We start from the raw sequence: 110,681 nt of genomic DNA, 5'->3' as shown, positions 1-110,681 counted from the left end.
GACAAGCTCCTGAAATCGGTCGCCGAGCGGCTCCGGAGCTTCGAGGCCTCCGATGTCCAGCTCGCCCGCCTCGCCGGCGACGAGTTCGCGGTCCTCGCGACCGGGCGGAGCGCCCGGGACCTGCGCGCCATCGAGGCGCTCGCGAACGGGATCGTCGAGGCGCTCGCGTCGCCGTTCACCATCGACGGCATCCGGCTGACCGTCAGCGTCAGCATCGGGATCGCGATCGCCCCGCAGGACGGCTGCCAGGAGATCCTGCGCCGCGCCGATCTCGCCCTCTACCGCATGAAGAGCGAGGGCCGGAACGGCTACCGCTTCTACGAGGCCGAGATGGACGAGCGGATCGAGGCGCGGAGGGCGCTGACGGCCGACCTGCGGGGTGCGCTCGATCGGGACGAGTTCGTCCTCTACTTCCAGCCGATCGTGGCGGCCAAGGAATGCCGCGTCCGCGGCTTCGAGGCGCTCATCCGGTGGAAGCACCCGGCGCGCGGCTTCGTCTCACCCGGCGAGTTCATCCCCCTCGCGGAGGAGACCGGGGTGATCATCCCGCTGGGCGAGTGGATCCTGCGGGAGGCTTGCCAGATCGCGGCCGGCTGGCCGGGGGATGTCCGCATCGCCGTCAACCTGTCCCCGCGCCAGTTCCGGCACTCGGACCTGACCCAGCTCGTCCGGTCCGCCCTGCGCGCGAGCGGGCTGGCCGCCGTGCGCCTGGAGCTCGAGGTGACCGAGTCGGTGTTCCTGGAGGCCACGCCGGCGATCAACGCCACGCTCTCGAAGCTGCGCGAGATGGGCGTGCGGCTGTCGCTCGACGATTTCGGAACCGGCTATTCGAGCTTGAGCTACCTGCGCCGCATCGCCTTCGACAAGATCAAGATCGACCAGAGCTTCGTCCGGGACCTGCCGCAGGAGCGCGGCGCGGCGGCGATCGTGAACGCCATCATCGACATGGCGACGAGCCTCGACATGACGATCACCGCGGAGGGCGTCGAGACGGACGCGCAGCGCGCCTGCCTGCTCGAGCAGGGCTGCCACGAGTTCCAGGGCTACCTGTTCAGCAAGCCGCTGCCGGCCGAGCAGGCCGCGGCGCTGGCGCGGAGCCGTCAGCTCCTCCCCACGGCTGTCCGGGCGGCGTGAGACGCCGTCAGACGCCGAGGGGCGCGACCCCGCTCGGGCTGTCCCCACCCGCGACGGCGTGCGGGGACGTCTTCGGCCAATAGGGCAGGAAGCCCTCGATGATGGTCCGCGGAATATCGAGAGGCCGATAGTGGACGGTGTCCACGAACATCAGCGACTGTTCGCCCCGACCGAGCAGCCCGTTGACCTCGCTGTGGATCTCGTGTGCCAGGGTCACGAATTTCCGGTTGTGGCTCGCGATCGAGATGCGGACCGTGACCGGCTCGAACTCCATCGCCTCCCGGCGGAAGTCGTGATGGAAGGACTTCGTCAGGATGTAGAAGTCCGTCGATTTCAGGTCGAAATTCGGCATGCAGATGTTGAAGAACAGCTCGCGCGCCTTGCCGACCCAGCGCACGTAGTTGGCGAAGTAGACGTTCCCGACCGAGTTGGTGTCGTCGTAGGTCGGGATCAGGCGCAGGACGAACCAGTGCCCGTCGAACCCGTGTGACGCCACGGCATCCGTCTGGTCCACCGCGACCGGCACCGGCGCAGCCCGCGGCGCCCGCTCCGCCGCCGGGATGAGCTCTCCCACCGGCGGCGGCGCGCGGAAGCCCAGCACCTCCGCGATCATCGGAAGGGCGCCGATCAGGCCGATGAGCGGCGCGATGGCCAGCAGCGCCCAGCTCGGTGCGAGGTAGCCCGTGACGAAGATCAGGCACGCCGTCGCGCCGATCATGGACGCGAGGACCGAGTCGTACCGGCGCGTCGCACCGAGCGTCTCGCACACGAGACACGCTGCCGCCCCTACGAGGAGCGTGGCGAAGGGCATCATCAGGTAGAGCAGCGAGAGGTTCGCCCAGATCGCCGCCGCCGCGGTGGCGAGCGCGGCACCGAGGATCCAGACCGGCGACGCGACGAGTCCCGCCGGCACGAAGGCGAGGAGCGGCGAGTTGCTGCGCGCCGTGATCGAGGTCCCGAGCCAGCGCGTGGCGCTGTAGAAGCTGTCGATCGTGGTCGCCGCAGCGATTGCCGTCCAGATGACGAAGGCCGCCGTGACGGTGGTCGCGGGATCGCGACCGATCGTCTGCGCCACGGCCGCGTAGGCTCCCGGCAGACCGTCCGATGAGACGACCAGCGTGCCGAGTCCCGCCCGCGCGGCGAGCAGCGCGTTGATCGTCAGGAGCCCGAGGAACAGGAGCGCGCCGGTGACGTAGGCCGCGCGCACCGATCCGCCCGAGCGCCGGATCTCCACGGCACGCTGCCAATGCTGGATGTCCATCCAGGGACCGAGCAGGAAGCCGACGAGCGACGGGATGACGAGCCCGTAGAAGCGCTCGTCGAAGGCCTGGAGCGGCACCTCCCAGCCGTCCCGGTGCGTGGGCAGCCCGCCCAGCAGGATCGCGCCCGCCGCGAGTCCCAACACCAGCGCCCCGCCGTGGATGATCCGGATCCCGCGCAGCGCCACCGCGTGGCCGATCGAGCAGGCGACCAGGACCAGGGCGACCACGCCGACGGCGGCCTCGTGGCCGAACAGCGGGAGCCACGCGTAGGCCGCGAATCCGAAGATCGTGATCGCGACGGCGAAGAACTGTGCCCCCATGAACAGAAGGGCGTACGGGCCCTGCACGGCTGCCACGACCGAGTCGAGGTTCCGGCGGGGCGCGCCGAGCACCCAGCCGAACAGGCCGAGACCCGTCGCGTTCGGCAACGCGAAGGCAAGAAACCCGAGCCAGCCGTAGGTGAGCGTCACATGGATCGCGTAGAAGAACCCGAGCCCCCAGAACCACGACAAAGCAATCGTAGGCGCCCAGGCCGCGGAGCGGATGAACTGGGAAGGCATTGTGGCTGCAAGCGCTCCGGACCGAGAGCAGCAATAGCGTATCAGATTCGTTTCGGGAATATGGCGGCTTAAAAAGAAGGCGGATATAAGATATCCATAAGCGGAAAAACCCTGGGCTGCTGGCCCGCGGCAGGCGCTCAGAGGCGCCCGTGTCCCCTCACGGCCCTCGACACGTGTCGGAGGTTCGGGCGATCCGCCTAGTCGGCGGTCTTCTGACTGTCGCGGACAAGCTCGACGAAGTTGCCGACCAGAGCCGCTTTCGCAGGGCTCCACAGCGCGAAGACGTCGGCACGGATGCGGGGCCCTTCGAGCGGCCTGTAGACCACGTCGGCGTGCGCCAGCCGGGCGACATATTCCGGGATGATGGCGATGCCCAGGCCGGACGCGACGAGGCTCGTCAGCGAGGCCGCCTCGACGGCCTGATGGGTGATGGTGGGGACAAAACCGGCATGGACGCAGCAATCCCAGAGGTATTTCGCGAACAGAGAGTCGGACATCCGCAGGAACACGAAGCGCTCGTCGCGCAGGTCGGCGAGGCGGAGCCTCCGCCGCGCGAGGCGGTGCCCCCGCGGCAGGACAACCTGCACGGTCTCGCTCCACGCGCGGACCCGGACCAGATCGGCATCCTGCGGCGGCGCGCGCAGGAAGCTCACGTCGGTCTGACCGGCCTTCAGCATCGCGATCTGGCGGTCCGGCGACATCTCGTGGATCCGCAGATCCACCGCCGGGTAGACCTGCGCGAAATGGCGGATCGCGTGACCGAGCGGCCCGGCGAGCATCGAGCCCGTCAGGCCGACATTGATGATGCCGGCGGTGCCCGCGCCGATGGCCCGGGCCCGCTCGACAGCCTCGGCGGCCCGCTCCAGGAGGTTGATGGCCTGAATCTGGAAGTCGTGACCGGCCCGCGTCAGCGCCACGCGCCGGGTCGTCCGCTCGAAGAGCGCCGTCCCGATCTCCTCCTCCAGGTCGCGGATCTGCTGGCTGAGCGGCGGCTGCGCGACGCCGAGGCTCTCGGCGGCGGCGGTGAAGCTCAGGTGCTTCGCGACGGCGACGAAGTAGCGGAGGTGGCGCAGTTCCATCGCGTCATTCGGACTTCGAAAGTTTCAATCTAAATGAAATAGATATTTGACGTCTAGATCGTTCGGCACGATTTTGCCGTCCGGAAGGCCGATCAGGCATCGCGCTGCACAATGCCGCCGCGCGCCGCGAGCGTGTCCGATCGAACCCGCCCGCGAGAGGCGGGGCGTTCGCGGCCGGGTCTGGGCAAGCCGTTCCAGGGAGGTTGCGATGAAGCGCTTGTTCGGGTCGCTCTTCGGGCAGGTTGTCGCCGCCCTGATGATCGGCGTCCTCTTCGGCCGGCTCTGGCCCGATTTTGCCGTCACCCTGAAGCCGTTGGGCGACGTCTTCATCAAGCTCATCAAGATGGTGGTCGCGCCGCTGGTCTTCGGCGTCGTCGTGCACGGCATCGTCGGCGCGGGCGACCTCCGGAAGGTCGGACGCGTCGGCCTCAAATCCCTGATCTACTTCGAGGTGGTGACGACCATCGCGCTCGCGCTGGGACTCGTACTCGCTTACGTCTTCGCGCCCGGTCACGGCATGAACGTCGATCTGGCGACACTGGATGCCAAGTCGCTCTCCAGCTACACCGACCGGGTCGGGCAGGTGACGGGCACCGTCGACTTCCTGATGAAGCTGGTGCCGACGACCTTCGTCGACGCTTTCGCCAAGGGCGACATCCTCCAGGTCCTCCTCCTCGCACTCCTGTTCGGGTCCGGGCTGTCGCTCCTCGGCGAGCGCGGCAAGCCCCTGGCCGACAGCCTGGAGCGCATCACCGAGGTCCTGTTCCGGATCATCGGCTTCATCGTGCGCCTGGCGCCGATCGGCGTGCTCGGCGCGGTCGCCTTCACGGTGGGCAAGTACGGCGTCGGCTCCCTGAAGCAGCTCAGCATGCTGGTGGTGCTGTTCTACGCGGGTGTCGCGCTCTTCGTGGTCGTGGTGCTCGGCGGCATCATGCGGCTCGCCGGCTTCAGCATCTTCAAGCTGCTCGCCTACCTGCGCGAGGAACTGACCGTCGTGGCCGGCACCGCCTCCTCGGACTGCGTCCTGCCGCAGGTCATGCGCAAGATGGAGCGGCTCGGCATCAAGGAATCGACCGTCGGCCTCGTGATCCCGACCGGCTACTCCTTCAACCTCGACGCCTTCTCGCTCTACCTGACCCTCGCCACAGTCTTTATCGCCCAGGCGACCAACACCGACTTGTCCTTCGGCCACCTGATGCTGATCCTCGGCATCGCGCTCCTGACCTCCAAGGGCGCCCACGGCGTGCCCGGCTCGGCGATCGTCGTCCTCGCCGCGACGCTCTCGGCGGTCCCCGAGATCCCGGTGATCGGGCTGGTCCTCGTCCTGTCGGTCGACTGGTTCGTCGGCATCGCCCGCGCGCTCGGCAACCTGATCGGCAATTGCGTGGCGACCGTCGTCATCGCCGCCTGGGAGGGCGACATCGACCGGGCGCAGGCCAACCGCGTCCTGAACGGCGAGGACACCACCGACACGGCAGAGATCCTCGAGGCGCCGGTCGCGGAGCCGCACACCGCGTGACGGATTCCCTGCCCGACGTTTACAGCTTGAAGTCGAATCTCGGAGACCGACCATGAGCGCTGGAGCCTACAACCCCCCGTGCGGCGGCCTACCCGGCCAGACGCGGCTGATGACCGGCCGCGCGGTGTTCACCGAGGCCTACGCGGTGATCCCCCACGGCGTGATGAGCGACATCGTCACCAGCCTCCTGCCGGGCTGGGACAGGACCCAGGCCTGGATCCTGGCCCGGCCGCTCTCGGGCTTCGCCGAGACCTTCGCCCAGTACCTCATGGAGGTCGCCCCCGGCGGCGGCAGCCAGGCCCCCGAGCCGGAGCCGCGGGCGCAGGGCGTCCTGTTCGTGGTCGCCGGCACGGCCAGCCTCACGCTCGACGGCGCGCGCCACCCCCTGCGGCCGGGCAGCTACGCCTACCTCGCCCCCGGCGCGGCCTGGGCCCTGCGCAACGACGGCGACGCGCCCGTGCGCTTCCACTGGATCCGCAAGGTCTACCAGCCCGCCGCCGGCCTCGACGCGCCGACCTCTTTCGTCACCCACGAGTCGGCGGTCGAGCCGGCCGGCATGGTCGGCACCGACGGCGCCTGGGCGACCACCCGCTTCGTCGACTCCGACGACCTGCGCCACGACATGCACGTCAACATCGTCCGCCTGCGCCCGGGCGCCTCGATCCCGTTCGAGGAGACCCACGTCATGGAGCACGGGCTGTTCGTGCTAGAGGGCAAGGCGGTCTACCGACTTAACCGCGACTGGGTCGAGGTCGAAGCGGGCGACTTCATGTGGCTGCGCGCCTTCTGCCCGCAGGCCTGCTACGCGGGCGGGCCGGGCCCGTTCCGGTACCTGCTGTACAAGGACGTCAACCGCCACCCGGCGCTGGCGCCGCGCGGGCTCGGCCGGTGAGCTCGGGCGCCCGCACGATCGTCGCCCGGCCGCTGACGGCCGAGGCTTTCGCGCCGTTCGGCACGGTGATCGACGCGGCCGCGGTGGCGCCGCGACCGATGAACGGCGGGATGGCGCGGCGCTTCCACGATCTGGCGGCGGTCGAGGTCGTGGGCGAGGGGTCGCGGGTGGTGATCGGGCTGGTCGAGGCGCAGCCCTACCCGGTGCCGCTGCGGCTCGGCCTGGTCGAGCGGCACCCACTGGGCGCGCAGGCGTTCCTGCCGCTGAGCGCGGCACCGTTTCTGGTGGTGGTCTGCCCGGACGCGCAGGGGCGTCCCGGGCCGCCGCAGGCGTTCGTGACGGCGCCGGGGCAGGGGATCTGCTACGCGCGCAACACGTGGCACGGGGTGCTGACGCCGTACGGCCAGCCGCAGGACTTCGTCGTGGTCGACCGCGGCGGCCCGGGCGTGAACCTCGAGGAACACACCTTCGAAGAGCCCTGGACGGTGCATCTGCCCGGCCGGGACTGACGCGGACCGCGCCATCCGCGCCGTCGCCGCGTCGCCACGGTCTCGCGCGACCGGGGCCCCTCCGGTCGCCCCGTATCAGCGGCGGCCGGATGCAATCATTCCCGGGGACGCGGCCGCGAAAGTGCGTTGACTGGCACCGGTCAGCGGCTATCGAGGCCGCAATCAGGAGTCCGCACCAACGCGGACCCGAGGAAACGCCGGGCCCCGCGCCCGCACCGGAAAGGCCGCCATGTCCCCGTACCGCACGCCCCTGTCCCGCCGCCGATTCCTGGCGACCGGCTCGACGGCCCTCATCGCCGGTACCGTGGCGGCACCGCACGTGGCGCGGGCGCAGAAGGCGGACTTCACGTACAAGTACGCCAACAACCTGCCCGACACGCACCCGATGAACATCCGCGCCCGCGAGATGGCGGAGGCGCTGCGCACGGAGACCGGCGGCCGGTTCGACCTCAAGATCTTCCCGACGAGCCAGCTCGGCTCCGACACCGACACGTTGAGCCAGCTGCGCTCGGGCAGCGTCGAGTTCTTCACGATGTCGCCGCTGATCCTCTCGACCCTGGTCCCGAACGCGTCGATCAACGGCATCGGCTACGCCTTCCCGAGCTACGACGCCGTCTGGCCGGCCATGGACGGCGAGCTCGGCGCCTGGGTCCGCCAGCAGATCGCCAAGGCCGGTCTCGTCGCCATGGAGAAGATCTGGGACAACGGCTACCGCCAGACCACCTCGTCGACCCGGCCGATCGCCACCCCCGACGACTTCAAGGGTTTCCGGATCCGCGTCCCGGTCTCGCCGCTCTGGACCTCGATGTTCAAGGCCTTCGACGCGGCTCCGGCCTCGATCAACCTCAACGAGACCTACTCGGCCCTGCAGACCAAGATCGTCGAGGGCCAGGAGAACCCGCTCGCGGTCATCTCCACCACGAAGTTCTACGAGGTGCAGAAGTACTGCTCGCTCACCAACCACATGTGGGACGGGTACTGGTTCCTGGCGAACCGCCGCGCCTGGGAGCGCCTGCCCGCGGATCTGCGCGAGACGGTGGCCCGCCACATCAACGCTGCCGGCATGAAGGAGCGGGCCGACGTCGCGCAGCTCAACGCCAACCTGCAGGCGGAGCTCTCGAAGAACGGCATGGTCTTCAACAAGCCCGACCCCGAGCCCTTCCGCGAGAAGCTGCGCAAGGCCGGCTTCTACGCCGAGTGGAAGGGCCGGTACGGCGACGAGGGCTGGTCCCTGCTCGAGAAGGCCTGCGGGAAGCTCACCTGATGGGCGCCGCGGGGGCGCCGCTCGGCGGGGTCGCGCCGTGCTCCCGGCGGGTGATGAATCTCGCGCACTTCCTGCGCCGGACCGCGCGCCGGTTTCCGGACGCGGTGGGGCTCGCCTGGGGCGAGCGGCGCTGGAGCTGGGCCGAGATCGACGCCCGGGTCGACGCCATGGCGGCGGCGCTCGCCGCCCGCGGCGTGACCAAGGGTGACCGCGTGCTGGTCCAGGCGCGCAACAGCAACCAGCTGTTCGAGTCGATGTTCGTCTGCTTCCGGCTCGGGGCCGTCTGGGTGCCGGCCAATTTCCGGCAGACGCCCGCGGAGATCGCCTACCTCGCGCGCGCCAGCGGCGCCTCCACGCTGATCTGCGGCGCGGGGTTTCCGGACCACGCCGCCGCCGTGCGCGAGGCCTGCCCAGACCTGGACCGCGTCGTCGAGATCGGCGGCGCGGATTTCGGTGCCGACTACGACGCGCTCGTCGCCGACCATCGGGGCGCGGCCGTCCCTGTCGCCGATGTCGAGCACGACGATCCGTGCTGGTTCTTCTTCACCTCCGGAACGACGGGTCGCCCGAAGGCGGCGGTCCTGACCCACGGTCAGATGGCTTTCGTCGTCACCAACCACCTCTGCGACCTGATGCCGGGCACGACGGAGGCCGACGCGTCCCTGGTCGTGGCGCCGCTGTCCCACGGGGCCGGCATCCACCAGCTCGCGCAGGTCGCGGCCGGCACCAAGACGGTGCTCCTTGCCGGCGAGCGGCTCGATCCCGAGGAGGTCTGGGCCCTCGTCGCGGCGTGGCGCGTCACGAACCTCTTCACCGTGCCGACCATCGTGAAGCTGCTGACCGAGCATCCGGCCGTCTCGGCGCACGACCACTCCAGCCTGCGCCACGTCATCTACGCGGGCGCGCCGATGTACCGGGCGGACCAGCAGCACGCGCTGCGGGTGCTCGGCCCGGTGCTGGTGCAGTATTTCGGGCTCGGCGAGGTGACCGGCAACATCACGGTGCTGCCGCCCCGCCTGCACGCGGCCGAGGACGGGCCGGACGTGAAGGTCGGCACCTGCGGGATCGAGCGCACCGGCATGCAGGTCCAGATTCAGGACACGGAGGGCCGCGCGTGCCCGTCGGGCGTGACCGGCGAGATCTGCGTCTGCGGCCCGGCCGTCTTCGCGGGCTACTACGACAACCCGGAGGCCAACGCGGCGGCGTTCCGCGACGGCTGGTTCCGGACCGGCGATCTCGGCCACCTCGACGCAGAGGGCTTCCTGTTCATCACCGGCCGCGCCTCGGACATGTACATTTACGGCGGCTCGAACGTGTATCCGCGCGAGATCGAGGAGAAGCTCCTGACCCATCCGGCGATCACCGAGGCCGCGATCCTCGGCGTACCGGACCCCGCCTGGGGCGAGGTCGGTGTCGCGGTCTGCGTCGCACGTCCCGGGATCGCGGTGGAGGAGGGGGCGCTGATCGCGTGGCTGTCGACCGCCGTCGCCCGCTACAAGCTGCCCCGGCGCGTGTTCTTCTGGGAGGCCCTGCCGAAATCCGGCTACGGCAAGGTGACGAAGCGCGCGATCCGCGACGAACTCGAAGCGCGCGGCGACTTGCCGCTCGACGCCCCGGGGCCGTCGAAGGTCCCGTAAGCCCTCGCCAGCCTCGCGCGCAGGGTCGTCGGCGCCGACGCGGGACCCGCACGCGCGTCATGCGATCCGCGACGACCGCACTGCACCCGCCGCCGGGCGCGCGACGCGGTCCTGTCCGCCACGCCGTCAACGTTCGCTCCCGGCAGCATGTTTTCGGCGCATGACAGCCCGCGCGCGGAGCCCCTCACGCCCGCTCGCAGACCGGCTCATATTGCAGCGCAACACGCCGGGCGTCCTGCCCGGGATGGACCGGGATCGGGCACGATGACCACCCTCGCGAACCTCGTCGGCATCCGCACCGAGAACGGTGCGCCGCTCCTCGCGCAGATCGCCGGGCGCTTCGGCGTCGCGATGCGCCGCGCCGCGGCCGGTCGCTACGCCGAGCAGCGCGACCGGATCGTGCGCACCGGCGCCGCCGGCATGATCTGAGTCGTCCGGCGCGCCTCAGCTCAGGCGCGTCCGCGCGGCCTCCGCCACCGCCTCGGCGGTGATGCCGAAGTGGCGGAACAGGTCTTCCGGCGCGCCCGACGCGCCGAAGCCGGTCATCCCGACGAAGCCGCCATCCTCGCCGATCCAGCGATCCCAGCCGAAGCGCAGAGCCGCCTCGACCGCGACCCGCACCGCGTCCCGCGGGATGACGCTCTCACGATACGCGCGCTCCTGCGCGGCGAAGGCCTCCCAGGAGGGCATGGAAACGACCGCGGTCGGCACGCCCTCCGCCTGCAGCCTCTCTCGGGCCTCGAGCGCCAGCGCGACCTCCGACCCGGTCGCGATCAGCGTCACCCGCCGCGGACCCGAGGCGTCCGCCAGGACGTAGGCGCCCCGCGCGCTGCGATTCTCCCCGCCGCTCGGCCGCTGCAGGGCCGGCAGCGCCTGGCGCGAGCAGATGAGCGATGTCGGGCCGGTCCGGTTGGCCAGGGCCATCTCCCAGCACTCCGCGGTCTCCACCGCGTCGGCCGGCCGCAGCACCAGCATGTTGGGGATGGCGCGCAATGACGCGAGGTACTCGACCGGCTGATGGGTCGGGCCGTTGCGGCCGATCGCGATCGAATCGTGGCTGTAGACCGTGATGACCGGCAGGTTCATCAGCGCCGCCATGCGCAGGGACGGGCGCATGTAGTCGGAGAAGACCAGGTAGGTCGCGCCCACCGGCACCAGGCCGCGATGGGCCGCGATGCCGTTCATCATCGAGCCCATGGCGTGCTCGCGGATGCCGTAATGCAGGTAGCGGCCGGACCGGTCCCGAGCCGTGAAGGCGCGGAAGTCGCCCTTGTGCTTCGTCGGCCCCTCGAGATCCGGCGCGCCCGAGAACAGCTCGGGGATGGAATCGGACAGGGCGGCGACGATATCCGCGGAGACCTCGATGCTCGGGCGGGCCGCCCCCGCCTCGGCGAAGCCGTCGCGCAGCGCGCGGAGCTGCCCGTGCCAGCCCTCCGGGAGACGCGCCTCGCTCACTCGGTCGAACGCGGCCCGCACCTGATCCGGGAGCGCCGCCCGGCGCGCCATCCAGGTCGCGTAGCCGTCGCGATTGCGCCCGGAGACGCCTGCCCGCCACGCCGCGGTGACGTCGTCGGGCACGGTGAAGGGTGGGTGATCCCAGTCCCGGGCGGCCCGCGCCTCGGCGCAGTCGCCGGCGAAGACGCGCCCGCCATGGGCCCCGCGCTGGCCCTCGAGGCGCGGCAGGCCGCGGCCGATCACGGTCCGGCAGGCGATCAGGCTCGGGCGCGGGTCGCCCTGGGCGAGCCCGATCGCCGCCGAGACCGCCTCGACGTCGTGCCCGTCCGCGTCGATCACCTGCCAGTCGGCGGCGCGGAAGCGCGCGCGGACGTCCTCCGAGATCGACAGGTCGGTGGCGCCGTCGTCGGTGATGCGATTGTCGTCCCACAGGAAGGTCAGCTTGCCCAGGCGCAGATGACCCGCGAGGGAGATCACCTCGTGGGCGATGCCCTCCTGCAGGCAGCCGTCGCCGACGAGGGCGTAGGTGCGGTGATCGACCAGGTCGGGACCGAAGGTCGCCGCGAGCTTGGCCTCGGCCACCGCCATGCCGACGGCGTTGGCGATGCCCTGGCCGAGGGGGCCGGTGGTCGCCTCGATGCCGAGTTCGGGCGCGATCTCCGGATGGCCGTGGGTGTGTGAGCCGAGTTCGCGGAACCGCCGGATCTGCTCCATCGGCAAGCCGGCATAGCCGGCGAGGTGGAGGGCCGCGTAGAGCAGCATGGAACCGTGGCCGTTCGACAGCACGAAGCGGTCGCGGTCGGGCCAGACCGGGTCGTCCGGTTTGCAGCGCAGATGGCGCGTGAACAGCGCCACGGCGATCTCGGCGCAGCCCAGCGGGGCACCGGGATGGCCGTCTCCCGCCCGCTCGATCGCGTCGAGGGCGAGGAAGCGGATCGCGTCGGCCATCCGGGCCGTGAGCGTGGCATCGGGCGTGTCGGGCATGGATCTGGCTCGGGCGGTGCGAATGTCCGGCGCGCGAAGGCCGCCCGGGCGGCACCGCGGCTGCCCGGGATGGATCTCAGTCGAAGGTCTGACCCTGTCCCGCGCCGGTCCGGCATCCGCCGTGGCGCAGAGCGTTCAGCTCCGGGCGGGTGCGCTCAGAGGAAGCCGATCGAGAACCAGGGGACGAGGATGATGACGAGGAGGCCGATCAGCAGGGCCACGATGTAGCCGACGATCGGGCGCATCCCGGCGTCGGGATGGATCCGGCTGATCGCGCAGGCCGCGTAGTAGCCGACGCCGAAGGGTGGGGCGAACAGGCCGATGCCCATCGCGAGGATCACCACCATGGCGTAGTGGACCTCGTGGACGCCCACGGCCCGGGCGATCGGGAACAGGAGCGGCCCGAACAGCACGATCGCCGGGATGCCCTCCAGCACCGAGCCCAGGATGATGAAGGCGACGGCCGAGACGAACAGGAAGCCGAGCGCGCCCCCCGGGAGACTCTTCATCACCTCGGCGAGCGTCTGCGAGAAGCCCGACTGCGTCAGCGCCCAGGCCATCCCGGTCGCCGCGCCGATGATCAGCAGGATCGCGCCGGACAGTGTCGCGGTGGTCACCAGCATCGGGTAGAGCCGCCGCCAGTCGAATTGGCGGTAGATGAGCAGGCCCGCCAGAGCCGCGTAGACGATGCCGATGGTCGAGACCTCGGTCGCGGTGGCGATGCCCTCCACCACCGCGAAGCGGATCACGAAGGGCAGGGCGAGCGCCGGGATCGCCACCAGGAAGGCGCGGCCGATGACGCTGCCGGACGGGCGGGCGACGTGGCTCAGGTCCTCGCGGCGGTAGCGCCACCAGACCAGCGCGCACAGCGTCGCGGCGAGGACGAGGCCCGGCAGCAGGCCGCCGGTGAACAGGGCGGTGATCGACACGCCGGTGACCGAGCCGATGGTGATCAGCACGATCGAGGGCGGGATCGTCTCGGTCTGGGCGCCGGTGGTGGCGAGCAGGGCCACGAGATCGCCCTCCTTGGCGCCCCGGGCCTTCATCTCGGGGAACAGCACGGGCGCCACGGCCGCCATGTCGGCGGCTTTCGAGCCGGAGATGCCGGAGACGAGGTACATCGCCCCGACCAGCACGTAGTGCAGGCCGCCGCGCACGTGGCCCAGCAGCGAGGCCAGGAAGCCCACCATGGCGCGGGCCATGCCGGTCATCTCGATCAGCAGACCGAGGAACACGAAGAGCGGCACGGCGAGCAGGATGAGGTGGCTCATGCCCTCGTCCATGCGGCCGACCACCACCATGGAGGGCGCGTCGGTGGTCAGCGTGATGTAGGCGAAGGTCGACAGGCCGAACGCGAAGGCGATCGGCACCCCGGAGAAGACCAGCGCGCCGACGCCGACGACGAAGAACAGCAGCAGGTTGAGATTGCCGAGGTTGGCGAGCCACGGCTGGAGCGCCAGGAGTGCGGCGGCAACGCCGCCGCCCAGGATCAGCGCGCCCGCGGTGAGCTTCCAGTCGGCGGTCTCCAGGAGGCGGATCACGGCCACGATCAGCATGAGGCCGAGGCCGATCGGCAGGGCCGCGGCGCGCCACGCGTTGTTCAGCTCCAGCGCCGGCGTCTGGACGAAGGTCTCCTCGCTGGCGAACTCGAAGGCCGGCTCCAGCAGCAGGGCGACGAAGATCAGGCCGGCCACCAGCGCGACCGTCTCCAGGAAGGCGCGCAGCCGCGGGCCGCTCATGGCCACGAAGGCGGTCATGCGCATGTGCTCGGCGCGCCGGAAGGCGACCACGGCGCCCAGCATGGCGAGCCACAGGAACAGGATGGAGGCGAGCTCGTCCGACCAGACGAGCGGTTCGCGGAACACGTAGCGGCTGACGACGCCGCCGAGCAGCACGGCGATCTCGGCCAGGACGAGCAGTGCCGCGGGGATCTCCACGAGGTAGCCGAGCCCGGCATCCAGCCGGCGCAGCCAGCCCCGGGCGCGCAGCGGCGGTCCCGACAACTCAATCCCCGCCGTCGTCTCGACGGCCGCTATATCAACCTGCATGGCGCCCTCCCGACGGGGCCGGTCCCGATGCCGCTGGCGGCGGGACTGGCCCCACGTGCGTCTTCGCGTGTTTCTTGTGGTGCGTCTCGGCGCGCCTTCGTTCTCCGATACCGTTACCCGATCCGGCGGAAAGCGCTTCAGGTCAGTTTGCCCGACACGTCCTCAAGATGCGACCACGCCACGTCGCCGTACTTGGTTTTCCAGTCCCTGTAGAAGCTCGTCCGCGCCAGCGCCGCGCGGAACTGCGCGCGGTCGACGTCGATGAAGGTGATGCCCTTGGCGGTGAGGCTCTCCCGGAGCGACAAGCTGAGCTTGGCGACGTCGGCCCGCTGGGCGTCCGCCGACCGGTCGAGTTCCCGCGCGACGACGGCGCGCAGATCCTCGGGCAGCCGCTGCCAGGCCCGCTTGTTGCCGAGGATCCAGTAGCCGTCCCAGACATGCCCGGTCATGCTGCAGGATTTCTGCACCTCGTAGAGACGCGTCGTGGCGGTGATCGCCAGCGGGTTCTCCTGGCCCTCGACCACTTTGGTCTGGAGCGAGGAGTAGAGCTCGTTGAAGTTGATCGGCGCCGCGCCGGCATCGAACGCCTTGAACAGGGAGGTGAGCATCGGCGCGGGCGGGACCCGGATCTTGAAGCCCTTCAGGTCCTCCGGCGTCCGGATCTCGCGGGTCGAGGAGGTTATCTGCCGGAAGCCGTTGTCCCAAACCTTCGAGACCGTCAGGATCGGCGTTCTGGCGATCTCCGACCGGACGTAGCTCCCCAGGCCGCCGTCCATCGCCGACCAGACGGCGTCGTAATCCTTGAAGGCGAACCCGGTGTTCGGCAGGCTCGCGGCCGGCACGAAGGTGGCGAGGATCGACGTCGCGAGGTTGAAGAACTCGACGCTGCCGTTGCGGACCTGGGCCAGCAGGTCGGTGTCGGAGCCGAGCTGGTTGGCGGGAAACAGCTTGATCTCGAGGCGGCCGCCGGTGGCCTCGCGGATCCGGTCGAGCGCCTCCTGCGCCCGGATGTTGACCGGATGGGTCGGGTCCTGGCCGGTGGCGAGCTTGTAGGTGAACTCGGCGGCCTGCCCGCGCCGGGTCAGAATCCCGAAAGCCGGCAGGGCGGCCGCGCCCGCGAGCAGGCTGCGGCGGCTGAGACGCGTGTCGCGCATGGTTTCACTCCCTGGGTGGTCCGGGCCGTGCGACCCCCGCCGTTGACCGGCGGTGGATCCGCGACCCGCGTTGCTGTCCGGGGCGGCGGGTGCGGACCCGGCGCCGTCGTCGCGCGCGCTGCGCGCCGCGTCAGGCGCCGTCGCCGTTGAGCAGGCGGTAGGCGCGGATCACCTGGCTGTCGTCGGCGGCGCCGTCGCCGCGACCGGAGGTCGAGACGAAGAGCTGGTGGGCGAGCGCGGCGAGCGGCAGCGCCGTCCCGGCGCCGCGGCCGGCCTCCAGCACGATGCCGAGGTCCTTCACGAAGATGTCGACGGCGCTCGTGACCCGCGGCTCGTCCTCCAGCATCCGCGGGCCGCGGTCGCGCAGCATCCAGCTGGCGGCCGAGGAACCCGAGAGGATCTCCAGCACCACGTCGAGGTCGACGCCGACCCGCCCGGCGAGCGCCAGCGCCTCGGCGGCGGCAGCGATGTGCACGCCGCACAGGAGCTGGTTGACGGCCTTCACGGTAGCGCCCTGTCCGGGCCGCTCGCCGACGTGGAAGATCCGGTCGCCCAAGGCGTCCAAGACTGGCCGCAGCGCGGCGAGCGTCTCCGCGGGCGCCGCCGCCATGATCGTGAGTGAGCCGGCCTGCGCGCCGACGACGCCGCCCGACACCGGCGCGTCGACGAAGCGCCGGCCGGCGGCCGCGACGCGCTCGGCCAGCTGCTCCACGGCCTGCGGCGGGCAGGTCGCCATCAGGACCACGACGCCGTCCGGCGCGAGGGCGTCGAGGGCGCCCTGGGCGAACAGCACGTCCTCGGCCTGCGCGGCGTTCACCACCATCAGGAGGAGCGCGTCGGCGCCCGCGGCGGCGTCGGCCGACGTGTCGGCCGGGGCCCCGCCGGCCGCCGCGAAGGCGGCCCGGCTCTCGGGCCGCAGGTCGTAGCCGCGGACCGCCAAGCTCGCCGCGACCAGGTTGTTCGCCATCGGCAGGCCCATGGCGCCGAGGCCGATGAGGGCGATGCGGCTCAGAGCCATGCCCGGATGCTCCGCGCCATCGCGGCGGTCGAGATGCCGTAGCGGTCGTGGAGCGTCGGCAGGGCGCCGGCGTCGAGGAACTCGTCCGGCAGGCCGATCTGGCGGAAGCCGCGCCCGGGCATCACCCCGTTGCGCATCAGCAGCCCGGCCACCGCCTCGCCGAGTCCGCCGATCACGCTGTGGTTCTCGGCCACCACCACGAGCCGGCCGCCGCGGCCGGCCTCGCGCAGGATCGTCGCCGTGTCGAGGGGCTTGATCGTCGGCACGTGCAGCACCGCGACGTCGACCCGATCGTCGCGCAGGGCCTCGGCGACCTCGAGGGCGCGCATCGTCATCAGGCCCGAGGAGATCACCAGGACGTCGCGGCCGTCGCGGATCGTCTTGGCCTTGCCGAGCTCGAACGTGTAGCCGTACTCGTCGAGCACCAGCGGCACGTTCCCGCGCAGGAGCCGCAGGTAGACGGGACCCTTGTGGGCCGCCATCGCGGGGACGACCTGCTCGGTCTCGTGCGCGTCGCAGGGGTCGATGATCGTGAGGTTCGGCATCCCGCGGAAGATCGCGAGATCCTCCGTCGCCTGGTGGCTCGGGCCGTAGCCTGTGGTCAGGCCCGGCAGGGCGCAGGCGATCTTGACGTCGAGATTCTCCTCCGCGATCGCGAGGCAGATGAAGTCGTAGGCGCGCCGCGCCGCGAACACCGCGTAGGTGGTGGCGAAGGGCGTGAACCCCTCGCGGGCGAGGCCCGCGGCGGCGCTCATCAGCAGCTGCTCGGCCATCCCCATCTGGTAGAAGCGCTCGGGATGGGCCTGCGCGAAGATGTGCAGGTCCGTGTATTTCGACAGGTCCGCAGAGAGGCCGACGATGTCGGGCCGGGTCTCGGCGAGCTCGACCAGGGCGTGGCCGAAAGGCGCGGCCTTCGTGCGCTGCCCCGGGGCGGCGAGCGAGGCGATCATCGCCGAAGTCTTGGCGCCGCCGTCGGTGCGGGGGGCGGGCTTCTCGTACTTGGAGCGTCTCACCGCACTCTCCCCTCGTCCAGGATCGCCAGGGCCCGCTGCCACTCGTCCGGCTCGACCCGCAGGAAGTGGTTGCGCTCGCGCTCCTCCAGGAACGGCACGCCCTTCGCCATGCGGGTGTCGCAGATGATGATGCGGGGCTGCGGGCCGGGGTGGTCGCGCGCGGCGTCGAAGGCCCGGACCAGCGCATCGATGTCGTTGCCGTCGACCCGCTGGACGAACCAGTTGAAGGCCTCGAATTTCGGCGTCAGCGGCTCGAAGTTGAGCACCCCGCGCGAGGCGCCGTCCGCCTGCATGCCGTTCACGTCGACGAGGCCGATCAGGTTGTCGAGCTTGAACGAGCCGGCCGACATGGCGGCCTCCCAGGTCGAGCCCTCGTCCAGCTCGCCGTCGGAGAACAGGTTGTAGACATAGCTCCGGGAGCCCTTCCGCTTCAGCCCCAGCGCCATGCCGACCGCGATCCCGAGCCCGTGGCCCAGCGACCCGCCGGTGATCTCCATGCCGGGCGTGTAGGCGGCCATGCCGGACATCGGTAGGCGGCTGTCGTCGCCGCCGTAGCTCGTCAGCTCGTCCTCGGGGAGGATCTCCGCCTCGATCAGGGCGGCGTAGAGGGCGATGGCGTAGTGGCCGATCGAGAGGAGGAAGCGGTCGCGCCCCTCCCATTCCGGGTCCTCGGGCCGGTAGGTGAGCGCGTGGAAGTAGCTCACCGCCAGCACGTCGGCGATGCCGAGCGCCTGGGCGATGTAGCCCTGGCCCTGGACCTCGCCCATCCGCAGGGCGTGGCGGCGGATACGGTAGGCGCGCTCGCCGAGCGGCACGTTGGAGCCGGCGCGCGGCCGCTCGGTCGGGACGTCGATCGCCATGGCGACCTCCTCAGTGGATCAGCATGCCGCCGTTCACGTCGATCACCGCGCCGGTGATGTACGTGGACAGGTCGGAGGCGAGGAACAGGCAGGCATTGGCGACGTCGTCCGCGACGCCGAGGCGACCGAGCGGGATGCCCTTGGCGATCTCGACCTTCAGCTCGGGCGTGAGCTTGCCGCCGGTGATGTCGGTCTGGATCAGGCCGGGGGTCACGGAGTTCACCCGCACGCCGTCCGGACCCAGCTCCCGGGCCATGGCCTTGGCGAGGCCGAGCACGCCGCCCTTGGCGGCGCTGTAATGGGGGCCGCCGAAGATGCCGCCGCCCCGCTGGGCCGAGACCGACGACATGCACACGATCGCGCCGGAGCCCTGGCCGCGCATCGCCGGGATCACCGCCTGGCTCATGTAGAGCGTGCCGCGCAGGTTCACGTCGGTGACCGCGTCGTAGTTCTCCGGTCCGATCTCCATGATCTTGAGGGGCTGGGTGATGCCGGCATTGTTGACCAGCACGTCGACGCGCCCCAGTCGAGCGACGATCTCCTCCGCCGCCGCCGAGCAGGCCGCCCGGTCGGTGACGTCGCAGGCGAGGCCGAGATGGCCCGGCCCGATGTCGCGGGCGGCGGCCTCGGCCTGGCCGGCGTCGAGGTCGAGGACGGCGACGCGGGCGCCGTGCTGCGCGAAGAGCCGCGCGGTGGCCTTGCCGATGCCGCGGGCGGAGGCCGCCCCGGTGATCACGCACACCCGGTCATTCAACAGCATCGAAGAATCCTCCCGGCGATCCGCGACTGCGCGGGATCGAACCTATCGTCGCCAGGGAGGGGCGCCTTGCCGTCGGCCGCGCGTCCGGGGACCGAGCCCACGGATCGAGCGGTCTGCGGCGTCGTCTCCTCCCGCCTGTCTTGTTGCGAGGAGAGTGACGGCGCGGCGCGCCGGCGACAAACGCGGAATTTGCACCCGCAGGTGAATCCCGGTCACCTTTTGCCGGATTCAGGCGAGGTCGGCGCTCAACGGTACGCCGAGCTCATCGGCCAGCCACCGCGCGAAGACCCGCAGCGGCGCCCGACGGCGCGCGTCGGCCGGGCAGACGAAGTGGTGGCCGACGTAGCTGATGTCGTGCGAGCGCCCGGCCAGCGGCGCGACGAGGCGGCCGGCCGCCACTTCCCGCTCGGCGAGGCGGGTGGATTCCAGGGCGACGCCGAGGCCGTCCGCGGCGGCCGCGAGGGCCAGGAAGCTCCGGTCGAAGCGGATGCCCGCGCTCGGCTGGGTGGCGAGCTGGTTCCGCTCGAACCAGTGGGTCCAGCGCACCTGCTTGTTGTCGCTCTGGATGAGGGTCTGGACCAGCAGGTCGGACGGCTCGCGGATCCGGGCCGCCCGGGCGGGGTCGCAGAGCGGCGTGACGATCTCCGGACCCAGCGGCATCCGCACCAGACCTTCGCCGCGGGGCGGCCCGTACACGATGTCGGCGTCGAACTCGTCGGTGATGAACCGGGCGTAGTCCATGCCGGCGGCGAGGCGCACCTCGAAGCCCGGGTGGGCGCTCAGGAACCGGGCCAGCCGCGGCGCCAGCCACTGCGCGGCGAAGCTCGGCGCGCAGTGCAGCCTGAGCAGCTGCGGGCCGCGATTCGCCACGAGGTCGAAGCCGCGGTTCAGCTCCGCGAAGGCGCGCCCGACATGGTCGCACAGCGCCTCTCCGGCCGGAGTCGGCGCGATGCCCTGGCCAACCCGCTCGAACAGCACGACGCCCAGCGTCTCTTCCATCTTGCGCAGGGCGTGGCTGACCGCGCTCGGGGAGAGGTTGAGTTCACCGGCCGCGGCCTTGAACGAGCGCCGCCGCGCGGCAGCCTCGAAGATCCGGACGGCGGAGAGGGGAACGGGCGGCCTCATCGCGGGCAGAATGGTCCGCGACAGGCGCTGATGGCAACGGGGCCGGACCGGCGATACCGGTGTCGCGGCCGGTGCGCGGCGGTCTCAGGCCGACCGGTGGCCGCGGACCCGGACCGGCGCGGCGACCGGGACCATCTTACCTTGCTGGGCCACTTCGCACAGGACGGCCACCATGGCGTCGGCCTGCGCCTCGAGGTCGGGCGGCCCGACGTCATCGCGGGTGTTGCGCCACGCGATGAAGATGCAGGCGAGGATGGCCGACGCGCTGGCCGCGAGGGGAGCGATGATCAGGGCCGCGAGGGCGCTCACTGGCGCAAGGATCGCGGCTGTCGCGAGGCCGCTGACGATGGCTGCGGCAATCAAGACGATCATCGGAACCTCGCCCGATCCGTGTGCCGGGTCCTGTGCCCGCTCATCGTCCTAGGATCACGTCACAAAGGTTTACGCTTCGTTAACGGGAAGCTTCCATTCGATAATTCTGTGCCGGCCACCCCGTCGATTGCTTCACGATCGGCGATTCCGAGGCCGCGTGAACAGCTCGGGGCCCGGGTTTGTCCCGCCTCCGCGGGTCTATCGGGACGCGCGGCACGATCAGTCGCGCGGCACCGGCATCCCGATCGACGCCGCGGGCCGCATCCGCATCGACAGGCAGATGATGATCCAGAAGCCCCGGTGGATCACGGTGAAACGCGGTCACGCATGTCGTCGCAAAGATCGCGTCGTCCGATCACGCCTTCGTGAGCTTCGGCGCTGCGCACGCCAACCGTGACCTTGTCGACCATATACCTAAAAATGATAGAGCTGATACGTTCAGATCAGGTCTGGTACAGGACGATCCCTTGCTGCTCCGGGTTGGGCGATGATAGCCCTAGCGCCCGTGGCGTGTGGGAATTCTGTCTCCGATGGCCATCGATGTTCGAGCTACCGCGCGTCTGCGCGAGATCGCAGCGGTCGTTGGCTGTCCGGTCGACGCCTTCTACGCACCGGACGGGGACGCCTCCGATGCGAGCATGACCTCCGAGCTGTTCCGCCTCTGGCACGCGATCCAAGAGCCGCAAGCCCGCCAGCGCGTCCTGAACAGCGCGCGGCGCGAGGCTCTCAGCGAGGCGATCCCCGCCAAGGCCGCCGAGTAGCGGTCGCGCCGTCGCCGCTCGCTCGGCCTCGCCGAGGGGCGGAGAAAGGCTGCCGGCGCCGTCAGCGCCCCTGCGCGATCCAGCCCAGAACCGTCGCGCAGCGCTCGGCCTGCTCGCGGGTCAATCCCGACGCGACGGCCGCGCCGTTGCGGTAGACCACGAAGGTCCCGTCGTCGGTCGCGCGGATCTTCACGGACGCCATCATTCGGCTCCCAACGTCAGAGTCTGAAGCTGGGAAAGGCCGGCCGCGGTGATCTGCCAGACCGCCACGGATCCCTCCGGACCATCGTCCAGATCGATCCGCTGGAGATGACCGGTGCTCTCGAGCGCCGTCAGTCGGCTGTGATCGCTGGGCCAGGAGGCGTCGGCTTTCTGGCGGATCGAGATCTGGTAATCCCCTGCCTCTGCAGCCTTGTTGAGAAGGCGGCGCTCGTGATTCACTCGCATCGGCACTCCGGCTCAGCTCGGATCGGTACGCAGTAACTACGGACAGGCTGGCCGATACGGTCAAGCTTGGCAACCCCGCGGCCGGAACGGCCTTTGGATCGTTCCGGCCACGCACCGCGCGACCGGACAACCGAACCGCGCGCGCGAACCCGCTCTGCCGGGTCGATCCTGCGCCGCGCGCCACCGCGTTCGTGCGGGCGAGGGACCAAAGAAAAGGGCCGGCCGGGGAGACCCGGCCGGCCCGTCTCTTCGACGCGCGGGACGCTTACCGCAGGAGCTGGAGGACGCCCTGCTGGGCTGAGTTGGCCAGCGACAGGGCCGAGATGCCCATCGACTGGCGGGTCGACAGCGCCTGCGAGTTCGCCGCTTCCTGGTTCAGGTCGGCGTTGGTCAGGTTGGCCGAGCCCGTCTGCAGCACGTTGATCAGCTGCTTGGAGAAGTCCTGGCGGTTCTGAACCACCGACAGGTTCGAGCCCAGCGTGCTCGCCGCGGAGTTCAGGTTCGCGCCCGCCGTGGTGAGGGTCGCCAGGGTCTTGTTGACGTCCGCGTTCAGCAGGAAGTTGCCGAGGCCGTTCTGGCTCGACGAGTTGTTCGAGCTGGTGATCGACGACAGACCGAGGCCGCTGGCGGTCGCGTCGACCGAGGCGACGTTGAGGTTGGAGCTGCCGGTGTCGTTGAACTTGATGTTCATGTCATTGCCCTTGCCGGCAATGAGGTTGACGCCGTTGTAGCTGGCATCGCCGGCGAGCTGCGTGATCTGGTTGAGCAGGTTGTTGTACTGGTTCGCCAGCGAGGCGCGCTGCGTCACGCCCGAGATCGACAGGTCGCTGGAGACGACGGTGCTGGCGGCGGTGCCGTAGGTCGAGGCGGTGGTGCCCGACGCGGTGAAGCCGAGCGCCGTCTGGCTGCCGGAGTTCTGGAATTCGACGTCGGCCTGGGCGTTCAGGACGATCTTGGTGCCGGTGCTGTCGACCGAGAAGATCGCGCCTGCGCCGAACGAGCCGCTCGACGAGGTCGAGGCCGAGCTGACCGCCGAGTTCAGGGCCGCGACGGTGGCGCTGATGCTCGAGGAGGCGGCGACCGTGGCGGAGACCGAGGTGCCGTTGATGGTCAGGAGGACCGTCTGGGAGGCGGTGCTGGCGCTGTAGGCGTTGGCGGCGGTGCCGGTGGTGGAGAGCTGGGTCGAGAGCGCTTGGCTGGCGATCGACTTCGCCTGATCCACGAGCTTCTGGATCGAGGTGATGCCCTGGTTGGCGGCCTGGATCGACTGGACGCCGTTGGAGATGCCGTCGAGGAGGGTGTTCAGGCTCGAGGAGCGGCCGTCGAGGGCCTGGGAGGTGAAGAAGTTGGTCGGGTTGTCGAGAGCGGAGTTGACCGTCTTGCCGGTGGCGAGGCGGTTCTGCGTGGTCGCCATCAGCTGGGCGGTGTCCTGCAGCGAGAGCAGGTTCTGACGCGTGGCGGCCGACAGGGTGATGGAGGACATGGACCGTATCTTTCTGATTTGATGCACCCGTTTCTCGGGTACGCCAGTAATCGGCCTCCAAACGTTTCGTAGCGGTTAAATCAATTGCCGACTCCGGACGCGTCCGAAGTGATCGTTAATGAACTTTCTCCCGGATCCATCAAGTATTTATGGATCCAATGTCGCGTTCAAGATCTATTAACCATCCGCAGCCATAAGCTGTGGCGCAAACCAATTCTGTCGCGCCTGTCCGGGCGGAGCCGATCCGGTGCGACCGGCGCGCGGAGGACGGGGCGCACCTTGCAGGGAGCTCAGCTGTGATCGCTCAGGCGTCTGGTGATGTTGGCGACGCGCCCCCCTCCGCGGCGACGAAGTTTCCCCACGTGGCGATCGCGATCCCCTGCGGGACCATGGTCCACGCGGACTTCGCCGTCAGCCTCGGATCGATGATGCACTCGCTCGGCGAGATGCCGATGTCGATCGTCGTCGGGAAGTCGTCGATCGTCGCCGACGCCCGCAACCTCGGCCTCGAGTTCGCGCAGAAATACGGGGCGGAGTACGTCCTGTTCATCGACAGCGACATGACCTTCCCGAAGGAGGCCCTCCTCAAGCTCCTCGTGCGGCAGGTCGACATCATCGGCGCGACCTATTCCCGGCGCACCGCCCCGTTCCACTTCCTCGGCGACATCCTGCCGGAGCAGCCCGCCGACGCGCCGCGGGGCCTGCTGGAGATGTCGCGCATCCCGACCGGCTTCCTGCTGATCAAGTCCACGGTCTTCGACAAGCTGAAGAAGCCCTATTTCCGCTTCCGCGTCGACGAGGAGGCCGGCGTGAACATCGGCGAAGACTTCGATTTCAGCGATCGGGTCCGCGCCGCCGGCTTCCGCATCTGGTGCGACCCGTATCTCAGCAAGGAGCTCGGCCATATCGGCGAGCAGTCCTTCAAGCTCTGACTGCGTCCCGCGCCTCGGCGCGCGACGCCCGACACGGTGAGGCGTGGGAATGAGGATCGCGATCATCACGCCGTCGAGGCTCAAGCCCTCGACCCTGGTCGGGAAGACCGGCCAGTACTTCCTGGAGCACGCGGTCGAGAGCGCCAACGCCCAGGAGCTCGACCGGCCGGCGACGATCCACTTCTTCGTCGGGATCGACCCCGGGATCGAGATCCCGGCGCGGCTCGCCGCGCACCCGCAGATCACCTTCGCACGCGGCGAGCACAGGGGCCAGATCCCCGCGCTGAACGCCGCGATCCGCGCCGTCGACGACACCTGGGACCTCGTCGGCTTCCTCGAGGACGACGATCACTGGCTGCCGCCCTACCTGGGCTTCGCGCTCCGGGCTCTCGAGAGCTTCGATTTCGTCTCCTCCACCCAGCTCGAGACCGACGAGGCCGGCGAGGTGGCCCGGATCAACGATTTCGCGACCCCGTCGGGCTGGCTGATGCGGCGGACCACCTTCGCGCAGGTCGGCGCGATCAGCCCGGCCTCGAAGTGGCACTACGACAACGAGTGGCTCGGCCGCCTCGCCGAGACCGGCCTGCGCCGCGCCCACCTCGTCGAGGCGACGGCGCCCGTGACCCTGCAGGACGCGATCCAGGTCCGTCCGTGGCTCGCCAACGTCCTGCGCAACGGCGGCCCCAACGTGCAGCTCGTGCGCCACGGCTTCGTCCTGCCGCTGGTGTGCCGCCTCGTGCATCCGGGTTCCGGGACCTCGGATGTCGGCCAGGGCGGCACGTCGAAGGCCGAGAGCAACGCCGAGTACCAGCGCCTGATCGACCGCTTCGGCCGCATCCCGTGGTGAGGGAGCCGGGTTGGACACCCGGCGCCCGCGGCTCGATGTCCCGGGGACGGGCGCCCTAGGCGGGACGCCCGTGAGCCCGCCCGCGCAACGCCTCTTGGAACGCCGCGAAGACCCGGCGCATCTGCGGCGCCTTGTAGGGAAACAGGTCCACCGAATCCATGTCGTGGACGACCATCCCGGTATCCGCCTCGAAGATCAGCAGCCGGCCGTCCGCGCTCTCCGCGCAGTCGATGATCAGGTAATCGAGGCCGATCCTGCGGTGGATCTCGGCGAACGCGGCGCGATGGCGCTCGGCGAAGTCGGTGTCGAACGTGGCCATGGCGGCGGCCTCGACCTGGCGCTTCGCCGGATCCTCCAGCATGCCGGCGTTGAGATAGTGGATCATCCAATGATCGCGGATGGCCATGTGGCACAGGAACGGCACGCCGTCGATCAGGACGACGCGGAGCTTCCGGAAGAGGCCGTCGGGACCGCGATAGTCGCAGAACTGCGTGACATAGAACGCCTCGGCGTCCGTGTGCGCGAGGTAGAGCTGTAGATCCTGCGCCCGATCGACCTTCTGGAGCTCGTTGCCGGCATGCGTGTCGAGGGGGCGCACCAGGAGCGGGTAGGTCGGGCCCTCCGTCTGGCGGGACGCCGCCGCGCTCAGGACGGACCGGCTCACGCGGACGACGTCGGGTGCCAGGATCCCCTCCGCGCCGCGCAGCGCGCCCGCGATCCCGTGCCGGGAGGTCTTGAGGACGTGGCGCGGGTGATTGACGATCGGCCGCGTCCAGTAGTCCGCCACCGCCGCGAGGGCTTCCAGGAGCGGCTCGGCGGTCCGCGCGTAGGCGATGCCCGTGACGATCACGTCGTGCGCGGGCAGGTCGCGCGGCACCGGTTCGCCGGGCCGGAGGTAGAGGTAGGTCAGGCTGAAATCCGCGTCGTTCAGCAGGAAGTCGATCGGCGTGTTGGCCATCAGATCGCCGGCCGTGACCAGGACGAGGACGCGGACCCGCGCCTGATCCGTGTTCGAGCGCAGCGCGAAGAGCCGCTGCCCGTCCAGGACCTCGTTCTGGAGCGCGAGGCCTTTCGCGAAGCGGTGCTTCAGCAGCAGGATCGTCGCCATATCCAGGGCCGTCCCAGCGTCGAGGGCGGAGTCGCCGCCTTCCGCGAGGATCTCGGCGGCCAGGGCGGCCATGTCGGCGCCCTCGAAGGCCGCCCGGATCAGGCGTGCCGGGCCGATCATCGGGTTCGGGTTGTCGATCCCCGCAACGTGCGCTTGCATCAGAGCCTCCGAGCCGCGGGGCCGCCGCAGCGATCCCGGAACCGCGATCAGGTGTTTCGAATCGCGCTCCGCGGCACGACGCCCGCACTCTGACCGCACGGAGGTTTACGAAGCGCTAACCATGTTGGCGGTCGGAACGCGCAGCGTCGATCAGTTGCGCCGCGGCGCCGCGCCCGCGCGCCGGAGCGCCTCGGCCAGCGCCCCGCCCGGCGCGGGATCCGCACTCGGGCCCGGTCGGCTGCGCGGCGCGTCCTGCTTGGGCTCGCCCGTCCGCCGGGCCGGCTGGCCCGGCTCGACGGGATCGTCGAGCCGCATCGACAGCGCGATGCGCTTGCGCGGGGCGTCGACGTTGAGCACCAGCACCCGGACGACCTCGCCGATCCGCACCACCTCGGTGGGCGACGCGATCCGCCGGCGGGCCATCGCCGAGATGTGGACGAGCCCGTCCTGATGGACGCCGATATCCACGAAGGCCCCGAAGGCCGCGACGTTGGTGACGACGCCCTCCAGCTGCATGCCGGGCTTCAGGTCCCCGATCGTCTCGACGCCCTCCTGGAAGCGCGCCGTCTTGAACTCCGGCCGCGGGTCCCGCCCCGGCTTCTCGAGCTCGGCGATGATGTCGCGCACGGTCGGCAGGCCGAAGCGCGCGTCGACGAACGGCTCCGGCGCCAGGCGGCCGAGGAGGGCGCCGTTGCCGAGCAGGACGTGGATGTCGCTCTTGGTCGCCCGGAGGATGCGGCGGACTACCGGGTAGGCTTCCGGGTGGACGCCCGACCCGTCCAGCGGGTCGTCGCCGCCATGGATCCGGAGGAAACCGGCGGCCAGCTCGAAGGTCTTCGGGCCGAGCCCCGGGACCTTCTTGAGCGCCGCGCGCGTCCGGAACGGGCCCTGGGCGTCGCGGTGAGCGACGATCCGCGCCGCCATCGCGCCGCCGAAGCCGGAGACCTGCGCCAGCAGGGCCGGGGAGGCCGTGTTGACGTCCACGCCGACGGCGTTGACCGCGTCCTCCACCACCGCCGAGAGCGACCGCGACAGCTTCGCCTCGCTGACGTCGTGCTGGTACTGCCCGACGCCGATCGACTTGGGATCGATCTTGACCAGTTCCGCCAGGGGATCCTGGAGACGGCGGGCGATCGACGCGGCGCCGCGATGGGACACGTCGAGGTCGGGCAATTCCTTGGCGGCGATCTCGGAGGCCGAGTAGACCGAGGCGCCGGCCTCGGAGACCATGACCTTCGCCAGCGGCAGGTCCGGGTTGGCCGCGATGATCTCTGCGGCGAGGCGCTCGGTCTCGCGGGACGCGGTGCCGTTGCCGACGGCCAGAAGCTCCACGCCGTGCTGCCGGCACAGCCGGCCGAGCGTCGCGACGGTCTCGCGCCAGCGCCGCTGCGGCTCGTGCGGATAGGTGGTCTCCACCGCGACGACCCGCCCGGTTCGATCCGCGACCGCGACCTTCACGCCGTTCCGGTAGCCCGGATCGAGCCCCATCGTCGCCCGCCCGCCCGCCGGGGCGGCCAGGAGCAGGTCCTTCAGGTTCCCGGCGAAGACCGTCACGGCCTCGTCCTCCGCCCGCTCGAACAGGCGGCCGCGCAGGTCCTGCTTGATCCCGGTCCGGATCTTCGTGCGCCACGCCGTGCGGACCGTCTCGAGGAGCCAGGCATCGCCCGCACGGCCGCGCGACGCGATCTCGAAGCGGCGGCAGATCGCCGTCTCGAACGGCCCGGGAAGGCCCGGCGCCGACTCCTCGCCCTCCGCGGCGAAGCCGACGTCGAGCACCTCTTCCCGTTCGCCCCGGAAGATCGCCAGGATCCGGTGCGAGGGCATGCGCTCCAGCCGCTCGCTCCAGTCGAAGTAGTCCGAGAACTTCGCCCCCTCGTTTGCCTTGCCCTTGCGCACCTGCGAGACGAGCTGGCCGGTTCGCCAGTAATCAGCCCGCAGGCGCCCGACGAGGTCGGCATCCTCGGCGAAGCGTTCGATCAGGATGGCACGGGCGCCCTCCAGCGCGGCCTCGATGTCCGGCACGCCGCGCGCGTCCGACACGTAGTCGGTCGCGACCGCCTCGGGCGCGCGGTCGGGCCGGCTCAGCAGGGCCTGGGCCAGCGGTTCGAGGCCGGCTTCGCGGGCGGATTGCGCCTTCGAGCGCCGCTTGGGCCGGAAGGGCAGGTACAGGTCCTCCAGCCGCGCCTTGGTGTCGGCGGCGTCGAGGGCCGCAGCCAGAGGCGGGGACATCCTGCCCTGGGCGGTGATGCTCGCGACGATCGCGGCGCGCCGCTCGTTGAGATCGCGCAGGTAGGACAGCCGCTCCTCGAGCCTGCGCAGATGCGTGTCGTCGAGGCCGCCCGTACTCTCCTTCCGGTAGCGCGCGATGAACGGCACGGTCGAGCCGCCGTCGAGGAGCGCGACGGCGGCGGCAACCTGCGCCTCCCCGACACCGAGTTCTTCGGCGATCAGAGCGTTCACGGCTTTCATGGATTCTCCGGCTGGGGTCGCGGCGACGGACGGGCTGCCTGCGTGGAGCGCCAAGCCGTCGGAAACAAGGCGCCGGTCAGGCGCGCGGCTGCGCCTCCGTCTCCGCCCTCACGGCCCGGGCACAGTCCAGGATGCGGTGCCGGGCAGCTGGATCCTCGATCGAGAACCACAGGTTCAACAGCTCTTCGGTCATCGAGAGGTCGTCGTTCTGGCTCGGATCGAAGAAGACGTCGACCGAACATCCGAGAGTCTCGGCCAGATCGCCGAGGATGCGGCGCGACCGTTCGTTCGGGACTCTGCTGTGATTCGCCATCACGTCGATCCGCCTCGCAGCGCCAACAGGTGCTGCCGCCAGAATGCCCTCGCCCCCGCCCGCAACGGGTCAGAGCATCGAGATCCAGACAATCCAGTCAAGTCCGCGCGTCGCCGTCGCGGTGCGGTGTCAGGCGACGGGATGCCGAACCCGGTCTCGCCTGGACAGCGCAGTTCCTGGGGATAGCTGGCCGGCTGGCGGCCTTCCATGGCACGGGATTCGCAACGGCCTTCAGAGATCAGATCGCGATAGATAGCTGGCACAAGACTGGACCATCACTCGTCAGACGACATGTCCGCGCGGATCACAGTCTTAGCGCGATGGGCCGACCGGGCAGCACGCCTTGACGATCGCAACGCGACGTCATCGGGATGTCACCCGTCGATGCAAATCTTCCGCTTCGCATGTCCCGCAAAGGGAGGCGCCCGTGCAATTCGAGATTCGAGAGCGTAGCCGGTCGCTCTGGTCCTGGGTTCTCGTCAACGAGACTGACGAGCCCGTCCTCGAATCGCGGCGCAGCTTCCCGTCACGCGCCCAGGCGATGGCGGCGGCCCTGGCCTTCTCCCAGCTCGTCGCCCGCGCCGGGCGGAGCCTCGGCGGCGGCCCGCGTCAGGTCGGTTTCCTCTGACGGCGCCGCTCGCCGGTCCGGTGTCAGGTCGTCCGGATACGGTGGCGCACGAGGCTGACCACGCTCGTGCAGGCGATGACGCAGCCCACGCCCATCGCGCCGAGGCAGCTGATGGTGCGGATCGGTTCGCCGCGGGCCAGGACGATGGCCACCGCGAGCGGCAGGAGCAGGAACACGAACAGCAGGGTCATGACCGGATCCGAGTGACGATGGTCGAGTCTAGGATCCGAAAGGTTAATCACTTCTCACGGTTCGGTCCCGCCTGAGGGCTGAGCGGGCGCATCGGTCTGGGCGGTATGACACGTCTCTGCGAGCGGCGCTGAGCGCTCCCGAGGCACGCCGCGCGGACGCGCAGCCGCCTGGAACCGTTGCCGACCCGGTTGTGGCGGGGGCGATCCGCGAGCCCGTGCCGGACGCGGCGCGGATCCCCTCTCCACCCGAGCCGGACTTCCCAGGGACGATCTCGGGCAGGACCGGGCTCCCTCGGAAGAGGCGCCTGGCGCGGCCGCCGAGACCGGACGCGCCGTCTCTGCGAACCGTCGCGACACGATCGGGAACGATTTCGGCCGAGTGCCGAACCGCGATCAGCGTCCGCTCTCGTCGAGGCGGACGAGGCGGTCGACGAGCGCGCGATCGTGCAGAAGCGCCATCCGCTCCTTCGGCGAGAGCCAAGCCCGCGCCTCCGCGACGGTCTCGGCCTCGCAAATCTTCGCGGTGGCCAGCGTCCGGTCCGGGTCGATCGCGCCCCGGGGTCGCCGGCGTCCCAGAGGAAGCATCTCGCTGTGCGCGCGCGCGAGGTCGGGGTCGGCGTGGAGGGCCGCGAGAGAATCGGCGTCGTCGAACCCGCGCTCCGCGTTCCGGGCCGCGAGGGAGGCGGCGCGGACGGCGATCTCCGGCGGCGCGGCCTCTTCCGGCGTGGCGAGGAGCAGGCGGCGCTTGAGCGCCAAGCCGAGCCCGAGCTGACCGCTCGCCCAGGAGATCGGGATCGCCAGCACCAGACCCAGGATCGTCGGGCTCATCCAGAGGAACAGCGAGGTGGCGATCGCGAAGGCGGCGACGCCCGCCACCAACCCCAACAGCGTGTGCCAGCGATGGCGGACGACGATGTCGCGCAGCGGGATCGAGCCGTCGTCCCGCCGCTGCGGGTTCCACCCCGTGTCCCGACCGATCAGGATGCCCATCACGGACCCCGACTGGATCACCATCGCCACCGGCGCCACGAGGGCCGACAGCAGGATCTCGACGAGGCTCGACAGGACGAGGCGCCCGGCGCCCCCGCAGGCGCGCCGCACCGGGCCGTCCAGCAGGGCCAGGATCAGGCCGAGGAACTTGGGCGCCAGCAGGACCGCCATGGTGAGGCCGAACAGCTGGAGCGCGCGGACCGGATCGAAGCGCGGGAAGACCGGCGAGAAACCGGCGCCGCCGAAATAGTCGGGCCGCTCCGTGGCCGTCTGGAGCACCAGCAGGATACCGACCACCAGCTGCAGCAGCCACAGCGGCGAGGCGAGGTAGCCGGCGATGCCGGTGGCGAAGTGCTGCCGGGTGGCGGGATGCAGCCCGGCGGCGCCGATGACGCGCGCGTGCTGGAGATTGCCCTGCGCCCAGCGCCGGTCGCGCACCGCCACGTCGATCAGCGACGGCGGGCTCTCCTCGTATGAGCCCGGCAGGCGATGGAGCATGTAGACCGCCCAGCCCGCGCGGCGGATCAGGGCCGCCTCGACGAAGTCGTGGGACAGGATGTGTCCGCCGAAGGGCGGCTTCCCGGGCAGGTCCGGCAGGCCGCAGGAATCCGCGAAGGCGCGGGTCCGGATGATCGCGTTGTGACCCCAGTAATTGCCGTCCCGACCGGACCACGCGGCGAGGCCGGCCGCGATCACCGGGCCGTAGATCCGGGCCGCGAATTGCTGGAGCCGGGCGAACAGGGTGTTGCGGTTGATGATCAGCGGCAGCGTCTGGATGATGCCGGCATCCGGGTCCGCCTCCATGGCGGCGGCGAGCGCCACGACCGCCGATCCGCTCATCAGGCTGTCGGCGTCCAGCACGAGCATGTGGTCGTAGCGGCCGCCCCATCGGGTGACGAAGTCGCCGATGTTGCCGGCCTTGCGGTGATGGTTCTTCGGCCGGTGCCGGTAGTAGAGCCGGGCCGCGGGACCGAGCCGACCGCGCAGGTCGAGATAGGCCCGCTCCTCGGCGATCCAGGCATCGGGCTGGGTGGAGTCCGACAGGACGAACCAGTCGAAATGGTCCCCGAGCCCGGTCGCCTCGACCGCCTCGCGCATGGCCTCGATCCCCGCGAAGGTGCGGGCCGTGGCCTCGTTGTAGACGGGCATCAGGACCGCGGTCCGCGTGCGCAGCGCCTTCGGGTTCGGCGTCGGCCGGGGGCGGCGCAGCAGCGTCCCGAACCCGAGCACCGCGCTGGTGAAGGCGAGCGCGATCCACGAGAAGGTCAGGCAGAACAGGACGACGAGCACGAGCTGGAGCGCGGTCGGGCTGCCGGAGACCGACACGGTCTCGACCATCTGCCAGCCGCCGAAGGCTGTCAGGGCCAGGGCGCCGCCGAACACCAGGATTCGCTCAGGCCACGGCGTCCGGACCCGGCGCGCCGGCCGGTGCCCGAGACCCGGATCCCAGCGCGCCAGATCCTGGACCGGCATGGCGAGGGGCGCTTCGGGCGGCAGGTGGTGGCCGCCGCCGGTCGCGGTCACGCGCCCGGACCCGAAATCCGTCGCTGGCGGCAGGGTCATGGTCTCGTCCAATCGCACGGGGGAGGCCGGTCCTCAGCTGTCGGGATGGGCGTCAGGGTGTCCAGCGAAACAGCCACGTCTCGCTGGCGCGGGCCTGACCGCGCCGGAGCGCGAGGCGCAGCTCGCTCGCGCGCTCGCTCCCCGGATCGAGTTCGAACAGGATGCGCAGGGTCTTACGATCGGGGTACCGAAACCGTTCCTGGCGCGTGATCGTCCCGGCCGAGGCCCCGAGGTCGACGTCGATGTCGCCGGGCTGGAACAGCGCGTCGCCCTCGAAATCGACCGCGAAGAGCCGGCGATTGCCGGTGCTGCCGTGGCCGCAGCGGCTGTCGCGCACCCGGGCGATCTCCGGCGGCAGAGGGTCCGGCCAGCCCTTGGACCAGTGCTGCCGGCACTGGAAGCGCATCTCCGCGCCCTTCGCCAGCTTCGCCTTGGGCCGCCAGTAGGCGAACACGTTCTCGTTCAGCTCGGAATCGCTCGGGATCTCCAGCAGCGTGACCGCGCCCTCGTTCCAGTCGTCGAGCGGCTCGAGCCAGAGGGACGGGCGCTGCTCCCAGTGGCGGCGGTCATCCTCGAAATCGTCGTAGGCGCGGGCGCGCTGCATCAGGCCGAAGCCCTTGGGCCCGCGATCCACGAAGGCCGAGACCTGCAGCGCCTCGGGATTGTGGACGGGGCGCCAGATCGGCTCACCGTAGCCGTTGTGGATCGCCAGCCCCTCCACCGAGAAGGCCGCGGCGCGCAGATCGTCCACGCGGTTCCGGTCGAGGGCGCCGAACAGGTAGCTGCCCTGCATACCGCCGAGCCCGATATGGTCCAGCTCGGTGCGGGCGAAGACCGTTCCGTCGATCTGCGCCGTGGAGACGTCGCGGCCCGGGGTCAGCGTGATCCTGAATGCCGCGGTCGCGGATTCCGACTCCGCGAGGGCGTGGACGACCACCGGCTGACCCGCTTGCGCCGTCTCGATGAACAGGGCCCGGAAGAGCGGGAACTCCTCGCCGCGGGAATCGGCCGGCCGCAGCGCGAGCGCCCGGGCGTTGATGCCGAAATCCTGGCCCTCCGCGACGAGGCGGAAGAACGAGGCGCCCTGGAACAGGGCGAAGTTCGACAGCCCGTCGGCGCCGTCGAACCGGGCGCGCAGGCGGAAGCCCGAGAAGGCGGTGTCGGCGGTCAGGTCGGGCAGGTCGAGACCCAGCGCCGCGATGGCGGACTTGTCGTACCCGACCGGCTGCACGAGGCCGTTCTCCACGACGAACAGCGACACCGGCGTCTCGAAGATCGAGCCGCGCAGCAGCGGCTCCAGGACGTAGCCGGCGTTCCGGTCGGCCCAGACCGCGCGGCCCTCGGCGGGTCGGATGGCCTCGTAGGCCTCGCGGGAGAGGTTCTTGAGAACGGCCGGCACGTCGCCTGTCTTCGGCGCGGCGTAGGGGGCGGCGGCCCGGGCGCGGGCGAGGTCGGTCAGCGTGTTCGCCTCGAACGCCTCGCCGCGGCCGGGCACGGCCGGGGCCTTCTCCGGGTCGGCCGCCCGCGCGGCCACCGGAAGCAGTCCCGCGGCAGCACCGAGCGCGCCGCCCAGGACGGCGCGGCGTGTCGCGGTGGCGGAGAATCCGGGGTCGATCGTCATGCAGGCGGTGGTCTCGCGTCGCGGGTCCCGGTGCGGGAGGCCCCGTGTATACGGACAGGCCGGCTGAACCCAAGGTTAAGCAACTGCTTGAACCGCAAGGGGCTCCGTTGACTTAACCCGAGCCGGCTCTCTAATTCGGCTGACTGCATCAGAACGGGGGAGGCAGCATGGGATCGTTGCGAGTGACTGGCCACGGCGTGGATCTCGGCGAGAGTCTGCGCGGCCGCGTCGAGGAACGGATGTCCGCGATCCAGGCCAAGTATCTCGACTCGCACATGCACGATTCCTGCAACGGCCACGTCACGCTCCGGCGCGACGGCACCGCGTTCCGGACGGATTGCGTGCTGCACCTCGTCTCCGGGCTGACGATCGAGGCGAACGGGTTCGCGCACGACGCGCGGTCGAGCTTCGAGCAGACCGCCGAGCGCCTCGAGACCCGGCTGCGGCGCTACAAGCACAAGCTGAAGCAGCACGCCACCGGCCCAGGCGACGCCGCGGCGGTCGAGGCCGCCTACGCGGTGTTCGCGGCCCCCGAGGTGGAGGAGGACGAGGACGCCGAGGGCGACGCCCACCCGCCGATCGTCGCCGAGAGCACCAAGACCCTCCAGCGCCGCACCATCGGCGAGGCGGTGACGGCCCTCGATATGACGGGATCCCCAGTGGTTGTGTTCGTCCACGCTGGCACCGGCCGCGTCAACGTCGTATATCGGCGGAGCGACGGAGCGATCGGATGGGTGGACCCGCCGAACGCCACCGAGTGACGCTGCGGGTCGGGAGGAACGGAGCCGGAACCGGCCGGTTTCCCCGCCGATTGAATCAAGCGGGGGCGCGGCCGGAACGGTCGTCGATGCCCCTGCGACGAGGCCCGCTTCCTCGCGAGCGGGCGACGGGGCAACGGTCGTTCGATGCCAGTTCTGGAATTCCTCGACCCCGAGTCGGTCGTGCCGGCCCTGCGCGCCCGCGCCAAGAAGCAGGTGCTGCAGGATCTCGCCGCGCAGGCGGCGCGGCGTCTGCCCGCCCTCGGCGAGCGTCCCGTCTTCGGCACCCTTCTCCAGCGCGAGCGGCTCGGATCGACCGGCATCGGCGACGGGGTGGCGATCCCGCACGGTAAGCTGCCCGGCCTGGACCGTCTGTTCGGGCTGTTCGCGCGCTTCGACCGCCCGGTGGATTTCGAGGCCCTGGACGGTCAGCCCGTGGACATCGCCTTCCTGCTGCTCGCGCCCGAGGGCGCCGGCGCCGACCACCTGAAGGCGCTCGCGCAGGTCGCCCGAATCCTCCGTGAGCCGGGCATGCTCGCGCATATCCGCGCCGCCCGGGACGCCGGCGCGCTCTACGCGCTGCTGACCCGCTCGACGGCACCGCAGGCCGCCTGATGATCCCGAGCTTCCGTATCGCCGCCGCGCTGACCCTGGCGGCCGGCGTCTCCGGCGCGGCCCTCGCCCAGGGCGAGACCACCTGCGCCCGCGACGTCCTGGTGGCGCAGTCGATGCAGCGCCAGGCCCTCGAGCAGCTAGAACAGGCCGACGGCGACGACGCCAAGAACTGCCGCGTCTGGCGGCGTCACGTGGAGACGATGCGGCGCGTGGCGAGCGTCTACGGCCGCTGCCTCTCCGGCTCGGAGCGCAGCGAGCGCCTCGCGCAGGTCCAGGGATCGGACCGCGAGTTCTCGGCGGCGATCAAGGCGCGCTGCAAGGGTCAGTAGGGCCCGGGGTGAGGCGCGCGCCGCGCCCTCAATCCACGCCGCGCAGCGTGAGCGGCTCGGCCACCATCTTCACCGGCTTGCCGCGCCCGATCAGGATCGCCGCGCGGGAGCGCTCGGGATCGGCCTCGAAGCGCGTCCGGACCCAGCTGACCAGGAACTTCACGTACTCGGAGGCGAGAAGGCGCGCCGCCGGCGGGTTCTGCCACCAGCGGTCGGCGTCGAACGCCTCGGTCACGACGGGATGCGGCAGGACGCGGTCGCTGTCCTGCAGGGCGTGATCGAGTTCCACCAGCGTCCGCGGCATGTGGTAGTTCGAGGTCACGACCGCGACCGTGCTGAACCGGTGCGCGCGCATCCAGCGGCGCGTCTCGATGGCGTTCCCGATCGTGTTGCGGGCCCGGTAGTCGAGATCCACGCAGCAGGCGATCAGGGCCCGCTGGGTCGGGTTCAGCCGGGCGATCTCGTCGCGGCTGGTCCGCTCGTTGACGCCGGTGATGAGCAGGCGCCGGCCGTAGCCGCCCGCGAGGAGGTCGATCGCGTCGCCGATCCGCTGGGCGCCGCCGGTCAGCGCGACGATCCCGTCGGCCCGGTCGGTCGGCGTCCGCTCGTGGCGGGCGAGCGCGCTGACGAACACCAGAAATCCCGCGCACAGGGCCAGCATCCCGAGGCCGGCGCCCAGACTGCAGGCCCAGAGCGCGATCCGCCGCGGTTCACGCGGGCGCAGGACGGCGCGGCGCGGGCGGCCCCACTCGTGCCAGGCCCAGCCGACCGCGTCGGTCGAGGGCGGATCCGATGCGCGCAGCATACGCGTGGTCATCCTCCGGAGAATCGGCGCCGATTGCGGCGGCTCGGAGGCCGGCGCTATCGGCCGTTTCCACACCGCAACCATAAAGTTTCTAGACGGTAAACGCGCCTGGATGACCCTCTATTTCCACGTCTTCGTGACGCAGCGGGGCGTCATGCCAGGAAGCGCCGCACGGTCACGCGCGAGACGACGCCCGTGACGAGCGACGCGATCACGCCGATCAGGATCACGCTGGCGTAGCCGCGCAGGCCGATGTGGAACGCGCCGAACAGCGCCTCGACCTCCTGGCCGGCCGGTCCGGAGCGCGCGGCCCGGGCCAGGAGGCCGGCGATCACGAAGGCGACCAGCGCCAGCCCGGCCCCGATCGCGCCGCCGCGCAGGCCCAGGCCGAAGAACCGTCGCTGGAACGCCCGGGCGATGTAGTCGTCGTCGGCGCCGACGAAATGCAGCACCTCCACGACCTCGCGGTTGCTCGCCATGGCGCCGCGGGTCGCGAAGGTCACCGCGAGGCCGGTGGCGATCAGGACGAGCAGCACGAGCCCGATCCCGATGCCCACGAAGGCGTTGGCGGCGGTGGAGAGCCGCTGGAGCCAGAGGGCGTGGTCGTCGAGGCTGGCGACGCCCGGCAGCGCCTCGACGAGACGCGATCGGAGACGCTTCAGGTCGGCCGCCTGGCCGCTCGAGAGCTTGAGGGCGATCAGGCGCGGCACCGGGAGGTCGGAGAGGTCGAGCCCGGTCCCGAGCCACGGCTCGAGCAGGCGCTCCGCCTCGGCCTTGCTGAACACCCGCGTCTCGGCGATCCCCGGTTCGGCCTTGGCGACGGCGTCGGCGCGGGCGACGTCGGCGTCGACGTCGCGGCCGGGACCGGGCCGGACCTGGATCGTGACCTCCCGCGCCACGTCGCCCTGCCACTGGGCGGCGTTCGTCGCGACCATCTCGGCCGCGCCCGCGCAGAGGCCCGCGAGGAACGTGAGGATCGCGATGACCGCCGCCAGGGAGCGGCCGGCCGCCGTGTCGGTCGGTACCAGCGGCGCGTTGCGGCGCAGGTTGGCCGGCATCGACGGGTCGGGCGGCACCGCCGATCCACCGGATTTCGTCCGCGGCATCGCCTGAGCGCTCATTCCTCGATCCGCAGCCGGCCTTCGCCCAGGACCATCCGGCGGGCATCGACGGCGTCCATGATGCCGAAATCGTGGGTGGCGATGATGACCGAGGTCCCGAGCTTGTTCAGCTCCAGGAACAGGCGGAGCAGCCGCCGCCCGAGGCCCGGATCGACGTTGCCGGTGGGCTCGTCCGCGAGCAGCAGGTCGGGCCGCGCGATCAGAGCGCGGGCGATGGCGGCGCGCTGCTTCTCGCCGCCCGAGAGCAGCGGGGGCAGGGCGTGCATGCGCTCGCCGAGGCCGACCCAGCGCAGCAGTTCCACCACCTCGGCCCGGTAGCTCGCCTCGGCCCGGCCCTGGACGCGCAGGGGCAGGGCGACGTTCTCGTAGGTGGTCAGGTGATCGAGGAGCCGGAAATCCTGGAACACCACGCCCATCCGGCGCCGGAGCCCGGTCAGCGCCTTCGCGGAGATGTCGCTCACCTCCTCGCCGAAGATCGACACGAGCCCGCGGGTCGGCCGCACCGACAGCAGGATCAGGCGCAGCAGCGTCGTCTTCCCGGCCCCGGACGGGCCGGTCAGGAACTGGAAGGAGCGCGGCGCGATGCGGAAGCTCACGTCGGACAGCACCTCCGGCCCGAGGCCGTAGCGCATGCCGACATTCTCGAACTGCACCACCGGCCGCTCCGCGCCGGGCAGCAGGCTCTTCATGCTCGCCTGTAGGTTCAAAGCCGTGCCGTGTCTCGTCTGTCGATCCCTCGGGAATCGCCGGAGCGGCGGGCGTTTTCAAGGCCTCGGGTGTTTCACGGCCCCTTAACCCTGTTCGGCGACACTTCTTCAAGCAATTCACTGTCCGGCCCGGTCGCGGCCGATCGATGCGAGTATGGCTCCGATGCTGATCGCCTGCCCGAGCTGCGCGAGCGAATATCGCATCGACGCCAGCAAGGTCGGCATGGAGGGCCGCTCGGTCCGCTGTGCCGCCTGCCGCGAGACGTGGTTCATCTCGCCGGCCGACGTCCTCGCCGGCCACGAGGCCGAACTCGCCGCGCAGACCGAGACCGATCCCGTCGCGGACGCGGCCTGGGAGGAGGCGACCGCCTCGGTGCGGAGCGCGACCGACATCCCGGCTCCCAAGGCCGGATGGTCTGCCAAGCCCTGGAAGCCCGTCGGGAAGGCGCGCCGCGCGATCCCGGGCCTGACACCCTCGCTGGCGTTCGGCCTGACCCTCCTGGCGGCGATCCCGCTCGTCTGCCTCGCCCGCACCAGCGTGGTCCGGGCCGTCCCGCAGACCGCCTCCCTGTTCGCCCGCATCGGCCTGCCGGTGAACGTGCGCGGCATCGAGATCCGGGACGTCGTCGCCTTCAACAACCCGCCCGAGGACGACAGTCCCGCCGAACTCGTCGTCGAGGCCGACCTGGTCGGCGTCGCCCGCTCGGACGCGCCCGTGTCGCCGCTGAGCGTCGAGATCCGCGACGCCGGCGGTCGGACGATCAAGACGTTCTCGGTGCCGCCGCCCCGGACGGTCCTCGCCGCGACCGAGACCGCGCGGTTCCGCGCGAGCCTGCCGTCGCCCCCGGCCGCCGGGCGCGCCGTGGTGCTGCGTTTCGCCGACGCGTCCGCGACCCGCCCCGACCCGCGGGTGGCGGTGGCGGACCATTGAGGCAGGTCCGCGCCGGCGTTCTGCTCAGGTTGCGCCGGATGATCGGATCTGCAACCTTCGTTCAGGCGCTCCGACGCGGGCGCGCATAGGCCGTCGTCGGCGCCTGGGACCGCCGTGCTGTGAGCGTTCGCGAAACCGTCCCCATCCTCATCGAGACGACCGACTCGGTCGAGCAGAAGCGCGCCTTCGACTACTGGCGCAGCACGGTGCTGGCGCGCGTCGACGCGACGCCGCTGGCGCCCGATGTCCCGTTCGCGGCCGGCCGCCGGCTCGCGATCACCCGTCACGGCGCGATCCTCCACACCCTGAGCAACCCGATCGCGGTCGAGCGCACGGCGCAGCACGTGCGGCGCGACGGGCGCGACGACATCGCAGTCGTGCTCCTTCTCCAGGGCAGCGGCTACGTCGAGCAGGGCAACGGCGGCGCCGTGCTGGGCGCCGGCGACATCACCGTCCATGCCATGGACCAGCCCTTCGCGATCGGCAGCCGCGATTCCTACGAGGAGATCCGCCTGCAGGTGCCGCGCGCCGCCTTCCTGAGCCAGGTCGGCAACGTGCACGCCTTCGCCGGGCGCAGGCTCCGCGCGACGCCGCTCAGCGGCCTGTTCGCGACCTATCTCCGCTCGTTCTCCGAGACGGTCGGCGGCCTGTCGGAGGCGGAGGCCGGCATCGCCCTCGAGGGCGTCCTGCACCTGCTGCGCGCTCTCGCGGACGGGCAGGGCGAGAAGGCCGACGACGACCTGTCCGGCGACGCCGTGCGGGCCCTGGCCCTGGCCCATATCGAGCGCCGGCTGCACGATCCCGCCTTCGGGCCGGAATCGCTGCCGGCCGCCCTGCGGGTCTCGCGGAGCCGGCTCTACGCGGCCTTCACGGGCGACGAGGGCGTGGCGGCGAAGATCCGCGACGCCCGGCTCGACCGGGCCTACCGGCGGCTCCGCGGCGGCACCCGCATCGGGTCGGTGATGACGAGCTGCGGCTTCACCGACGCGGCCACCTTCAGCCGCGCCTTCCGCCGCCGGTTCGGCGTGGCGCCCCGGGACGTGCTGGAACGCCGTCCCTGACGGATTTAGATTCGGCTGCCGCGCGGGTCGGCGACCGTGCGCTCGGGCGCGGCCGCACCCGCGATCCGCCGCGCCGCGCCGACGAGCCCCAGGCCGAGGCGGATCGCGACCACGCCGACCCGCGCGATCCGGATCTGCCCGGGCAGCTGGCGCGGGCCGATGGGGCGGTAGGCCAGGCGCGGGCTGGCGCGCTCCGCCTCCGCGATGGCCTGCCCGAGGGGGAGGGCCGCGATGCGCCGCGCCTCCGGCGGGGCGATCCCGATCGCCCGCGCCCAGCCGTCGCTCCGCGCGAGCGCCCCGCGCCCGTGCATCTGGCGGAAGCGCCGGCGCCAGAGGTAGCGCCGCACGGCGCGCGGAAAGGTCTCCATCCGGGCGTCGCAGAGCGCGTCGGGCTCCTCGCAGCGGGAGCGGATCGTGTCGGCGACGCCGCCCGGGGCCCGCCCGGCGAGGCGGGCCGAGATGGTCACGCACACGTCGGCGGCGTGCCGGACCCGCAGACCGTGCTCCAGCAGCCGCGCGATGAACGCGCCGTCCTCCCCGAGCGGGATCTCGGGCATGCCGCCGACCGCGAGGTAGGCGCGGCGGGTGACCGCGAGGGTCGCGCCGATCGCGGTCCGGTGGCAGGGCCAGGGGTCGTTCGGATCGGGATCGATCCGCGCCTCGGCCTCGGTGATCAGGGCATCGTAGGTGTCCTCCAACCGGCCGCGGGCAGGGAGCGAGGGCGGCAGCAGCGCCGCCTCGGCCGCGTCGAGCTCGACCCGGCCGGCCACAGCGTCGGCCCCGGCCTCGATCGCGGCGCGGTTGCGCGCGACCCATTCGGGCGGGACGCGGCTGTCGGCGTCGGTCGACAGGATGATCCCCGCATTCCCCGCATCGCCCAGCCAGGCGGCGGCGGCGTCCATGGCCCGCCGGCGTGCCCAACCGGCATGGGCGCCGGAGAAGTTCTCGACGGACACCCGGACCGGGATCGACAGCGTCGGCACCAGCGCGGCCACGAGCGCCTCGGTGCCGTCTGTGCAGTTGTTCAGGAACAGCACGAGCCCGACGCGCCCCGATTCGGAACCCTCCTGGGCGTCGATCGCCCGCAGGCAGGCGGCGATCCGCTCCTCCTCGTTGCGCACGGGCACGGCCACGATCGCGTCGGGACCCGGGACGTCTGACAGAGGGGGACTCGACACCGGTGACAATCTCCGCCGCGCCCGTCGCGCGGGCCTCGTCCGGGCTTATGCCGGAGCTTCCCTGAACGGGACCGGACAGGTGGGCCGGGCGACGCGCCGCTGGTCAGAGCGTCTTCTCGACGAGCCCCTCGATCCATTCCGGCTGCGTCTCGCCGACCGAGCGGCCGACCTCGGTCGCGCCCTTGTAGGCGATCAGCGTGCTCTGCATCCGCACGTTCAGGCGCCGCAGCAGGTCCTTCTGGCTGTCGAAATCGATGTCGAAGATCTGGAGATCCCTGAAGCGCGGCTCGGCCGAGAGCTTCGCGAGGATCGGCTTCTGCGTCCGGCAGATCGGGCACCAGGGGGCGCTGACCGCGATCAGCACCGGCTTCCCGCCCTTCTGCGCGGCCTCGAAGGCGTCGTCCGAGAACGGCCGGGTCTCGCCCGCCCGGGCCGGGACCGGCACCCCGAGCAGGCCCGAACCGGCGAGGGTGAGGCCGACGAGCGCGAGGACGTGACGGCGGCTCTTCATGGCGTGCGTTACTCCCGCGACCCCGTCGGAGCGGGGCGCGCTGCTGTTGGAGGGATGCTACGTCGCGCGTCGCGGCCCGTCCCTGTGACCTGTGTGCCCCCGAGGCCGAAAGCCCACCCGCCGCATCACATTGTCGAGACGCCGGGCGTCGGTGCCTCGTATGATCGGTCTTCCGCGACGAGCGCCGCGATGTCGTCGGGATTCACCGCGTCGATCGGGCGCCGGATCCGCAGGGCCCGCGTGGGTGCGCCGGCGCGCATCACCAGCACGATGGTCTCCATGTCGGGGCAGCCCGGATCGGCGCAGGCGATCTCGTTGACCGCCAGCGTGTCGGCCTCGCCGAGACCGAGGGCCGTCCGCAGGTCCTGCTTCAGGCGCGCCGCGATCGCCGCGCGCTCCGCCGAGCGGGACCGCCACGCCTTGAGGCTCACGAAGGCCATGCGCGATGCTCGTTGTCCTGCGTTGGAAGCGCCAGCGCCCCGCGTGTAATAATGTTACGCAGCCCTGGGGGCGGTCAAGCGTCGCCCCATGCGCCTGAAACAACCGTCGTCTTCGGCTGTCATGTAGAGGCCGACCTCGAAAATCCGACTTTGCTGGTCTTCGGACTCGACAGCGGTGCAGAGGTCCGGTGAGGTGTAATAGGCGCGCGAAGGATGTGAGATCTTGCGACCCTGGCGGGACGGACCGGACGACCGGCGGAGCTACCATCACGGCAATCTGAAGGAGGCCCTCCTGGAGGCCGCGCGCCGGTTCATCGCGGAGCGCGGGATCGGCGGCTTCACCCTGGTCGACGCCGCGCGCCTCGTCGGCGTGACGCCGGCCGCGCTGTACCGCCATTTCCGGGGCCGCGAGGCGCTCCTCGAGGAACTCGCCGGGCGCGGCTTCGCGGAACTCGCCGCGCGTCTGGCGCGGGCCCTGACGTCGCGCGGGACGCCGCTGGAGCGGTTCACCCGGATGGGTGAGACCTACCTCGCCTTCGCCGAGGAGGAGCCGGCCTACTACGCGGCGATCTTCGAGACCCGCGGCGCGCCCGCCGGCGGGGCCGAATCTGACACGCCGGCCGGAGGCGCCGGCGCGGAACCGCGGCCGAGCCCCTTCGACCTCCTGGTGGAGGCGCTGCAGGCGACCTTCGCGGACGGGTTCGGGGGCGTGGCGCCGCGCTTCATCGCCCTGGAGGTCTGGGCCCTGGCCCACGGCCTGGCGACACTCTCGGCTGCCGGACATCTGCCGCGCGGCCCCGGCTTCCCCGACAAGTACGAGCTGCTGCGGGCCGGAGTCCTCGCCCTTGTGCACGGGGCGGGGCGCCCCGGCGAGCGCGACGGCGGTGCCGGGCGGCCTTGAAAGGCCCGCGCCGGACCCGCATGTTAACCGCGTTCACATGAACAGCGGAGCACAGCCGTGACCTCTCAATCCTCCTCTTCCTGGGCGACCGGCAGGCTCTGCCGGTCCGGCCCGTTCCCGCGTCGCTCGCTGGAGATCGGCGCGATCGTGGTCGGCTTCATCTACTGGTGGCCGGTCGGCCTCGCGCTGGTCGCCTGGAAGTTCGCCGGCTACCCGGCTTTCGCCGAGCTGCGCGACGCCGCGCGCCGGACGGTCTCCGACTTCGAGGGCGGACGTCCCGCGTCCCGCTTCGCCCGCGCCTTCGAGGCCGCCAACCGCCGCGGCGGCACGGGGAACGCCGCCTTCGACGAGTACCGCCGGGCCGAGCTCGACCGCCTGGAGGCGCAGCGCCGCGCTCTCGAGGAAGAGAGCCGCGCCTTCTCGGACTTCGTCGAGGAGCTGAAGCGCGCCCGGGATCGCGAGCAGTTCGACGCGTTCATGGCCAAGCGCCGGACCGAGGGCGGCAGCCGCTCGGTCTGAGCCCTCGCGACACGACGGGGTCCGGACGCGCACCGGGAGCGCGTCCGGGCCCGGCATCAGGCCGCGCGGACTTGGTCGAGGAACCGCGCCACTTCGGCATTCAGGTGCTCGGACTGCTCCGAGAGCCGCGACGCTTCAGCCAGGACCTGACCAGCAGCAGCCCCGGTCTTCTCGGCGGCGCTCGCGACGCTGACGATGTTGATGGTGACCTCGCCGGTGCCGGCCGCCGCCTGCCCGACGTTGCGGACGATCTCGTGCGTGGCCGCGCCCTGCTGCTCCACCGCCGCCGCGATGGAGGTCGCCACGCCGTCGATGTCGCGGATCCGGGCCGTGATCGTCCCGATCGCCGCGACGGCCTGGCCGGTCGAGGCCTGGACCCGCCCGATCTGGCCGGCGATCTCCTCCGTTGCCCGGGCGGTCTGCTCGGCCAGCGCCTTCACCTCGGTGGCGACCACTGCGAAGCCGCGGCCGGCGGCGCCCGCGCGCGCGGCCTCGATCGTGGCGTTCAGCGCCAGCAGGTTGGTCTGGCCCGCGATGGTCGAGATCAGCCCGACCACGTCGCCGATCCGCGACACGGCCTCGCTCAGTTCCTGCACCAGCGCGCCGGTCCGGTCGGCCTCCGCGACGGCCGCGCGGGCGAGGCTGGCCGAGCCGTCGACCTGCCGGCCGATCTCCTGCACCGAGGTGCCGAGTTCCTCGGCGGCCGCCGCCACGGTACCGACGTTGCTGGCCGCCTCCTCGGCCGCGGCGGCGACGGTGGTCGACTGGCCGGCGGTCTGCGCGGCGGTCTCGGTCATGCCGCGGGCGGTGGCCTGCAGGCCGGCCGCCGCGGTCGAGACCTGCGCGACGATCCCGCCGACGGCGTCGGCGAACCGGTCGGCGATCTGCCGCATGCCGAGGCTGCGCTGACGCTCCGCGTCCTGCCGGGCCGTCTCGGCCTCGGCCTCGAGCTGCTGGGTGCGGATCAGGTTGTCCTTGAACACCTGGACGGCCGCCGCCATGGCGCCGATCTCGTCGCGGCGATGCCGGAACGGAATCACGGTGCCCGCCTCGCCCCGCGCCAGCCGCGTCATCGCGGCGGTCATCGCGGAGATCGGCCGCGAGATGTAGAACAGGCCGAAGATCGCCGCGGCCAGTGCCGACACCAGCGCGAGGCCGATGCCGGTGACGGCCGCGACGGAGGCGGTGTCGATCCGCTTCATCGCCGTGTCGGCATCCTGCGCCGCGGCCTTCTCGTCGTGGGCCACCAGGCCGGCTAGCGCCGCCCGGGCGTTGTTGTAGAGCGCGACGACGTCGGGTTTGATCAGCAGCTTGGTCGCCTCCGCTTGCTGGCCCGCCTCCATCAGGCGCCGCACGTCCCGATCCGCCTGCTCGAACCGGGCCCAGGCCGCGTCGAAGGCGTCGTAGTGCCGCCGCTCGTCGGCTGTGCTGATCAGAGGCTCGTAGGCGCGGCGCGCGTCGCGCAGCTGCGCGTGCGTCTTCGCGAGGGCTGCCTCGTTGGTCGTCCGGTGCTCCGGCGTGTCCGACAGCAGGATGAGCCGGTACTGCTTGATGCGCACCTCGGAAGCCGCCACCTCGATCGCGCCGACTTTCTCGAGGGAGGGGACCCAGTCCGTGGCCAGCGCCGTCGCCGCCTCGCCGATCGCGGCCAGCTGACGGAGCGATAGGCCGCCTTGCGCGGCCGAGATCAGAGCAAGTCCCACGAAGAGGATTGCCAATATTGCTTTGAGCGGAAGGGACAGGCGCATGTACGTGATCGGCCAGATCCGAGGGTTGCGACAGTTGCATCGGACTCATCGATGCGCGCGACCGCATTTAGAGCCTTCGATTTTACGCGCAAGCCGAACCGGAGCGGCGTCGATCGACAGTGTGTTTTACTGACAGGGTGTCATATTGCCCATAACGTCATAGTTGAGCGTAGTGTCGCGATGGATATAGATCTTTCCTGTCGTGGGTAACGCTGAAAATCGGAGATAAAATTTTTCTCATCGAAATCAAACCGTTCTCTGAAACCGGACAATTGATGTTTGTGCCGGGTCCGTGCGTCGGGCCCTCGGTCCTAACCGGCGGGAAATTCCGAGAGATCTACGGGACGGACTGGAACGCGCTTCGAATCGCTCGCGGCCGCGTCGGCGCAGTATCCCGCGCGGCCCGACGGGGCGAGTTGCGCCCCGGCCTCCGCTCCGGCATTGGTCCTCAACCGCAGGGGAGGTGTTGGGCATGTCGACGGGTCGGGTCACCGTGGTCGATCACCCGCTGGTGCAGCACAAGCTCACCTATCTGCGGGACAAGAACCGCTCGACCAAGGGCTTCCGGCAGATTCTCAACGAGATCGGGATGCTCCTCGCCTACGAGGTGACCCGGGACTTGCCGCTGGAGCCGGTGACGATCGAGACGCCGCTCCAGCCGATGCAGGGGCAGCAGATCCAGGGCAAGAAGCTGGTCCTGGCGCCGATCCTCCGCGCCGGAGTCGGCTTTCTCGACGGCATGCTGTCGCTGGTCCCGTCGGCCCGCGTCGCGCATATCGGGCTGTACCGGGACCCCGAGACGCTGGAAGCCGTGGAGTACTACTTCAAGGCGCCCTCCGATCTGGCCGACCGGACGGTGCTGGTACTGGATCCGATGCTGGCGACCGCCAACTCGGCCATCGCGGCCCTCGACCGGCTCAAGGCCCGGGGAGCCTCGGACCTGCGCTTCGTCTGCCTGCTGGCGGCGCCGGAGGGCCTCGCCAAGTTCCAGGCCGCCCATCCCGACGTGCCGGTCTGGACCGCGGCGATCGACAGCCACCTGAACGACCACGGCTACATCGTCCCGGGCCTCGGCGACGCCGGGGACCGGATGTACGGCACCCGCTAGGAGCCGGCCTCAGCGCCGGCCGCGCCTGACTCCGGCACGGCCCTTGCCGACGACCTTGCGGAGGGTCTGCGAGAGCTGATCCACCGAGTAGGGCTTCTGGATCAGGTCGAAGCCGTGGACGCCCTCCTGCGCCAGCACGTGGCTGTAGCCGGAGGTGAGGACCACCGGCAGGTTGGGGAGGCGCCGCTGCAGCTCGCGGGCCAGCCCGATGCCGCCCATGCCGGGCATCACCACGTCGGAGAACACGGCGTCGAAGCGGAAGGGAATCCTCTCGATCTCGACGAGCGCCTCCTCGGCGTTGGTCGCCCAGACGGTCTTGTGGCCGAGATCCTCCAGGATCTGCGTGGCGAAGCGGCCGACCTCGATATTGTCCTCGACCACGAGCACGCAGAGGCTGGCACCGTCGAACCCGTTCTCCTCGCTCGGCGGGGCGGCGGACACGTCCGGTGCGTCCTCCGCCTGCGGCAGGTAGAGGGTGAAGGTCGTCCCGTGGCCGGGGGTGCTGGACACGTCGACGTCCCCCCCGGACTGCTTGGCGAAGCCGAAGACCTGGGACAACCCGAGCCCGGTGCCCTTGCCGATGTCCTTGGTGGTGAAGAACGGCTCGAAGATGCGCGGCAGCACGTCGGGCGGGATCCCGATGCCGGTGTCGGACAGCGACACCGCCGCGAAGGTGCTGCGCGATCCCGCATGCCCGCGGATCGCCGGCATGGGCCGGTCGCCCGAGAGCGTCAGGGTCAGGGTGCCCTCACCGCCCATCGCATCGCGGGCGTTCACCGCCATGTTGATCAGCGCGGTCTCGAACTGGCTGAGATCGGCGCGGATGTGGCAGGGCGTGTCGGGAATCTCGGCCACCACGCTGATGCGCGCGCCGGTGACCGAGTCGAGCATCTCCGCCACGGCACGCAGCGACGCGCCCACCTCGAACACCTCGGGCTTGAGGGCCTGACGGCGCGCGAAGGCCAGGAGCTGACCGGTCAGCTTGGCGGCGCGGTCGACCGTGTCGGAGATGGCCTCGACGTAGCGGCGGCGGCGCTCCTCCGGCAGCGCCGGCCGCTTGAGCAGATCGGTGGAGGATTTGATCACCGTCAGGAGGTTGTTGAAGTCGTGGGCGACGCCGCCGGTCAGCTGACCCACCGCCTCGAGCTTCTGCGACTGCCGCAGCGCCTCCTCGACGCGCTCGCGCTCGGCGCTCTCCGACTGGAGGCGGGCATGGGCCTCCGCGAGGGCCAGCATGTTGCGCCTCTGCTCGGTCAGGTCCGTCAGGACCCCGCAGAGCAGCGGCTGATCGCCCTGGCAGGCGAAGCGGCTCAGCGACAGGAAGGTGGCGCTCTCGGAGCCCGCCGCCGCGTGCAGCGCGATCTCCTCGCGGACGGGGCCGTCCATCGCCCGGTGGATCAGGCGCTCGAGGTCGACATCCGCGTGCACGAAATCCTGGAGCGGGCGGCCGGTCAGGCGCTCCTGCGGCTCGCCGAGCATCTCGGCCAGCCGCCGGTTGCAGTAGAGCAGCGTCCCGTCCAGCGCCAACGTGAAGGCGCCCTCCTGCATCTGCTCGATCAGCGCCCGGTAGGGCAGGTCCGCGTTCTCGAGCGTGTAGACGAGGCGCTCGTGGTTCGGCCCCTCAACCACGACGGCGTCGAAATCGCCCCGGCGGATGGCCGCGAGGGTCTCCTCGCTCTCCTCGAGCCGCGCCTCGAGTTCGCGGATATGGGCGCGGTAGGCGTCGAGCCCGGGCTCGTCGCCGGGCAGCAAGGCGTCCACACCCATCAGAGCGGCTCCGCGGCGGACGCGATCTCGAGACCGCGCAGCACGCGGCCCTCGTCGAGGAGATCGCCCGAGAGGCGCCGTTCCGGGCCCGGTGCCAGCTTCAGGAGTGTGGGAGCGGCGAGGATACCGTCGCGCTCGGCGAGGTCGGGCTGCTGATAGATGTCGACGATCTCCAGGTCGTAGCGGCCCGCGATATGGGTCTCGCAGACGCGGCGCAGGATCTCGACGGCGCGCAGCGAGCGCGGCGCGGTCCCGGCCACGAACAGCCGCAACCGGACGCGCTCCGCGTCCGTCGGCGCGGGTACGGCCGCGATCAAGGCCGGTCGGCCTTGGGACGGATGTCGAGGCCGACCAGCACCTTCTCGGTGTTCGACAGATCGCCGATGATCCGCTTCAACGGCGACGGCAGCCGGCGCACGAGGGTCGGGATCGCGAGGATCTGATCGCCGGCGGCGAGCTGCGGGTTCTTCATGAGGTCGATGACCTCAATGTCGTAGTGGCCGGCCAGATGCTCCTCGCAGAAGCGCTTCAGGTTGGTCAGGGCGGCGAGGGACTTGGCCGTCTGTCCGGCGACGTAGAGGCGCAGGTGATAGTGGCCGGAATCGCGGTCGGGATCCGTGTCGGGTGCCTGGTCGTCCGATGTCGTATCGCTCATTCCGCGGCACTCCGTCGTGCGATCAACGCCTGCTGCTCCGCCGCGAGCGTGACGCCGCGCGCTGCGTCCTCGGCGCGCAGGCTCTCCTCCTCGTCCACGGCCGCCTCGAGACCGGCCCTGAGCTCCTCGATCTGGCGCTCCAGGGCGGAGCGCCGGCGCGCCATGTCCCGGAGCCGGCGCTCGGTCGCGTCCCGCTGCTGCTGCGCCGCGGCGCGCTCCTGCGCCTCCTGAACCAAGCGCGCTGTCCCGGTTACGACACCTGAAGGACCAATATAGGCATCCACCAACTGGATCCCGCCCGACGACATCAGAAATTCGCGAATCTGGTTGGAGTGGCTCATGCCCCGCGCCTTGATGACGTAGAGGGTCCGCGTCCGCTCGCCGTTCGCCTCCATGTTCTGGAGCTTGATCCAGGCATCCATCAGCGAGGACACGCCGAGATCGTCGTCCTCGATCAGCGAGCCGTCCCCGCGCAGGGTGGTGAAGATCGCCGTGATGCCGCGGGTCTTGATCAGGTCGATCATGCGCAGGAGCGTCGCCTGCAGCTCGCCCGACGGCCCGCGCAGGGCGGAGATGGGGTCGAGCACCACCACGTCCGGCCGGAACTGGTCGAGGTCGCGGTGCATCCGCGCGAGATGCGTCTCCAGCCCGAACAGGCTCGGCCGCGCCGCCTCGAACCGGAGGCGGCCGCTCGCCACGTGCGCGGCGAGGTCGAGCCCGATCGAGCGCGCGTTGCGGATGATCTGGGCGCCGCTCTCCTCGAACACGAAGGCCATGCAGCGCTCGCCGCGCCGGCAGGCCGCGTCGAGGATCGAGGCGGCGAGCATGCTCTTCCCGGTCCCCGCCTCGCCGGAGATCAGAATCCCGGAGCCGCGATGGAAGCCCCGCGGCCCCAGCATGGCATCGAGCCCGGCGATTCCGGTGGAGAGGATGCCGTCGGGCACGGCGTAGTCGAGATCCGTCGAGGTCACGGGCAGGACGCTGATTCCCGCGTGATCGATCAAAAACGGGTACTCGTTGGTGCCGTGGGCGGAGCCGCGATACTTCACGACGCGCAGCCGCCGCGTCGTTATCTGGGCCTCGACGCGGTTATCGAGCAGGACGACGCAGTCGGAGACGTACTCCTCCAGGCCCTGGCGGGTGAGTGGCCCGTCGCCGCGCTCGCCCGTGATGATCGCGGTCAGACCGCGATCCTTGATCCAGCCGAACAGGCGGCGCAGCTCGGCGCGGAGCAGCGTCGGATCGGTGAAGCCCGCGAACAGGGTCTCGATCGTGTCGAGAACGACGCGCTTGGCGCCGATCGAATCCACCGCGAAGCCGAGGCGGATGAACAGGCCCTCGAGGTCGTACTCGCCGGTCTCCTCGATCTCGCTCCGCTCCACGCGGACGTGGTCGATCGCGAGATGGCCGGCGGCGACGAGGCCGTCGAGGTCGTAGCCGAGCGACGCGACGTTCGCCGCCAGATCATCGGCCCGCTCCTCGAAGCTCATGAACACGCCGGGCTCGCCGTAGAGCGTCGCGCCGTTGACCAGGAAGGTCGTGGCGAACAGCGTCTTGCCGCAGCCCGCCGCGCCGCAGATGAGCGTCGGCCGCCCGGCCGGCAGTCCGCCGTACGTCAGGTCGTCGAAACCGGTGATGCCCGTCGCGACCTTGGGCAGTGTCGGGGCGGCTTGCGGGTCGGGCACGATGGGCGAAATCCTGGACGTCTCGGATGCCGGGCGGGTCCGGAAGCGCGGCGGCGCTCGCCCCGGTGCCGGGCCGGTCGGCTCGTTCCGCACCGTGAAGACGCGGAGGATGGCTCGAACAGCGCGTTGTGCGGGCAGAACACCGTTGGAATGCGGTATGGCAACGGGTCCGCCCGCGCAATATGGGGGCGTGACGCGTCCGGCCGCCATCCCGTCGACGGACTGCGCAGACCGATGGGAGCATCCATGCTCGGCTGGGAGGTCGACGTGAACGACGCCCTGACAGCGCCGGCCGTCGCGCGCAATCGCGACGCGATCCTGGCCGTCCTCCGCGAGGTCCTGCCCGCCAGCGGCACCGTCCTGGAGGTCGCCAGCGGCTCCGGCGAGCACGCGGTCCACGTCGCCGCGGCCCTGCCGGGCCTGGACTGGCTGCCGAGCGATCCGGAGCCCGCCGCGCGGCGCAGCATCGCCGCGCACGCGCTCCGGGCGGGGCTCGCCAACATCCGGCTCCCGCTCGCGCTCGACGCCGCGGCCGCCGCTTGGCCTGTCGCGCGGGTCGACGGGATCGTCTGCATCAACATGATCCACATCGCGCCTTGGGCCGCCACCGAGGGGCTGATGGCCGGAGCGGGCCGCGTCCTGGGCGAGCGCGGCGTCCTGTTCCTGTACGGACCGTTCCGCGAGGCCGACCGGCCTTTCGCGGCGAGCAACGCCGCCTTCGACGCCTCCCTGCGCGCCCGGGATCCGACCTGGGGCGTGCGGGACCTCGACGCCGTCGCGGCGGAAGCGGCCCGGCACGGGCTCACCCTGGTCCGGCGGGTGGCCATGCCGGCCAACAATCTGAGCGTGCTCTTCAGACGTTCGGACAGGTGAGCGGCTGTCTGTCACGCGTTCGCGTATCTGCACACTGTATTCAAGCAGCCGCGTGCTGCACACTCGACCCCTGGTCCCGATGCGGCGGCAAAAGCCGCACGGGCCGCAGGAGGAAGCCCATGCCGATGGAACGCAGCGTCTCGAGTCGGGCCCTGGCCCTGCTCGCAGTGGCCGGATTGTTGGGATCGACGCAGGCGCGGGCCGCCGATCCGATCAGGATCGGGGTGATCGCCGAGGCGCAGTCCGTGGTCGGGGCCTCGATCCCGCAGGCCGTCCAGCTCGCCGCCGACGAGATCAACGCCCAGGGCGGCGTCGACGGCCGCCAGATCCAGGTCGTCACCTACGACGACAAGTCCTCCGCCTCCGACGCGGTCCGCGCCTTCCAGCGGGCGGTCTCCGAGGACAAGGTCAACCTCGTCATCGCCAGCTACATCTCGGAGGTCGTGCTGGCGCTCATGCCCTGGGCGGCCCGGCTCAAGACGCCGATGATCACGCCCGGCGCGGCCTCGAACGAGATCAGCCTCGCGGTCCACAAGGACTACGCCCGCAACAAGTACACCTTCCACGGCTACCTGACCTCGGCGGCCCTGGCCCAGTCGATCTGCGACTCCACCAAGGACATGCTGATCGACCTGATGAAGGTGAAGACCGCCGCGATCATGAGCGAGGACGCCGCCTGGACCCGGCCGCTCGACGTCGGCTACGAGAAGTGCCTCCCCGAGATCGGCGTGAAGGTCGTCGACCACATCCGCTTCTCGCCGGACACGGGCGACTTCACGCCGATCTACAACAAGATCGAGGCGGCCAAGCCCGACCTGATCGTCACCGGCATCTCGCATGTCGGCGTCCAGCCGACGGTGCAGTGGCAGAACCAGAAGGTGCCGCTCGCCATGACGGGCATGAACTCGCAGGCGACCTCCTCGACCTTCTGGTCGAACACCAACGGTGCCACGCAGGGCGTGATCTTCCAGAGCATCGCGGTGCCGGGCGCGGCGATCACCGACAAGTCGCTCGCCTTCAGCGCCGCGTTCAAGAAGCGCTTCGGCAGCGACCCGTCCTACGCCGGGTACATGGCCTACGATCAGGTCTACTACACGGCCGACGCGGTGAAGCGGGCCGGCACCACGGAGGCCGACAAGCTCGTCGACGCCCTGGAGAAGACCGACTGGGTCGGCACCGTCGGGCGCACGCAGTTCTACGGCAAGGACGACCCGTTCACCCACTCGATCAAGTACGGGACCGGCTTCGTCACCGGCCTGATGGCGCAGTGGCAGGACGGCAAGCAGGTCGCGGTCTGGCCGAAGGGCCTCGCGCAGGGCGCGATCGTGCTCCCGGCCGCCGTGAAGGCGGCGGCCCGCTAGGCGGCGCTCCGGACCGCTGACGGGCGGGCGCGCGGCTTGCCAAGCGCGCCCGTTGCCGCGAGTAGAGCCGGACCGCGACACCGTGAGCGCGGCCGAGACGACGTGCGCGCGGAGGACAATCGCTGATGGCCACCACTGACTTGCCCGGGACCATGCGCCAGATACGCTACGCGGGCTCCGGGGGTCCGGAGGTGATCAGCCTGGAGACCGCCCCGGTGCCGAGCCCGGGGCCCGGTCAGGTCCTGATCGAGGTGGTGGCCGCCGGCGTGAACCGGCCCGACGTGGCGCAGCGGTCCGGGGTGTACCCGCCGCCGCCCGGCGCCACCGAGATTCCGGGCCTCGAAGTCGCCGGCCGCGTGGTCGCGCTCGGCAGCGGGGTCGAGGGTCTGTCGGCCGGGGACGAGGTCTGCGCCCTCGTGATCAGCGGCGGCTACGCCGAGTACGCCGTGGCCGAGGCGGCCCACTGCCTGCCGCGCCCGAAGGCCGTCTCGCTGGTCGACGCCGGCGGCCTGCCGGAGACCTTCTTCACGGTCTACTCCAACGTCGTCCAGCGCGGCCGCCTCGCGCGCGGCGAGAGCTTCCTCGTGCATGGCGGCTCGAGCGGCATCGGCGCCACCGCGATCCAGATCGCCAAGCACGTCGGCGCCCGCGTCTTCGCCACGGCCGGCTCGGCCGAGAAGTGCCGGTTCTGCGAGGCCCTCGGGGCGGACGCCGCGATCGACTACAAGCAGGCCGATTTCGCCGAGGAGGTGAAGCGCCTCACCGACGGTCGCGGCGTCGACGTCATTCTCGACATGATCGGCGCGAGCTACCTCGCCCGGAACCTCAAGTCGCTGGCACCGGATGGGCGGCTCGTGATGATCGCCCTGATGGGCGGCTACAAGGTCGACGGGCTGAACATCACGCCGATCATGCGCAACCGCCTGACCTTCACCGGCTCGACTCTGCGCCCGCGCGGGAAGGCCGACAAGGCCGCGATCGCCGAAGGCCTGCGCCGGGACATCTGGCCGGAACTCGAGGCCGGGCGGATCCGGTCCGTCACCCACGCCACGTTCCCGCTGGAACGGGCGCGGGAGGCGCACGAGCTGATGGAATCGAGCGCCCATCTCGGCAAGATCCTGCTGACGACCGGGCGCTAGCGCCGGTCCCCGTCAGGAACCTGCCTCGGCGGCCCCGCGTTGGCCGCCGGTAACGAGATCGTGTCGCACAGCGCCCGTTTCGGCGTGTGGCGTCCCGCCGAGGAAGGTTTTGCACATGGCCGAGAGACTGAACCCGAACGAGAGCCGTCAGGGCGAGCGCGGCAAGCCCGTCCTCTGGGTGCTGGTCGCGAGCCTCGTCCTGCTGGCGATCGCCACCGTGGGGCTGCTCACGTGGAACGGCGCCAACTCGCCGAAGGACTATGCCAGCCAGAGCCAGGACGCGTCGCGCAAAGAGGTGACCGGCTCGGTCAACGGCCAGTCCGGCGGGTCGTCGCCGTCGAACAGCACCGCCGTTCCGGGCGGTAACCCGTCCTACCCGCAGCCGGCCCAGCCGGGCGCGAACGGCACCCCGAAGTAGGGGCGAACGAACAGGACGCGCTCGGGACGGCCGCGGGCCGTTCCGGGAGCTCGCTGCCTCAGCGGGTCGGGATCGGCGTCGGACCGCGGTAATCGTAGAAGCCGCGCTTGGCCTTCCGGCCGAGCCAGCCGGCCTCGACGTACTTCACGAGGAGCGGGCAGGGCCGGTACTTGGAATCGGCCAAGCCCTCGTAGAGCACCTGCATGACGGACAGGCAGGTGTCGAGGCCGATGAAGTCTGCGAGCTGCAGCGGACCCATCGGGTGGTTCGCGCCGAGCTTCATGGCGGTGTCGATCGACTCGACCGATCCGACGCCCTCGTAGAGCGTGTAGATCGCCTCGTTGATCATCGGCAGCAGGATCCGGTTGACGATGAAGGCCGGGAAATCCTCCGACATCGTCGACGTCTTGCCGAGCTTCGCGATGAACGCCTTGGCCGACTCGTAGGTCGTGTCCTCGGTGGCGATGCCGCGGATCAGCTCTACGAGCTGCATCACCGGCACCGGGTTCATGAAGTGGATGCCGATGAACTTCTCCGGCCGGTCCGTCGCGGCGGCGAGCCGGGTGATCGAGATCGACGACGTGTTGGTCGCCACCAGGGTCTCCGGTCGCAGCGACCCGCACAGCGTGGTGAAGATCTCGCGCTTCGTCGCCTCGTTCTCGGTCGCCGCCTCGATGACCAGATCGCACGGGTGGAGGGCGGCGAAATCCCGTGCGGGCACGATGCGCGAACGGGCCTCGCCGCTGTCGCCCTCGCTGAGCGTGCCCTTCGAGACGAGGCGCGCGAGGCTGCCCTCGATCACCGACAGCCCGTTCTCGAGCCGGGCGGAATCGCGGTCGTTCAGCAGGACCTCGAAGCCGGCGGTGGCGCAGACCTGCGCGATGCCGCTGCCCATCTGGCCCGCGCCGACGATGCCGACCCGCTTGATCTCCATATGCATGTGCCGACCTGTGCCCCCAAGGCGGATGCCGTAGCACGGCCGGGCCGCCCACCGGACGGTACGGACGCGACGGCACCGCGCGAAGTCTCGCCGTTGCTGCCTTCTAGACCAATCCTCGATCCGGAAGGAACCCGTGAAGCCGCGTTCTGCGACAATGCTCGCGGGTTGCCAGAACCGGTGCCGTTACTGGCCCTTGGCTTTGCCGATCTCGGATTGCAGCTCGGGCACGACCTGGAAGAGGTCACCGACGAGTCCGTAATCGGCCACCTGGAAGATCGGCGCGTCCTCATCCTTGTTGATGGCGACGATGACCTTCGAATCCTTCATGCCGGCGAGGTGCTGGATCGCGCCCGAGATGCCCACCGCGACGTAGAGGTCCGGCGCCACGACCTTGCCGGTCTGCCCCACCTGCCAGTCGTTCGGCGCGTAGCCCGCGTCCACGGCGGCGCGCGAGGCGCCGACGGCGGCGCCCAGCGAGTCGGCCAGCGGCTCGATCAGCTCGTGGAACTTGTCCGACGAGCCGAGCGAGCGGCCACCGGACACGATGATCCGCGCCGAGGCCAGCTCCGGCCGATCGGACTTGGCGATCTCCTCGCCCTTGAAGGTCGAGCCGCCCGGCGCGGGGGCGGACGCCGACACGGCCTCCACCGGCGCCGCGGCGCCACCCTCTTCGGCGGCCTTGAAGGCCGCGGTGCGCACCGTGATCACCTTCTTGCCGGCCGGCGCCTGCACGGTCTGGATCGCGTTGCCGGCGTAGATCGGCCGCTCGAACGTGTCGGGCGAGACGACCTTGATGATGTCGGAGATCTGCGCGACGTCGAGCAGGGCGGCCACGCGCGGCAGCACGTTCTTGCCCGTGGTCGAGGCCGACGCGATGATCGTGTCGTAGGGCTCGGCGACGGCGGCGATCAGCGCGGAGACGGGCTCGGCGAGGTCGTGGTCGTAGACGCCGTCCTCGGCGTTCAGGACCTTCTCGACGCCGTCGAATTTGCCCGCGGCCTCGGCCACGGCCCTGGAGCCCGTGCCCAGGACCAGGGCGTGGATCGGCGCGCCGATCTCCTTGGCGGCGGCGAGCGCCTTCAGCGTGCCGTCCTTGATCTGGCCGTTGCCGTGCTCGACGAAGAGGAGTGTCGTCATGGTCTGCTGGTGCCCTCGAGGATGGTGGCGCGGGGCTCGACCGTCGACTGGGAGCCCCGCCTGCGGATCAGATGACGCCGGCTTCGACCTTGAGCTTCTGGACGAGCTCGGCCGCGGAGGCGACCTTCACGCCGGCCGAGCGGCCCGGCGGCTCGGCCGTCTTCAGCACCGTGAGCCGCGGGGTCACGTCGACGCCCAGCGCGTCGGGTGCCAGCTCCTCCAGGGGCTTCTTCTTGGCCTTCATGATGTTGGGCAGCGACGCGTAGCGCGGCTCGTTGAGGCGCAGGTCCGTCGTCACGATCGCCGGCAGCTTGAGGCTCACGGTCTGCAGGCCGCCATCGACCTCGCGGGTGACGTCGAGGCTGCCCTCGCCGGGCTCGATCTTGTACGCGAAGGTGCCCTGCGGCCAGCCGAGCAGGGCGGCGAGCATCTGCCCGGTCTGGTTCGAGTCGTCGTCGATCGCCTGCTTGCCGAGGATGACGAGCTCCGGGCTCTCCTTCTCGACGATGGCCTTCAGGAGCTTCGCGACGGCGAGCGGCTCGCAGTTCACGTCGGTCTTCACCAGGACCGCGCGGTCGGCGCCCATGGCGAGGGCCGTGCGCAGCGTCTCCTGCGCCTGCTGCGGACCGATCGACACGGCCACGATCTCGGTGACCTTGCCCTTCTCCTTGAGGCGGATCGCCTCCTCGACGGCGATCTCGTCGAAGGGGTTCATGGACATCTTGACGTTGGCGAGCTCGACGCCGGAGCCGTCGGCCTTCACGCGAATCTTGACGTTGTAGTCCACCACCCGCTTGACGGGCACCAGCACCTTCATGGCGGTCACGATCCTTCCCCGGAGGATTCTTGTCGTCGTGCAGGCCACTCCCACGGGCGCTCGAAGGCGCAGCGTGGCCGGGGCACACAAGGCGCCGGACCGTAACGGCCACATTTCCGCCTTGTCAACGCGGCGCCGTGGCGGCCCCGCGAAAACCCGCGATGCCGGCTCAGCGATTGGCGCCCGGCACCCAGAGCACGTCGTCGGCCCCGTCGGCGTTCGCCGCCCGGCTCGCCACGAACAGGAAGTCCGACAGGCGGTTGAGGTAGCGCAGCGCCTCCGGCGACACCGTCTCGTCCTCCCGCGCCGCGAGGCTCACCGCCAGCCGCTCGGCGCGCCGGCACACGGTCCTTGCGAGGTGAAGGGCCGCCGCCGCGGCCGAGCCGCCGGGCAGGACGAAGGACTTCAGTGGCGGGATCGCGGCGTTCAGGGCGTCGATGTCGCGCTCCAGCCGGTCGACCTGGCTCGCGACGATGCGCAGCGGCTCGTAGGGGAGGGGCTCCGGGGTCGGCGGCGTCGCCAGGTCCGCGCCGAGGTCGAACAGGTCGTTCTGGATCGCCCCGAGCATCCCGTCGAGGGGCCCCTTGGTGTGCAGGCGCGCCATGCCGATGCAGGCGTTGGTCTCGTCGACGGTGCCGTAGGTCTCGACCCGCAGGTCCGCCTTCGAGCGCCGCTGCCCGTCCGCCAGCGCGGTCGTCCCCTTGTCGCCGGTCCTCGTGTAGATGCGGTTGAGCTTGACCAAGAGGGTGTGCGCCTCAGAACGTGTAGCCGATCTTGCCGCCGTAATTGGTCAGGCCGCGGTTGTTGGCGCAGAGCCCGGCATTCGACATGTGCTCGATCGTCGCCATGATGCTCCAGTGCTCCGTCAGGCGGAAGCCCAGGGCGGCCGCCTCGCGGAACATCGGCGAGCAGCCGAGGGTGTTGAAGCCGTAGGGCGTCTCGGCCTTCGGGCCGGTCCAGCCGTTATGGGCGACGCCGCCGAAGAACCCGTCGAGGAAGACGCGGCGGTTGAAGGTCTCCGGGAAGACCTCGAGGGTCCAGGTCGCGCCGAGATAGGCGTAGCTGGTCCGGCCGCCGGTGTTGTAGCTGCCGCCGACGGTCGGGCGGGGCACGAAGGCCTGCCAGAACGGGTCGTCGCTGATGCGCGGCTTGGCGAACAGGATCTCGCCGTTGACGTTCGCCTTGCTGAACCCGGGGAGCTTGCCCTCGGCGCTCCCGGGATCCTGGACCGCGCCGCCGATGCGGATCTCCGACACGATGCTGAGCGGCTGGACGGGCGCCGCGTAGGCGGCGGGCGGCGGCGGTGGCGCGAGATCCGCGGCCGCGGCCGGCAGGATCGCCGCCGCGGTCAGGATGCCGAACACACAGAGGCGGGAAGGGGCAGTCATGCGGGCTCGGCCGATCGGGCGCAGCGATTTGCTTCTACCGAGCGTAGCAGAGCCCCGCCGGGCGCGGCGGGCAATTCATCCTTCACCGTATCGAAAGGTGTTCTGGTGCGGCGGCGCGGTCACACCCTCGGCCGCCCTCAGGCCGAGCGCCACCAGACCACGCCCATGATGATCACGATCGCCACGAACTGCAGGAGCACGCGCAGGCGCATCAGCTTCTGCGAGAGGTTGACGCTGCCGCCGCGCATCATGTTGGCGAGGCCCAGGACCAGGACCGCGGCGACGGCCAAGCAGGCGATCAGGACGAGGGTGTTGGACGACATGCGGTCGGGGATCCGGGTGGGGCGGGAGCCGCGATCCGGCTCCGCGCGTCGTGAGGTGACAGGCGCTCAGTTGCGGCGGAGCAGGCGCTCGAAATAGTCGAGCTCCTCGCGGGGGCGGCTCGGGTCGCCGAGCTTGCGCCGCAGCTCCTCCATGATGCGCCGGGCGCGCTGGACCGCCGACTCGTCGGCCGTGGGGACGCGGACCCGCCCGTCGCTCATGTCGCGGCCTCGGGTCGGGCGCCCGAGGGGATCGTCGTCGCGCGCCCCGGCCTGACCCTGCTGGCCGGGCTGCTGACCGCCCTCCTGCTGGCCCTCGCCCTGGCCCTCGGCCATCTCCTGCATCTGCTGGGCCATGCCGTCGGCGCCGCGCTTGAGGCCGTCGAGGGCGCGCCCCTGCGCGTCGACCGCCCCGTCCGCATCGCCGTCCTTCAGGCTGTTCTCGGCCTCGCGCATGGCCTCCTCGGCGTCGGAGAGACCCTGCTCGCCGCGCATGCCGTTCTCCTTCATGCGCTTCTGGAGGTCTTCCAGCCGCTGCCGCAGCGCCTGCTGGCGCTCGCCGACGCCGCCCTGCTGGCCCTCGCCCTGCTGGCCCTGGCCTCGCTGACCCTGACCCTGACCCTGCTGGCCTTGCCCCTGCTGTCCCTTCTGACCCTGCTGGCGCTGGCCCTGCTGCCCCTGGCCCTGCTGGCCGCGCTGCCCCTGCTGCGGCTGGCCGCGGTTCTGCGGGCGCTGGCCGTCGCGCTGCTCCTCGCCGTCCTTGAAGGTCTCGTCGCGCAGGCCCTGCTGCTCCCGCGACATGGCGTCGAGGTCGCGCATCTGCTTCTGCATCTCGCGGGACGCCTGATCGGAGCGGCCGCCGCGCTCGGCGGTCTGGAGGTTCTCCAGGATGTTGCGCAGCTGCTCCATAAGGCGCTGCGCCTCGGCGGTGTCGCCGCGCTTCATCGCCTCCGCCATGTCCTGGATCATCTTATCGAGATCCTCCGGCGTGACGGTCTTGCTCTGGGCGTTGTTCTGGCCGCGCTCGCCCTGCTCGCGGGGCTCGCGCCCCTGCTTCTGCGCCATCTCGGACAGGAACTTGTCGAGCGCCTGCTTCAGGTCCTGCGTCAGGCGCTTGATCTCGTCGTCGGGCGCGTTGCGCTCGATCGCCTCCTTCAGCCGGTCCTGGGCCTGGCGGAGCTGCTTCTCGGCGTCCGAGAGGTCGCCGTCCTCAATCTTGAGGGCCATCTCCCACAGGAGGTCGGCCACCGCGACGAGGTCGGCATCCGTCCGGGCGCGGCGCAGCCGCTCGGTCGCCGTCCGCAGGCCGAGGAAGATCGCGGGCTGCGGCGTGAACGTGTCGGGGGCGACCAGCAGGGCGTCCAGCGCCCCCTGAACCCAGCGGCGATCCGTGTCGGGCGCGGTGACGAGGCGGCGCCGCTCCTCGGCGAGCGCCCGCGCTAGCGGCTCGCGGAACGGCCGCGCCGGCAGGACGATCTCGGTGTCGGGCGTGCGCCCCTCCTGACCGGCCTCGTCCTTGACGACGATGCGGTAGCGGACCCTCGCGCCGGACCACGGGCTGTCCGTGAGGTCCACGAGGGTCTTGGTGTCGGTGTCGCCGCTCGCGTCGCCGGGCAGCGCCAGGTTGATCTGCGGGACCGGGACCAGGGCCCGCGCGGATTTCAGCGGCTCGATCACGGCCTCGGCCGAGCTGATCCCGTAATCGTCCTTCGCCCGGTAGGTCAGGTTGAAGGTGCCGCGCCCGTTCACCTCGGGGCCGCCCACGGCGGTCACTTCCGGCGGCCGGTCGGGGATCGCGTCGACGGTCAGGCGCTGCTTGCCCGCCGGGGTCACGATCGTCAGCGCGGCGCCCCCGACGATGCGGTAGCGCTCCTCGCGCAGGTCGGGGCGCGCCTCCTGGCCCGGGACCGGGACGAGGCCGGCATCGGGCGTGAGGGTCGTCTCGGACGCGGCCTTGCCCTGGCCGGCGATCCGCACGATCAGCTGGGCGTTGACCGGCGCGCGCAGGTGCTGGTCGCTCCCGTCCATCGCGATCAGCAGAGGCGGCAGCCGCGTGTAGAGCGGCGGGTCGATCCAGCCGTCCACGCGGAAGTTCGGGCCCGGCGCCGCCGGCTCCTGCCAGTCGAAGGCGGCGCCGATCCGCTGGCGCCACTCGGGGCCGGCCACGAACAGGCTGGCGACCGCCGCGACCAACAGGCCGGCGCGCAGCGCGAAGGGATCGTGCCGGGTCATGCCCGGCCGCGGCAGCCCCACCCGCAGGGCCGAGATCGCCTGCGCGGCCCGGCGCTGGTGGAGGTCCCACAGCAGCCGGCTGCCGGGATCGGCGGCGCCGACGGCGAGGCTGTCCTGGGCCGCCGAGGCCGGCCCGTGCCGCAGCTTCGGATCGCGGGCGGCGGCCTCGCGGTCGAGCCGCGCCAGGGCCAGGCGACGGTCCGGCCGCGCGATATGGATCAGCGGCAGGAGCGCGGCGACGAGGAGGACGGCCAGGGCGCCGAGGCCGATCTGGCGCCAGAGCGGCGTGAGGTCGAGCCACACGCCCGCCCAGGACACGACCAGGAAGAGCAGACCGACGCCGATGCCGCGCCAGAGCACGGGCCACGCCTGCTCCCAGAGGGCGGCCGCCCGCGCCCGCGCCACGAGCCGGTCGAGCCGCGTGGACGCCGCGTCCGCCCCGCCCGCGCTGGTCTTGCTCTCGGTGCCGTTCCTGCCGATCACGCCGACCGTTCCGCCTCACGCCGAAGGAGTGGCCCACGGAGCCGCGCTCGGCGGGCCCCGTCACACGTGCCTAGCATGGTGGGCCGCTGAGGTCGGCGGGTCAAATCGGCGCGACGCTCGCCCGACCCGCCCCCGGGTCAGTTGTGCGCCTGGATGAAGTTGCGCACCTGCGGGTAGATCTGCGTCTCCCAGCGTCGCCCGGCGAAGACGCCGTAATGGCCGACGCCGGCCTGGAGGTGGTGGGTCCGCATGTACGGGGCGAGGTCCGAGCACAGGTCGTGGGCCGCCATGGTCTGCCCGACCGCGCAGATGTCGTCCCGCTCGCCCTCGACCGTCATCAGCGCCGTGCGGCGGATCGCGCGCAGGTCGATCGGCTCGCCCCGATACGACACCGCGTTCCGGGCCAGGGCGTGGTCCTGGAACACGGTCTTGACCGTCTCCAGGTAGAAATCGGCCGCGAGGTCGAGCACGGCGAAGTACTCGTCGTAGAAGGTCTCGATCGCCTCGGCCTTGTCGTGCTCGCCGTTGGCCATGTGCCAGAAAAGGTCGGCGTGGCCCTGGATGTGGCGCTTGGCGTTCATCGCCATGAAGGCCGAGACCTGCACGAAGCCCGGGTAGACCTTGCGGCCGGCGCCCTTGTGGCGCGCCGGCACCGTCGCGATCAGGTTCTTCTCGAACCACTCGATCGGCTTGGAGGTCGCGAGCTCGTTCACGCCCGTCGGGTTGATCCGGCAATCCACCGGACCGGCCATCAGGGTCATGCTGCGCGGGGCGGTCGGATCCTTCGCCTGCGCCATCGCGGCGGCGGCCACGAGGGCCTGCACGGCGGGCTGGCACACCGCCACCATGTGGGCGCCTTCGCCCATGGTCTGCAGGAACCGGATGAGGTGGCTCACGTAGTCGTCGAAGCCGAACGCCCCGTCGGCCAGCGGCACGTCCCGGGCATTGTGCCAGTCGGTGATGTAGACATCGTGGTCGGGCAGCATCGTGCGCACGGTGGCGCGGAGCAGCGTGGCGAAGTGGCCCGACATCGGCGCCACCATCAGCACCTTGGGCTGCTCGGTGTGGATGTCCTTCTTGAAGTGGAGCAGCGTCGCGAAGGGTGTGACCTCGACCGCCTCCTCGGAGACAGGGACGCTCCGGTTCCCGACGTTCACCGACTCGATGCCGTAGGGCGGCCGCGCGAAGGTCAGGCCGGCGCGCATCATCATCCGGGCGCCGGCGGACATCCAGGTCGCCGGCTCGCCCCACCCGACCCAGGGCGACCAGATGTCGTTCAGCAGCCGGCCCCATGCCCGGGTCTGGGCGGCCATGTCGGTCTGCAGGTCGAACGCGTCGTACAGCATCGGGCAGGCACTCGCTTGAGCCCTGCCCGGCACGCGGGCCATCGGGGCGGCAACGTTGGCGGATGCCGGAGTGAGGGTTGCATCAGCGTGGCCGTGCAGGATGGGTCCCGTTCCCAGGGGCGGCAACTGTCCGTTAGGCGAATGCGAACAAGAATTACCGTGACGTGACTTTGATGCACCAGACGCCGCGCCGGTCACAACTTGGTGCGCCGAGTCGCCCGGCGCATCTTCGGCTTCAGGAGGCACGGCGGATCACGGGGCGCGGCTCGGCCTCGCCCCGGCGATGCTCGCAGGCGACTTTGAGGTACCGGTCGCTGCCCCCCGGCAACCCGGCCTGGGCGGCCATGGTCTGGGCGTGCATCAGGCATTCCATCGGCGTGTGCGCCGGCGCGATGATGACGTCGAGGGCGGTGTCGCGGGAGCAGTCCTGGGCCAGCAGAGTGCCGGCACAGACCAGGGCAACGGAGAGCAATTCCGACATGACGGACCTCGGCTTCGAGTGATCGAAAGGTCCGCGGGGTGCTCCGGCGTGCGAGCCACCGCGTTGTCGTTGCCTGGGTGCTTCCTCCGGTTGCCGAAGACACTAAGCACGTCACGTGCCAGCGCGGCGCGGGACGTCATGGGCCGAGGACGCGGCTCTTCGGGCCGGGCTTAGTCGCGGGCGGGAAGCCAGTGCGTCTCCGGCTCGTCGGCGGGCAGGAGCGCCGCGACGGCGTCGAGGTCGACCACGTACTGATCGGTGAGCCGCTGCCACATCTCGATCGGCGAGGCGACCTGCGGACGGAGCCCGTCGAGGGCGCGGGCGAGCAGGGCCGCGTTGACGAGCGTCGGGCGCGGCACGAGCGGATCTGCGTTCAGCATCGATGACCATCCCATTCGGACGCCACCATCCTCGGTCGATCGTGGTTAACGACGGGTTACGCTCGCCGACGACGACTTGGGCTGTTCTTGCGAGTGGCCAGGAGCCGAACGCTGATCTGCATCGGCGGCCGAACCCGCCGCGCCGTGGCGCACCCGAACCTGACGAGTGTTGCTTCCGGGTGCGCGGGGCGGTGCGGGTTCGTGCGACCCGCTCCGCGCGCGTTCGCGCGGGCGGCCCGACTCGATCGAGTTCACAAGCCCGAACCCTTCCCTTATCAGGCAGGCGCATAGAGCCTGTCCCGGCCGACGAAGTGCCGCCGCGCAGGGCGCGCACGGCTCCGGTCGCGCGGCTCCGGTCGATTGTGCGAACGGGACATCATGGACGCCAAACCTGAAGCGATCGGCGGGACGCAGGGGCCGACGGCGCGACTCGTGCTCGCCTCCGCTTCGCCCCGCCGTCTCGCGTTGCTCCAGCAGATCGGGATCGAGCCGGCGGCGCTCCTGCCGGCCGAGATCGACGAGACGCCGCGCAAGGCCGAGCCGCCGCGCGAGCTGGCGCGGCGCCTCGCGCGGACGAAGCTCGCCACCGCCGAGGCGGCGCTCCACCTGGAGGACACCACGACCCCCACCTGGCTCCTGTCGGCCGACACGGTGGTGGCGGTCGGGCGGCGCGTTCTGCCGAAGGCCGAGATTCCCGACGAGGCCGCGGATTGCCTGCGCCTGCTCTCGGGGCGGCAGCACCGGGTCTACACGGCGGTCTGCGTCCTCTCGCCCCGCGGGCGCCGCGAGCGGATCGTCGAGAGCCGTGTCCGGTTCAAGCGCCTCTCGGGTCGCGACATCCAGGGCTACGTCGCCTCGGGCGAGTGGCGCGGCAAAGCCGGCGGCTACGCGATCCAGGGATTGGCGGGGGCCTTCGTGGTGAAGCTGGTCGGGTCTTACAGCGGCGTGGTCGGCCTGCCGCTCTACGAGACCCTCAGCCTGCTCGACGGGGAGGGCTACCCCGTCCGGGCCGGGTGGGGCGCCCTCGCATGAAGCGCGAACGCCAGCCGCCGCCCTGTCCGATCTGCCGGCAACCGTCCACGCCGGACTTCCGGCCGTTCTGCTCCCAGCGCTGCGCCGACGTCGATCTCGGACGCTGGCTCAACGAGCGCTACGCGATCCCCGAGGAACCCGATCCCGACGCGCCGCCGCCCCCGCCGGATCCGGAGGGCTGAATTTTTCAGCCTTCCGGTCACGTCGGTATCACGCGAGGCTGGACAGGCCGCCAAGCACTCACTATACCCCGCGACGTCCGAGGCCGACACCGGCGCGGACGACGCCCAGGTAGCTCAGTTGGTAGAGCATGCGACTGAAAATCGCAGTGTCGGCGGTTCGACTCCGTCCCTGGGCACCATCTTCTCGCTGAGCACCCGATCTTCGAATCGGTAGAGCCGGCGACCGAGAACGCCCCATCTCTTCGACAGTGAATGGCCGAAGTTCGCGCGGGCCGGTCAGCGCGTCTCCACGTCGCGCAGGTGCAGGTAGGTCGGATCGAATTCGGCCGCTGCCTGCAGCCCGGCCCAGTCGTGGACGGTGAGGCGGCGCCCCCGCAGCGTGATCAGACCGGCGGATTTGAGATCGCGAATCGTCCGGTTGACGTGGACCGACGTGATCCCGAGGGCGTCCGCGAGTTCGGGCTGCGTCATCGGCAGGTCGCAGGTCCGGTCGGGGGCCAGACCGACGGCGTCGAGGCGGGTCATCAGCTCGCAGAACAGGTGGGCCATCCGGGCATACGCCTCCCGGCGCCCGGTGTTGAGCATCCACTCGCGGACCAGGGCGGCGTCGATCAGCGTCGCGCGCCAGAACACCTCGTTGAGGCGCGGGTGCGCCCGCAGCATCGCCCGGACCGCGTCGTGCTGGACGAAGCCGAGGCGGCAGGCGCTCACCGTCGCGATGTTGATGTCGAGCACCTCCAGGAACAGGCTCTGGAAGTCCGGCACGTCTCCCGGGACGTGGTAGCTCATCACCTGCCGCTTGCCCGCGCGGGTCGACTTGTACGTGCAGGCGATCCCGCTGAGCAGCGTGAAGCTTCGGGACGGCCGGTCGCCCTCCCGGATGATGTCCTGGTTGGCTTCGAATTGAGCGACCTGCAGGGGGAGCGCGACGAGCGCGGCGCGCTCCGCGTCCGTGAGCCGGAACAGGGCCACGGTCTCGATCCGGCGCAGGAAGGGGTCTCTGCCCGACGGTTGGGGTGTCTCGTACATCGCGCCTCGGCCGTCCGGCAGAAGCGTTCGGCATCGCGCGGCCGGTCGTCCACCGTCGTTGGTCCCCGCCCAAGTGTAGGGTCCCGGCCGGGCCCGACCAGGGCGGGACCGGGCGCCGCGCGCGCTCCCGGGGTCCGGGACTGGAATTTCCGGGCCCATCCGCGCACAGAGGACCGGCGGCGCGGTCGCCGTTCAGCCTGACGGAAAGCCCGATGAACACGGCAGATCTCGCCCCGCACGCGCATCAGGTCCTGCGCGACGCGACCCTGCCCGAGCTGCCCCGGCATTACCGCGGCAAGGTCCGGGACAATTACGACCTCCCCGACGGCCGGCGCATTCTCATCACCTCGGACCGGATCAGCGCCTTCGACAGGGCGCTCGCGGCGATCCCGTTCAAGGGCCAGGTCCTGACCCAGACCGCTCGCTACTGGTTCGAGCAGACCGCCGACCTCTGCCCGAACCACGTCATCGCCTATCCCGATCCCAACGTGGTGGTCGGCCAGCGCCTGGAGATCCTGCCCGTGGAGGTGGTGGTGCGCGGCTACCTCGCGGGCACCACCTCGACCTCGATCCTGACGCGTTACCGCGCGGGCGAGCGGGACATGTACGGCCACCACTTCCCGGACGGGATGCGGCCGAACCAGCAACTGCCGGAGGCGATCATCACGCCGACCACCAAGGCGTTCGACGGCGGCCACGACGAGCCGCTCACCGAGGCGGAGATCCTCGAGCGCGGATTGCTGACGCGCGCGCAGTGGGCGACCGTGTCCGAGGCGGCCCTGGCGCTGTTCGCCCGCGGGACGGCTCTGGCGGCGGAGCGCGGCCTGATCCTGGCGGACACGAAGTACGAGTTCGGCACGGACCCCGGGGGCCGGATCGTCCTCGCCGACGAGATCCACACGCCCGACAGCAGCCGGTACTGGTTCGCGCAGAGCTATCCCGAGCGCTTCGCCGCGGGTTCGGCCCCGGAGAGCTTCGACAAGGACTTCGTGCGCAACTGGGTCGTCGCCCGCTGCGACCCCTACAAGGACCCGATCCCCGAGATCCCCGCCGAGGTCGTCCTGGAGACCGCCGCGGTCTACATCCGCGCCTACGAGACGATCACCGGCGCGCGCTTCGTCCTGCCGGACCCGGCGGAGGAGCCCCTGGACCGCGTCCGGCGCAACATCGCCGCCTACCTCGCGGCCTAGGCATCATCGCGGCGGAGAGGTGCGGCGCCCGGCGCCGCACCCGGTCGCCCGTGTCAGGCCGCCGCCTTGATCGGGGCCGGCGACGGCGCGTCCATGGCGCGCAGGTAGACGTCGAGGAGCGTCTCCTGCTCGTCGCGCTCGTCCTTGTCCTGCTTGCGGATCTTCAGGATCTCCTTGAGCACCTTCACGTCGAGACCCTCGCCCTTGGCCTCGGCGAAGACCTCCTTCTTGGCCTCCATCAGGTCCTTGATCTCCTCCTCCAGCCGTTCCACGCGCTCGATGATCGAGCGGATGCGGTCGCCCGCGACGCCCACGGTGTCGGTCATGTCGGTCATGCAGTCCCTCGTCGGATGACGGGCGCACCCTCGCCGGGACAGGGTAAGCGGCGGGTTAAGGCCGGGACGGCGCCCGGACCCGGCCGTGGATCCAGCCGACGATCGCGTCCGCCACGGCGTCGCTGTTCGATTCCAGCATCATCATGTGGCCGTTGCCGCGGATACCCTGCTCGGCGAGCGCCAGCCGGTCCGGTTTCGCGCCGGCCTGGGTCAGGAAGGCCGCCGTGCAATCGTCCATGGTGGCCCGGAACGAGGCCTCGGCGGTGACGATCACCGCGGGCACCCGGGCGAGGTTCGGCAATTGGCGCGCGGGCTCGGCCTGAAGCCAGCAGCGGATCTTGTCGGGCGCGGCGGCGCTCTCGGCCTGGACCACCGTCAGGTCGGCCGGGCCGCTCACCGGCGGCTCGAAGTGCAGCGGCACCCGCGTGATGCCGTAGGGGCGCGCCCGGGCCTCGCCGACGCGCTCGTACCAGTCCGCGCCGCCCTTGAAGCGGATGTCGTAGAAGGTCGGCCCGTTCGGCTCGACGGCGATATGCGCCTTCACGAGGTCGGGCCGCTGATCGGAGACCGCCCAGCCGAAGACACCCGCCTGCGAGTGCGTCAGCAGGATCGCGGGGCCGATCTTCTCCAGCAGGTCGATCAGTGCCGGATCGACCAGCTCCTCGCTCTTCAGCGCGCTCGCGATGTAGGGCACCTGCGAGAGGTAGAACTGGTCGAAGGCGGCGTTGCCGCGGATGCCGGCACCGCCCGGCCACTGCGTGTGGAGCTTCGCCTGCGGGTAGAGCCCGGAGCGCTCCTGCCCGGTGAACACCGTCTCTAGGTCCTCGGCGGGCAGGCGGGCGTAGGGACCGTACATGTCCGGGTCGCCGCCCGAGCGGCCCCGGCCGACCTGATCGACGACGTAGACCGCGAAGCCCTGCGCGGCGAAGCGGTCGGCCCAGCCCGGCCGCCCGTCGGGCGTGCCGAGGAAGTTGGTCCCGGTCTGCGCGGTGCCGTGCACCAGGACGATTGGGTAGGGCTGCGTCACCCGCTCCGGGGCGCGGTACTCCACGAACATCTGCCCGGAGGCCGTGGTTTTGCCGCCGGCCATCGCGTAGCGGCCGCCGACGAAGACGTAGCCCGCGGGCCGCGTCGGCCTGAACGGCGCGTCGGCGGCGCCCGGCTCGGCGGCCCCGGACGGCGATGCGGTCGCGAGGCAGAGCAGGGCCAGCGCCCCGGCGGCGGCGTTCCTCAACATGGCGTCCTCCCGCGGGCGTCTGGCGCGCCCGGCGGGAGGCATATCAGCGTGAAAGTCCCGCCCGGTCCAGCCGGGCGTCCGATCAGGCGTGGGCGAGGCGCGGCTTCTTCCCCAGCGCCTCCTCGACGGTGCCGGCGCCGTCGAGATAGCCGTGGACCTTGGGGTTCGGCATGATCAGCGAGGCCACGAAGGCGATCGCCATCAGGACGGTCACGTACCAGAAGAACGTGCTCTCCATGCCGGCGTCCTTGAACCACAGGGCGACGAACTCGGCGGTGCCGCCGAAGGTGGCGTTGGCGATCGCGTAGGACAGGCCGACGCCGAGCGCCCGGACGTTGGTGGGGAACAGCTCGGCTTTCACGATGCCGCTGATGCCCGTGTAGAACGACACCACCGCGAGCCCGAGGGTGATCAGCGCGAAGGCGAGATAGGGGTCCTTGTTGGTTCCGAGCGCCGTCATCAGCGGCACCACCATGAGCGTGCCGAGGCCGCTGTAGAGCAGCATGTTGGCCTTGCGGCCGATCTTGTCGGAGAGCGCGCCGAAGATCGGCTGGATGATCATGTAGACGAACAGCACCACCGTCATCGTCTGCGACGCCGAGGTCTTCGGCATGCCGGCGGTGTTGACGAGATACTTCTGCATGTACGTCGTGAAGGTGTAGAAGCTCAGCGAGCCGCCGGCCGTGTAGGCGATCACGACCAGGAACGCCCGCCAGTGCTTGGCCAGCGCGGAGAAGGTGCCGGCGGTCTCCTTGTCGCTGCTGTCCTTCGTCTCGGCCAGGGAGCGCCGGAGATAGAGCGCGACGACCGCGAGCGCGGCGCCGATGAAGAACGGGATGCGCCAGCCCCAGGCCGTGAGTTCCGGACCGGTCATCACCGTCTGCAGCAGCACCAGGACCAGCGAGGCGAGGAGTTGGCCGCCGATCAGCGTCACGTACTGGAACGAGGCGAAGAAGCCGCGCTTCCCCTTGATCGCCACCTCGCTCATGTAGGTCGCCGAGGTGCCGTACTCGCCGCCGACGGACAGGCCCTGGAGCATGCGGGCGAGGAGCAGCAGCACGGGGGCCAGCGTGCCGACATGCTCGTAGGTCGGCAGGATGCCGATCAGCAGCGAGCCGAAGCACATCATCAGCACCGAGATGACCATCGAGGTCCGGCGGCCGACCCGGTCGGCGATGCGGCCGAACAGCCAGCCGCCGATCGGCCGCATGAAGAAGCCCACCGCGAAGATGCCGGCGGTCTGCAGGAGCTGGCTGGTGGAATCGCCCTTCGGGAAGAAGGCCGGAGCGAAGTAGAGCGCGAAGAACGCGTAGCAGTAGAAGTCGTACCACTCGACGAGATTGCCCGAGGACGATCCGACGATCGCCCAGATCCGGCGCTTCCGGTCCGCGGCGTCGTCGAGGGCACTCGGTGCGATACCGATCGTATCGTCTCGCGAGGCGGACATGGCGTCTCCGTCGATCAATCTCGATGCCGGCCGGAGCCGGTCTCTTTCTGGTGCGGCGCGACGTTACAGGTGACGCGCCTGATCGCAAGACCGTGATCCGACTTAGCCGAGGACAGCGCGGGCGGGTGTCACGGGCAGCGTGTCCACAGTGCCGCGGGACGGAACGGTTCGCCCCGAGGCCCCGTTGCGGGCCGGCGTGGGCGTCGACGGCGCTCCGACCACTCCAGGAGGAGAAGCCATGAAGCGGATTCTGAGAGACACGGTCGCGGCGGCCATCGTCGTGGCCGGAGCGGCGACGGCGTTCGCGCAGGGCGGCCCGGGCGGCGGAGGGGCCGGGCCCGGTGGCGGCGGCGCCGGCGGGCCCGGCGGCGCCGCCGGCGCGGGCGCCGGTCCGGCCGGCGGCGGCCCGGGCGGTGGCGGTGGCGCGGGCGGTGGAATGCGGGGCGGCGCCGGCGGGCCCGAGGGGGCGCGATGCGCGGGCCCGGCGGTGCCGAGGGCGGACCGCGCGGCGCCGAGCCGGGTGGTCCGGGCGGCCGCGGTGCCGAGGCGCCGGGCCGCCCCGGTGGCGCGGCCGAGCGCAACGGACCGGCTGACCGGGCCGGGCCCGCCGCGAACCCGGGTGCCGGCGATCGCGGGGACCGGGGCGAGCGTGGTGCCCGCGAACCGGGTGCCGGGCCCGACCGCGGCAATCGTGACGCGGCCGGTCCCGAGCGTGGCGGTCGCGGTCCGGCGGGCGAGCGGGGGGGCCGTGACGGCGCCCGCGACCGGGGCGCCGTCCGCGGCGCCGTCGGCCGCCTCGACACCCGTCAGCGCACGGAGTTCCGCAGCTCGATCACGCGTCTGGGCGTCTCGCCGCTCCGGGACGTGGCGTTCGGTCTCGCGGTCGGCACGGCGATCCCGCGCTCGATCACCCTCCACCGGCTCCCGCCGGCCATCGTCGAGCTGGTGCCCGAATACGAGGGTTACGACTTCGTCCTGGTGCGCGACGACATCGTGATCATCGATCCCGACACCTACGAAATCGTGGACGTGATCCCGGCCTGAGTGAGCACGACAAGGTTGGCGCGCCGGGCGGGCCCTCTGCCCGGCGCCCTCTACCGTCCGCCGTCCAGGAGCTTCGACACCACCCGCGCCGTGTAGTCGACCATCGGCACGATCCGCGCGTAGTTGAGCCGGGTCGGACCGATCACGCCGACGACCCCGACGATCTTCTGCGATCCGTCGCGGAACGGCGCCGCGATCAGCGAGGAGCCCGACAGCGAGAACAGCTTGTTCTCCGAGCCGATGAAGATCCGGACGCCCTCGCCGCCCTCGGCGCGGGACAGGAGATCGATAACGTCCTTCTGGGTCTCCAGATCGTTGAACAGCAGGCGGATGCGCTCGAGGTCCTCCACCGCGCGCAGGTCGTCCAGCAGGTTGGCCTGTCCGCGCACGATCAGCTGGCGCGCCTCCGACGGCCCGACCGGCGTGGCGAGCCCGGCATCGACGAGGCGCTCGGTGATCACGTCGAGCTCCCGCTTCATCGCCTTGCGGCCGGCTTCGATCTCGGCGCGCAGCGTGCCGAGCGTGCGGCCCTGCAGGCGCGCGTTCAGGAAATTCGTCGCCTCCTGCAGCGCGCCGGCCGGCAGGCCCGCCGGCAGGTCCACGAGGCGATTCTCTACCGAGCCGTCGTCCGAGACGAGGATGACGAGGGCGCGGGCGGGATCGAGGCGCACGAACTCGATGTGCTTCAGGTTGACGTTCGCCTTCGTGGTCAGGACGACTCCGGCGCCCCTGGAGACCCCGGACAGCATGGTCGAGGCTTCGGCCAGCGCGGAATCGAACGTGTGGCCCGAGGCGGCGGCGCGCATCTGCGCCTCGATCCGCGCCTGCTCGTCCTGGCTGACGTCGCCGAGCTCGAGCATCGCGTCGACGAAGAAGCGCAGGCCGAGCTCCGTGGGCAGGCGGCCGGCGGACGTGTGCGGCGCGAAGATCAGGCCGGAATGCTCCAGATCCGCCATGACGTTGCGGATCGAGGCCGGCGACAGCGCCATCGGGAGGATGCGCGCCAGATTCCGGGAGCCGACCGGCTCGCCGGTCGTGAGATAGCTCTCGACGATCTGCCGGAAGATCTCCCGGGCGCGCTCGTTGAGGGCGGCGAGCGCCTGCATGGCCTGGCCGTTCGAGAAGTTGGGACTGGGGTTTGTCACGGGGTCATCCTGTGGTCCGATCATGTCCAACCGTCCCGCGCGGATCAATCCGTACGGCGATGCTTGCCCGCGGTGGCGCGGCGGCCTAAGAGCCCGGCCCTCGACACTCTCGACAGAAGGGGCCCGCGATGCGGCCTTCCAAGCGTGCCGCCGACGAGTTGCGGCCCGTGAGCCTGGAGCGCGCGGTCTCGCGCTACGCCGAGGGCTCGTGCCTCGTCAGTTTCGGCAACACCCGGGTGCTCTGCACAGCTTCGCTGGAAGAGCGCGCGCCCCCGTGGCTGCGCGGGTCCGGCAAGGGCTGGGTCACGGCCGAGTACGCCATGCTGCCGCGTGCGACGCACGAACGCACCCGCCGCGAGGTCGGTTCCGGGAAGCCGTCGGGTCGGACCCAGGAGATCCAGCGGCTGATCGGCCGGTCGCTGCGCGCCGTCACCAACCTGCCGGCGATGGGCGAGCGCCAGGTCACGATCGATTGCGACGTGATCCAGGCCGACGGCGGCACCCGGACGGCCGCGATCACGGGCGCCTGGGTGGCGCTGCACGATTGCTTCGCCTGGATGCGGACCCGCTCGATCATCTCCGTCGATCCGCTGCGCGATCACGTCGCCGCGGTCTCGTGCGGTCTCTACAAGGGCACGCCGGTCCTCGACCTCGACTACGCCGAGGATTCGGCGGCCGAGACCGACGCGAACTTCGTGCTCACCGGCCGAGGCGGCATCGTCGAGGTGCAGGGCACCGCCGAGATGGAGCCCTTCACCCAGGAGCAGCTCATCGAGCTGCTCGGCCTCGCCCGCGCCGGCACCGAGCGGCTGGTCGCCCTGCAGAAGGAGGCCATCGCGTGAGCCGCCGCCTGACCGGGAAGGTGGTGATCGCCACGCACAATGCCGGCAAGCTCGCCGAGATGCGCGACCTGCTCGCGCCGTTCGGGATCGAGGCGGTGTCGGCGGGCGAGCTCGGCCTGCCCGAGCCCGACGAGACCGGCACGATGTTCGCCGAGAACGCCGCGATCAAGGCGCGGGCGGCAACCGACGCCACCGGTCTGCCAGCCTTCGCGGACGATTCCGGCCTGTGCGTCGACGCCCTCGACGGGGCGCCGGGCATCTTCTCGGCCCGCTGGGCCGGCCCGACCAAGGATTTCGCCGGCGCGATGGCGCGGATCTTCGCCGAACTCGACCGGCGCGGCGCGGCCGACCGCCGGGCGCACTTCGTGTCCGCCCTGGTGCTGGCCTGGCCGGACGGGCACACCGAGCTGTTCGAGGGACGGGTGTTCGGAGACCTCGTCGCCGCGAAGGGCTCCGCGGGCTTCGGCTACGACCCGATCTTCCGGCCGGAGGGCCACGACCGCACCTTCGGCGAGATGAGTGCCGACGAGAAGCACGGCGTCGACTGGCAGAAGGGGCGGGGCCTCTCGCACCGGGCCCGGGCCTTCGTGGAGCTGAGCCGCGCCTGCCTCGCGCCCCGCGCCTGATTGCCAAACGGGGCGCGGGCGCTCACATCCCCGCCATCATGTCATCGACCGGCCCGAACCATCCGACCCGCGACGCGGGCTTCGGGATCTACCTGCACTGGCCCTTCTGCGCCGCGAAGTGCCCGTACTGCGACTTCAACAGCCACGTCCGCCGCGCGGGCGTGGACGAGCCGCGCTTCCTGGCGGCGTTCCGCGCCGAGATCGCCCACAGCGCCGCCCGGACGCCGGGGCGGACCGTGACCAGCATCTTCCTCGGCGGCGGCACGCCCTCGCTGATGCAGCCCGCCACGGTGGCCGGGCTGCTCGACGCGGTGGCGGCCCACTGGGCGGTCGCGCCGGACGCGGAAGTGACCCTCGAGGCCAACCCGTCGAGCGTCGAGGCGGGCCGGTTCCACGGCTACCGCGCCGCCGGCGTCAACCGGGTTTCGCTCGGCATCCAGGCCCTCGACGACGCCTCGCTGCGGACCCTCGGGCGCCTGCACGACACCGCGCAGGCCCTCGACGCGATCGCCCTGGCGCAGTCGGCGTTCGCGCGGACCTCCTTCGACCTGATCTACGCGCGGCCCGGGCAGACGCCGGCCCTGTGGCGGGCAGAGCTCGCTGACGCGCTCGCGCGGGCCGCCGAGCACCTCTCGCTCTACCAGCTCACCATCGAGCCCGGAACGCCGTTCCACGGGCTCGCCGCCGCCGGCAAGCTGGTGACGCCGGACGACGAGGTCGGCCGCGCCCTCTACGACGTCACCCAGGATCTCTGCGCGAAGGCCGGCCTTCCGGCCTACGAGATCTCGAACCACGCGCGGCCCGGCGCGGAATCGCGGCACAACCTGCTCTACTGGCGCTACGGCGAGTATGCCGGCATCGGTCCGGGCGCCCACGGCCGGCTCGTGACGCCCGGGGGCCGGATCGGGACCGTCACGGAGCGGTCGCCCGAGGCGTGGCTCGCCCGCGTCGAGGCCGAGGGCCACGGGATCGTCGAGACCGAGACGCTCTCGGCCGCCGACCAGGCCGACGAGTTCCTGGTGATGGGACTGCGCCTGCGCGAGGGGATCGATCCCGAGCGCTACGCGGCCCTCAAGGGGCGGCCGCTGAACGGCAACCGGATCGGCATGCTGATCGGGGACGGCCTGCTGGAGCGGCTGCCCGGCGGCCGCATCGCCGCCACGGCGCGGGGCGCGCCGGTGCTGAACGCCCTGGTCGCCGAACTCGCGGCCTGATCAGATCGCCGGCTTCGCGAGGACCCGCGGGGCGGGGCTGACGGGCGTCGCGGCGTTGTTGCGGATCTCGTAGACCGCGAGGGACCGGTCGCTCTGACCGTCCGGCCGGAACCGGAACGTCCCGTCGACGCCCGCGAAGCCCAGGCCGTTGGTCAGGGTCGCCTCGGCGAAGCGCTGCGAGCCGTACCGCCGCGACAGGGCCGCCGCGAGCAGCACCGCGTCGTAGGCGAGCGAGGCCACACGCGGCGGGACGGTGCCGAACCGGGCCTGGTAGCGCGCGCTGAAATTCGAGAAGCCGACGCGGTCCGGCGCGGCGTAGCGGCCGCCCTGGAGCGCGGGCAGCGCGTAGAGCGACGGCTCGTTCCAGAGGGCGGTGCCGAGGGGACGCACCCGGGCGGGCGAGAAGCCCGCCTTCGTCAGCGACGCCGCCACGGCGGGCATGGCGTCGGCGGTCTCGGGGATGAACAGCGCGTCGGCGGTGGCGCCGGGCCCGGCGATCACCCGCGCGAGCCGCTCCACCGCCGGGCCGGGCGCGCCCGCCGGGTAGCGCTCCACGGCGGCGACCCGCGCGCCCTTCCGGGCGACGATCTCCCGGAACTCCGCCTCGACGGCGTTGCCGTAGGCCGTCTCGGGGATCAGCGCCGCGAACGACCGCTTCCCGCCGGCGACCGCGTCCTCGACGACGCGGTCCACCTCCGGCTGCGGCAGGAAGCTCAGCAGGTAGACGCCCTGGTTCGCCACGGTCGCGTCCGTGGAGAAACCGATCACCGGCTTGCCGGCGGTCCTGGCGACGGTGGCGGCGGCCTGGACGCTGCCGGCGAAGAGCGGGCCGAGGACGATGTCGGCGCCCTGACGCAGCGCCTCCTGCGTCGCCTCCCGGGCGCCGTCCGGGCTGCCCCGGTCGTCCTCGACGAGGAGCGTCAGGTCCGGCTGCTGGGCCTCGTCGTAGGCGAGCTGCGCCGCGTTGCGCAGGGCGGCACCCACCGTCGACCCCTGGCCGGTCAGCGGCAGCACCAGGGCCACCTTCACCGAACCCGCGCCGATGCGCCCGCCGCCGCCCGCGGCCGGCATCGGCGCCGCGGCGGGCATCGGCTCCGCGGCGGGCGCGGGGCCCGGCGCGCCCGGCACGGCGGCCGGCGGGGTCAGCTCGGCCTGCGGCCCGGTCGCGCGTCTGGCGAAGTCGCTGCCGATGCAGCCGCCGAGCGACAGCAGGACGGCGCAGAGCGCGGCGGTCGGGGCGGTGACACGCACGAGACGGTCCCGCGCGCTTGTCGGGCGCGCCATGGCGCGTACTCCTTCGGGCAGGCTCCGCAGCCTGACCGGCACGATCCCAAATGTAAACGCGGCGGCGCGGACTTGCCCCCCGGTCACGCGGCCCGGCCGCGACGAGAGGCGGCCGGTGTGGCAAGATCGCCGGTGATGACCCGCAGATTCGACGACCCGGGGCCCGCCGCCTCGACCCGAGCTCCGTCCCAGAAGCTCGCGCCCGACCGGCCGCGCAGCACGACCTTCACGGCCTTCGGCCTCGCGAGCGAGACCGAGCCCCTGTCCCCGGGCCTGCACATCGTGGCGACCCCGATCGGGAACCTGCGCGACATCACCATCCGGGCGCTGGCCACGATGGCGGCGGCCGACGCGGTCCTGGCCGAGGACACCCGCGTCACCCGGAACCTGCTGGCGCATTACGGGATCACGACGCCGCTCCTGGCCTATCACGAGCATTCCAACGACGCGGTGCGCGAGCGGATGGTGGCGCGGCTGCGCGCCGGAGAGGCGCTGGCACTGGTCTCGGATGCCGGGACGCCGCTCGTCTCGGATCCCGGCTACAAGCTGGTCCAGGCCGCCATCGAGGCCGGCATCGCCATCACGCCGGTGCCGGGACCGTCCGCGGTGATGACGGCGCTGGTCGCGGCGGGCCTGCCGACCGACCGCTTCTTCTTCGAGGGCTTCCTGCCGCAGAAGGCCGGCGCGCGGCGCAACCGCCTGGAGGCACTGCTCCAGGTCCCCGGCACGCTGGTCCTGTTCGAGTCGCCGCATCGGCTGCCCGACATGCTGGCGGACGCCGCCGCGGTGCTGGGGTCGGAGCGGCCGGCCGCCGTGACCCGCGAGCTGACCAAGCTCTACGAAACCATCCGGCGCGATACGTTGGGTAGCCTGAGCGAGCGCTTCGCCCAGGAGGGACCGCCGAAGGGTGAGATCGTGGTGATCATCGGTGCGGCGACGGCGCCGGAGCGGAACGCGGATTCGGACGCCGCCCTCGACGCCCTGATCCTGGCGGCGCTGGAGCGGCACTCGATCAAGGATGCCGCCAGCCTCGTGTCCCACGAGACCGGGCAGCCGCGGCGCCTCGTCTACGCGCGGGCGCTGGCGCTGGCGCGCGACCAGTGATGAACGGGGCACTGCCGGAGCGGGCTGGCCGGCGCCGCGCCGCCTATCGGCTGGGACACCGGGCCGAGTGGCTGTCGCTCGCCGCGCTGATGCTCAAGGGCTACTGGCCGATCGGCCGGCGCGTCAGCATCGCGGGCGGCGAGATCGACCTCATCGTCCAGCGCTGGAACACCGTCGTGTTCGTGGAGGTGAAGGCGCGGGCAAAGCGCGACGACGCCCGGGAGGCGATCGACGCCGCCAAGAGGCGGCGGTTCTCCCGCGCGGTCCGCGCCTGGATCGGTCGGAATGCGTGGTGCGCCGGGGCGACGTTCCGGGCCGACGCCGTGTTCGTCGGGCGCTGGGCCTGGCCCGCCCATGTCGAGCGGGTCTTCACGATCGAGGGGCTCTGACGTGCGGACCTCAGCCTGCCCGCGCGAGCGCCTCTGGTCTCAGGCGCGGGCCGCGCGGATCGCCCCGATCAGCGTGCGCTTCAGGTCGGCCTGGCTGAACGGCTTCTGGACGACGGGCCTGTCGCGGAACGGCTCGCGGATGCCGGCGCCGCCGTAGCCGGTCGAGAAGACCAGCGGCAGGTCGCGCTTGGCGATGGCCTCGGCCACCGGGTAGATCGGCTCACCCGCCACGTTCACGTCGAGAATGGCGACCTCGAACGCCTCCTGCGACGCCATCTCGAGCGCCGAGGACAGACGCGCGGCCGGCCCGACCACGGCACAGCCGAAGTCGAGGAGCATGTCCTCCAGCAGCATCGAGATCGCGGCCTCGTCCTCGACGACGAGAACACGGACGCCGTTGAGGACGTCGTCGTTGGGGTCAGCAATCACGCCGGGCCGTCTTCCCTTCGAATGCCCCCGTCGCCGGGGATCTTGCCATGCGGTTGGTCAGGCCTTGCGCACCGCGTGAGCAGCGTCCGGAAGGGTGAACGCGGCTCGGGGGCCAGCCCGCGAGACAACCTGAGGCGTCGCCCGTAATGCGCAATGTGTCAAGCGTTCCCGGCCCGTTCTGACACCCAGACCGGGCGCTATGTTAACCGATGATACATTTTTGTGCGGACGCCGCCGCGAGGGCGGCCGCGGGTATCCCCGAACGCCCGCTCAGTCGTCCTTGAAGCTGACCTTGGCGCCCCGTGTCACATGTGCGGCGAGGTCGCGGGCGTTCCAGTTCGTCAGGCGGATACAGCCGTGGGACTCGGTCTTCCCGACTTTCTCAGGCTCGGGCGTACCGTGGATCCCGTAGCTCGGGATCGCGAGATCGATCCAGACCAGGCCGACCGGGTTGTTGGGGCCCGACTGGATGATGAATTTGTGCTGCGCCTTCACGCCCTTGAACGCGTATTTCGGGTTGTAGGTGTAGTCGGGATCGAACGCGACGCCCTTCACCTTGGTCTCGCCGCTCGGCGCCGGCTTCTCGGAACTGCCGATCGACGCGGGATAGTAGGCCACGAGCTTCCCGTCGGCGCCGAACGCGCGAACGTCGCGGCTCGTCTTGTCGACCTCGATGCGCTCGACCTTCGGCTCCTGCGGCAGATCCTTCCCCTTCGGCTTGTCCGTGCCCATCGGGTCGACCGCCGCGACCGCGATGGTCGTGCCGGCCTTGTCGAGGGGTTTGCCGGGATTGAGCGCGCTGACCAGGTCGCGGCTCATGTGGAACCGCTCGGCCAGCATCTCGCGGGGATTGGTGTAGCCCAGCGTCTTGAGTTCGGCCTGCTCCTCCATCTTGGGCGGGATCCGCTCGACATAGGGGCCCGCGGCGTCGGCCTCGGTGAGCGTGTAGTCCGTGACCACCGGCTTATCGCTGGTCGCCTGGAGCTTGTCCCAGATCTCGGGCGTCAGGTCCTCGCCGGCGGGCAGTCCCTGGGCCACCGCGAAGGCCGAGAGGGCGTGCCGGTAATTGTCGCCTTTCCGGCCGTCGATCGCGCCGGGATAGAAACGCGCGCGATCGAGCAGAACCTGGGCTTTGAGGATCAGCGGATCGGGCCGCTCCTCGGACGACTTGGCCCGACGCTTCCTCGCGTCCGGCTTCGCACCCTCGGTCTTCCCGGCGCCCGGCTGTGCCGGGGCCGCGGCGTTCACCGCCTCGGCCGTCAGCGCCGGCGGCTCGACCGTCTCGGCCTTCTGGCCCTTCCCGCTCCGCGCCGCCGCGCCGTGCGCGGCCAGACAACTCGCCAGCAGTGCCGCACTGACCGACCGCCAAGGTTTCGGGATCATCGTCGTCGTCATTCCGGGGAGCGGACGCGCTCTCGTGCCGAGAAATGCCGGATCTGCGGGAACGTTCCACGCCGCTCTACTGGCACAGACGGTGACCGGCGCTGCGCTCGCGCTCGTCGAGGTGGAAATGATTGGCGTGCGCGGCGTTCGAGCCCGGGCCGAGGACGGTGCGGAAGTAGCCGCACGCCTTGGCGCGCACCGCGCCGAGGAACTGTGCCTCCTCGGAGCCGTCCGGCATCGCCTTCACGGGGATGCTCGCGCGTCCCGCGAAGGCGAAGCCCATGATATCGGCGGCGTTGGCGAAGGCGTGCTCGCTGAGCTTGGCGTCGACGTCGTGGTTCTGCCCGCGGCAGACGTAGGAGCCGCCGAATTCGAGCGCGGTCAGGGGATGCTTGAGCGTCCGATCGGCCTCGACCTGAACCTCGGTGACCCAGCGCGCCAGCGCCTCGGCGGTCCGGCAGGTCAGCGTGGCGCCCTGCGGCAGCGCCACGCCGTCGGCGAACTTCGTCACCTTGAGCGGCAGCGGTGCGGTGCACTGGCCTTCGGAGATCGGCGGCAGCGGCTCGAAGTCGACGCCGAGCCGCTTCAGCCGCGTCCGGCAGGCGGTGTCGTCCGGCGGCGTCACCTTGAGGGCCAGGACGGCCGCGCCCGACAGCTCCGGCGGCCGCTCGGGCGGTGCCGGCGGCGGCGATGGAATCTCGGGCCTGCCGGCCTCTTTGCCCGTCTCCTTCCCGGATTCCGGCGCGGCATCCGCCGGCCTGTCCCGGCCGGATTCCTTCGGCGCCTCCCGGGCCTGCTCCTTGCCCGGCTCCGCGACGGGCGGCTTCAGCGCCTCGGGACGCTCCGGCGGGAGGGGCGGGGGTGTCGGCACCGTCGCCGCCGGCGCTTCGACGGCGCGGACCGGCGATGCCGGGAAGGCGAGCCCCACGGCGAGGGCGCCGCCCGCGAGAACCATCGCGGGTCGGAAAGTCGACAGGCTGCGTCCCGACATGGGGCCTCGAAGCGTGGGCGTTGGCCTCTACAACGAGCGAGACGTCATTCGGATCGCCCGGACCCGGTTGACGGCCGCGCCGATCGAGCCACTGTCTTCCGGATCGCGCCGGCACACCCTATGTCGGCGCACCGGCGGCGCGGACGATCGCGCTGCCGCGTGGACGTAGATTTGAGGACTGCATGTCGGACGCAGCTGATGCCGGGCTCCCGGGCCTGCCGCAGGCCAATCCCTTCCGCGAAGCGCAGTGGAGCACCCCGCACGGCCTGCCGCCCTTCGAGCGGATCCGGCCGGAGCACTACAGGCCCGCGTTCGAGGCCGCGCTCGCGGCCCACGATTCCGAGATCCGCGCCATCGCGAACCAGGCCGCTCCGGCCACCTTCGGCAACACCGTCGAGGCGATGGAGCGAGCGGGCCTCGCCCTCGAGCGCGTCGCCGGCGTGTTCTACAATCTGACCGGCAGCCACACGAATCCGGACCTGCAGGCCATCGAGCGGGAGATCGGGCCGAAGCTCGCCCGGCACGGCAGCGCCATCTATCTCAACCCCGAACTCTGGGCCCGGATCTCGGCGATCGACGCCGGGGGACTGGGCGCGGAGGAGCGGCGGGTGCTCGACCGGTACCGGATCCGCTTCCGCCGGTCGGGGGCGGATCTCGCGCCCGCGGACAAGGCCCGCATCGCCGAGATCGCCGCGCGCATGTCGGAACTCGGGACGACGTTCAGCCAGAATCTCCTGGCCGACGAGAGCAGCTTCACCCTGCCGCTGCAGGGCGAGGAGGACTTGGCCGGCCTGCCGCCGTTCCTGCGGGCGGCCGCCGAGAGCGCCGCGAAGGAGCGCGGCCTCGACGGGCACGTCATCACCCTGTCCCGCTCGCTGATCGAGCCGTTCCTGGTCTGCTCGACCCGGCGCGACCTGCGCGAGCGCGCCTACGCGGCCTGGACGCGGCGCGGCGAGAACGGCGGCGCGACCGACAACCGCGCGATCATCGCGGAGATCATCCGGCTGCGCGCCGAGCGGGCGCGGCTCCTCGGCTTCGAGAGCTTCGCCCATTTCGCCCTCGACGACACGATGGCGGCGAGCCCGGACGCGGCGACCGGGCTGCTGCGGGACGTGTGGACGCCGGCCCGCGCGCGGGCGGCCGAGGAGCGCGACCGCCTCCAGGCCACGATCCAGGCGGAGGGGCACAACTTCGCCCTCCAGGCGCACGATTGGCGTCACTACGCCGAGAAGGTGCGGCGCGCCGAGCACGACCTCGACGAGAGCGAGATCAAGGCGTACCTGCCGCTGGAGCGGATGATCCAGGCGGCGTTCGACACGGCGTCCCGGCTGTTCGGCCTGACCTTCACCGAGCTGTCCGACGTGCCGCGCTACCATCCCGACGTCCGGGTCTGGCGGGTCGGCAATCCCGACGGGTCCGAAGTCGGCCTGTTCCTGGGCGACTACTTCGCCCGCGCCTCGAAGCGGTCAGGCGCCTGGATGAGCGCCTTCCGCTCGCAGGAGCGCCTGAACGGGACGGTCACGCCGATCATCGTCAACGTCATGAACTTCGCCAAGGCGCCCGAGGGCGAGGCGACGCTGCTGTCCTTCGACGACGCGCGCACCCTGTTCCACGAGTTCGGCCACGCCCTGCACGGGCTGCTCTCGGACGTGACCTATCCGCTCCTGTCCGGGACGGCGGTATCGCGCGACTTCGTCGAGCTGCCCTCGCAGCTCTACGAGCACTGGCTGGAGCAGCCGGAAGTCCTGCGGACCCACGCGCGCCACCATCGCACGGGCGAGCCGATGCCCGACGCCCTGCTGCGGAAGCTGCTCGCCGCGCGGACCTTCAACCAGGGTTTCGCCACCGTGGAGTACACGTCCTCGGCGATCGTCGACATGACCCTGCACCTCTCGGCGGAGGGCGAGGGCGGTCTCGACGTGCCCGCCTTCGAGGCCGAGGCGCTGCGGCGGATCAGCATGCCGGCCGAGATCAGCATGCGGCACCGGACGCCGCACTTCGCCCACATCTTCTCGGGGGACGGCTACGCCGCCGGTTACTACAGCTACCTCTGGTCGGAAGTACTGGACGCGGACGCCTTCGACGCGTTCCGCGAGGCCGGCGACATCTTCGATCCGGAGACGGCGAAGCGGCTGCGGACCTTCGTGTACGGGGCGGGCAATTTGCGCGACCCGCGCGAGGCCTACACGGCCTTCCGCGGGCGGATGCCGAGCATCGACCCGCTCCTGAATAAGCGCGGGCTCGCGGCCTGAGCCGTGCGGTCGCGGTAAGGGTTTCGTAAACAAACGTCCTTAACGAACGCTTGCAGCGCGAGGCCGCGTGCGGAGTTCGGGGCGATGACGAAGATCGAAGCCAAGCAGGCCGGGTCCCAGGGCGTCTCCCCGGCCGACCTGCTCAAGGCCGCGGTGACCGGCAAGACCGACGCCGCGGCCGAGACCGCCGCGAACGAGACCGCGGCGTCGCCCGCCGCCGCGAGGTTCACGCTGGCGTCGCTGTCGCGCCTCGATCCGAAGCGGTTCGCGATCCCGGGCGCGACCCTGGCGATCGGTGTCCTCCTGGGCGGGGGCGTGATGGCGCTCTCCCGCCCGGCCTCGGTCCGGCCCGACGCGCTCGCGGCCCTCGAGACGACGCTCGACGCCGGCCGCACCGAGACGGTGCGCCTCGCCGCCGACATCGCGCAGCTCCACACCGTGCTCGCCGACCTGCGCGCCTCGACCGACGTCGCGCGGAAGGAGGCGGCCAGCCGCAGCACCGCCCTCGGCGAGCGCCTGACGCAGGCCGACAAGACTCTGAACGGCAAGATCGCCGCCCTCGGCGAGCGGCTCGAGCAGGTCGAGCGCGACCACAACACCCGCCTCAGCGGCCTCGCCGCGCAGCTCGACCGCCGCGCGGCCGCGGCGCCGGCCGCCGCGAAGGCGGAGCCGACCCAGACCGGGAGCATCGGGGAGCCCGCCCGCGCCGCCGAGGCCAAGATTGAGGTCAAGCCCGAGGTCAGGGTCGCGGACGCCAAGGCGAGCGAGCCCAAGCCGAAGCCGGCCGCACCCGACAAGCCGCCGGTGATCGAGGGCTGGGCCCTGCGCGACGTCTACGAGGGCACCGCGATCCTGGAGAACCGGCGGCGCCGCCTCGTCGAGGTCGCACCCGGCGACATCATCCCGGGCGTCGGCCGCGTCGAGGGCGTCGAGCGCCACGGACGGGAATGGGTGGTGGTGACCCGACAGGGTCTCGTCACGGCGCAGGCCTGGTAGACGGCGGCGCGCCGGCGGTCCGCCTCAGCGGCCCGTGAGCCCGGTCGGTGCCAGCTCGCCGGGCGCGATCGGGAAGCGCGGCTCGATCGTCATCGGATCGGCCAGGGCCGCCGCGCGCTCCGCGCGCCGGCGACCGTGCCTCAGGGCCCGGGTCTGCGCCGCGCGGGTCGGGTGCAGGATGGCAGCGAGCAGGGACTGCCCTTCGAACTCGCTGTCCAGGTTCTTGGCTTCGAAGACGGGCATGGCCGGCCTGCTTGAGTGCGGTACCGGACACTGCCGAAGGCGTCGATCCGGGCCACATCCCCAATAACGGGGATCGCGTGGACAGGTTCCGTCAAGCTTTCGCCTCGAAACCTCTTTTTTACTCTTCGTCCAGGCGTCACCCGAATGCCGTGCGGCCGCGCACACCGATCCGCGGTCAGACGAACTGGTTCAGCCCGGGGATCGAGCCGATGATCGGGCCCATCGCGTCCTCGCCGACCTTCTCGCGGCCGAAGGCGAACAGCTCCTGTCCGAGGGGCTGCATCTGACCCATCGGCACACCGGCCGCCATCAGCTTCTGGCCGAGCGCCATGACGCCGCCGCCGCCCATCATGCCGCCGAGCATGCCCATCAGGCCACCGCCGCCGCTCTCGCCGGCGTTCGACTCGGCGATCAGCGCCTCGGAGCCCGGCAGGGCCGCGAGCAGCTGGCCGACTTCGGCCGCGGGTCCTTCCTTCTGCAGGAAGGCCAGGATGTGCCCGATGGCGGTCTGAGCGGTCGCGGCGTCGAGCCCGGTGCGGGTGGTGACGCGGGCGAGCAGTTCTTCCATGGTGATGATCTCTTCGGAACGCTTCCAGACGTCCTTCGACTCTGAGGCGTCGGAAATCAAGCTTGCGGCATCGCTTCCCGGGAAAACTCCCCGGCTTCGCGCGGGCGTTCGCGCGCGAAGCCGGGACCGGGCGCGGGGAGGCAGCGGCGCCCGGTTACAGCGGGCACGGTGCCGCACTGCGCGACCTCGCCAAGGGTCGCCCCATCCGGTAGACCCTGGGGCAGTCTTGAACCGTTCCAGGCCGCCGGGCCGGGGTATCCAGGGAGTTGCCGGACCATGCGGGTCGGCCTGTTCGTGCCGTGCTACGTCGACGCCTTCGAGCCCGAGGTCGGGATCGCCACCCTCGAGCTCCTCGAGCGCCTGGGCTGCACGGTCGAGTATCCGTTCGACCAGACCTGCTGCGGCCAGCCGATGACCAATACCGGCTGCCACGCCGAGGCGGCCGCGACCGAGGCGCTGTTCGTCAAGAACTTCTCCGGGTTCGACTACGTCGTCGCCCCGTCGGGATCCTGCGTGCACCAGGTGCGGGAGCATCTGACGGCGATCCCGCAGACCGACGAGGTCCGGCACGTCCGCGCCAGCACCTACGAGCTGGTGGAGTTCCTGCACGACGTGCTGAAGGTCGAGGACCTGCCCTGGGCGAACTTCCCCCACAAGGTCGCCTACCACACCAACTGCAACGCCCTGCGCGGCATCCACCACGCGCGGCCGACCGAGCTGGTCAAGCCCTACTTCTCGAAGCCCCTCGACCTGCTGCGCCTCGTGAAGGGCGTCGAGCTCGTCGATCTCGCCCGGCCGGACGAGTGCTGCGGCTTCGGCGGCACCTTCTCGGTGTTCGAGCCCGCCGTCTCGGCCAAGATGGGCTACGACAAGGTCGCCGATCAGAACCGGGCCGGGGCCGCCTACGTCGTCTCGGCGGACTCTTCGTGCCTGATGCACCAGAAGGGCTGCGCCGAGCGTCTGGGATTGCCGCTCAAGTACATCCACATCGCGCAGGTGCTGAACGGAGCCGCCGCATGAGCGTCGAGGACCTCAACCCGCGCGAGCGCGAAGGTGTCATCCACCCGGAGGTGCGGGCCGGCCACGACGAGAGCGAGCGGGCGCCGGACGGCCGGCGTCTCCAGCACGCGGAAGCCGCCTCGAAGCCGATCCGCGCGCCCCAGACCCGGGAGCCGCAGCCGCGCGGCGCGAAGATCCGGGGTGACCGCCCGATCAACCAGTCCGAGGCCGCCGAGCGCTTCCTCGCGGCGCCGCTGCACCAGGCGGCCCACGACGAGCGCCTGTGGGACCTGCGCAAGAAGCGCGACGCCTCCGCGCACGGCGTCCCGGAGTGGGAGGAGCTGCGCGAGCTCGCCTCGCAGATCAAGACCCACACGCTGAGCCATCTCGACCGGTATCTCGAGCAGTTCGAGGCGGCCGCGAAGGCCAACGGTGTCCACGTCCACTGGGCGAAGGACGGCGCCGATCACAACCGGATCGTGCTGGAGATCCTGCGAAGCCACGGCGCCAAGACGCTGGTGAAGTCGAAGTCGATGCTCACCGAGGAGTGCGGCTTCCGCCACCACATGGCGGCCAACGGCATCGAGGTCATCGAGACGGATCTCGGCGAGCGGATCCAGCAGCTCGACAACGAGGAGCCGAGCCACGTCGTGGCGCCGGCGGTCCACAAGACCCGGATGGACGTGGCCGAGGTCTTCGCCAAGACGCTCGGCACCGACCCCGACAACGACGACGCGCACTACCTAGCCGAGAGCCAGCGCGAGACCACTCGGCCCTACATCCTCAAGGCCGATGCCGGCATGACCGGATGCAACTTCGCGATCGCCGAGACCGGCACCGTCGTGACCTGCACCAACGAGGGCAATGCCGATCTCTCCGGCAACGTGCCGCCGCTGCAGATCCACTCCATCGGCATCGAGAAGATCGTCCCGAAGGTCGAGCATCTCGGGGTGTTCATCCGCCTGCTGTCGCGCTCGGCCCTCGGCTCGCCGATCACCCAGTACACCTCGCATTTCCGCGCGCCCCGCGCGGGCACCGAGATGCACATGGTGCTGGTCGACAACGGCCGTTCCGAGCGCCTCGGCATGGAGGAGTTCTGGACCTCCCTGAAGTGCATCCGCTGCGGCGCCTGCATGAACACCTGCCCGGTCTACCGGCGGTCCGGCGGGCTCTCCTACGGGGCGACCTATTCGGGGCCGATCGGGCTGATCATCGATCCGACCTTCAACAAGCGCAAATACTCGACGCTGCCGTTCTCCTCGACGATGAACGGCTCCTGCACCAACGTCTGCCCGGTGAAGATCAACATCCATGAGCAGATCTTCGCGTGGCGGAAGGTTCTGGTCGAAGAGCACCAGATCCCGGCGCTCAAGCAGGGCATGATGAAGGCCGCGGGCGCCGTGCTCTCGCGCCCGGCCGCCTACCGGGCGGCGATCGGCGCGGCGGATTCGGCTCTGAAGGTCCTGCCGCGCTTCGCGGTCTACAACCCGCTCAACACCTGGGGGAAGAAGCGCGAGATGCCCGACGCGCCGCGCCAGACCTTCCACGCCTGGTACAAGCAGAACCGCATGAAGGACACGGGTCGATGAGCGCCCGCGACGCGATCCTCGACGGCATCCGCAGGAACCGGCCGGCCGGCGATTTCCCGCTGCCGGAGGTGCCGCTGTTCACGCCGCTGGTCGGCGAAGACCTGGTCGTCGAGTTCGGCGAGCGGCTGCAGCGCATGGGCGGCCGCGTGGCCGAGCCCGGCGCCGGCGACGTGTTCGCGGGCGTGCGCGAGCGCCTCGACGCCGCCAAGGTCGTCGCCTCCGCGGTTCCCGAGCTGACCGGAAACCGCGACCTGCGGGGCGTGCGCGCGCCGCAGGAGGTCGAGGACGTGGACGTGGCGGTGGTCCGGGCGGTGTTCGGCATCGCCGAGACCGGCTCGGTGCTGTTCACCCAGGACCAGTTGATCGTCAACGCGGTCGGCTACCTCGCTCAGCACCTCGTCGTGCTGCTCGACCCGGCCGACATCGTGCCGAACGTGCAGGCGGCCTATCGCCGGCCGGAATTCGGCCGCTCGGCCTACGCGGTGCTGCATACCGGCCCGTCGGCCACCGCCGACATCGAGGGCGTCCTCATCCACGGCGCGCAGGGCGTGCGCTCGCTGACGGTGTTGCTGCTCCCGAGAGGTGCGGCCGGGCGCGGCTGAGACCGTCTCGATCGCGTCGGTCGTCCTTGCGAGCGGAGCGAAGCAATCCAGGGACGCGCCACGCCCGGCGATGTCGCGCCGCCCTGGGTCGCTTCGCTGCGCTCGCGATGACGGTAGAGCTGTCCGCTCAACGCGGCGCCCCTGTCCTGCCCGCAACTCCCCGACCGAGCCGGAACCGACGGTCGGGCGCGCCCCTTGCTTGGACGGCGGATGAGCCGTCATCCGGCAAGGAGATCCGATGCGCTACACCCTCGGCTGCAGCCTGTCCTACAACATCCTCTCGGACACCACCTTCATCTTCAATCTGGAGGTGGCGAAGCTGAAGAGCGTCGAGATCCTGAGCGAGAACTTGGTCCTCACGCCGAACCTCAAGCGCGATCTCTACACGACCCCTGACCTCCAGAACCGCTATCTCGCGGTCAACGTCCCGACCGGGCAGTTCGCGCTGGAGTACAATGCCGAAGTCGACCTGACGGTGCACCGGGCCGACCCGGCGACCATCAACGAGACGCCGATCGGGCAACTGCCCCTCGACATCCTGCCGTTCCTGCTGCCGAGCCGGTTCGTCTCCTCGGACCGGCTGACGCCCTTCGCGCTGGCCGAGTTCGGGGCGCTGCCCAAGGGCCACGCGCGCGTGAACCAGATCTGCAACTGGATCCACGACCACATCGCCTACCAGCCAGGCTCCAGCGACGGCGAGACGACCGCCCACGAGTCGCTGCTGAAGCGCGCCGGCGTCTGCCGCGACTTCGCGCATATCGGCGCCGCCTTCTGCCGGGCGCTTGGCATCCCGGCCCGGTTCGTGAGCTGCTACGCCCACGGCCTCGTCCCGAGCGACTTCCACGCGGTGTTCGAGGCCTATCTCGACGGGCGCTGGTGGCTGTTCGACGCCACCCGGCAGGCCGACCTCGACGGGCTGGTGCGGATCGGCGTCGGGCGCGACGCCGCGGAGATCGCCTTCTCGACGCCCTTCGGCAACATGCAGCCGGTCAACCAGCAGGTGCGGATCCAGCGGTCGGACGGGCAGGGCAGCCCGATGCCGCGCACGGTGGACGCCATCTCCACCGAGATCCCGGCGCCCCATGCCGGAGCGGCCTGAGCGAGGATCCGGCCGGGATCGCGGCGTCCTGTGATCCCGTGATCCCGGCCGCGCGACGACGGAGCGGTCAACTCTGGCGGTCGCCGCATACTGGGTGCAGGCCCGCGGGATCGGCCGGATCGGCGGTGGCGAACGGCGCGGACGCCGTTCGGACCGGCCGGCCGCCCCCCGAGGAGTGCCGCGAGTATCGCCGCTCCGCGGGCCCGACGGCCTTCCATTGCTCAAGCAACGGCGGGCGCCGGCCTCGTCGCGTCTGAACCGGAGCAGGTCGTCCGACGCGCGCGTCGGCGTATTGTCGGCGTCTCTGCCGCAGACGGATAGTGATGCCGCGGCTTTCCGGGCGCCGGATTGCCAAGTCTCTTGGGGATCGTGCCTGGGAGATCCTCGGCTTACCCGAAGACAAGTTGCGCATCGGCGGCGCGCTCCATTAGCGCCCCGTCATTGTCCTTCGTCTTGTCGCCGCCGGCGAAATCGCCGCAAGCGTGGCTGTGGCGGGGTCGCAACACCGTAAAACGATCCCGGCTCCGCCCCGAGACCTGCCCGTAAACGCCGCGATCCCGCCATAGTCCGGGCCCACCTCAACATCCGCGGTAAACGGCAATCTCGACAACGATTTACCGTTCGGAAACGAGGACTTCCCGAGTACGCGGACGGATTTCCCGGCGCTTCGCGAACGGCGACGCGCCGCGGTTCAACGCACCCTCGGGATCGGCTGCGAAGGCTTGGTCTGAAGTCATGGTGACGCGTTTGAACGACAAGTCGAAGCTGCCGAGCCGCCACGTCACGGAGGGGCCCGACCGCGCCCCGCACCGCTCCTACCTCTACGCCATGGGCCTGACCCGCGAGCAGATCCACCAGCCGCTGGTGGGTGTCGCCTCGTGCTGGAACGAGGCCGCGCCCTGCAACATCTCGCTGATGCGCCAGGCCCAGGCGGTGAAGAAGGGCGTCGCCGCCGCCAACGGGACGCCGCGCGAGTTCTGCACGATCACCGTCACCGACGGCATCGCCATGGGCCACGGCGGCATGCGCGCGTCGCTGCCGTCGCGCGAGGTCATCGCCGACTCGGTCGAGCTGACCATGCGCGGCCACGCCTACGACGCCCTCGTGGGCCTGGCGGGTTGCGACAAGTCGCTGCCCGGCATGATGATGGCGATGGTCCGCCTGAACGTGCCCTCGATCTTCATCTACGGCGGCTCGATCCTGCCGGGCTCGTTCCGCGGCAAGCCCGTGACCGTGCAGGACCTGTTCGAGGCGGTCGGCAAGGTGGCCGTCGGCGACATGAGCCTCGAGGACCTCGACGAGCTGGAGCAGGTCGCCTGCCCGTCGGCCGGGGCCTGCGGCGCGCAGTTCACCGCCAACACCATGGCGACCGTCTCCGAGGCGATCGGCCTGGCGCTGCCGTACTCGGCCGGCGCCCCGGCGCCCTACGAGATCCGCGACAAGTTCTGCGCGACCGCCGGCGAGAAGGTGATGGAGCTGCTGGCCAAGCAGATCCGCCCGCGCGACATCGTCACCCGGAAGGCGCTCGAGAACGCCGCCACGGTGGTGGCGGCCTCGGGCGGCTCCACCAACGCGGCGCTGCACCTGCCGGCGATCGCCCACGAGTGCGGCATCGAGTTCACGCTGTTCGACGTGGCCGAGATCTTCCGGCGCACCCCCTACATCGCCGACTTGAAGCCCGGTGGGCGCTACGTCGCCAAGGACATGTTCGAGGTCGGCGGCATCCCGCTGCTGATGAAGACGCTCCTCGACCACGGCTTCATGCACGGCGACTGCCTGACGGTCACCGGCCGCACCATCGCGGAGAACATGGACCGGGTGACCTGGAACCCGGAGCAGGACGTGGTCTACCCGGCGAACCGGCCGATCACCCCGACCGGCGGCGTCGTGGGCCTCAAGGGCAATCTCGCCCCCGAGGGCGCGATCGTGAAGGTCGCCGGCATCCCGGCCGAGAAGCAGGTCTTCACCGGCCCGGCCCGGGTGTTCGACGGCGAGGAGGCCTGCTTCGCGGCCGTGCAGGCGCGCACCTACAAGGAGGGCGACGTCCTCGTGATCCGCTACGAGGGCCCGCGCGGCGGTCCCGGCATGCGCGAGATGCTGTCGACCACCGCGGCCCTCTACGGCCAGGGCATGGGCGACAAGGTCGCGCTGATCACCGACGGGCGCTTCTCGGGCGCGACCCGGGGCTTCTGCGTCGGCCATGTCGGTCCCGAGGCCGCCGTCGGCGGGCCGATCGGGCTGCTCCGCGACGGCGACGTGATCACCCTCGACGCGATCCAGGGGACGCTCAGCGTCGCCCTGTCGGACGCGGAGCTGGCCGAGCGGCGGAAGGCCTGGACCGCGCGGCCCAACACCGCGACCTCCGGCTACCTCTGGAAATACGCGCAGGGCGTGGGCCCGGCCCTGTACGGCGCCGTCACCCATCCGGGAGGTGCCAAGGAGACGCAGAGCTATGCGGACGTCTAGGACTGACCTCAGCCGGCGCAGGGCGCCGGCCGGGGCCGATCCCGGTCGGTTCCGGTCCGTCGGCCGGCTCGCGGTCGCGACCTGGGCGCTCGCCCTGCTCGCGCTGCCGGTCGCGCCGTCGCGCGCCCTCGACGCCAACGTCCGCACGCCCGTGCAGGTCCCTGTCGCCGACAAGAGCTACCGCTCGGCCAAGGACGCGCTGCGCGCCGGCATGCGCGAGTACAATGCCGGCGACAAGCAGGGCGCCGCCCGCGCCCTCGAGTACGCGGCCGGCCAGGGCCACGCCCTGGCGCTGTGGAAGCTCGGCCGGATGTACGCCGACGGCGACGGCGTCCCGCACGACGACCTGAAGGCGTTCGAGTTCTTCTCGCGGATCGCCGACGCCAGCACCGATGACGGGCCCGATCCGCAGAACTCGGCGGTCCTGGGCAGCGCCTTCACGGCTCTGGGCACGTACTTCCTCGAGGGGATCAAGGGCACCTACGTGCGCCCCAATCCCGAGCGCGCCTACGACATGTTCAACTACGCGGCGTCCTACTACGGGGACCCCAACGCGCAGTACAATCTCGCCCGGCTCTACCTCGACGGCACCGGCGTCGAGGCCGACCCGCGGCAGGCCGCGCGCTGGTTCAACCTCGCCGCCGAGAAGGGCCACCACCCGGCGCAGGCGCTGCTCGGCGACATGCTGGTCAACGGCCTGGGCGGCATCCCGATCCAGCGCGTGCGGGGGCTGATGTGGCTCTCGCTCGCCCGGGAAGGTGCCGAGAGCCGCAAGGACGAGTGGATCGTCGCGCTCTACGACAAGAACTGGGCGGCCGCCAGCGAGGACGACCGCGCCGAGGCGCAGACGCAGCTCCAGACCGTGGGCTCGATCCGCAAGCGGCGCTGAGCGCCGCTCAGCTCTTCGCCGCGGCGATCGCCGCGGTGAAGGACGGCCGCTCCAGCGTCGCCGCGACCCAGTCGGCGAGCTTCGGCCAGCGGGCGCCGTCGACCGCGACCTTGGCCAGCCGCAGGTTGTGGAACGGTGCCGCCACGGCGATGTCGGCGATGCCGAACCGGCCGCCGACGAGGTAGGGCCCGTCGATCTGCGATTCGAGGTAGTCGAACAGCGGCGGCAGCGCCGTGTCGACAGTCCGCTGCGCCAGGGCCTCGTCGCCCTCGACCTTGAACAGGCGGGGCTTGAGGAAGCGCTCGACGAACGGCACCAGCACCTGCCGGGTCAGCTCGCACTCGCCGAACTTGTCGAACCAGCGGGCGCGGGCGGCGTCCCGCGCGTCCTCGGGGATCAGCGCGGGCGCCGGATGCCGCCGCTCGAGATAGTCCACGATGGCGCTCGAATCCGCGAGGCGGTACCCGGCCTCCTCCATCGCGGGGATCTTCCCCATCGGGCTCGCGGCCCGGAAGCCGGGATCCGCCGCGTGGAAGCCGACCGGGCGATGCTCGAACGCGATGCCCTTCTCGTAGAGCGCCACGAGCACCTTGCGCACGTAGGGCGACACGCTGCTGCCGTAGATGATCATCGTCGTTCCCCCCGAGGGCGGCTCTACCCGGCCGCCAGCTCCGCCGTGACCGGGACGTGGTCCGACGGCTTGTCGAGCCCGCGCAGGTGTTTCTGGACCGAGGCCGAGACCAGACGGTCGCCGGCCTGGGGCGAGAGCAGCAGGTGGTCGATGCGGATGCCGGCGTTCCGCTGCCAGCAGCCGGCCTGGTAATCCCAGAAGGTGTAGAGCCCGTCGCGCGGGTCGCAGGCGCGCAGGGCGTCGGTGTAGCCCTCGGCGAGGATCGCCCGGAACGCCGCCCGGGTCGTCCCGAGGAACAGGGCGTCGGAGCGCCACGCCTCCGGATCGGACGCGTCGGCGGCCTCCGGGATGACGTTGTAGTCGCCCGCCAGCACCACCGCGATCTCGTCCTCCAGCAGCGCCCGGGCGTGGAGCCGCAGCCGCTCCATGAAGGCGAGCTTGTACGGGTATTTCGGGCTGTCCACCGGGTTGCCGTTCGGCAGGTAGATCGACGCCACGCGCACCGGACGGGTGTCCGTGCCGGAGATCAGCGCCTCGATGTAGCGGGCCTGCTCGTCGGCCGCGTCGCCCGGCAGCCCGCGACGGATCTCCGACATGGCGAGGGGCGCGCGGACCAGCAGCGCGACGCCGTTATAGGCCTTCTGGCCGAGCGTCTCGACCGCGTAGCCCGCCGCCTCGATGTCGGCCCGCGGGAAGGACTCGTCCTGGCACTTGAGTTCCTGCAGGCAGACCACGTCGGGCCGCGCCTCCTCCAGGAAGCCGAGCAGGTGCGGGAGCCGCTGCTTGATCGAGTTGACGTTCCAGGTGGTGATCCGCATCGCCTCGCTTCCGGTCGCCGCCCGGCCGTCATCCGCGCTTCGCGTCGCGCTGACAAGGCCATCCCGGCGCAAGGACGGGGAAGTAGGGTCGGCGGATGAACTGGTTCGAGCCGGTATCGGCCTACTGCGAGCGGGGCGGTCCGCAATTCTGGGCCGAGCCCGCGAACGCGCTGTCGAACGCGGCCTTCCTGCTGGCCGCCGCGGCGGCGGCGCGGCGCGCCTCCGTGTCGGATCCGCCGGACCGGACCTGCCTCGGGCTGGCGGCCCTGATCGCGGTGGTCGGCGTCGGCTCGTTCATGTTCCACACGCTGGCCGTCTACTGGGCGATGCTCGCGGACGTCGTCCCGATCGCGCTGCTGATCTACGCCTATCTCGCCCTGGCCCTCTCGCGGTTCCTGCGGCTGGCGCCGGTGCGCGTCGCGGCGGCGACCGGCGGTTTCGCCCTTCTCGGCTTCGCGCTCACGCCCCTGCTCGACGGGCTGACCGGCCTCGACGTCGCGCGGCTCACCAACGGCTCGGTCGACTACCTGCCAGCCCTCCTGGCGCTGTTCGGCGTCGCCTGGGCGGCCGCGCGCCGGCCGGAGGAGCGCTTCGTCGGGACCGGGCGGCGGCTCGCCGGCATCGGCCTGCTCTTCCTGATCTCGCTCGCCGCGCGGACCGCCGACCGGGCGGCCTGCGCGCTGCTGCCGACCGGCACGCACCCGCTCTGGCACGTGCTGAACGCCGGCGTCCTGTACGCCCTGGTGGCGACGGCGATCCGTCACCGGGAGACGGCCGGATGAGACGCCCCGCGATCCGGGGCCAATTCCTTGCGGGCGGGGCGGAATTCTTGCAGAAGTGCGCCGCATCGGGCGCCCGGCCCATCGCGGTCGCCCGGGCACGGAAGGGGTCATGACAGTGAGCTTTCGCCTCGGGATCGCCGGACTCGGGACCGTCGGTGCGTCCGTGGTCCGGATGGTCGAGCGCCGCCGCGCCGCCTTCGCGGCGGCGGGCCTCGATATCCGCGTCACCGCGGTCTCCTCGCGCGACCGCGGCCGGGACCGCGGCCTCGACCTGTCGGGCATCGCATGGTTCGACGATCCGGTGGCGCTCGCCCGGTCGGAGTCCGTGGACTGCGTGGTCGAGCTGATCGGCGGCGCCGACGGACCGGCCAAGGCCGTGGTCGAGGCGGCGCTCGAGGCGGGTAAGCCGGTGGTGACCGCCAACAAGGCGCTGCTGGCCCGCCACGGCGCCGCCCTGGCTGCGCAGGCCGAGGCGAAGGGCGTGGCCCTCGCCTTCGAGGCGGCGGTGGCCGGCGGCATCCCGGTGATCAAGACCCTCCGCGAGGGCCTCCCGGGCAACGCGGTCTCCCGCGTCTACGGGATCCTCAACGGCACCTGCAACTACATCCTCAGCCGCATGGAGCGCGAGGGGCTGACCTTCGAGGCGTGCCTGAAGGACGCGCAGGCCCTGGGCTACGCGGAGGCCGATCCGACCTTCGACGTCGAGGGGTTCGACACGGCGCACAAGCTCGCGATCCTGACGAGCCTCGCCTTCGGCACCGCGGTCGACGCGGACGGCGTGTCGGTGGAGGGCATCTCCCGGGTGCAGCCCCTCGATCTGCGCATGGCGGACGAGCTCGGCTACCGGATCAAGCTGCTCGGCGTGGCACAGGCGACCGAGGCCGGCATCGAGCAGCGGGTCCACCCGACGATGGTGCCGAAATCCTCGGCGATCGCGCAGGTCATGGGCGTGACCAACGCCGTGACGATCGACGCGGACGCGGTGGGCGAACTCACGCTCATCGGTCCCGGCGCCGGCGGCGAGGCCACGGCCTCCGCGGTGGTGGCGGACATCGCCGACGTGGCGCGCGGCGTGATCCGCCCGACCTTCGGCATCCCGGCCACGGCGATGCGCGCCAGCGAGCGCGTGGAGATGCAGCGTCACGAGGGCGGCTACTATATCCGCCTCACCGTCCATGACCGCCCGGGTGTCGCGGCCGGCGTCGCCCAGCGGATGGCCGAGCGGGCGATCTCCCTGGAGAGCATCCTGCAGCGCCGCGTCGCGGGGGCGGAGACCGATCCGCGCGGCCGTTCCGGCCGGCCCGTGCCGCTGGTGCTGATCACCTACGCGGCCACCGAGGGCAACATCCGGGACGCCCTCGACGCGATCGGCGCCGACGGGTTGCTGGCGGAGCCGCCGCAGGTGATCCGGATCGAGCGTGAATAACAGTGCATATAGTTCGGTCGCCTGCCATCGCCTGATGCAGGATAGTGGGCGTCGGCGAACCGGCGTATAGGCTGGTTGGCCGTCATCCGACGGTATCCACCCGGGATCCGACCCCAAGATCGGACCCGGCCAGAGGCAGGACACCATGGTTGAGGCCCCCAAGTCGGCATCGCGCGGCGTCCCGCGCACGCTCGCCCTCGAACTCGCCCGCGTGACGGAGCGCGCCGCCATCGCGGCTGCCCGATTGCGTGGCCAGGGCGACGAGAAGGCGGCCGACCAGGCGGCGGTCGACGCGATGCGCGACGAGCTCAACGGCCTGCCGATCCGCGGCACCGTGGTGATCGGGGAAGGGGAGCGCGACCAGGCACCGATGCTGTTCATCGGCGAGCAGCTCGGCCTCGGGGAAGGGCCCGAGGTCGACATCGCGGTCGACCCGCTGGAGGGCACGACCCTCTGCGCCAAGGACATGCCCGGCGCCATCGCGGTCATGGCCATGGCCGAGCGCGGCTCGCTCCTCGCCGCGCCCGACGTCTACATGCAGAAGATCGCCATCGGGCCAGGATACCCGCCCGGTCTCGTCGATCTCGATGCCAGCCCGACCGACAACATCGCGGCGCTGGCCCGGGCCAAGGGCGTCGACCCGAAGCAGATCACCGCCCTGATCCTGGACCGGCCGCGCCACGCGGCCCTCGTCGCCGAGGTGCGGGCGGCCGGCGCGGCGGTGCGCCTGATCTCGGACGGCGACATCGCCGGGATCATCTTCACCGCCAGCCCCGAGGAGACCGGCATCGACCTGTATCTCGGGACCGGCGCGGCGCCCGAGGGCGTGCTGGCCGCCGCCGCGATGCGCTGCATCGGCGGCCAGATGCAGGGACGCCTGATCCTCGACACCCCGGACCGGCGGCGCCGGGCCGCCGAGATGGGGATCGAGAATCTGGACCGGAAGTACGACCTGACCGACCTCGCGAGCGGCGACGTCATCGTGGCCGCCACGGGCATCACCGACGGGGCACTCCTGCGCGGCGTGCGCTTCCGGCCCGACAGGATCCAGACCGAGACCCTGGTCTACCGGTCGGAGGCCGGGACGGTCCGCCGGATCCTCGGCGAGCACCGGCGCGGGCTGGCGTGAACCGGAGGGCCGCCGGTCACCGACCGGCGGCCCGCGGACCCTGGGCTCAGTCCGGCCTCAGTTCAGCACCACCACCTTGCTGCCGACGTTGACGCGGCTGAACAGGTCGATCGCGTCCTGATTGATCATCCGGATGCAGCCCGAGGACACGCTCTTGCCGATGGAGAAGGGCTCCAGCGTCCCGTGGATGCGGAACAGCGTGTCCTTGTTGCCCTGCCAGAGGTACATGGCGCGGGCGCCGAGGGGGTTGCGCAGGCCGCCGGCGACGCCGAGGCCGCTCTGCAGCTTGTCGACCTCGCTGGCGAGCTTCGGGCTGCGGGCGATCATCTCCTTCGGCGGGTACCAGTCCGGCCACGCCTGCTTGGAGTTCACCGTCGCGGTGCCCGACCACGAGAAGCCCTGCTTGCCGACGCCGACGCCGTAGCGGCGAGCGCGGCCGTTCGCCTCGACCAGGGTGAGCTGGTGGGCCCGCGGGTCGACGATGATCGTCCCCGGCTCGTAGGGGCCGTGATAGGCGATCTCCTGACGGAGGAACGCCGGGTTCATCTTCTTGTAATTGAACGCCTGGACCGGGAACACGTCGTCCGTGATCGGGCCGTAGACCTTCGCGTAGTCGATCGGCTCATTGTCGGGCGCGCGGAGAACCGCCTTGGCCTTGGCGGCCTCCAGGGGCGACAGGCCCTCGGCCGGCGCCGCGCTGCCCGGGCGGGCCGGCACCGTCGGATCGTCCGTCTCCAGGGCGGTCGCCGGCGGCGGCGCGACCGGGGCCTGCGCGGCGGGTCGCGGCGGTGCCGGGCGCACGAAGTCGGTGCGGCCGGTATAGGGCAGGTAGCGGCCGCCGCGACGGACGTAGAGCGCGCCGTTCTGGTCCTGGTAGAGCTGACCGTCGTCGCCGAACCCGTCGATCCCGGCCTCGCCCACCGGGCCGCGGCCCTGGGCGTGCGCGGTGGTGGCGAGGGCGAGGACCGTGAAGCCGGCCAGGAGAAGGCGACGGATCGGGGCGGACATGGTTCGAATTCCTCGGGAGGCGTCGCCGGGGCTTGCCGCGACGCGCAGGCGAGCGGGCCGGCACGAAGTCGCGGCACAGCTCATCCCGGGGCTTAGCAAAGGTGGCGCTTTACCGCCAAGTTGCTGACGATGATCGAGGGCAACTTACAGGGTCTTCGCCGTCGTTTCTCGGCACCTGTGTTGCCCTCGTGCAGCAATGATTTCGGCGGCGCCGCTCACCGATCCGTGAGGGCGCCGGGCGAGCGCCCGTTTACTCGGCACCCCTGCCTCGCCGCGCGGCAGCGACTCGGCGGAGCGCGCCCTGGCCCGACGCTCGTCGAGGCGGCGATCCCGGCGGCGGATGTCCTGTGCGATATGGCACGCTTGCTGCATTGCCCACGCAGCCGCGCCTGCAGCGGCCACGGAGCAACGGCGCTCCAAACAGCGGACGGTGTGAGTCCGGATCCCCGGCATGAGCGACCGCGTGGCGGTTCGCCCACTTACGACGAGCACCAGCTATGGCCAGCTTCAAAACGGTGATGAAGTCGGGTCACCCCCCGACGCTGTTCGCGGCATTCCTCTACTTCGATTTCTGCTTCGCCATCTGGGTCCTGAACGGCGCCATGGGGCCGTTCATCACCGAGACCTTCAAGCTCTCGCCGGCCCAGACCGGCTTCATGATCTCGCTGCCGATCCTGGCGGGCGCGCTGATGCGCTTCCCGCTCGGCGTCCTGGCCCAGTATATCGGCCGCAAGAACGCCGCGATCACCGAGATGAGCGTGATCATGCTGGCGATGGCCTACGGCTATCTCTTCGTCTCCTCCTACAACGACGTGCTCGCCATGGGCGTCCTGCTCGGCATCGCCGGCGCGTCCTTCGGCGTCGCGCTGTCCCTCGGCTCGGGCTGGTTCCCGCCGGAGCACAAGGGGTTGGCGATGGGCATCGCGGGCGCCGGCAATTCCGGCACCGTGCTGGCCGTGCTGTTCGCCCCGCCGCTGGCCCAGGCCTACGGCTGGCAGACCACCTACGCGTTCGCGGGCGTCGTCATGCTGCTGCCCCTCGCGATCATGATCGTGCTCGCCAAGGAGCCGCCGGATTGCGAGCACCAGTCTTTCAAGGAGCACGTCTCCTGCCTGTTCACCAAGGACGGCTGGGCGTTCTCGCTGATCTACGTCATCACCTTCGGCGGCTTCATCGGCCTGTCGAACTTCCTGCCGACCTTCTTCTACGAGCAGTTCGCGGTGACGAAGGTCGAGGCCGGGCGCCTGACCATGCTGGCGGCCTTCATGGGCTCGGGCATCCGGATCGTCGGCGGCTACTTTGCCGACCGGATGGGCGGCATCGCGGTCCTGTCGGTGGTGCTGCTCGCGGCGATCGCGACGCTGCTCTCGCTGACCGCGACCCCGTCGCTGGCGCTGACAACGCTCCTGTTCATGCTGTGCTTCGCGGCGCTCGGCGCCGGCAACGGCGCGCTGTTCCAGCTCGTGCCGCTGCGCTGGCCCAGCAACACGGCCGTGGCCGGCTCGATGATCGGCGAGGTCGGGGCGCTGGGCGGCGCGATCCTGCCGAACGTCATGGGCCTGTCCAAGCAGTATACCGGCTCGTTCTCGCTGGGCTTCGTCGGCTACGCCGTCTTCACGGCGGTCGTCCTCGGATGCCTCGCCCTCTGGCAGCGCAAGTGGGTCGGCAGCTGGGTCGGGCCGCGCGGCAAGGCGCTCGGCACCGCCACCGAGGCCGAGCAGGGCCAGCTCCGGCCCGCGACCGCCTGACCGGCGCCGCGCCGTCGCCCGGCGACGCGAGACACCGGACGGGGGCCCCGGCGGCCCCCGTTTTCAGTTGCACCGCGAACAACGAATTCGCGTGCCGGATGCAGGTCGGCGGTTGCCTTCTGTCTCGTGACGCGTTTGAATAATGCATTACGAGAGAGCGCCCGGTCCCCACGCCGAGGCGCCCGGCGACCGCGCGAGGCGGCGCCCCATGGGAGGAACGGTCGATGTCGAAGCGCTTCAGCGCCACGAACGGCGTGCTCGGCCTGCTCTGTGTGATGTACTTCATCACCTATCTGGACCGGGTGAACATCGCCACCGCCGGCGCGGAGATCATGCGCGATTTCGGCATGTCGAAGACCGATTTCGGTCTGATCCTGTCGGCCTTCGCTTATCCCTACGCCATCTTCCAGGTGATCGGCGGGTCGGTCGGCGACAAGTTCGGCGCGCGGCGCACGCTGCTGGCCTGCGGGGTGATCTGGGCCGCCGCGACCATCCTGACCGGCATGGTCGGCGGCCTCGTCAGCCTGTTCCTGGCCCGGGTGCTGCTCGGTTTCGGCGAGGGCGCGACCTTCCCGACCGCCACCCGCGCCATGCAGAACTGGACGGCGCCCGGCCGGCGCGGCTTCGCGCAGGGCATCACCCACGCCTTCGCGCGCCTCGGCAACGCGGTGGCGCCGCCGATCGTCGCCTTCCTGATCTACCATTTCGGCTGGCGGACCAGCTTCGTGATCCTCGGCGCGGTGAGCTTCATCTGGGTCGCGATCTGGTGGCTGTACTTCCGGGACGACCCGTCCGAGCATCCGGCGATCACCAAGGCGGAGCTCGACACGCTGCCGCCGCCCCGCAAGGTCGGCGCGAAGCAGAGCGTGCCGTGGGGCGCCCTGACCCGGCGCATGCTGCCGGTCTCCATCACGTATTTCTGCTACGGCTGGACGCTGTGGCTGTTCCTCGGCTGGCTCCCGAGCTTCTTCAAGGAGAACTACAGCCTCGACCTGAAGAACTCGGCCCTGTTCGCCTCGGGCGTGTTCTTCGCCGGCGTCGTCGGCGACACGGTCGGCGGCATGCTCAGCGATTCGATCCTGCACCGCACCGGCAACGTGAAGCTCGCGCGCCTGTCGGTGATCGTGATCGGCTTCCTCGGGGCCGCCGCCAGCCTCGCCGGCGTGTTCATGACGCGCGACCTGACCCTCGTGGCGCTGCTCCTGTCCTCCGGCTTCTTCTTCGCCGAGCTGGTGATCGGACCGATCTGGTCCGTGCCGATGGATATCGCGCCGAAATATGCCGGTACGGCGAGCGGCTTGATGAACACCGGCTCGGCCGTTGCGGCGATCGTGTCGCCGATCGTCTTCGGCGTCATCGTCGACATGACCGGGAGCTGGACGCTGCCCTTCGTCGGCTCGATCGGCCTGTGCCTGCTCGGCGCCGCACTGGCCTTCACCATGCACCCCGAGCGGGAGTTCGTGGATCCGGTCACGCCGCCGGTCGGCCCCGCGGCCACCGTGCCGGCCGGGGAGTAGCGCGCCATGGCGGAGACGATGGAGCGGTCCGGCCCGCTCGCCGGGATGCGGGTGATCGAGCTCGCCCACATCATGGCCGGGCCGGTCTGCGGGCTGATGCTCGCCGACATGGGCGCGGAGGTGATCAAGGTCGAGAAGATGGAGGGCGACGACACCCGTCGCACCGTCCCGCCCGCCCTCGAGGGCGAGAGCGCCGCCTACATGATGATGAACCGCGGCAAGCGCGGCATCAGCCTCGACCTGAAGGATCCGGACGGCGTGGCGGTCCTGCGCCGCCTGCTCAGGGGCGCGGACGCCCTGATCGAGAACTACCGCGGCGGCACGATGGAGCGCCTCGGGATCGGGTACGAGACCCTGAAGGTCGAGTTCCCCGAACTGGTCTACTGCTCGCTCTCCGGCTTCGGCCGCACCGGTCCCTACGCCGACCGCGCCGGGTTCGACCTCGTGGCGCAGGGCATGAGCGGCCTCATGTCGGTGACCGGGGAGGGGCCCGGGCGTCCGCCGATGAAGTGCGGGCCGCCGGTCACCGACATCACCGCCGGCATCCTGGCCGCGATGGGCGTCCTGGCCGCCTACGCGAACCGGCTCCGGACGGGCCAAGGCCAGGCGGTCGACACGTCGCTGTTCGAGGCCGGCATCACCCACACCTACTGGCAGTCGGCCATCGCCATGGCGACCGGGATCGCGCCCGGCCCGATGGGCTCGGCCCATCCGCTGAACGCCCCCTACGAGGCCTTCGAGACCGCCGACGGGTGGATCACGATCGGCGCGGCCAACCAGACCAACTGGCTGCGCCTGCTCAAGGCCATCGGCGCGGACCGCCTCGCCGAGGACCCGCGCTTCGCGCTCAACCGCGACCGGATGGCCAACCGGCACGACCTCGCCGCGACCCTCGCGCCGATCTTCCGGGCCCACAGCTCGGCCGAGTGGCTCGCCCGGCTCGAGGCCGGCGGCGTCCCGGCCGGGCCGGTCCTCGACGTGAACGCCATGCACCGCGACCCGCAGGCGCTCGCCCGCGAGATGGTGGTCGAGGTCGATCACCCGCGGGTCGGGCGCATGAAGACCCTCGGCCTGCCGGTGAAGTTCTCCGAGACACCGGGACGCGTGCACGGGCCGGCCCCGTTGCTCGGCGAGCATTCCCGGGCGATCCTGGCGGAGGCCGGCTACGCGCCGGCGGAGATCGACGCGCTGATCGCGCGGGGCGTGGTCCGCGAGACCGCGGCCTGACGCCGCCACCCGGAGACGCCGCGCATGACTGCCAAGCCCGCGACCGACGAGCTGCTGTTCACCACCGACGAGGCCGGCATCGCCCGCATCGTCCTGAACCGTCCGCAGGCGCGCAACGCGCTCACCTTCGCGATGTATCAGGGCCTGATCACCTGCTGCGAGGCGATCGCCGACAACCCGGCGGTCAAGGCGCTGATCATCACCGGCGCGGGCGACAAGGCCTTCGCGGCCGGGACCGACATCGCCCAGTTCCGCGACTTCAGCACCGCCGAGGACGCGCTGGGCTACGAACGCTTCATGGACAAGGTGCTGGGCTCCCTGGAGCGGCTGCGGGTGCCGACCATCGCGGCGATCGCCGGGGCCTGCACGGGCGGCGGCGCCGCCATCGCGGCCGCCTGCGACCTGCGGGTGGCCACGCGCGACGCGCGCTTCGGCTTCCCGATCGCCCGCACCCTCGGCAACTGCCTGAGCCAGGGCAACCTCAAGCGGCTCTCCGGCCTGATCGGCCCGGCGCGGGTCAAGGACATCATCTTCACCGCCCGGCTCGTCGGCGCCGAGGAGGCGCTCGGCATCGGGCTCATCGGCGAGATGGTGGACGATCGCGCCGCGCTCACCGAGCGGGTGGATACCCTGGCGCAGCTGCTGGCCAACCACGCGCCGCTGACCATGCAGGCGACCAAGGAGGGGCTGCGGCGCCTCGCAGAGGAGGAGGCCGGCGCCGAGGGCGCGCCGCATCCCGGCGATGACCTGATCCTCATGTGCTACATGAGCCAGGATTTCCGCGAGGGCATGGAGGCGTTCCTCGGCAAGCGCCCGCCCAACTGGACCGGGCGCTAGGGCCGCACCGGAGGGTGCTGCGACGGTCCGGAGGGACGGCGCCTCCGGTGTCGAGACAGTGGCGCCATGCCCCCTCTCCCGTGCGGGAGAGGGTCGGGGTGCGGGACGAGAACGTTCAGGATCGAGCGCGCGATCCTGCGTCGACGGCGCGCGCCTCGTCCGGACAGACCTGATCCCTCACCCTGTCTTTCTCCCGCACGGGAGAGGGGACCCGCGCGTCGTGCGGAGCGGGAACGGCGCCAGCCGCGCCGCTCAGCCCGGCAGCGCGCAGACGTCGACCCAGGCGGCGCCGGTCAGCTCGGCCATCCGCGCCGGCGCGATCCGCACCGAGCTGTGGGTGCTGCCGGCCGCCGGCACCACCTCGTCGAACGCCCTCAGCGAGACGTCGCAGTAGACGGGCAGCGGCGTCGACAGGCCGAAGGGGCAGACGCCGCCCACCGGGTGGCCGGTGAGGACCTCCACCTCGCCGAGGTCGAGCATCCGCACCTTGCCGCCGAAGGCGGCCTTGGCCTTCCGGTTGTCGAGCCGGGCGTCGCCGCGCGTCACCACCAGGGCGACCTGCTCGCCGACTCGGATCGAGAGCGTCTTGGCGATCTGCGCCGGGACGACGCCGTGGCCCTCGGCCGCCTCGGCGACGGTCGCGGTGCTGGTCCCCAGCACGATGACCGCGATGTCGGGCGCCTTCTCGGCGAAGAAGGCGCGCACGGAGGCGAGGCTCATGGTTCGGTCCGAAGCTCGAGATCGGGGCGGCGCGGCGCGCGCGCTGCCATAGGCGGCTCCGGGCGCGGCGGCCAGCGCGCCGACGCGGGGCGCCGCTGCGCGGGACGCGGAGCCCGCGTGACCGCGTCCCTCCACGCGACAGGCCCCCCTCCGGGCGGAGAGGGGCCTGCCTCGCGGCGCTTCTGCTCGGGTCGACCTACCGCGTCGTCGTCAGCAGCAGGTCCGGCAGCCACATCGCGATGCCGGGCACGAGGCACAGGATCAGGATCGCCACCGCCATCAGGATCACGAAGGGCAGGGTGCCCCAGATGATGTCCGAGAGCGGGATGTCCGGGGCGATGTTCTTGATGACGAAGATGTTCAGGCCCACCGGCGGGTGGATCAGGCCCATCTCCATGGTGATGGTCATCACGACGCCGAACCAGACGAGGTCAAATCCGGCGGCCTTGAGCGGCGGCAGGATGATCGGCGCCGTCATCAGGATGATCGAGACCGGCGGCAGGAAGAAGCCCAGCGCGATCACCAGCGCCAGGATGGTCACCAGCAGCAGCCACGGCGAGAGCTGCATCGCGACGATCGCGGCGGCGGCCGATTGCGAGATGTGCAGGTAGCTCATCACGTAGGCGTAGAGGAGCGACATGCCGATGATCAGCATCAGCATGGTCGATTCCCGCAGCGTCGCCGTCAGGATCGGCGTGACGTCGCGGAACCGCCAGACACCGTAGATCGCGGCGATCAGCGCCAGGGCCATCAGCCCGCCGAGGCCCGCGGTCTCCGAGGGCGTGGCGTAGCCGCCGTAGAGCGCCACCATCACGCCGGTGAGCAGGACCACGAAGGGCAGGACCCGCGGCAGCGTCGAGAAGCGCTGCGACATGCTGTACTGCTCGTCGGCCAGGATCGGCGAGGCCGGCCCGCCGCGCTCCAGTGCCTCCTTGGCGGCGGCGTATTCCGAGCGGAAGCGCACCATCGACCACGCGGCGAACAGGCCCACGAGCAGGAGCCCCGGCCCGATGCCCGCGAGGAACAGCCGCCCGAGCGACTGCTCGGCCGCGACCGCGTACAGGATCATGGTGATCGAGGGCGGCAGCAGGATGCCGAGCGTGCCGCCCGCCGCGATGATCCCGGCGGCGAAGCCCGGCGAGTAGCCGCGCTTGCGCATCTCCGGGATGCCGGCGGAGCCGATCGCCGAGCAGGTGGCCGGGCTGGAGCCCGCCATGGCGGCGAACAGCGCGCAGGCGAAGACGTTGGCGATGCCCAACCCGCCCGGGATGCGGTGCATCCAGGCGTGCATGGCGGTGTAGAGATCCTGGCCGGCCTTGGACCGCCCGATGGCCGCGCCCTTCAGGATGAAGAGCGGGATCGACAGCAGGGTGATCGAGGCCATCTCCTCGTAGACGTTCTGCGCCACCGTATCGAGGGAGGCGCCGGGCATGAACGCCACCATGAAGGCGAGCGCCACGAAGCCCAGCGCGAAGGCGATGGGGATGCCCGAGAGCATCGCCCCGAGGGTCGCGCCCGCGTACAGGAAGCCGATCGCGGCCGTGCTCATCGTTCAACCTTCGCGGAAACGGTCTGACCCATCGGATCCGGTCCCCGAGGCGCGACCTCGGCCGCCCCGTGCATGTCGCGATTGACGTCGGCTCCGAGCCCGATCTTGGGCTGCGCCCAGCCGGCGGCCCGCGGCCCGTAGGCGAGGGCCTCGGCGATCTGCAGGACGAACTGGAGGCACAGCAGGCTCATGCCGACCGACATGAGCGTGTAGGGGATCCAGAGCGGCGGCCCCCAGGTCGACTGCGACACCTGACCGTCGACCCAGGCCTCGTGATCGAGCGACCAGCTCTTCCACGCGAAGAACAGGCAGAAGGCGAGGCTGACGATGTCGGCCAGCAGGAGCCGGACCCGGTTCGCGGCCGGCGGGAGGAGACCGGTCAGGGCCTCGATCGCCACGTGCCCGCGCTTGGCCTGCACGCCGGCCGCCGACAGGAAGGTGGCCCCGATGATGAGGTACACCGCCATCTCGTCCTGCCACTCCGTCGGCTCCTTCAGGAGGTAGCGGACGACGACGCTGTGGGTGAGCACCAGGCAGGCCGCCACGAGGCAGAGGCCGCCGACGGCCAGGATCACCTTGTTCAGGAGGCGCATGCCCCGGTCGAAGGCGCCGAGGAGGCCCGGAAGGCGCGGCTCCTCAGCCCCGCGCGCGTCCGGAGCGGCCGTGGCCGCGTCGAAGCCGTGGCTCACGCGACCTGCTCCGCGAGCTTCAGCAGTTCCGCGCAGTTCGCGTTCTTGGCGGCGTAATCCTTCCAGGCCGTGTTGCGGGCGAGATCCCGCCACTGGCCGAGGGACTTCTCGTCGACCTGGACGACCTTGGCGCCGGCCTTGGCGAAGATCTCCTCGACCCGGGTGTCATCCTCCTTCGCGCCGGACTGGCCGAAGGCTTCGAGCTCCGTACCGACCGCCATGATCAGGTCCTGCTGCTCCTTCGGCAGGCCCGAGAACACGATCTTCGACATCATGATCGGCTCGAGCATGAACCAGTAGGAGCGCTCGCGCCCCGAGGTCAGCGCCTTGGACAGCTCCTCCAGGCGGAAGGAGATCAGGCTGGTGGAGGAGGTGATCACCGCGTCGCAGGCGCCGGTCTGCATCGCCGCGTAGGATTCGTTCGACGGGATCGAGAGGGTGGCCGCGCCGGCCTCCTTCATCATCATGTCCATCTCGCGCGACCCGCCGCGGACCTTCATGCCCTTGGCGTCGGCCGGCGACACGAGGGCGCGCTCCCGGCTCGCGACGCCGCCGGCCTGCCAGACCCAGGAGACCAGGATGATGCCCTTCGCGTCCAGGATCTCGGTGAGCTTGCGGCCGACCGGAGCCGCCTTCCACGCCACGGCCTGGGCGTAGGACGTCACCAGGGCGGGCATCAGGCCGATATTGAGCTCCGGGATCTCGCCGCCCGCGTAGGGGCTCGGGTAGAGCGACATGTCGAGGGCGCCCTTGCGCATGGCGCCGAACTGGGCGTTCGTCTTCATCAGCGAGGAGCCCGGGTAGACCTGGACATCCAGGGCGCCCTTCGAGCGCTCGCCGACCATCTTGGCGAACTTCCGGCACATGCGATCGCGGAAATCGCCCTCGTCGATGGTGCCGCCGGGAAACTGGTGGGACAGCTTCAGCGTCGTGGCCGCCTGGGCACCGTTGACACCGAAGCGCAGGATTGCCGGTGCCGCGAGCGTGGCCGCGATCAGCGAGCGACGAGTGGGCGTCATGAAGCTCTCCCGCACCGCAAACAACGCGGCGTAATTTTGTGCGCCGCAATAGTGCGGCGCCTCGTTGTATGCATGGAAAACCGGCTTGTATATTTTGTCAATGCTCCAGCATAATGTTCGCGTGCGTCGAACATCCGCCGGCCTCAACGGGCGGGGCGGCGCGCGGCCCGATCGTCGGGGGAGGAAACGGGCGCATGAGCCACGCGCAGCGGCTGCGGCAGCGAATCGAGGATGAGATCGTCTCCGGCGAACTCGCACTGGGATCGCGGCTCGACGAGAACCAGCTCGCGGCCCGCTTCGGGGTCTCGCGCACGCCGATCCGCGAGGCGCTGCTGCAGCTCGCCGTCACCGGCCTGGTGCAGACGAAGCCCCGGCGCGGCGCGATCGTCAGCGCCCCCGAGCCGCATCTTCTGCTGGCCATGTTCGAGACGATGGCGGAGATCGAGGCGGCGTGCGGCCGCCTCGCGGCGCGCCGCCTCGTCCCCGAGGACGCCGCCGCGCTGCGCGCCGCGCTGGAGGGCTGCCGCGCCGCCCTGGCGACCGACGACACCGAGGCCTACTACGCCGAGAACTACGTGTTCCACACGGTGGTGTACCGGGCGAGCCGGAACGCCTTCCTGGCGGAGCAGGCGCTGTCACTCCATCGCCGGCTGGCCCCGTATCGCCGGCTGCAGCTGCGCGTGCGCCAGCGCCTGCCGCAATCGCTGGCCGAGCACGAGGCGATCGTCGCCGCGATCATCGCGGGCGACGAGGCCGGCGCCGCCGACGCCCTGCGGAGCCACGTGATCGTCCAGGGCGACCGCTTCACCGATCTCGTGGCGGGCTTGCGGGCGCCGAGCGCCGCCTGAGCGGGGCAGCCGCCGCGATGCCCGTGCGGACGGCCCGTCCGAATCCGGACCGGGCCCGAGGGCCGTCGTTTCACCGCGCCCTAACCCTGCGCGCAGGTTGGACTGCGTAGGTGTTCCGCCCGACTCGACCGTAAGTTGTAGTCCCGGCATTGTCGGTCCGCAGCCGGGGACAGATCATGCTGAAGGACGTCGTCAGGAGCGCGGGCCGCCGGGCGGGAGTGGACATCTTCCGGGCGAGCCGGGAAGCGTTCCGCTGGAGCCACACGGTCCACGATTACTACCCGGTCGTGCCGTCGTCGCGCTGGACGCCGGGCCGGGCGCCGCACGGCCAGCTCAGGGCGGTGCTCGGCCGGTCGCACGCGGCCTACGACCGGTTCCTCACCGAACTCGAGGCGCGGGCGGACCTGCTCCACAGCGTCCCGCACGATGCGCCGGTGGCCGGGGCGGCGACGCCCTACTGGAACAACACGTGGTTCACCGCCCTCGACGGCGCCGCGCTGATGACGATGCTGGCCTGGAAGCGCCCCGAGCGATTCTTCGAGATCGGCTCGGGCTGCTCGACCTGCTTCGCGCGGCACACGATCGACGCCCTGAAGCTGCCGACGCGCATCACCTCCATCGATCCGATGCCGCGTCGCGAGATCGACGCCCTCTGCGACTGGACCGTGCGCAGCCCGCTCGAATCCTGCGACCTGAAGATCTTCGAGGAGCTGAAGGCGGGCGACGTCCTGTTCTTCGACGGGTCGCACCGCACCTTCGCGAACTCGGACGTGACCGTGTTCTTCTTCGAGGTGATGCCGCGCCTCGCGCCCGGCGTGATCGTGCAGATCCACGACATCTTCATCCCGGACGACTACCCGTCCGCGTGGAACTGCAGGCTGTACAACGAGCAGTACCTTCTCGCGGCGATGCTGCTGTGCGGCGCGCCGCCGTTCCGGGTGACAGTGCCGGTGATGTACATCTGCCAGGACCCGGAGATGAGCGCCCGGGTCAGGACGGTCTTCGCCGCCCGCGGCGCCGGCCCCGATATCCCGTTCCTCTACGCGAACGATTCCCGCACGCCGGGCGCGTCGTTCTGGTTCGAGATGACCGGGATGCCCGGCTGATCGCGCGTGCAGTTTGAGGCGACCGAGGCGCTCAGGCGATCTCGGCCGCACCGTAATTCGCGGCGATCACCGACTTCTTCCCGCGGATGTGCTCGCGCATCAGCACGGCCAGCGCCGCGCCGTCCCGGGCGCGCAGCAGCGCGATCATCCGCTCGTGCTCGGAGACGGCGCGGGCCCACTGCTCCGGGGTCTGGTGGGCGGAGTAGCGCGAGCGCTGGATCCGGCCGGACAGGCTCTCGTAGATGTTGGCGAGGATCGTGTTGCGGCTCGCCGCCATGATCCCCTCGTGAATCCGGCGGTTGTGGCTGAAATAGCCGGCCTCGTCGCCCGATTTCCAGGCCTCGACCATCGCGTCGTGATCGACCACCAGGGCGTCGATGTCGGCGTCGGTGATCGTCCGGCAGGCGAGGTCACCGGCGGTCGCCTCGAGGCCGGCGATCACCTCCATCATCTCCTCGAGTTCGCCGTCCGAGATGCTGGCGACGCGCGCCCCGCGGTTCGGGAGCAGTTCGAGCAGCCCCTCCGTCGCCAGGATCTTGATCGCCTCGCGGAGCGGAGTCCGCGAGATCCCGAAGCGCTCGGTCAGCTCGCTCTCGTTGATCCGCGCCTTCGGCTCCATCTCGCCGGACCGGATCAGTTCGCGCATGCGCTCGGCGACCTCGTCGTGGAGGTAGCGGCGGCTGATGCCGATCCCGGGCTCGATTTTGTTC

General features: G+C 71.1%; 109 protein-coding genes and 1 tRNA gene (2 of these 110 running past the window's edge). 50 read left to right on the top strand and 60 right to left on the bottom strand.

What is annotated here, in order from left to right:
• Positions 1 to 1,134 carry the end of a putative bifunctional diguanylate cyclase/phosphodiesterase gene (locus LOK46_RS16255; protein ID WP_273558779.1) on the top strand. Its footprint begins 1,200 nt before the window's first position, so 1,134 of the gene's 2,334 nt are visible here — the last part of the coding sequence; its start codon lies off the left edge, out of view; it ends in the stop codon at positions 1,132 to 1,134.
• A 7-nt stretch (positions 1,135 to 1,141) separates the two neighbouring features.
• On the opposite strand, the gene LOK46_RS16250 is transcribed toward LOK46_RS16255, so the two are convergent.
• Positions 1,142 to 2,956 (bottom strand): acyl-CoA thioesterase, encoded by a 1,815-nt coding sequence (locus LOK46_RS16250; RefSeq protein ID WP_273558777.1) that lies wholly within the window; start codon positions 2,954 to 2,956, stop codon positions 1,142 to 1,144.
• Between the two features lie 197 nt (positions 2,957 to 3,153).
• Entirely contained in the window at positions 3,154 to 4,035 is an 882-nt protein-coding gene (locus LOK46_RS16245) for a LysR family transcriptional regulator (protein ID WP_273558775.1), read from the bottom strand.
• Positions 4,036 to 4,243: 208 nt separating this feature from the next.
• Here LOK46_RS16245 and LOK46_RS16240 point away from each other — a divergent pair, with 208 nt between their 5' ends.
• The 6 genes from LOK46_RS16240 (at position 4,244) to LOK46_RS16215 (ending at position 10,285) form a co-directional block, all read left to right on the top strand.
• Positions 4,244 to 5,554, top strand: a complete 1,311-nt coding sequence (locus LOK46_RS16240) for a dicarboxylate/amino acid:cation symporter (RefSeq protein WP_273558773.1) — start codon at positions 4,244 to 4,246, stop codon at positions 5,552 to 5,554.
• A gap of 52 nt (positions 5,555 to 5,606) precedes the next feature.
• Complete coding sequence (locus LOK46_RS16235) at positions 5,607 to 6,446, top strand: bifunctional allantoicase/(S)-ureidoglycine aminohydrolase (protein WP_273558771.1); 840 nt, start codon at positions 5,607 to 5,609, stop codon at positions 6,444 to 6,446.
• A complete protein-coding gene (locus LOK46_RS16230) occupies positions 6,443 to 6,955 on the top strand; it encodes an ureidoglycolate lyase (RefSeq protein ID WP_273558769.1) in 513 nt (170 codons plus the stop codon). Before LOK46_RS16235 ends, LOK46_RS16230 begins: the two co-directional genes overlap by 4 nt.
• 229 nt (positions 6,956 to 7,184) lie before the next feature.
• Positions 7,185 to 8,219 carry a TRAP transporter substrate-binding protein gene (locus LOK46_RS16225; protein ID WP_273558767.1) on the top strand — a complete coding sequence of 345 codons (1,035 nt, stop codon included), beginning with the start codon at positions 7,185 to 7,187 and terminating at the stop codon, positions 8,217 to 8,219.
• Positions 8,219 to 9,856: an acyl-CoA synthetase gene (locus tag LOK46_RS16220; protein WP_273558765.1), complete on the top strand. Its 1,638-nt coding sequence runs from the start codon at positions 8,219 to 8,221 to the stop codon at positions 9,854 to 9,856. The genes LOK46_RS16225 and LOK46_RS16220 overlap by 1 nt, the downstream gene beginning before the upstream one ends.
• A 264-nt stretch (positions 9,857 to 10,120) precedes the next feature.
• Entirely contained in the window at positions 10,121 to 10,285 is a 165-nt protein-coding gene (locus tag LOK46_RS16215) for a hypothetical protein (RefSeq protein WP_273558764.1), read from the top strand.
• A gap of 15 nt (positions 10,286 to 10,300) precedes the next feature.
• On the opposite strand, the gene tkt is transcribed toward LOK46_RS16215, so the two are convergent.
• From tkt to LOK46_RS16170, 9 genes are all read right to left on the bottom strand, one after another.
• Positions 10,301 to 12,295, bottom strand: a complete 1,995-nt coding sequence (gene tkt, locus LOK46_RS16210; protein ID WP_273558762.1) for a transketolase — start codon at positions 12,293 to 12,295, stop codon at positions 10,301 to 10,303.
• Positions 12,296 to 12,450: 155 nt separating this feature from the next.
• Positions 12,451 to 14,343, bottom strand: coding sequence for a TRAP transporter large permease (locus LOK46_RS16205; RefSeq protein ID WP_273558761.1), 1,893 nt, complete (start codon positions 14,341 to 14,343; stop codon positions 12,451 to 12,453).
• 137 nt (positions 14,344 to 14,480) lie between these two features.
• Complete coding sequence (locus LOK46_RS16200; RefSeq protein ID WP_273558759.1) at positions 14,481 to 15,497, bottom strand: TRAP transporter substrate-binding protein; 1,017 nt, start codon at positions 15,495 to 15,497, stop codon at positions 14,481 to 14,483.
• A 130-nt stretch (positions 15,498 to 15,627) separates the two neighbouring features.
• Positions 15,628 to 16,515 carry an NAD(P)-dependent oxidoreductase gene (locus LOK46_RS16195; protein ID WP_273558757.1) on the bottom strand — a complete coding sequence of 296 codons (888 nt, stop codon included), beginning with the start codon at positions 16,513 to 16,515 and terminating at the stop codon, positions 15,628 to 15,630.
• Positions 16,506 to 17,528 carry a transketolase family protein gene (locus LOK46_RS16190; RefSeq protein ID WP_273558755.1) on the bottom strand — a complete coding sequence of 341 codons (1,023 nt, stop codon included), beginning with the start codon at positions 17,526 to 17,528 and terminating at the stop codon, positions 16,506 to 16,508. Before LOK46_RS16190 ends, LOK46_RS16195 begins: the two co-directional genes overlap by 10 nt.
• Entirely contained in the window at positions 17,525 to 18,388 is an 864-nt protein-coding gene (locus LOK46_RS16185) for a transketolase (protein ID WP_273558753.1), read from the bottom strand. The genes LOK46_RS16190 and LOK46_RS16185 overlap by 4 nt, the downstream gene beginning before the upstream one ends.
• Before the next feature lie 10 nt (positions 18,389 to 18,398).
• The gene (locus LOK46_RS16180) at positions 18,399 to 19,148 is read right to left on the bottom strand and encodes an SDR family NAD(P)-dependent oxidoreductase (RefSeq protein WP_273558752.1); all 750 of its coding nucleotides are present in this window, start codon (positions 19,146 to 19,148) and stop codon (positions 18,399 to 18,401) included.
• Positions 19,149 to 19,376: 228 nt separating this feature from the next.
• Positions 19,377 to 20,273: a LysR substrate-binding domain-containing protein gene (locus tag LOK46_RS16175; RefSeq protein WP_273558750.1), complete on the bottom strand. Its 897-nt coding sequence runs from the start codon at positions 20,271 to 20,273 to the stop codon at positions 19,377 to 19,379.
• 84 nt (positions 20,274 to 20,357) lie between these two features.
• Complete coding sequence (locus LOK46_RS16170; RefSeq protein WP_273558748.1) at positions 20,358 to 20,645, bottom strand: hypothetical protein; 288 nt, start codon at positions 20,643 to 20,645, stop codon at positions 20,358 to 20,360.
• Positions 20,646 to 21,175: 530 nt separating this feature from the next.
• Here LOK46_RS16170 and LOK46_RS16165 point away from each other — a divergent pair.
• Complete coding sequence (locus LOK46_RS16165; RefSeq protein WP_273558746.1) at positions 21,176 to 21,406, top strand: hypothetical protein; 231 nt, start codon at positions 21,176 to 21,178, stop codon at positions 21,404 to 21,406.
• Positions 21,407 to 21,467: 61 nt separating this feature from the next.
• On the opposite strand, the gene LOK46_RS16160 is transcribed toward LOK46_RS16165, so the two are convergent.
• The 3 genes from LOK46_RS16160 to LOK46_RS16150 form a co-directional block, all read right to left on the bottom strand.
• Positions 21,468 to 21,611, bottom strand: coding sequence for a hypothetical protein (locus LOK46_RS16160; protein ID WP_158682009.1), 144 nt, complete (start codon positions 21,609 to 21,611; stop codon positions 21,468 to 21,470).
• The gene (locus tag LOK46_RS16155) at positions 21,608 to 21,853 is read right to left on the bottom strand and encodes a hypothetical protein (protein ID WP_273558744.1); all 246 of its coding nucleotides are present in this window, start codon (positions 21,851 to 21,853) and stop codon (positions 21,608 to 21,610) included. The genes LOK46_RS16160 and LOK46_RS16155 overlap by 4 nt, the downstream gene beginning before the upstream one ends.
• 265 nt (positions 21,854 to 22,118) lie before the next feature.
• Positions 22,119 to 23,336, bottom strand: coding sequence for a flagellin N-terminal helical domain-containing protein (locus LOK46_RS16150; protein ID WP_273558742.1), 1,218 nt, complete (start codon positions 23,334 to 23,336; stop codon positions 22,119 to 22,121).
• Positions 23,337 to 23,698: 362 nt separating this feature from the next.
• On the opposite strand from LOK46_RS16150, the gene LOK46_RS16145 reads away from it, so the two are divergent.
• Positions 23,699 to 24,268, top strand: coding sequence for a glycosyltransferase family 2 protein (locus LOK46_RS16145; protein WP_273558740.1), 570 nt, complete (start codon positions 23,699 to 23,701; stop codon positions 24,266 to 24,268).
• Between the two features lie 49 nt (positions 24,269 to 24,317).
• On the top strand, positions 24,318 to 25,115 hold the full coding sequence (locus LOK46_RS16140; protein WP_273558738.1) for a glycosyltransferase family 2 protein: 798 nt from the start codon (positions 24,318 to 24,320) through the stop codon (positions 25,113 to 25,115).
• Between the two features lie 55 nt (positions 25,116 to 25,170).
• Here LOK46_RS16140 and LOK46_RS16135 read toward each other — a convergent pair whose 3' ends face one another.
• The 3 genes from LOK46_RS16135 to LOK46_RS16125 form a co-directional block, all read right to left on the bottom strand.
• Complete coding sequence (locus LOK46_RS16135; RefSeq protein ID WP_273558737.1) at positions 25,171 to 26,382, bottom strand: ATP-grasp domain-containing protein; 1,212 nt, start codon at positions 26,380 to 26,382, stop codon at positions 25,171 to 25,173.
• A gap of 150 nt (positions 26,383 to 26,532) precedes the next feature.
• Positions 26,533 to 28,851: a Tex family protein gene (locus LOK46_RS16130; RefSeq protein ID WP_273558736.1), complete on the bottom strand. Its 2,319-nt coding sequence runs from the start codon at positions 28,849 to 28,851 to the stop codon at positions 26,533 to 26,535.
• A 76-nt stretch (positions 28,852 to 28,927) separates the two neighbouring features.
• Positions 28,928 to 29,164, bottom strand: coding sequence for a hypothetical protein (locus LOK46_RS16125; protein WP_273558735.1), 237 nt, complete (start codon positions 29,162 to 29,164; stop codon positions 28,928 to 28,930).
• 427 nt (positions 29,165 to 29,591) lie between these two features.
• Between LOK46_RS16125 and LOK46_RS16120 the strand changes: the two genes are divergently transcribed.
• Complete coding sequence (locus LOK46_RS16120; RefSeq protein ID WP_273558734.1) at positions 29,592 to 29,792, top strand: hypothetical protein; 201 nt, start codon at positions 29,592 to 29,594, stop codon at positions 29,790 to 29,792.
• Between the two features lie 23 nt (positions 29,793 to 29,815).
• Here LOK46_RS16120 and LOK46_RS16115 read toward each other — a convergent pair whose 3' ends face one another.
• The 3 genes from LOK46_RS16115 to LOK46_RS16105 all read right to left on the bottom strand — a co-directional run bounded on the left by LOK46_RS16115 (position 29,816) and on the right by LOK46_RS16105 (position 34,157).
• A complete protein-coding gene (locus tag LOK46_RS16115; RefSeq protein WP_273558732.1) occupies positions 29,816 to 29,983 on the bottom strand; it encodes a hypothetical protein in 168 nt (55 codons plus the stop codon).
• 393 nt (positions 29,984 to 30,376) lie between these two features.
• Positions 30,377 to 32,536, bottom strand: a complete 2,160-nt coding sequence (mdoH, locus tag LOK46_RS16110; protein WP_443192819.1) for a glucans biosynthesis glucosyltransferase MdoH — start codon at positions 32,534 to 32,536, stop codon at positions 30,377 to 30,379.
• A 52-nt stretch (positions 32,537 to 32,588) separates the two neighbouring features.
• Positions 32,589 to 34,157, bottom strand: a complete 1,569-nt coding sequence (locus LOK46_RS16105) for a glucan biosynthesis protein D (protein WP_273558730.1) — start codon at positions 34,155 to 34,157, stop codon at positions 32,589 to 32,591.
• 167 nt (positions 34,158 to 34,324) lie between these two features.
• Between LOK46_RS16105 and LOK46_RS16100 the strand changes: the two genes are divergently transcribed.
• From LOK46_RS16100 to LOK46_RS16090, 3 genes are all read left to right on the top strand, one after another.
• Positions 34,325 to 34,918, top strand: coding sequence for a ribosome hibernation promotion factor (locus LOK46_RS16100; RefSeq protein WP_273558728.1), 594 nt, complete (start codon positions 34,325 to 34,327; stop codon positions 34,916 to 34,918).
• A 144-nt stretch (positions 34,919 to 35,062) separates the two neighbouring features.
• On the top strand, positions 35,063 to 35,530 hold the full coding sequence (ptsN, locus tag LOK46_RS16095; protein ID WP_273558727.1) for a PTS IIA-like nitrogen regulatory protein PtsN: 468 nt from the start codon (positions 35,063 to 35,065) through the stop codon (positions 35,528 to 35,530).
• On the top strand, positions 35,530 to 35,859 hold the full coding sequence (locus LOK46_RS16090; protein ID WP_273558725.1) for a hypothetical protein: 330 nt from the start codon (positions 35,530 to 35,532) through the stop codon (positions 35,857 to 35,859). Before ptsN ends, LOK46_RS16090 begins: the two co-directional genes overlap by 1 nt.
• Before the next feature lie 28 nt (positions 35,860 to 35,887).
• On the opposite strand, the gene LOK46_RS16085 is transcribed toward LOK46_RS16090, so the two are convergent.
• From LOK46_RS16085 to ftsE, 3 genes are all read right to left on the bottom strand, one after another.
• Entirely contained in the window at positions 35,888 to 36,664 is a 777-nt protein-coding gene (locus LOK46_RS16085) for a YdcF family protein (protein ID WP_273558723.1), read from the bottom strand.
• A 152-nt stretch (positions 36,665 to 36,816) separates the two neighbouring features.
• Positions 36,817 to 37,785 (bottom strand): cell division protein FtsX, encoded by a 969-nt coding sequence (locus tag LOK46_RS16080; protein ID WP_273558721.1) that lies wholly within the window; start codon positions 37,783 to 37,785, stop codon positions 36,817 to 36,819.
• Positions 37,782 to 38,474 carry a cell division ATP-binding protein FtsE gene (gene ftsE / locus LOK46_RS16075; protein ID WP_020093599.1) on the bottom strand — a complete coding sequence of 231 codons (693 nt, stop codon included), beginning with the start codon at positions 38,472 to 38,474 and terminating at the stop codon, positions 37,782 to 37,784. The genes LOK46_RS16080 and ftsE overlap by 4 nt, the downstream gene beginning before the upstream one ends.
• Before the next feature lie 181 nt (positions 38,475 to 38,655).
• Here ftsE and LOK46_RS16070 point away from each other — a divergent pair, with 181 nt between their 5' ends.
• Positions 38,656 to 39,423, top strand: a complete 768-nt coding sequence (locus LOK46_RS16070) for a zinc-ribbon domain-containing protein (RefSeq protein WP_273564605.1) — start codon at positions 38,656 to 38,658, stop codon at positions 39,421 to 39,423.
• Between the two features lie 119 nt (positions 39,424 to 39,542).
• Complete coding sequence (locus LOK46_RS16065) at positions 39,543 to 40,484, top strand: helix-turn-helix domain-containing protein (protein ID WP_273558715.1); 942 nt, start codon at positions 39,543 to 39,545, stop codon at positions 40,482 to 40,484.
• 5 nt (positions 40,485 to 40,489) lie between these two features.
• On the opposite strand, the gene LOK46_RS16060 is transcribed toward LOK46_RS16065, so the two are convergent.
• The 3 genes from LOK46_RS16060 to LOK46_RS16050 all read right to left on the bottom strand — a co-directional run bounded on the left by LOK46_RS16060 (position 40,490) and on the right by LOK46_RS16050 (position 42,613).
• Positions 40,490 to 41,662 (bottom strand): glycosyltransferase, encoded by a 1,173-nt coding sequence (locus LOK46_RS16060; RefSeq protein ID WP_273558713.1) that lies wholly within the window; start codon positions 41,660 to 41,662, stop codon positions 40,490 to 40,492.
• Positions 41,663 to 41,765: 103 nt separating this feature from the next.
• Complete coding sequence (locus LOK46_RS16055; protein ID WP_273558711.1) at positions 41,766 to 42,173, bottom strand: thioredoxin family protein; 408 nt, start codon at positions 42,171 to 42,173, stop codon at positions 41,766 to 41,768.
• A gap of 125 nt (positions 42,174 to 42,298) precedes the next feature.
• A complete protein-coding gene (locus tag LOK46_RS16050; RefSeq protein ID WP_273558710.1) occupies positions 42,299 to 42,613 on the bottom strand; it encodes a hypothetical protein in 315 nt (104 codons plus the stop codon).
• Positions 42,614 to 42,836: 223 nt separating this feature from the next.
• Here LOK46_RS16050 and LOK46_RS16045 point away from each other — a divergent pair, with 223 nt between their 5' ends.
• Both LOK46_RS16045 and LOK46_RS16040 read left to right on the top strand, forming a co-directional pair.
• Positions 42,837 to 43,514 carry a TetR/AcrR family transcriptional regulator gene (locus LOK46_RS16045; RefSeq protein WP_273558708.1) on the top strand — a complete coding sequence of 226 codons (678 nt, stop codon included), beginning with the start codon at positions 42,837 to 42,839 and terminating at the stop codon, positions 43,512 to 43,514.
• 57 nt (positions 43,515 to 43,571) lie between these two features.
• A complete protein-coding gene (locus tag LOK46_RS16040) occupies positions 43,572 to 44,033 on the top strand; it encodes a DUF2852 domain-containing protein (protein WP_273558706.1) in 462 nt (153 codons plus the stop codon).
• A gap of 56 nt (positions 44,034 to 44,089) precedes the next feature.
• On the opposite strand, the gene LOK46_RS16035 is transcribed toward LOK46_RS16040, so the two are convergent.
• Positions 44,090 to 45,781: a methyl-accepting chemotaxis protein gene (locus LOK46_RS16035; protein ID WP_273558704.1), complete on the bottom strand. Its 1,692-nt coding sequence runs from the start codon at positions 45,779 to 45,781 to the stop codon at positions 44,090 to 44,092.
• A gap of 472 nt (positions 45,782 to 46,253) precedes the next feature.
• Between LOK46_RS16035 and upp the strand changes: the two genes are divergently transcribed.
• Positions 46,254 to 46,889, top strand: coding sequence for a uracil phosphoribosyltransferase (gene upp, locus LOK46_RS16030; RefSeq protein ID WP_012319922.1), 636 nt, complete (start codon positions 46,254 to 46,256; stop codon positions 46,887 to 46,889).
• 9 nt (positions 46,890 to 46,898) lie between these two features.
• Here the strand turns inward: upp and LOK46_RS16025 are convergent, their stop codons facing one another.
• From LOK46_RS16025 to kaiC, 4 genes are read right to left on the bottom strand one after another with little or no spacing between them, the layout of a single operon-like run.
• Positions 46,899 to 48,656: a PAS domain-containing sensor histidine kinase gene (locus LOK46_RS16025; protein ID WP_273558702.1), complete on the bottom strand. Its 1,758-nt coding sequence runs from the start codon at positions 48,654 to 48,656 to the stop codon at positions 46,899 to 46,901.
• Positions 48,656 to 48,973, bottom strand: coding sequence for a circadian clock KaiB family protein (locus tag LOK46_RS16020; protein ID WP_273558701.1), 318 nt, complete (start codon positions 48,971 to 48,973; stop codon positions 48,656 to 48,658). Before LOK46_RS16020 ends, LOK46_RS16025 begins: the two co-directional genes overlap by 1 nt.
• Positions 48,970 to 49,311, bottom strand: coding sequence for a circadian clock KaiB family protein (locus tag LOK46_RS16015; RefSeq protein WP_273558699.1), 342 nt, complete (start codon positions 49,309 to 49,311; stop codon positions 48,970 to 48,972). Before LOK46_RS16015 ends, LOK46_RS16020 begins: the two co-directional genes overlap by 4 nt.
• Positions 49,308 to 50,996: a circadian clock protein KaiC gene (gene kaiC, locus LOK46_RS16010; RefSeq protein WP_273558697.1), complete on the bottom strand. Its 1,689-nt coding sequence runs from the start codon at positions 50,994 to 50,996 to the stop codon at positions 49,308 to 49,310. Before kaiC ends, LOK46_RS16015 begins: the two co-directional genes overlap by 4 nt.
• 246 nt (positions 50,997 to 51,242) lie before the next feature.
• Here kaiC and LOK46_RS16005 point away from each other — a divergent pair, with 246 nt between their 5' ends.
• The 4 genes from LOK46_RS16005 to LOK46_RS15990 all read left to right on the top strand — a co-directional run bounded on the left by LOK46_RS16005 (position 51,243) and on the right by LOK46_RS15990 (position 54,787).
• Positions 51,243 to 51,869, top strand: coding sequence for a DUF938 domain-containing protein (locus LOK46_RS16005; protein ID WP_273558695.1), 627 nt, complete (start codon positions 51,243 to 51,245; stop codon positions 51,867 to 51,869).
• 119 nt (positions 51,870 to 51,988) lie between these two features.
• Complete coding sequence (locus tag LOK46_RS16000) at positions 51,989 to 53,230, top strand: ABC transporter substrate-binding protein (RefSeq protein WP_273558694.1); 1,242 nt, start codon at positions 51,989 to 51,991, stop codon at positions 53,228 to 53,230.
• A 125-nt stretch (positions 53,231 to 53,355) separates the two neighbouring features.
• Entirely contained in the window at positions 53,356 to 54,369 is a 1,014-nt protein-coding gene (locus tag LOK46_RS15995; protein ID WP_273558692.1) for an NAD(P)H-quinone oxidoreductase, read from the top strand.
• A 115-nt stretch (positions 54,370 to 54,484) separates the two neighbouring features.
• Positions 54,485 to 54,787 (top strand): hypothetical protein, encoded by a 303-nt coding sequence (locus LOK46_RS15990; RefSeq protein WP_273558690.1) that lies wholly within the window; start codon positions 54,485 to 54,487, stop codon positions 54,785 to 54,787.
• Between the two features lie 58 nt (positions 54,788 to 54,845).
• Here the strand turns inward: LOK46_RS15990 and LOK46_RS15985 are convergent, their stop codons facing one another.
• The 10 genes from LOK46_RS15985 to LOK46_RS15940 form a co-directional block, all read right to left on the bottom strand.
• Positions 54,846 to 55,727, bottom strand: coding sequence for a 3-hydroxybutyryl-CoA dehydrogenase (locus tag LOK46_RS15985; RefSeq protein ID WP_273558688.1), 882 nt, complete (start codon positions 55,725 to 55,727; stop codon positions 54,846 to 54,848).
• Between the two features lie 183 nt (positions 55,728 to 55,910).
• The gene (locus tag LOK46_RS15980) at positions 55,911 to 56,864 is read right to left on the bottom strand and encodes an electron transfer flavoprotein subunit alpha/FixB family protein (RefSeq protein WP_273558686.1); all 954 of its coding nucleotides are present in this window, start codon (positions 56,862 to 56,864) and stop codon (positions 55,911 to 55,913) included.
• Positions 56,865 to 56,931: 67 nt separating this feature from the next.
• Positions 56,932 to 57,681 carry an electron transfer flavoprotein subunit beta/FixA family protein gene (locus tag LOK46_RS15975; protein WP_273564604.1) on the bottom strand — a complete coding sequence of 250 codons (750 nt, stop codon included), beginning with the start codon at positions 57,679 to 57,681 and terminating at the stop codon, positions 56,932 to 56,934.
• A gap of 169 nt (positions 57,682 to 57,850) precedes the next feature.
• On the bottom strand, positions 57,851 to 58,423 hold the full coding sequence (locus tag LOK46_RS15970; RefSeq protein WP_273558684.1) for a cob(I)yrinic acid a,c-diamide adenosyltransferase: 573 nt from the start codon (positions 58,421 to 58,423) through the stop codon (positions 57,851 to 57,853).
• Between the two features lie 13 nt (positions 58,424 to 58,436).
• Complete coding sequence (locus LOK46_RS15965; protein ID WP_273558682.1) at positions 58,437 to 59,069, bottom strand: acyloxyacyl hydrolase; 633 nt, start codon at positions 59,067 to 59,069, stop codon at positions 58,437 to 58,439.
• A 137-nt stretch (positions 59,070 to 59,206) separates the two neighbouring features.
• Complete coding sequence (locus tag LOK46_RS15960) at positions 59,207 to 59,392, bottom strand: twin transmembrane helix small protein (protein WP_012319908.1); 186 nt, start codon at positions 59,390 to 59,392, stop codon at positions 59,207 to 59,209.
• 66 nt (positions 59,393 to 59,458) lie between these two features.
• On the bottom strand, positions 59,459 to 62,104 hold the full coding sequence (locus LOK46_RS15955; protein ID WP_273558677.1) for a TIGR02302 family protein: 2,646 nt from the start codon (positions 62,102 to 62,104) through the stop codon (positions 59,459 to 59,461).
• Between the two features lie 137 nt (positions 62,105 to 62,241).
• Positions 62,242 to 63,450, bottom strand: coding sequence for a polyhydroxyalkanoate depolymerase (locus LOK46_RS15950; protein WP_273558675.1), 1,209 nt, complete (start codon positions 63,448 to 63,450; stop codon positions 62,242 to 62,244).
• 235 nt (positions 63,451 to 63,685) lie between these two features.
• Positions 63,686 to 63,931 (bottom strand): hypothetical protein, encoded by a 246-nt coding sequence (locus LOK46_RS15945; RefSeq protein WP_273558673.1) that lies wholly within the window; start codon positions 63,929 to 63,931, stop codon positions 63,686 to 63,688.
• 170 nt (positions 63,932 to 64,101) lie between these two features.
• Positions 64,102 to 64,311, bottom strand: coding sequence for a hypothetical protein (locus tag LOK46_RS15940; RefSeq protein WP_273558671.1), 210 nt, complete (start codon positions 64,309 to 64,311; stop codon positions 64,102 to 64,104).
• Between the two features lie 378 nt (positions 64,312 to 64,689).
• On the opposite strand from LOK46_RS15940, the gene LOK46_RS15935 reads away from it, so the two are divergent.
• The 3 genes from LOK46_RS15935 (at position 64,690) to LOK46_RS15925 (ending at position 65,704) form a co-directional block, all read left to right on the top strand.
• Entirely contained in the window at positions 64,690 to 65,343 is a 654-nt protein-coding gene (locus LOK46_RS15935) for a Maf-like protein (RefSeq protein ID WP_273558669.1), read from the top strand.
• Positions 65,340 to 65,525, top strand: a complete 186-nt coding sequence (locus LOK46_RS15930; RefSeq protein ID WP_273558667.1) for a DNA gyrase inhibitor YacG — start codon at positions 65,340 to 65,342, stop codon at positions 65,523 to 65,525. The genes LOK46_RS15935 and LOK46_RS15930 overlap by 4 nt, the downstream gene beginning before the upstream one ends.
• A 103-nt stretch (positions 65,526 to 65,628) precedes the next feature.
• Positions 65,629 to 65,704: transfer RNA gene (locus LOK46_RS15925), tRNA-Phe, on the top strand.
• Between the two features lie 97 nt (positions 65,705 to 65,801).
• Here LOK46_RS15925 and LOK46_RS15920 read toward each other — a convergent pair.
• The gene (locus tag LOK46_RS15920; RefSeq protein WP_273558665.1) at positions 65,802 to 66,554 is read right to left on the bottom strand and encodes a Crp/Fnr family transcriptional regulator; all 753 of its coding nucleotides are present in this window, start codon (positions 66,552 to 66,554) and stop codon (positions 65,802 to 65,804) included.
• Positions 66,555 to 66,766: 212 nt separating this feature from the next.
• Between LOK46_RS15920 and LOK46_RS15915 the strand changes: the two genes are divergently transcribed.
• Positions 66,767 to 67,744, top strand: coding sequence for a phosphoribosylaminoimidazolesuccinocarboxamide synthase (locus LOK46_RS15915; RefSeq protein ID WP_273558663.1), 978 nt, complete (start codon positions 66,767 to 66,769; stop codon positions 67,742 to 67,744).
• 53 nt (positions 67,745 to 67,797) lie between these two features.
• Here the strand turns inward: LOK46_RS15915 and LOK46_RS15910 are convergent, their stop codons facing one another.
• The 3 genes from LOK46_RS15910 to LOK46_RS15900 all read right to left on the bottom strand — a co-directional run bounded on the left by LOK46_RS15910 (position 67,798) and on the right by LOK46_RS15900 (position 70,763).
• Entirely contained in the window at positions 67,798 to 68,079 is a 282-nt protein-coding gene (locus tag LOK46_RS15910) for a DUF2312 domain-containing protein (RefSeq protein ID WP_273558661.1), read from the bottom strand.
• A gap of 55 nt (positions 68,080 to 68,134) precedes the next feature.
• The gene (locus tag LOK46_RS15905) at positions 68,135 to 69,316 is read right to left on the bottom strand and encodes an alpha/beta hydrolase (RefSeq protein ID WP_273558659.1); all 1,182 of its coding nucleotides are present in this window, start codon (positions 69,314 to 69,316) and stop codon (positions 68,135 to 68,137) included.
• 82 nt (positions 69,317 to 69,398) lie between these two features.
• A complete protein-coding gene (locus LOK46_RS15900; protein ID WP_273558657.1) occupies positions 69,399 to 70,763 on the bottom strand; it encodes an MFS family transporter in 1,365 nt (454 codons plus the stop codon).
• Between the two features lie 471 nt (positions 70,764 to 71,234).
• Between LOK46_RS15900 and LOK46_RS15895 the strand changes: the two genes are divergently transcribed.
• Complete coding sequence (locus tag LOK46_RS15895; protein ID WP_273558655.1) at positions 71,235 to 71,807, top strand: DUF1236 domain-containing protein; 573 nt, start codon at positions 71,235 to 71,237, stop codon at positions 71,805 to 71,807.
• Between the two features lie 50 nt (positions 71,808 to 71,857).
• Here LOK46_RS15895 and hrcA read toward each other — a convergent pair whose 3' ends face one another.
• Positions 71,858 to 72,913, bottom strand: a complete 1,056-nt coding sequence (gene hrcA / locus LOK46_RS15890) for a heat-inducible transcriptional repressor HrcA (protein ID WP_273564603.1) — start codon at positions 72,911 to 72,913, stop codon at positions 71,858 to 71,860.
• A 167-nt stretch (positions 72,914 to 73,080) separates the two neighbouring features.
• On the opposite strand from hrcA, the gene rph reads away from it, so the two are divergent.
• The 3 genes from rph to hemW are packed head-to-tail and all read left to right on the top strand — an operon-like array spanning position 73,081 to position 75,634.
• A complete protein-coding gene (gene rph / locus LOK46_RS15885; RefSeq protein ID WP_273558653.1) occupies positions 73,081 to 73,794 on the top strand; it encodes a ribonuclease PH in 714 nt (237 codons plus the stop codon).
• Entirely contained in the window at positions 73,791 to 74,420 is a 630-nt protein-coding gene (gene rdgB / locus LOK46_RS15880) for an RdgB/HAM1 family non-canonical purine NTP pyrophosphatase (protein WP_273558651.1), read from the top strand. The genes rph and rdgB overlap by 4 nt, the downstream gene beginning before the upstream one ends.
• Before the next feature lie 38 nt (positions 74,421 to 74,458).
• Positions 74,459 to 75,634: a radical SAM family heme chaperone HemW gene (hemW, locus tag LOK46_RS15875; RefSeq protein WP_273558649.1), complete on the top strand. Its 1,176-nt coding sequence runs from the start codon at positions 74,459 to 74,461 to the stop codon at positions 75,632 to 75,634.
• Here hemW and LOK46_RS15870 read toward each other — a convergent pair whose 3' ends face one another.
• Positions 75,635 to 76,918 carry a penicillin-binding protein activator gene (locus LOK46_RS15870; RefSeq protein WP_273558647.1) on the bottom strand — a complete coding sequence of 428 codons (1,284 nt, stop codon included), beginning with the start codon at positions 76,916 to 76,918 and terminating at the stop codon, positions 75,635 to 75,637.
• 135 nt (positions 76,919 to 77,053) lie between these two features.
• On the opposite strand from LOK46_RS15870, the gene rsmI reads away from it, so the two are divergent.
• Positions 77,054 to 78,022, top strand: a complete 969-nt coding sequence (rsmI, locus tag LOK46_RS15865) for a 16S rRNA (cytidine(1402)-2'-O)-methyltransferase (RefSeq protein ID WP_273558646.1) — start codon at positions 77,054 to 77,056, stop codon at positions 78,020 to 78,022.
• The gene (locus LOK46_RS15860; RefSeq protein ID WP_273558645.1) at positions 78,022 to 78,411 is read left to right on the top strand and encodes a YraN family protein; all 390 of its coding nucleotides are present in this window, start codon (positions 78,022 to 78,024) and stop codon (positions 78,409 to 78,411) included. The genes rsmI and LOK46_RS15860 overlap by 1 nt, the downstream gene beginning before the upstream one ends.
• Positions 78,412 to 78,450: 39 nt before the next feature.
• On the opposite strand, the gene LOK46_RS15855 is transcribed toward LOK46_RS15860, so the two are convergent.
• The 3 genes from LOK46_RS15855 to LOK46_RS15845 form a co-directional block, all read right to left on the bottom strand.
• The gene (locus tag LOK46_RS15855) at positions 78,451 to 78,840 is read right to left on the bottom strand and encodes a response regulator (RefSeq protein WP_273558644.1); all 390 of its coding nucleotides are present in this window, start codon (positions 78,838 to 78,840) and stop codon (positions 78,451 to 78,453) included.
• A 270-nt stretch (positions 78,841 to 79,110) separates the two neighbouring features.
• Positions 79,111 to 80,223, bottom strand: coding sequence for a L,D-transpeptidase family protein (locus LOK46_RS15850; protein ID WP_273558642.1), 1,113 nt, complete (start codon positions 80,221 to 80,223; stop codon positions 79,111 to 79,113).
• Between the two features lie 76 nt (positions 80,224 to 80,299).
• Entirely contained in the window at positions 80,300 to 81,214 is a 915-nt protein-coding gene (locus LOK46_RS15845) for an extensin family protein (RefSeq protein ID WP_273558640.1), read from the bottom strand.
• Between the two features lie 182 nt (positions 81,215 to 81,396).
• On the opposite strand from LOK46_RS15845, the gene LOK46_RS15840 reads away from it, so the two are divergent.
• Together LOK46_RS15840 and LOK46_RS15835 are read left to right on the top strand one after the other, a co-directional pair.
• Entirely contained in the window at positions 81,397 to 83,466 is a 2,070-nt protein-coding gene (locus tag LOK46_RS15840; RefSeq protein ID WP_273558638.1) for a M3 family metallopeptidase, read from the top strand.
• An 84-nt stretch (positions 83,467 to 83,550) separates the two neighbouring features.
• Positions 83,551 to 84,462 carry a hypothetical protein gene (locus LOK46_RS15835; RefSeq protein ID WP_273558636.1) on the top strand — a complete coding sequence of 304 codons (912 nt, stop codon included), beginning with the start codon at positions 83,551 to 83,553 and terminating at the stop codon, positions 84,460 to 84,462.
• 24 nt (positions 84,463 to 84,486) lie between these two features.
• Here the strand turns inward: LOK46_RS15835 and LOK46_RS15830 are convergent, their stop codons facing one another.
• Together LOK46_RS15830 and LOK46_RS15825 are read right to left on the bottom strand one after the other, a co-directional pair.
• Entirely contained in the window at positions 84,487 to 84,705 is a 219-nt protein-coding gene (locus LOK46_RS15830; RefSeq protein WP_273558635.1) for a hypothetical protein, read from the bottom strand.
• A gap of 175 nt (positions 84,706 to 84,880) precedes the next feature.
• Positions 84,881 to 85,273, bottom strand: a complete 393-nt coding sequence (locus LOK46_RS15825; protein WP_012319882.1) for a DUF2267 domain-containing protein — start codon at positions 85,271 to 85,273, stop codon at positions 84,881 to 84,883.
• A gap of 276 nt (positions 85,274 to 85,549) precedes the next feature.
• Here LOK46_RS15825 and LOK46_RS15820 point away from each other — a divergent pair, with 276 nt between their 5' ends.
• From LOK46_RS15820 to LOK46_RS15795, 6 genes are all read left to right on the top strand, one after another.
• Positions 85,550 to 86,293 carry a (Fe-S)-binding protein gene (locus LOK46_RS15820; protein WP_273558630.1) on the top strand — a complete coding sequence of 248 codons (744 nt, stop codon included), beginning with the start codon at positions 85,550 to 85,552 and terminating at the stop codon, positions 86,291 to 86,293.
• Positions 86,290 to 87,861 carry a lactate utilization protein B gene (locus tag LOK46_RS15815; protein ID WP_273558628.1) on the top strand — a complete coding sequence of 524 codons (1,572 nt, stop codon included), beginning with the start codon at positions 86,290 to 86,292 and terminating at the stop codon, positions 87,859 to 87,861. Before LOK46_RS15820 ends, LOK46_RS15815 begins: the two co-directional genes overlap by 4 nt.
• The gene (locus LOK46_RS15810) at positions 87,858 to 88,463 is read left to right on the top strand and encodes a LutC/YkgG family protein (RefSeq protein WP_273558626.1); all 606 of its coding nucleotides are present in this window, start codon (positions 87,858 to 87,860) and stop codon (positions 88,461 to 88,463) included. The genes LOK46_RS15815 and LOK46_RS15810 overlap by 4 nt, the downstream gene beginning before the upstream one ends.
• 238 nt (positions 88,464 to 88,701) lie before the next feature.
• On the top strand, positions 88,702 to 89,562 hold the full coding sequence (locus LOK46_RS15805) for a transglutaminase-like domain-containing protein (protein WP_273558624.1): 861 nt from the start codon (positions 88,702 to 88,704) through the stop codon (positions 89,560 to 89,562).
• A 735-nt stretch (positions 89,563 to 90,297) separates the two neighbouring features.
• The gene (gene ilvD / locus LOK46_RS15800; protein WP_273558622.1) at positions 90,298 to 92,028 is read left to right on the top strand and encodes a dihydroxy-acid dehydratase; all 1,731 of its coding nucleotides are present in this window, start codon (positions 90,298 to 90,300) and stop codon (positions 92,026 to 92,028) included.
• Positions 92,015 to 92,917 (top strand): tetratricopeptide repeat protein, encoded by a 903-nt coding sequence (locus LOK46_RS15795; RefSeq protein WP_273558620.1) that lies wholly within the window; start codon positions 92,015 to 92,017, stop codon positions 92,915 to 92,917. The genes ilvD and LOK46_RS15795 overlap by 14 nt, the downstream gene beginning before the upstream one ends.
• A 7-nt stretch (positions 92,918 to 92,924) precedes the next feature.
• Here LOK46_RS15795 and LOK46_RS15790 read toward each other — a convergent pair whose 3' ends face one another.
• Both LOK46_RS15790 and xth read right to left on the bottom strand, forming a co-directional pair.
• On the bottom strand, positions 92,925 to 93,548 hold the full coding sequence (locus LOK46_RS15790; RefSeq protein ID WP_273558618.1) for a glutathione S-transferase family protein: 624 nt from the start codon (positions 93,546 to 93,548) through the stop codon (positions 92,925 to 92,927).
• Between the two features lie 23 nt (positions 93,549 to 93,571).
• On the bottom strand, positions 93,572 to 94,366 hold the full coding sequence (gene xth / locus LOK46_RS15785; RefSeq protein WP_273558616.1) for an exodeoxyribonuclease III: 795 nt from the start codon (positions 94,364 to 94,366) through the stop codon (positions 93,572 to 93,574).
• A 95-nt stretch (positions 94,367 to 94,461) separates the two neighbouring features.
• On the opposite strand from xth, the gene LOK46_RS15780 reads away from it, so the two are divergent.
• The 3 genes from LOK46_RS15780 (at position 94,462) to glpX (ending at position 97,703) form a co-directional block, all read left to right on the top strand.
• Complete coding sequence (locus LOK46_RS15780; RefSeq protein WP_273558614.1) at positions 94,462 to 95,148, top strand: ceramidase domain-containing protein; 687 nt, start codon at positions 94,462 to 94,464, stop codon at positions 95,146 to 95,148.
• Between the two features lie 109 nt (positions 95,149 to 95,257).
• Complete coding sequence (locus LOK46_RS15775) at positions 95,258 to 96,574, top strand: homoserine dehydrogenase (RefSeq protein ID WP_273558612.1); 1,317 nt, start codon at positions 95,258 to 95,260, stop codon at positions 96,572 to 96,574.
• Between the two features lie 145 nt (positions 96,575 to 96,719).
• Entirely contained in the window at positions 96,720 to 97,703 is a 984-nt protein-coding gene (gene glpX, locus LOK46_RS15770) for a class II fructose-bisphosphatase (protein ID WP_273558610.1), read from the top strand.
• A 57-nt stretch (positions 97,704 to 97,760) separates the two neighbouring features.
• Here glpX and LOK46_RS15765 read toward each other — a convergent pair whose 3' ends face one another.
• Complete coding sequence (locus LOK46_RS15765; protein ID WP_273558609.1) at positions 97,761 to 98,711, bottom strand: L,D-transpeptidase; 951 nt, start codon at positions 98,709 to 98,711, stop codon at positions 97,761 to 97,763.
• A 497-nt stretch (positions 98,712 to 99,208) separates the two neighbouring features.
• On the opposite strand from LOK46_RS15765, the gene LOK46_RS15760 reads away from it, so the two are divergent.
• The 4 genes from LOK46_RS15760 to LOK46_RS15745 all read left to right on the top strand — a co-directional run bounded on the left by LOK46_RS15760 (position 99,209) and on the right by LOK46_RS15745 (position 104,040).
• A complete protein-coding gene (locus LOK46_RS15760; protein WP_273558607.1) occupies positions 99,209 to 100,459 on the top strand; it encodes a nitrate/nitrite transporter in 1,251 nt (416 codons plus the stop codon).
• A gap of 224 nt (positions 100,460 to 100,683) precedes the next feature.
• Positions 100,684 to 101,976, top strand: coding sequence for an MFS transporter (locus LOK46_RS15755; protein WP_273558605.1), 1,293 nt, complete (start codon positions 100,684 to 100,686; stop codon positions 101,974 to 101,976).
• Between the two features lie 6 nt (positions 101,977 to 101,982).
• Positions 101,983 to 103,203, top strand: coding sequence for a CaiB/BaiF CoA transferase family protein (locus tag LOK46_RS15750; RefSeq protein ID WP_273558603.1), 1,221 nt, complete (start codon positions 101,983 to 101,985; stop codon positions 103,201 to 103,203).
• A 24-nt stretch (positions 103,204 to 103,227) separates the two neighbouring features.
• Positions 103,228 to 104,040, top strand: coding sequence for an enoyl-CoA hydratase/isomerase family protein (locus LOK46_RS15745; protein WP_273558601.1), 813 nt, complete (start codon positions 103,228 to 103,230; stop codon positions 104,038 to 104,040).
• A 252-nt stretch (positions 104,041 to 104,292) separates the two neighbouring features.
• Here the strand turns inward: LOK46_RS15745 and LOK46_RS15740 are convergent, their stop codons facing one another.
• The 4 genes from LOK46_RS15740 to dctP form a co-directional block, all read right to left on the bottom strand.
• The gene (locus LOK46_RS15740; protein WP_273558600.1) at positions 104,293 to 104,760 is read right to left on the bottom strand and encodes a YbaK/EbsC family protein; all 468 of its coding nucleotides are present in this window, start codon (positions 104,758 to 104,760) and stop codon (positions 104,293 to 104,295) included.
• Positions 104,761 to 104,956: 196 nt separating this feature from the next.
• Entirely contained in the window at positions 104,957 to 106,309 is a 1,353-nt protein-coding gene (locus LOK46_RS15735; RefSeq protein ID WP_273558598.1) for a TRAP transporter large permease, read from the bottom strand.
• Complete coding sequence (locus LOK46_RS15730; protein WP_273558596.1) at positions 106,306 to 106,998, bottom strand: TRAP transporter small permease; 693 nt, start codon at positions 106,996 to 106,998, stop codon at positions 106,306 to 106,308. Before LOK46_RS15730 ends, LOK46_RS15735 begins: the two co-directional genes overlap by 4 nt.
• Positions 106,995 to 108,017 carry a TRAP transporter substrate-binding protein DctP gene (gene dctP / locus LOK46_RS15725; protein WP_273558594.1) on the bottom strand — a complete coding sequence of 341 codons (1,023 nt, stop codon included), beginning with the start codon at positions 108,015 to 108,017 and terminating at the stop codon, positions 106,995 to 106,997. The genes LOK46_RS15730 and dctP overlap by 4 nt, the downstream gene beginning before the upstream one ends.
• 194 nt (positions 108,018 to 108,211) lie before the next feature.
• Between dctP and LOK46_RS15720 the strand changes: the two genes are divergently transcribed.
• Positions 108,212 to 108,865, top strand: coding sequence for a GntR family transcriptional regulator (locus LOK46_RS15720; RefSeq protein ID WP_273558592.1), 654 nt, complete (start codon positions 108,212 to 108,214; stop codon positions 108,863 to 108,865).
• 176 nt (positions 108,866 to 109,041) lie between these two features.
• Positions 109,042 to 109,971, top strand: a complete 930-nt coding sequence (locus tag LOK46_RS15715; protein WP_273558590.1) for a class I SAM-dependent methyltransferase — start codon at positions 109,042 to 109,044, stop codon at positions 109,969 to 109,971.
• A gap of 31 nt (positions 109,972 to 110,002) precedes the next feature.
• Here LOK46_RS15715 and LOK46_RS15710 read toward each other — a convergent pair whose 3' ends face one another.
• Positions 110,003 to 110,681, bottom strand: partial view of a GntR family transcriptional regulator gene (locus tag LOK46_RS15710; RefSeq protein ID WP_273558588.1) — the 3' portion only. 2 nt of this gene lie beyond the right edge of the window; the window shows 679 of its 681 coding nt (coding positions 3-681); only part of the start codon is in view: it crosses the right edge, with 1 base visible at position 110,681; its stop codon occupies positions 110,003 to 110,005.

Origin of the sequence: Methylobacterium sp. NMS14P, from assembly GCF_028583545.1 — a bacterium.
Taxonomy (GTDB): domain Bacteria; phylum Pseudomonadota; class Alphaproteobacteria; order Rhizobiales; family Beijerinckiaceae; genus Methylobacterium.
This window is presented reverse-complemented; position numbering and strand designations above follow the sequence as displayed.

Coding starts and splice junctions, on each gene's coding strand:
- LOK46_RS16250 (WP_273558777.1), bottom strand. CDS start 2,956: ATGCCTTCCCAGTTCATCCGCTCCGCGGCCTGGGCGCCTACGATTGCT.
- LOK46_RS16245 (WP_273558775.1), bottom strand. CDS start 4,035: ATGGAACTGCGCCACCTCCGCTACTTCGTCGCCGTCGCGAAGCACCTG.
- LOK46_RS16240 (WP_273558773.1), top strand. CDS start 4,244: ATGAAGCGCTTGTTCGGGTCGCTCTTCGGGCAGGTTGTCGCCGCCCTG.
- LOK46_RS16235 (WP_273558771.1), top strand. CDS start 5,607: ATGAGCGCTGGAGCCTACAACCCCCCGTGCGGCGGCCTACCCGGCCAG.
- LOK46_RS16225 (WP_273558767.1), top strand. CDS start 7,185: ATGTCCCCGTACCGCACGCCCCTGTCCCGCCGCCGATTCCTGGCGACC.
- LOK46_RS16220 (WP_273558765.1), top strand. CDS start 8,219: ATGGGCGCCGCGGGGGCGCCGCTCGGCGGGGTCGCGCCGTGCTCCCGG.
- LOK46_RS16215 (WP_273558764.1), top strand. CDS start 10,121: ATGACCACCCTCGCGAACCTCGTCGGCATCCGCACCGAGAACGGTGCG.
- tkt (WP_273558762.1), bottom strand. CDS start 12,295: ATGCCCGACACGCCCGATGCCACGCTCACGGCCCGGATGGCCGACGCG.
- LOK46_RS16205 (WP_273558761.1), bottom strand. CDS start 14,343: ATGCAGGTTGATATAGCGGCCGTCGAGACGACGGCGGGGATTGAGTTG.
- LOK46_RS16200 (WP_273558759.1), bottom strand. CDS start 15,497: ATGCGCGACACGCGTCTCAGCCGCCGCAGCCTGCTCGCGGGCGCGGCC.
- LOK46_RS16195 (WP_273558757.1), bottom strand. CDS start 16,515: ATGGCTCTGAGCCGCATCGCCCTCATCGGCCTCGGCGCCATGGGCCTG.
- LOK46_RS16185 (WP_273558753.1), bottom strand. CDS start 18,388: ATGGCGATCGACGTCCCGACCGAGCGGCCGCGCGCCGGCTCCAACGTG.
- LOK46_RS16180 (WP_273558752.1), bottom strand. CDS start 19,148: ATGCTGTTGAATGACCGGGTGTGCGTGATCACCGGGGCGGCCTCCGCC.
- LOK46_RS16175 (WP_273558750.1), bottom strand. CDS start 20,273: ATGAGGCCGCCCGTTCCCCTCTCCGCCGTCCGGATCTTCGAGGCTGCC.
- LOK46_RS16170 (WP_273558748.1), bottom strand. CDS start 20,645: ATGATCGTCTTGATTGCCGCAGCCATCGTCAGCGGCCTCGCGACAGCC.
- LOK46_RS16165 (WP_273558746.1), top strand. CDS start 21,176: ATGGCCATCGATGTTCGAGCTACCGCGCGTCTGCGCGAGATCGCAGCG.
- LOK46_RS16160 (WP_158682009.1), bottom strand. CDS start 21,611: ATGATGGCGTCCGTGAAGATCCGCGCGACCGACGACGGGACCTTCGTG.
- LOK46_RS16155 (WP_273558744.1), bottom strand. CDS start 21,853: ATGCGAGTGAATCACGAGCGCCGCCTTCTCAACAAGGCTGCAGAGGCA.
- LOK46_RS16150 (WP_273558742.1), bottom strand. CDS start 23,336: ATGTCCTCCATCACCCTGTCGGCCGCCACGCGTCAGAACCTGCTCTCG.
- LOK46_RS16140 (WP_273558738.1), top strand. CDS start 24,318: ATGAGGATCGCGATCATCACGCCGTCGAGGCTCAAGCCCTCGACCCTG.
- LOK46_RS16135 (WP_273558737.1), bottom strand. CDS start 26,382: ATGCAAGCGCACGTTGCGGGGATCGACAACCCGAACCCGATGATCGGC.
- LOK46_RS16130 (WP_273558736.1), bottom strand. CDS start 28,851: ATGAAAGCCGTGAACGCTCTGATCGCCGAAGAACTCGGTGTCGGGGAG.
- LOK46_RS16125 (WP_273558735.1), bottom strand. CDS start 29,164: ATGGCGAATCACAGCAGAGTCCCGAACGAACGGTCGCGCCGCATCCTC.
- LOK46_RS16115 (WP_273558732.1), bottom strand. CDS start 29,983: ATGACCCTGCTGTTCGTGTTCCTGCTCCTGCCGCTCGCGGTGGCCATC.
- mdoH (WP_443192819.1), bottom strand. CDS start 32,536: ATGACCCTGCCGCCAGCGACGGATTTCGGGTCCGGGCGCGTGACCGCG.
- LOK46_RS16105 (WP_273558730.1), bottom strand. CDS start 34,157: ATGACGATCGACCCCGGATTCTCCGCCACCGCGACACGCCGCGCCGTC.
- LOK46_RS16100 (WP_273558728.1), top strand. CDS start 34,325: ATGGGATCGTTGCGAGTGACTGGCCACGGCGTGGATCTCGGCGAGAGT.
- ptsN (WP_273558727.1), top strand. CDS start 35,063: ATGCCAGTTCTGGAATTCCTCGACCCCGAGTCGGTCGTGCCGGCCCTG.
- LOK46_RS16090 (WP_273558725.1), top strand. CDS start 35,530: ATGATCCCGAGCTTCCGTATCGCCGCCGCGCTGACCCTGGCGGCCGGC.
- LOK46_RS16085 (WP_273558723.1), bottom strand. CDS start 36,664: ATGCTGCGCGCATCGGATCCGCCCTCGACCGACGCGGTCGGCTGGGCC.
- LOK46_RS16080 (WP_273558721.1), bottom strand. CDS start 37,785: ATGAGCGCTCAGGCGATGCCGCGGACGAAATCCGGTGGATCGGCGGTG.
- ftsE (WP_020093599.1), bottom strand. CDS start 38,474: ATGAAGAGCCTGCTGCCCGGCGCGGAGCGGCCGGTGGTGCAGTTCGAG.
- LOK46_RS16070 (WP_273564605.1), top strand. CDS start 38,656: ATGCTGATCGCCTGCCCGAGCTGCGCGAGCGAATATCGCATCGACGCC.
- LOK46_RS16055 (WP_273558711.1), bottom strand. CDS start 42,173: ATGAAGAGCCGCCGTCACGTCCTCGCGCTCGTCGGCCTCACCCTCGCC.
- LOK46_RS16050 (WP_273558710.1), bottom strand. CDS start 42,613: ATGGCCTTCGTGAGCCTCAAGGCGTGGCGGTCCCGCTCGGCGGAGCGC.
- LOK46_RS16035 (WP_273558704.1), bottom strand. CDS start 45,781: ATGCGCCTGTCCCTTCCGCTCAAAGCAATATTGGCAATCCTCTTCGTG.
- upp (WP_012319922.1), top strand. CDS start 46,254: ATGTCGACGGGTCGGGTCACCGTGGTCGATCACCCGCTGGTGCAGCAC.
- LOK46_RS16025 (WP_273558702.1), bottom strand. CDS start 48,656: ATGGGTGTGGACGCCTTGCTGCCCGGCGACGAGCCCGGGCTCGACGCC.
- LOK46_RS16015 (WP_273558699.1), bottom strand. CDS start 49,311: ATGAGCGATACGACATCGGACGACCAGGCACCCGACACGGATCCCGAC.
- LOK46_RS16005 (WP_273558695.1), top strand. CDS start 51,243: ATGCTCGGCTGGGAGGTCGACGTGAACGACGCCCTGACAGCGCCGGCC.
- LOK46_RS16000 (WP_273558694.1), top strand. CDS start 51,989: ATGCCGATGGAACGCAGCGTCTCGAGTCGGGCCCTGGCCCTGCTCGCA.
- LOK46_RS15995 (WP_273558692.1), top strand. CDS start 53,356: ATGGCCACCACTGACTTGCCCGGGACCATGCGCCAGATACGCTACGCG.
- LOK46_RS15990 (WP_273558690.1), top strand. CDS start 54,485: ATGGCCGAGAGACTGAACCCGAACGAGAGCCGTCAGGGCGAGCGCGGC.
- LOK46_RS15985 (WP_273558688.1), bottom strand. CDS start 55,727: ATGCATATGGAGATCAAGCGGGTCGGCATCGTCGGCGCGGGCCAGATG.
- LOK46_RS15980 (WP_273558686.1), bottom strand. CDS start 56,864: ATGACGACACTCCTCTTCGTCGAGCACGGCAACGGCCAGATCAAGGAC.
- LOK46_RS15975 (WP_273564604.1), bottom strand. CDS start 57,681: ATGAAGGTGCTGGTGCCCGTCAAGCGGGTGGTGGACTACAACGTCAAG.
- LOK46_RS15965 (WP_273558682.1), bottom strand. CDS start 59,069: ATGACTGCCCCTTCCCGCCTCTGTGTGTTCGGCATCCTGACCGCGGCG.
- LOK46_RS15960 (WP_012319908.1), bottom strand. CDS start 59,392: ATGTCGTCCAACACCCTCGTCCTGATCGCCTGCTTGGCCGTCGCCGCG.
- LOK46_RS15950 (WP_273558675.1), bottom strand. CDS start 63,450: ATGCTGTACGACGCGTTCGACCTGCAGACCGACATGGCCGCCCAGACC.
- LOK46_RS15945 (WP_273558673.1), bottom strand. CDS start 63,931: ATGTCGGAATTGCTCTCCGTTGCCCTGGTCTGTGCCGGCACTCTGCTG.
- LOK46_RS15940 (WP_273558671.1), bottom strand. CDS start 64,311: ATGCTGAACGCAGATCCGCTCGTGCCGCGCCCGACGCTCGTCAACGCG.
- LOK46_RS15935 (WP_273558669.1), top strand. CDS start 64,690: ATGGACGCCAAACCTGAAGCGATCGGCGGGACGCAGGGGCCGACGGCG.
- LOK46_RS15930 (WP_273558667.1), top strand. CDS start 65,340: ATGAAGCGCGAACGCCAGCCGCCGCCCTGTCCGATCTGCCGGCAACCG.
- LOK46_RS15920 (WP_273558665.1), bottom strand. CDS start 66,554: ATGTACGAGACACCCCAACCGTCGGGCAGAGACCCCTTCCTGCGCCGG.
- LOK46_RS15915 (WP_273558663.1), top strand. CDS start 66,767: ATGAACACGGCAGATCTCGCCCCGCACGCGCATCAGGTCCTGCGCGAC.
- LOK46_RS15910 (WP_273558661.1), bottom strand. CDS start 68,079: ATGACCGACATGACCGACACCGTGGGCGTCGCGGGCGACCGCATCCGC.
- LOK46_RS15905 (WP_273558659.1), bottom strand. CDS start 69,316: ATGTTGAGGAACGCCGCCGCCGGGGCGCTGGCCCTGCTCTGCCTCGCG.
- LOK46_RS15900 (WP_273558657.1), bottom strand. CDS start 70,763: ATGTCCGCCTCGCGAGACGATACGATCGGTATCGCACCGAGTGCCCTC.
- LOK46_RS15895 (WP_273558655.1), top strand. CDS start 71,235: ATGCGCGGGCCCGGCGGTGCCGAGGGCGGACCGCGCGGCGCCGAGCCG.
- hrcA (WP_273564603.1), bottom strand. CDS start 72,913: ATGCAGGCGCTCGCCGCCCTCAACGAGCGCGCCCGGGAGATCTTCCGG.
- rph (WP_273558653.1), top strand. CDS start 73,081: ATGCGGCCTTCCAAGCGTGCCGCCGACGAGTTGCGGCCCGTGAGCCTG.
- hemW (WP_273558649.1), top strand. CDS start 74,459: ATGTCATCGACCGGCCCGAACCATCCGACCCGCGACGCGGGCTTCGGG.
- LOK46_RS15870 (WP_273558647.1), bottom strand. CDS start 76,918: ATGGCGCGCCCGACAAGCGCGCGGGACCGTCTCGTGCGTGTCACCGCC.
- rsmI (WP_273558646.1), top strand. CDS start 77,054: ATGACCCGCAGATTCGACGACCCGGGGCCCGCCGCCTCGACCCGAGCT.
- LOK46_RS15860 (WP_273558645.1), top strand. CDS start 78,022: ATGAACGGGGCACTGCCGGAGCGGGCTGGCCGGCGCCGCGCCGCCTAT.
- LOK46_RS15850 (WP_273558642.1), bottom strand. CDS start 80,223: ATGATCCCGAAACCTTGGCGGTCGGTCAGTGCGGCACTGCTGGCGAGT.
- LOK46_RS15845 (WP_273558640.1), bottom strand. CDS start 81,214: ATGTCGGGACGCAGCCTGTCGACTTTCCGACCCGCGATGGTTCTCGCG.
- LOK46_RS15840 (WP_273558638.1), top strand. CDS start 81,397: ATGTCGGACGCAGCTGATGCCGGGCTCCCGGGCCTGCCGCAGGCCAAT.
- LOK46_RS15835 (WP_273558636.1), top strand. CDS start 83,551: ATGACGAAGATCGAAGCCAAGCAGGCCGGGTCCCAGGGCGTCTCCCCG.
- LOK46_RS15830 (WP_273558635.1), bottom strand. CDS start 84,705: ATGCCCGTCTTCGAAGCCAAGAACCTGGACAGCGAGTTCGAAGGGCAG.
- LOK46_RS15825 (WP_012319882.1), bottom strand. CDS start 85,273: ATGGAAGAACTGCTCGCCCGCGTCACCACCCGCACCGGGCTCGACGCC.
- LOK46_RS15820 (WP_273558630.1), top strand. CDS start 85,550: ATGCGGGTCGGCCTGTTCGTGCCGTGCTACGTCGACGCCTTCGAGCCC.
- LOK46_RS15815 (WP_273558628.1), top strand. CDS start 86,290: ATGAGCGTCGAGGACCTCAACCCGCGCGAGCGCGAAGGTGTCATCCAC.
- LOK46_RS15810 (WP_273558626.1), top strand. CDS start 87,858: ATGAGCGCCCGCGACGCGATCCTCGACGGCATCCGCAGGAACCGGCCG.
- LOK46_RS15805 (WP_273558624.1), top strand. CDS start 88,702: ATGCGCTACACCCTCGGCTGCAGCCTGTCCTACAACATCCTCTCGGAC.
- ilvD (WP_273558622.1), top strand. CDS start 90,298: ATGGTGACGCGTTTGAACGACAAGTCGAAGCTGCCGAGCCGCCACGTC.
- LOK46_RS15795 (WP_273558620.1), top strand. CDS start 92,015: ATGCGGACGTCTAGGACTGACCTCAGCCGGCGCAGGGCGCCGGCCGGG.
- LOK46_RS15790 (WP_273558618.1), bottom strand. CDS start 93,548: ATGATCATCTACGGCAGCAGCGTGTCGCCCTACGTGCGCAAGGTGCTC.
- xth (WP_273558616.1), bottom strand. CDS start 94,366: ATGCGGATCACCACCTGGAACGTCAACTCGATCAAGCAGCGGCTCCCG.
- LOK46_RS15780 (WP_273558614.1), top strand. CDS start 94,462: ATGAACTGGTTCGAGCCGGTATCGGCCTACTGCGAGCGGGGCGGTCCG.
- LOK46_RS15775 (WP_273558612.1), top strand. CDS start 95,258: ATGACAGTGAGCTTTCGCCTCGGGATCGCCGGACTCGGGACCGTCGGT.
- glpX (WP_273558610.1), top strand. CDS start 96,720: ATGGTTGAGGCCCCCAAGTCGGCATCGCGCGGCGTCCCGCGCACGCTC.
- LOK46_RS15765 (WP_273558609.1), bottom strand. CDS start 98,711: ATGTCCGCCCCGATCCGTCGCCTTCTCCTGGCCGGCTTCACGGTCCTC.
- LOK46_RS15760 (WP_273558607.1), top strand. CDS start 99,209: ATGGCCAGCTTCAAAACGGTGATGAAGTCGGGTCACCCCCCGACGCTG.
- LOK46_RS15755 (WP_273558605.1), top strand. CDS start 100,684: ATGTCGAAGCGCTTCAGCGCCACGAACGGCGTGCTCGGCCTGCTCTGT.
- LOK46_RS15750 (WP_273558603.1), top strand. CDS start 101,983: ATGGCGGAGACGATGGAGCGGTCCGGCCCGCTCGCCGGGATGCGGGTG.
- LOK46_RS15745 (WP_273558601.1), top strand. CDS start 103,228: ATGACTGCCAAGCCCGCGACCGACGAGCTGCTGTTCACCACCGACGAG.
- LOK46_RS15740 (WP_273558600.1), bottom strand. CDS start 104,760: ATGAGCCTCGCCTCCGTGCGCGCCTTCTTCGCCGAGAAGGCGCCCGAC.
- LOK46_RS15735 (WP_273558598.1), bottom strand. CDS start 106,309: ATGAGCACGGCCGCGATCGGCTTCCTGTACGCGGGCGCGACCCTCGGG.
- dctP (WP_273558594.1), bottom strand. CDS start 108,017: ATGACGCCCACTCGTCGCTCGCTGATCGCGGCCACGCTCGCGGCACCG.
- LOK46_RS15720 (WP_273558592.1), top strand. CDS start 108,212: ATGAGCCACGCGCAGCGGCTGCGGCAGCGAATCGAGGATGAGATCGTC.
- LOK46_RS15715 (WP_273558590.1), top strand. CDS start 109,042: ATGCTGAAGGACGTCGTCAGGAGCGCGGGCCGCCGGGCGGGAGTGGAC.